This window comes from Lysobacter helvus (genome assembly GCF_018406645.1).
Lineage (GTDB): Bacteria > Pseudomonadota > Gammaproteobacteria > Xanthomonadales > Xanthomonadaceae > Noviluteimonas > Noviluteimonas caseinilytica.
The window spans coordinates 3128272-3241788 of the sequence record NZ_AP024546.1 but is presented as its reverse complement, the minus strand read 5'-3'; the positions used below and the strand labels follow the sequence as shown (position 1 = coordinate 3241788).

Genomic DNA, 113517 nt, shown 5'->3' with positions numbered 1-113517 from the left:
TCTCGCTCAACATCGGCCCGTACCAGGTGCTGCAGGCCGACTACAAGTCGCGCTTCGGCAACACGATCCCGCTGCGGTTCTATTACCTCAGGGATCGCGAGGCGAAGGCGAAGGGCCTGTTCGCGGAATTCGCGCCGATGCTCGACTTCTTCGAAGAGATGATCGGCCCGTATCCCTTCGGCGACGAGAAGATGGGCGTGGTGGAAACGCCGCACCTGGGCATGGAACACCAGACCATCAACGCGTACGGCAACGAGTACAAGAAGAGCGAGTACGGCTACGACTGGCTGCTGGAGCACGAGTTCGCGCACGAGTGGTTCGGCAACCAGGTCACCAACAAGGACTGGGACGACATGTGGCTGCACGAGGGCTTCGGCACCTACATGCAACCGCTGTACATGCAGTGGCTGCGCGGCGACATGGCGTACTACGCCAACCTGATGAAGCAGCGCGCCACGCTGGCCAACCAGCATCCGATCGTCGCCGGCCGCCCCATGCTGGAAGAGGACGTGTACAGCGACGACAAGGGCCCGGGCCACGACATCTATTACAAGGCGTCGTTCCTGCTGCATTCGCTGCGCGCGCTGATCGGCGACAAGGCGTTCTTCGACGCCACGCGCCTGCTCGTGTACGGCCGCACCGATCCCAAACCGGGCAACTTCCAGCCGCGCTACGCGGACACGAAGGACTTCATCGCCGCGGTGAAGCAGGTGACGGGCCGCGACTACCAGTGGTTCTTCGACGTGTACCTGTACCAGCCGAAGTTGCCGGACCTGCAGGCCACGCGCGAAGGCGACACGCTGGAGCTGCGCTGGCAGGTGCCGGGCGACAAGCCGTTCCCGATGCCGGTGGACGTGCGTGTCGGCGACCGCGTGCATCGCCTGGAAATGCGCGACGGCACGGGCAGCGTGCACATCGGCGAGCACGAGTCGTACACGCTGGATCCGCAGTCCAAGCTCCTCCGCCAGCTGGATTTCATCGACGAGTTCCAGCGCGACAAGACGGATCGCGAGAAGGCCGAAGCGAAGAGCAAGGCCGCCGCTGGCTGACGCCGCGTCGTCCCCGCGAAGGCGGGGACACCCAGTGAGGGCGCTCCGCCACGTCCCATCGCATGTCTCTTTTCCGCTGCCACAGCGAAAAAGAGACACGCGACGTGCCGCGTCGGACCTCGTCGCGGTCTGGTTTTCGCCAACACGTCGTAGTAGTTCCAGCACCGCATCTGATGGCCGCTGGCGAACACACCTTCTCCGGAGGGAGGCGCTCGCCCACCTCGAGCCCTCGCATCTGAAATGCCTCACTGCTCTCTGGCAAGCGATGCGCCAGTCCAAGTCTGTGCCTCGCACACATTAGGCAGGAGAGCTGGTGCTTCGGGCTCTTGTCTCGAAAGCAGTGATTGGGTTGCGCGTGCGTCACACGCACGCCAGCGACTCAAATTGAGGTCGGCCCTTTGATCGAAAAGGCGCGCAAGGTTATGCCCCAGCCCGTGGTGGGGTGAGAATTTTCGCCGCCACGTCGGCGAGAAATTCTTACCCCGCCGCGGGTTCGGGCGACGCGGTCTTCACCCCAGGCGGGCTTCTGCAGCGCCCCATGGATTCCTGTTTTCGCAGGATCGGCGAGCCATCAGTGCAGCGCGTCCAACCGCGCAAGCAACAACGCCGGATCCACCGGCTTCACCAGGTGCGCATCGAAGCCGCACTGCGCGCTGCGCTGGCGGTCCGCATCCTGGCCCCAGCCCGTCGTCGCCATGATCGCGATGTGGTCGCCGCCCGGCATCGAGCGGATGCGCTGGCAGGTTTCGAAGCCATCCAGGACCGGCATGCCCAAGTCCAATAGCACCACGTCCGGACGACGTTCCGCGATCGCTTCCAGGCACGCGCGTCCGTCGTAGACCGTGCGCACGTCGTGCCCGCGCATCTGCAGGAACAGCGCCATCGAATCGGCGCTCTCGTGGTTGTCGTCCGCGATCACGATCGACATCGCCTCCGGCGCGCGCACGATCGGCCAATCGCCTGCGCTTGTCTCCTGCACCTTCGAGGCGACCAGCGGCAGGCGCACGACGAAATCGCTGCCCTGGCCCACGCCGTCGCTGCGCGCTTCCACCGTCCCGCCGTGCTGTTCCACCAGGCTGCGCACGAGCGTCAGGCCGATGCCGAGGCCGCCCTGCGAATGCGCGCGCCCATGCTCGCTCTGCGTGAACATGTCGAAGACCTGCGTCAGCATGTCCTGCGGCAGGCCGATGCCGTTGTCGCGCACCAGCACTTCGGCCACGCCGCCGTCGCGCGTGGCGCGCAGCGTGATCTCGCCGCCGGACGGCGTGTACTTCGCCGCGTTGTTGAGCAGGTTGGTGAACACCTGCGCCAGGCGCATCGGGTCGGCGTCCAGCGGCAGCGGTTCTGCCGTGAGGTCGAAATGGAAATGGTGGCCGGCCTGTTCGATCAGCGGGCGGCTGGTTTCCACCGCGCCTTCGAGCACTTCGCGCAGCGTGACGCGCTGGCGGCGCAGTTCGATCTCGCCGCGCGTGATGCGCGAGACCTCCATCAGGTCATCGACCAGGCGCACCATGTTCGCGACCTGGCGTTCCATCATCCCGTGCAGCTTGCGCATCTGCGCGTCGTCGCCTTCGCGCGCGCGCAGGATGTGCAGGCAGTTGCGCAGCGGGGCGAGGGGATTGCGCAACTCGTGCGCGAGCGTGGCGAGGAATTCGTCCTTGCGCTGGTCGGCGGCGCGCAGGTCTTCGAGCGCCTGGCGGCGTTCGATCAGGTCCGCGGCCTGGCGGGCCAGGATGTCGAGCAGGCGCAGGTCGCGCTCGGCGGGCGCGTGCGGCGTCGACCAGTGCGTGGACAACATGCCGACCACCTGGCCATCGCGCGCGAACAGCGGCGTGCTCTGCACGGCGGCGATCCCGGTGTGCCGGTAGCGTTCGAGGTCGGCGGAGCCGTCCATCTCCGCGCAGGCGACCACGTCGGGCACGATGTTGCGATGGCCCAGGCGCAGCGACGCCGCGCTGCAACTCTGCGATTGCGGGCCCGCGTCGATCCAGTGCCAGGGGCGCGCGGCGTCTTCGTCGAAGCCGCGCGCGGACAGCAATTCGAGCTGGCCGCCGTCGCCGCGCTCGGGATGCAGGCGCTGCAGCACCGCGAACTGCGAATCCATGATCGCCATCGCCGCCGCCACGATGCGGTCGTACAGCTGCTGCTGGTCGTCTTCGTGCACGAGCTCGGCGCTGATGCTTTGCAACAACGTGGCATCGGCGAGTTGGTCTTCCAGGCGCGCTTCGCTCTGGCGCACGGCGGCTTCGGCGCGGGCGCGTTCGATCGCGGCCCACGTGCGCTCGGCGGTCTCCTCGATCAGCGCGATCTCGTCGCCCGTCCACAGGCGCGGCGTGGCCTGGTGCACGCTGAGCACGGCCGCCATGCGGCTGTCCTTCACCAGCGGCACGGTGACGTGCGCGCGCACCTGCACGCGCGCGTATTCGGCGAGTTCGTCGACGCCCAGCGTGCTCGCCACGTGCGCATCGTCCAGCACCACCGTGCGGCCGTCGCGCAGGCGATGGGCGAGGTCTTCGCCGAAATTGACGAGGCGATAGTCGCCGACGATGGACGGCATGCCCGCGCGCACGTGGTCGACGGTGACATGCACCGTGTCGCCGTCTTCCTGCACTTCACCGTACATCGCGCGATCGGCGCGCAGGTGCTCGCACAGGGTGGAGGCCGCCGCGCGCTGGATGGCTTCGGGATCGGCGAGCGTGCGCAAGGCGTCGCTCAGCACCACGCGATACGCCGCGCGCGCCGCCGAACGCCGCAACAACGCTTCGGCGCGCTTGCGCTCGGTGATGTCCAGCGCCATCGCCACGACGAAGCGGCGACCGTCGCGCAGCTTCCCGGGCGAGGACGCACTCAGGCTCCACGTGCGCGGCTGCCCGCCGCGGGTGACGATCTCCACGTCGGTCTGCAGCATCGCGTGTTCGGCTTCGAACAGTTGCGCGATGCGTTCGGCGAAGTCCCCGTCGCGCACGTCGTACGCGCGGCGCAGCCACGCCTGCAGGATCGGGGCGTCCTCGAGCGAATAGCCCGTCAGTTCCACCCAGCTGCGGCTGAGCTGCAGGATCTGGCCATCGTCGGCGTGCAGCGCGAGCGCGAGCGGCGCGTCTTCGATCGTGCGTTGCAGGAGCGCTTCGTTCTGCTGCAGGCGCTCGGTGGCGCCGCGGCGTTCGGTGTCGTCGAAGTTCACGCCGGTCATCGCCACCGCGCGCCCCCTGGCGTCGTGCGTGGCGCGGCCGCGCGAGACGATCCAGTGCACGCTGCCGTCGGGCCACACCACGCGGAACTCGGCGTCGTAGTCGGCATGCGCGGCATTGGTGTCGGCCAGCGCGCGGCGCATCGCGGCGCGATCCTCCGGATGCAGCAGGTGTTCGAAGACGCGACGGAAATCCATCGGTTCGTCGGGCCGCAATCCGAAGTTCGCCTTGCACTGGTCGGAGGCCTGCACCTCCAGCGTCTGCAGGTTGATGTGCCACGTGCCCAGGCGCCCGGTCGACAACGCGAGTTGCAGGCGGCTGGCCTGCTCGCGCAACGAATCCTCCAGGCGCTTGTGTCCGCCGATGTCGACGACGACCGCCACGCAGCCTTCGTAGCGGCCATCCGGTCCACGCAAGGCATTGATGCTCGCGCTGCCCCACAGGCTCTGGCCGTCCTTGCCGCGGTAGCGCTTCTCGAGCGTGAGGCTGGGTGCGCCGGCTTCGAGCTGGCGCAGGCCGTCGGCCGCGATTTCCACGCACGCCGGATCGACGATGTACGCGACGTAGCGCCCGATCAATTCTTCCTCGCGGTACCCCAGCGTGCGACACCACCACGGATTGACGTAGCTCATGCGGCCGTCGGCGTCGAGCACCATCACGCCCGCGACGGTCTGGTTGAGGATCGTCTGCAGGCGACGCTCGCTGTGTTCCAGGCGGCCCGCGGCGTGCGCGCGTTCGATCCAGTCGGCGGCCTGGCGCGAGAGCAGGTCGAGCAGCAACAGGTCGCGCTCGCCGGGCACCGCGTCGCGATGGTGCGTGCTGAGCACGCCGAGCACGCGCCCGTCGCGCGCGAGCAGCGGCGAGGCCTGCAACGCACCGACGCCCGCGCGGGCGAGGGCATCGTGCGCGCCGGGGCCGAAGAGTTCGGAGCCGCGCACCGATTCGACGAGCACGCGGCGTGCACCGCGCGCGGCTTCGGCCGCGGCGGCCGTGGCTTCGGTCGCATCGATGAAGCGATGGAAGTCGGACTCGAGGCCTTGGGTGACGATGAGGTCCAGGCTGCCGTCGTCGCGCACCAGGCGCAGTTCGCCGCTGTCGGCGCCGACGATCGCGATCGCTGCGGCCATCACGTCCTGCAGCAGGCCGTCTTCGTCCTCGTCGTCACGCACCAGGCGCGTGCTCAGGGCCTGCAGGCGGCGCAGGTGGTCGATCTCGGTTTCGTGCACCGCCAGCGCGCTGCGCAAGGTGGGCGGCCAGGCGGCGAGGGGCCCCAGGGGCGTGGCGGACCAGTCGAATTCGCGGACGCGCCGCAACCACTCGCCTTCCACCGGGCGAGGGTCGGACTCGTGCGCTTTCGCATCCATGGTCTTCCTCGACTTCCGACGGCGACCCTATCCGGAGGCAACGCACGGCGACGTGCACACCGGCCGCTGCCTCAGCCGTTGGCCGGGGCCCCGAGGATTGCACGGCGACCGCGCAGTTCCATGACAGCGAACCCGAGGGTCGCGAACGCCAGCGGCACGAGGTAGTAGCAGGCGCGGTAGGCGAGCAGGGCGGCGATCAGGCGCGGCGCCGGCACCGCGTGGCCGAGCATCGCGATGAATACGGCTTCCAGCACGCCGATGCCCGAGGGAATGTGGACCAGCGCGGTGGCGACCGACGCCAGCAGCAGCGCCGTCAGCACCGCCGCATACCCGGCCTGCGGCAGGAAGGTCGCGACCACCGCGCCCATCAGTGACCAGTTCGCGACCGACAGCGCGATCTGCAGTAGTGCCAGGCGCAGGCTCGGGAAGCGGAAATGGTGCCCGCGCGCATGGAAGATCCGCCCGTGCGTGGCGCGGCAGGCCAGCAGGTACGCCACGCCGAGCGCGAGCATCACGCCACCGAGCACGCGCAACACCGTGGCATCGCCCAGGCCATGCATGGCGAGCGCCGGCGGCAGCGACACCTGTCCGCTCGCGAGCAACGTCCCGGCCAGCACGAGGTAGCCGATCCAGTTGGTCGCCGCGGAAAACACGATCACGCGCGTGACCTTGCCGAGCGGTACGCCGTCCTTCGCGTACATCCGCAAGCGGAAACCGGCGCCGCCGAGCAGGGCGCCGATGTTCAGCGCGAACGCGTACGCCACCGCGGCGATCGCGAGCACGCGGCGCGCGGGCAGGTCGTGCTGCGCATAGGCGCGGCCGGCGAGGTCGTAGCCACCGTAGACGAGATAGCTCGCGGCGGTGAGCGCCAGCCCGATGGCGAGCGTCGACGGCTGCAGCGCGCGCAACGCCGCCCACACTTCGTGCCACGCGATGCCGCGCGCCGCGCGCACCAGCAGCACCGCGACCAGCACGAGGAACGCGGCGAACAGCACGTGCCGCAACCGCCGCCATGCGGGATGTCGCACGCGCTTCATGCCGTCTGTTCCGCGCTGAGGATCTGCTTGCGCGGCGTGTGCGCCGGCAGCAGGCCGGCCCAGCGCGGGAAGCGCCGCAGCACGTGGAAGAGCACCGGCCGCGCCATCGCGTGCCACCAGCGGCGCGGCCCGAGCTGCGTGCGCTCGATCGCGTGGCACTGGCGCTGGCGCAGCGCGTCGAGGCTGGCGCGCAACGCCTGCACGAAGGCGCGGTCGCGCACGAAGATGTTGGCCTCCAGGTTCAGCGACAGGCTCAAGGGATCCAGGTTGCTCGAACCGATCGTCGCCCAGTCGTCGTCGATGATCGCGACCTTGCCGTGGTAGGGACGCTCGCAGTATTCGACGATCTCCACCTGCGCCGACAACAGGTGCCGGTACAGCGTGCGCGTGGCGGGATGCGCGATGGGCGTGTCGGATTCGGCGGCGACGATCAGGCACACGCGCACGCCGCGCTTCGCCGCGCGCCGCAATTCGCGCAGGAACCCGAAGCCGGGGAAGAAGTACGCGTTGGCGATGATGATCTCGCGCTGCGCGTTGGCGATCGCGCGGCGGTATTCGCGCTCGATGCCGCGTCGCCGATGGCGGTTGTCGCGCAGCGCGAACAGCACCGACGCCGTGCCGGCGGTGTCGCGCGAGACCTCGGCCGGATGGCGCCACGCTTCGCCGGTGCCGTCGCCCGCCGCCGCGGCGCGCGCGAAGCTGAGCAGGTCGCCGACGATCGGACCTTCGAGTTCGACCGAGTAATCCTGTTTCGCCTCCGGCCCGGAACCGGCGAGGTGGTCCACCGAGAAATTGATGCCGCCGATGAAGGCGCGCATGCCATCCACGATCAGCAACTTGCGGTGCAGGCGGCGGAACACGTTGACGCGGATGCCGAGCCAGCCCGGGTGCGGATCGAACACGTGCACGCGCACGCCGGCGGCGACGAGCTCGGACAGGAATTCCGGCGTGAACGACGGCGAGCCGTAGCCATCGATCGTGAGGTCCACGCGCACGCCGCGGTTGGCGGCCTGGATCAGCGCGCGTTGCAGGTCGCGGCCCACCTGGTCTTCGAACAGGATGAAGGTTTCGAGCAGCACTTCGCGCTGCGCGCCGGCGATGGCGGCGAACGCGGCGGGGAAGAACTGTTCGCCGTTCTCCAGCAGCGTGATGCGATTGCCATCGCGCCACGGGCCCGGCGTGCGCGGATGGCGCCACGGCAGCGGCGGCACGTGCGGGCTCACCACTGCACCTCCACGGCGAGCGGGGCGTGGTCGGACAAGTGCGACCACGGGCGCGCCGACAACACGCGCGGCGCATGCGCTTCGACGTTGCGCACGTAGATGCGATCCACCGGCAGCAGCGGGAGGCGGGCGGGGAAGGTGCGCGCGACGCGGCCGTTCGCCGCTTCGAACACTTCGCGCAGGCCGCAGGCTTTCACCAGCGCATGGCCGCGCACGCGCCAGTCGTTGAAGTCGCCCGCGATCACCAACGGCGCGTCGGCGGGGATCTCGTCGTGCACCACGGCGGACAGCAGCCGCAACTGTTCGCGGCGATGCGATTCGCGCAGGCCCAGGTGCACGCAGATGGCGTGCAGCACGGGGCTGCCCGGAATCGCGATCTCCGCGTGCAGCAGGCCGCGCTCTTCGTGTCCCTGGATGGAGACGTCGCGGTTGCGATGCGCCGCGATCGGGTGCTTCGAAAGCAAGGCGTTGCCGTGGTGCCCGTGCGGATAGACCGCATTGCGCCCGTAGGCGGCGTGGGGCCAGAGCGTGTCGGCGAGGAAGTCGTACTGCGTGGCCGCGGGCCAGGCCGCGTGCCTCTTCGCATGCCGCGCGTTCTCGCCCATGACTTCCTGGAGGAAGACGAGGTCGGCCGACACGCTGCGCACGGCCTCGCGCAGCTCGTGCAGGACGAAGCGCCGGTTGAGCAGGTCGAAGCCCATGTGGGCGTTGAGGGTGAGGACCGTGAGGGTCGGCATGGGGCCATTGTCGGTGGCCGACCGTGAGGAGCGCATTCAGGCAGCCCTTTGGCGCGGGCGCGCCAAAGCGCTCCCAAAGTTTGCTGCGCAAACTTCGGGCCCCAGCCCTGTACACCCACATTCCCCCGCGCTGTCGCGCCGCCCCCTTTGACTCAAAGGGGGCTCTCTATCAATGAGCAGCGACGAAACTGGTCCTTTCGTAAATTCTGTTGCGCAAGCAAAGCGCCAGCGATTGACGCACCAGTAGCGATGCTCTGCTTCCCCAACCCGAAGCCGCGGCCAGCAACGTATCGGTGAGGCGCACCGCACGCCGAGCCAATCCCGCCCAGCCGCCCATGGATGGGCGGCGCCGTTGCTCGCAGCCAGGGATGGCGAGGTAGCGGAGCGGGATTGGCTGGGCGTGCAGTGCGCCGTCCGTCCGAGTGCAGCTGTTCGCCAGCAACACAGAGATTCGGTGCAAGGCGCTACTCCCACGCAGCGTCGCAACGTTCCGGTCGCGAAGCGCTTCGACGTGATGAGGGCAATAGGTCCTTGAAGTGCGCCATGGATGGCGCACGGCCGGTGCCTGGAGCAGGGATAGCGGAACGCGCCGGGCAAGGACCTATTGCCCTCATCGCGGCGGAGCGCCGGGCCGGAGGAGGTTGAACCCACTAGCCGAACAGATCGTGCTGGGCGGCCAGGCGGTCGGCGTCGACGAAACCCGAGAGGCCCACCCCCACCAGGCGATAGCGGGTGCGCGAGGGCAGGTCGACCCGCTCGCGCAACGCGCAGGCGATTTCGGCCACTTCGGTGACCGACGTCGGCGGCTCCGGCGGCGTCAGGCTGCGCGTCAGGGTCCGGAAGTCCCCGGTCTTGAGCTTGAGGACCACCGTGCGCGCGATGCGGCCCTGCGGCGTCGCGCGTTCCTTTTCGTAGCCGGCCCACGCTTTCTCCGCGAGGCGGCGGATGTGGGGTTCGAGTTCGCTCAACCGCAGGTCGCTTTCGAACGTGTCTTCCGCGCTGATCTGCATCGTCGGGCGTTCGGGTTGCACGGGGTGGTCGTCGATGCCGTGCGCGAGTTCGTGCAGACGGCGTCCCCAGCGACCGAAGCGTTGTTCGAGCGCGGCGCCGCCCAGTGCGCGCAGGTCCGCGACGGTGGCGACGCCGAGTTCCGCGAGCTTGCCTTCCATCACCTTGCCGACGCCGGGCAAGCGCCCGACGGGCAACGGCGCGAGGAACGCTTCCACCTGGTGCGGGCGGACGACGAACAGGCCATCGGGCTTGTTCCAGTCCGACGCGATCTTCGCGACGAACTTGTTGGGTGCCACGCCCGCCGAGGCGGTGAGGTGCGTCTCTTCGCGGATCGCGGCGCGGATGGCCTGCGCGGTGGCGGTGGCGCTGGGCAGGCCGGTGAAGGTGTGGGTGACGTCGAGGTAGGCCTCGTCGAGCGAGAGCGGTTCGATCAGGTCGGTGTGCCGGGCGAAGATTTCGCGCACCTGCTTCGAGACGGCCTTGTAGCGCACGAAGTCCGGCGGCACGAACACTGCCTGCGGGCAGAGGCGTTCGGCGCGCACCGCGGGCATCGCCGAGCGCACGCCGAAGGTGCGCGCTTCGTAACTCGCGGCGCACACCACCGACCGCGCGCCGCGCCAAGCGACGACCACGGGCCGGCCGCGCAGCGCCGGGTCGTCGCGCTGCTCCACCGACGCGTAGAACGCGTCCATGTCGACGTGCAGGATCTTGCGCGGGGTGTCGTTCACCGCCAGAACGGCAGGACTTCGTACGCGGCGTCCCGCTTCATCGGCTTGAGGGGATCCACGCGCTGCGAGTCTTCGTCGCGGATGCGCTGCGCGCGGGTGATGCGCAGTTCGTGCCGACCCGGCGCGAGCCCGCGGACGTCGATCATCGCCACGACCGCAGGACGGTCGGTGCGCGCGTCTTCGCCGAGTTCGAAGGCCACCGGCTGGCGCGTGCCATCGACGAACACGCCGCGCACGTGGCTGGCGTAGCACGCGAGCGGATCGGCGTTGGCGCCGCACGCGCGGCGCATCGCGGGGCCATCGCGATCGGGTTCCCACGGAATCACCAGCTCGACGTACGGCCCGGTGACCACCGCCGACTGGATGTACGGTGCGACGCGGCTGCGCATCGGATCGCGGCGGTCGTCGTAATGCGCTGCATCCAGCTGCCGCGTGTGCAGGGCATCGGCATCTGGATAGCCTTCGTAGCTGCCCAGCGCATCGGGCTCGCGCGCGAGGTAATAGCTGGTGCTCGCCGCGAATACGGCCAGCATGAAGACGCCGACGATCATCAGGATCGTGCGCCGCCGCCCGCGATGGCTCGACAGCAACGCGAGCGCGGGGTTGTTGGCCATGCCGATGCCGAAGCGCGTGTAGCCGCGCAGCACCGCGCGCAGCCCGCGTGCCGTGAGCCCGTTCGGTGCGAGCTGGTCGCCGAACCGGCGATCGAACAGCATCGCCACGCCGTACGGCACCATCACCACGGCGGCGCTCCAGGCGATCCAGTTGGTGTTGACCGAGTAGTGCAGGCGCGTCTCCAGGATCCACGCCGCCCCCAACATCACCGCCACCACCAGCGTGATCATGCACAGGATGGAGGCGAGCACCACGCCGAGCGCGAACACCATCGTGGCGCGGTTGTCGGCGCGGTCGATCGCATCCTCCATGCGCCCCAGGCGCTGCGCTTCGATTTCGCGCGCGTTGGGCCCGAGCTGGAAGTTGTTCCAGTCCACGCCCCTGGGATAGATCGACAGCATGCCGACCAGCGCGATCCAGCGCGCCCGCAGCAGCAGGTGGATGACGAACGTCGCTGCGAGGATCAGCGCCGCGCTCTTGGCATAGATGTAGACCAGCCACAGCAGCTTGGCCCAGCGATCGATGAAGCGGGGCGCGGACTCCAGGATCATGCGGTCGAGCAGATCCGGCAGTTGCAGCATCGCGAACACGGCGACGCCGGAAATCAGCAACTCGACTTCCCAGGTCGGCGTGGTGTGGCGCGGCAACTGGTCGCTTTCCTGCGTGCTCATTCCATCCCCCGGAAACGCTGCGCGCAGGCTGGCAAAACGCGCTGCCGCATGCAAGGTGCAAGCGGCATGCACCGGGCGTTCGCACGCAAGGGCAGGGCGGGTTTGCCCCCGGGCGCAATGGTGCGCGCCGCGCATGCATGGTTTCCTGCCCGCGCCTGCCCCTCCTCCGTGGATCCCCGGGCGCAGGCAGGGAGTCGAGGACGCAGCCTTGAGGGCAACAGCCCGGGTCCGTCGGCTGGCGCGGTGTTTCTACCTCTCCCCTGAGGCGCCAGCGGCTCCCTTCTTTCCACGGCTCGCCGTGGAAAGAAATCGGATGGTTGCTCGGTAGGGTGCAAAAAAGAGGGCCGCTCGCGCGGCCCTCCCTTTCCTTTGGTTTGCGACGACCGAACGTCAGTTCGGCGGCGGAAGCGCCGGTGCGAAGGAATACGGGCACGGCTTGGAACGGATCACCGTGGCGGCGTTGTTGAGGTTCACCAGCCAGGTGTTCAGTTGCGTCTGCACGGCCCGGTTCGGATCGCCGACCGGGGTGAGGCCATCGATGCCCAGTGCGTCGTTCGCATCGGTCTGCAACTGCGCGATCGTGGCGCCGGCGGGGGCATAGAAGTTGGTGTTGACCATGTAGCCCGCTTCGATGTTGAGCCGCAGGATCGCCAGGTTGCGCGACAGCGAGTACGCCATGTTGGTCGTGCTCGTGCTGTTCAACCACGTCGTCAGGTTGGTCCAGTTGTCGGCCTGCGGCAGCGCGGTGTTGAGCGTGAAGTCCGCCCCCGCGGCCGTCTTGAGGTTCAGCGCGTTGAGCACGTTGAACTCGGGGTTCATCGAACCACCGTCGTTGACCTTGGTCTGGCCGCTCGTGGTGACCCACCAGCTCTTCGCCTTGCCGCCGCTCTTGCACGTGCAGTAGTTGCCGAAGATGACTTCGGTCGTGTCGCCCACCACGAGGGTGAGGCCCGTGACCGGGTTTTCCGGCGAGCTTGCCGTCGGCACGCCATTGACCATCGACGTCGTCTGCGACCACGTGCCGCCCGCGGTGCCTTCGGTCACCATGTACGGGTTGTCGGCGGTGTCCAGGCCCAGGAAGTTGGTCAGGCCATCCGGCGATTCGGTGAGCTGCGTGGCATCGAAGCCGTTGCCGCTCTGCGCGCGCATCGCCCAGCCGAACAGCGGCTGCTCGTCCGAATCCCACACGCCGTTGCCGTTGAAGTCGTAGAACTTGTAGACGGTGAGGTCGGCCAGTTCCGGTTCGACGGCGGGCTGCTTGACGTGGAAGTTGTCCGTCTTCGTGTCGCTCGGGCGGAACGTGTTGCCGTTGGCGATGTAATCGGACTTGCGGGTGATCCAGGCCTTGTAGACGCCGCCGTTGTTGGGCGTGTCGTCGAAGGGCGCCATCTGCACGCGCACGCCGCCGCAATCGCCGGCGACGGTGACGTGGTCGGTGGCCGACGTGATGACGCCCGCCACCACGGTGAACTCGCGGTGGCTGATGTCGTCGCTGCTCAGGAGCACGGTGCCGGAAGGATTGGTGATCTGGTAGACGTACGTGCCGTCGTCCACCCCGGCGGCGGCACAATTGCTCTTCGGTCCACCATTGAGATAGACGTCGGCCTTGCTTTCGTACTGGTTGACGTTGACGTTGCCTGCTACATCGGAAGTGAAGATCGCACCGTGGATGGCGGCGGCGGAAACGACGCCGCCGGACAGGGCCGCGACGAGCGCGACGGCGAGGGTAGCCGCGCGCAGGCGCGTGGCGGGGGTGGGAGTCGAGTACATGCGTTGTATCCCCTGTGGGAAGGTCGGAGGGACGACTTCCGCTTCATCCGCGCCCTGATCGCGGACTACCGCATGGGATTGAAGTCGCCACTCAGCCAACGCCGACGCGTCCGCGTGCAGGACACGCGACATTCGTGAATGCGTGACACCGCATGAATGTTTCAGCCGGCCAACTCTGCAGTACGCACATGCATCGCACTGAGATGCCGCAGCAGGCGCGACAGCGACACCACGTCCTGGTGGTTGTGCGCGAGCACGCGCCGCAGGTTCTGCGCGCTGCCGCCGCGCAGGAACGCCAACCACGCCGCGGGCGCTTCGGAACCGGGCAGGTCGTCCTCGCGCACGATGCGCAGCACCTGGCGTTCGATGGTGGCCAGGCGGCAGTTTTCGTACACGCCGCGATACGCACGGCGCGTCGGATACAGCAGGTCGACGTGCGCCAGTCCCGCGAGCGGATTGGTCTGCCGCGCCAGGCGATAGCGCGTGGCGAGCAGCGGCGCGTCGTAGCACTTGCCGTTGTAGCTGACCAGCAGCGTGTCGGGTGCTACCCACGTGCGGAAGGCATCGAGCATGGCCTGCTCGGCGGCCATCGTGCGCATCGTGAGCTGGCGGATGCGCAGCGCGCCGCCGTGCCAGTCCGCCGCGCCGATCATGAAGGCGCGCGTGCCGGTGCCACCGGCCAGGCCCGTGGTTTCGGTGTCGAAGAACAGCATGCGCGAGGCATCGAGCGCGTCCTTGCGATCGAAGACGCCGCAGAACGTGGCAGGCACCGCGTCGTCGGCCACCTGCACTTCGCGCAGGTGCAGGCCCGGTGCGATTTCGATGCCGGGCAACGCGCGATCGGTCGAGGGTGGACACAGCGGCGGCGACGGCGCGCGGATGCGCAGCAGTTGCCGCAGTTGTTCGATCGACGCCTGCGCGGGCCGCGGCGCGAACGTGGGCCGCGCGGGCGGGGCGGGAAGTGGTGCCGGTTCGCGTGGTGCGATCTCGCCACCGGCCTGGCGCTTGAGTCGCTGGAGTTTCTCGAGGGTGATGCTCACGCGGCCTCCAGGGCCTGCAGCACGCGCAACGCGAGCGCGCGCGGCGAATCGACGAGGGATTCCTGCAGTTCGAGCACCGGGCCCACGCACGCGGGGCAACCCGCCTTGCAGTCGCAACCTTCGACGAGCGTGCGCGCGTGCTGCACGAGGTCGCGCTGGCGGCGCCACAAGGGTTCGCTCTGGCCCACGCCGCCGGGATAGTTGTCGTAGAGGAACACCGTGGGCACGAAGCGATCGTGCACCTCGGGATCGGATTCGCCGCCGTCGGCGCTGCGCAGTTGCCCGCGCCCGCGGCCGTCGGTGGTGGCGAACCACGCGCCATCGCCGCTGCCCACCGCCTTCTGCAGGTCGGCCGCGTCCGCCATCACGGCCACCTTGGCGACCACGTGCAACGCATGCGCCGCACCGAGGAACCCATCCAGCGCGTCCTGCCGCGACGCGAACCGCGCATCCAGCGTCTCCTGCGCCAGCTGCCACCACAGCGCACTCGTGTGCATCTCGTGGTCGGGCAGCGTGACCGGGCCGTAGCCGATGTTCTCGTGCGTGTAGTAGCGGATCTTCTTGTAGCCCGCCACGCGCCGCACGACGTGCACTTCGCCGTGGTGGCACGTGCCCGCGCCCGCGATGCCGCCATCGAAGCGTTCGAGCACCTTGAGCTTGGTGTAGTCGATGGCGTCGGTGTAGTAGTCGACGTGCGTGCGCGTGACGTAGGCCTTGCGGCCTTCCCAGTCCAGGCGTTCCACCTGGTAAGGCGTGGACTGCACCATGTGGATCGCGCCTTCGTAGAGCATCAGGGGCGCGGACGCGTAGTCGACTTCCGCGATGATCACCTGGCGCCCGTCGGTGCGATCCACCACCACGAAGTTGCCGTCGGCCACCGAGCGGAGGCTCACCGCGTTGGCCGGATAACTGTCGGCGATCCATTCCCAGCGGCCGCCTTCGGCGTGCACCACGCCGTCCTGCGCGAGAAGCTCCAGGTACACCTGCGGATCGACGGGGCCGAAGCGTTCGTTCTCGAGGAACGGCAGTTCGAACGCGGCGCAGCGGATGTGGTCGAGCAGGATCACCGGCTGGTCCGGCGCGATGCGCGCCTGTTCGGGCGACGCCGCCGAGAAGAATTCCGGATGGCGCACGACGTACTGGTCGAGCGGATCGGAGCTGGCGACCAGCACGCCGACCGACGCCTGCTGCCGGCGCCCGGCGCGGCCGAAGCGCTGCCACGTCGCGGCGACCGAGCCCGGATAGCCGTTGAGCACCACGACGTCCAGGCTGCCGATGTCGACGCCCAGTTCCAGCGCGGACGTCGACACGATGCCGTCGATGCGGCCTTCGCGCATCGCGCGTTCCGCTTCGCGCCGCTCGGTGGGCAGGTAGCCGCCGCGATACGCGCGGATGCGCGCGGGCTTGCGGGGATCGTGGTCGAAGACATCCTTCAGGTACTTGGTGAGCACCTCGACCATCGTGCGCGACTGCGCGAACACCAGCGTCTTCAATCCCGACCGGATCGCCGTGCGCGCGATCTTGTTGCTCTGCGAGCGCGCGGAGGCGCGCAGGCCGAGGTCCGGATTGACCACGGGCGGATTCCACAGCAGCACGTGCTTCTCGCCGGAGGGCGCGCCGGAATCGGTGATCGCGGTGACGTCGGCTTCGAGCAGCGCTTCGGCGTGGTCCTGCGGGTTGCCGATGGTCGCCGAGCACAGGATGAAGGTGGGCGAGGCGCCATAGAACGCGCACACGCGCTTCAACCGCCGCAGCACGTTGGCCAGGTGCGAGCCGAACACGCCGCGATAGCTGTGGATCTCGTCGATCACCACGTACTGCAGGCCTTCGAAGAACTGCGCCCACTTGGTGTGGTGCGGCAGGATCCCCTGGTGGAGCATGTCCGGGTTGCTGACCACGATGTCGCCGTTGAGGCGGATGGCCTGGCGCTGGTCGCCGGGCGTGTCGCCGTCGAAGGTGGCCGTGCGCAGGCCGAGGTCGCCGGCGCGATTGAGTTCGATCAGCTCCGCCACCTGGTCCTGCGCGAGCGCCTTGGTCGGGAACAGGTACAGCGCCTTGGCCTGCTGCGTCATCGCCGCCGCCACGACCGGCAGCGTGTAGCACAGGCTCTTGCCCGACGCGGTGGGCGTGGCGACGACGATGTGCTCGCCGCGTTGCGTGGCGTCCCATGCGGCGCGCTGGTGCGCGTAGAGCTGCGACAGGCCGCGGGCGCGCAGGGCGGTCGCGAGTTTTTCCGGCAGCGCGTCCGGGAAGTCCGCGTAACGTCCTTCGCGCGCCGGCATCACGAAGTGCCCGGTGATCAGTGCCGCGTGCTTGCCGGCCAGGCGCGTGGCGAGCAGGCCGCCGTCGCGGATGCGCGGTGCGGGCGGGGCGGGGGGATCGAACAGCGTGAGCGCGGACATCGGCGGTCTCCTTGCGACGGCCGCCATTGGGGGCCATGCAGGTCTCACGCGATGAGATCGCAACACGGGATGCCGTAAGCTCGGGCCATCATCGATTCGAGGTACGCGCGCATGAGTTGGGTCGGCATCCTGCTGGTGATCGTCTGCATCTGGCTCGCCTTCAAGGTGGTCGGCGTGCTGTTCAAGGTCGTGCTGTGGGGCCTGGTGCTGGTCGGGATCTACTGGCTGCTCGCGCCGTTCCTCGGCATGCCGCGGCCGTTCTGACCAAGGACCCTCGCGCCATGCGCGCGCTGCGTTTCGACAATCGTTTCCTCCGCGAACTGCCCGGCGACCCGGACCTGGGCCCGGGCATCCGCCAGGTCGCGGCCGCGTGGTCGCGCGTGCGGCCCACGCCGGTGGCGGCGCCGCGGCTGATCGCGCATTCGGCGGAAATGGCGGCGACGCTCGGCATCGGCGACGCCGAAATCGCGTCGCCGGAATTCGCGCAGGTCTTCGGCGGCAATGCGTTGTTGCCCGGGATGGATCCGTTCGCCGCGAACTATGGCGGCCACCAGTTCGGCCAGTGGGCCGGGCAACTGGGCGACGGGCGCGCGATTTCCCTAGGCGAAACCGTGGGCGCCGATGGGCGTCGCTGGGAACTGCAACTGAAAGGCGCCGGCCCCACGCCGTATTCGCGCAGCGCCGATGGCCGCGCGGTGCTGCGTTCGTCGATTCGCGAATTCCTCTGCAGCGAAGCGATGCACCACCTCGGCGTGCCCACCACGCGCGCGCTGAGTTTGGTGTCGACCGGCGACGCGGTCGTGCGCGACATGTTCTACGACGGACACCCGCAGGCCGAGCCCGGCGCGATCGTGTGCCGCGTCAGCCCGTCGTTCATCCGCTTCGGCAATTTCGAACTCCCGTACTCGCGCGGCGACATCGACGGCCTGCGCGCGCTCGCCGATTTCTGCATCGCCCGCGACTTCCCCGGACTCGCGGGGCAGGGCGAAGCGCTCTACGGCGACTGGTTCGCCACCGTGTGCGAGCGCACGGCGGTGCTGATGGCGCACTGGATGCGCGTGGGCTTCGTGCACGGCGTGATGAACACCGACAACCTGTCGATCCTGGGGCTGACGATCGATTACGGCCCGTACGGCTGGATCGATGATTTCGATCCCGACTGGACGCCCAACACCACCGACGCCGGCGGCAAGCGCTACCGCTTCGGCTGGCAACCGAAGATCGCCTACTGGAACCTCACGCGCCTGGCGCATGCGCTGTCGCCGCTGTTCGGCGACGTGGCGGCGTTGAATGCAGGCCTGCAGCGCTTCATGGATCGCTTCGTCGAAGCCGATCGCGCCAACGTGGCCGGGAAGCTCGGGCTGCGGGACGCGCGCGATGCGGACGTTGAATCCATGCAAACGCTGCTCGCGCTGCTGCAGCTCGGCGAAGTGGACATGACGTTGTGGTTCCGTGCGCTGTCGCGCTTCGATCCCGAGGCGGAGATCGCGGCGCAGGTCGAAGGTGCGTTGTTCGCCGAAGCCTTCTACGACCCGGACAAGCGCACGCAGACCGCGCCGGGTTTCGTCGAATGGCTGACCCTGCATGCCGCGCGCCTGCGTGAAGATGCGCGCCCGGCCGCCGAGCGTCGCGCCGCGATGGACGCCGTCAATCCGAAGTTCGTGATGCGCAATTACCTCGCGCAGCAGGTCATCGATCGGGCCGGGCAGGGCGACGAAGCCGGCATCGCGGAACTCCTCGACGTCATGCGCCGCCCCTACGACGAGCAGCCCGGCCGGGAAGAATTCGCGCGACGCCGCCCCGATTGGGCCCGCGACAAGGCCGGTTGCTCGATGCTCAGCTGCAGCAGCTGACAGATCTTCTCCCTCCCGTGCGACAGCAGGGGAGGGCCGGGGAGGGTAACCCCGTAGAATGCCGGGATGCCTTTGATCACCCTCCAGGGCGTCGACTACTCCGTCGGCGGTCCCCTCCTGCTCGACGACGTCGCCCTGTCCATCGAACCCGGCGAACGCATCGCCCTCATCGGCCGCAACGGCGCGGGCAAGTCCACGCTGCTCAAGCTGCTGTCCGGCGACCTGCGGCCCGACGACGGCGAGGTGCGCCTGGAAAACGGCCGCCGCGTCGCGCGCCTGGAACAGGAAGTGCCCGCCAGTGCGCAGGGCACGGTGTTCGATGTGGTCGCCGCCGGGCTCGGCGAAGCCGGTGCGTTGCTCGCGGAATACCACCACATCGCGCACGCCGAGCACGTCGACATGGACGCGCTCTCGCGGATCCAGGCGAAGGTGGAAGCCGCGCATGCCTGGTCGCTCGATCGCAAGGTGGAGGAAATCCTCGACCGCCTGCAGCTCGACGGCGAGGTCGTGTTCGCGCGCCTGTCCGGCGGCATGAAGCGCCGCGTGCTGCTCGCGCGCGCGCTGGTGTCGGGCCCCGACCTGCTGCTGCTCGACGAACCCACCAACCACCTCGACATCGAATCGATCGACTGGCTCGAACAGTTCCTGCAGAACTGGAACGGCGCCCTGGTGTTCGTCACGCACGACCGGCGCTTCCTGCGCGCGCTGGCCACGCGCATCGTCGAGATCGACCGCGGCGGCCTCACCAGCTGGCCCGGCGACTACGACAACTACCAGCGCCGCCGCGAGGAACGCGCCAACGCCGAAGCGCAGGAGAACGCGCGCTTCGACAAGCTGCTGGCGCAGGAAGAAACGTGGATCCGCCAGGGCATCAAGGCGCGCCGCACGCGCGACGAAGGTCGCGTGCGCCGGCTGGAGGCCATGCGCAACGAACGCGCCGCGCGCCGCGACGCCACCGGCAAGGTCCGCATGGAAGCTTCGCAGGGCGAGGCGTCCGGCAAGAAGGTGATCGAAGCGAAGGACGTGACGTTCGCGTACGGCGAACGCACCCTCGTGCGTGATCTTTCCACCACGATCTTCCGCGGCGACCGCGTGGGCCTGATCGGCCCCAACGGCAGCGGCAAGACCACGCTGCTCAAACTCCTGCTCGGCGAACTCACCCCGCAGGCCGGTATCGTCAAGCCCGGCACCGGCTTGCAGATCGCGTACTTCGACCAGCAACGCGCCACCTTGCGCGAAGACTGGACCGCGATGGAAAACGTGTCGGAAGGCCAGGACTTCGTGGAAGTGGGCGGCAAGCGCAAGCACGTGCTCGGCTACCTGCAGGAATTCCTGTTCACGCCCGAACGCGCGCGCGCCCCGATCACGCGCCTGTCCGGCGGCGAACGCAACCGCCTGCTGCTCGCGCGCCTGTTTGCGCAGCCGTCCAACCTGCTGGTGATGGACGAACCCACCAACGACCTCGACGTCGAAACGCTCGAACTGCTGGAAGAACTGCTCGGCGATTACGCCGGCACGCTGCTGCTGGTGAGCCATGACCGCGACTTCCTCGACCGCGTGGTGACGTCCACGCTGGTGATGGAAGGCGACGGCAAGGTCGGCGAATACGTCGGCGGTTACACCGACTGGCTGCGCCAGCGGCCCGCGCCGGCGAGTGCCAACCTTGCGTCGCGGCTCGTGCGCGATACGCCGAACTCGGAACGCGTCGCCGCACCGCCGCCGACGCCCGCACCCGCCGCCAAACGCCGTCTGAGCTTCAAGGAACAGAAGGAACTCGAGCAGCTGCCGGCGCGGATCGAAACGCTGGAAGCCAAAGTGGCCGCGCTCACCGACGCGATGAACGCGCCAACGTTCTTCCAGCGCGACAGCACCGCGATCGTGGCGCACAACGCGGACCTGGCGAAGGCGCAGGCGGAACTCGACACCGCGTACGCGCGCTGGGCGGAGCTCGACGCCGGCTGATCAGTGGTCCTGCGAGGCCGCCGCGTCGATCTCGTCGAACACCGATTCGGGCAGCGCCAGGAACGACCAGAACGGCACGTCGCTCTTGCCCCAGTCCTGCGCGCATTCCTCCAGGATCTCCAGCAGCGTGTCGAAGTCTTCGCCTTCGTCCTGCTGCAGGTCGCCGGCGTTCTCGAACAGCAGCGTGTAGCCCGTGCCCGGCATCCACGACAGGTCGCGCAGCGCATCGGACAACGCATCCCAGTTGCGGCCGTAGGTGCGCGGGAAGTCCAGCGCGGTCGCGATGCGCATCAGGATCGCCTGCTTCTCGCCGCCGGACAGGTCGATGCGGCGCACGTGCAGGCCCGCATCGCGCGCGGCGACGCCGAGCGTGTCGAGGTCATCGGCGGTGACGAAATAGACGCCCGCGTTCTCGGCGTCCGACAGCCCCAGTTCCCAACCCGATTCGCTCATCGTGCGCGCGCTCCATCGAACGCGCGGAACGACGCGTAGTGATCGTCGGTGTAGTACCAGGCTTCGACCGGCTGTCCGCCGGTGATGATGCGCCGCGTGCCGCGGTTGCCGGCGCCCGGCGTTTCCACGGTGTACTCGTGGTAGTAGCCGCGCGGTTTCGGAGGCAGCAGGCGTTCGCGGTTGCCGAACACCTGGCCGTCCTGCCGGTGCGGGAACGGGCCGCCGCGCGCGATCAGTTGCAGGGTGTGCAGCGCTTCGGGCGGCAGGTCGAGCGCGGGGGCGGATCGGGGCGCGGTGTCGACTGCGGCGCTGTCCGCGACCGCCACGCCGCCGGTGGCGGGGGCCGATTGTGCGGGCGGGACTTCGTGCGGCGCCGGCGACTGCACGGTGCGCGGCCAGAACAGCCACGCCGCGAACAGGATCGCGGCCGCCACCCAGATCCAGGGATTGCGCAGGTGTCGGCGCATGTCGCCTTCCAGTGGGGACCGGGCGCACGATACTCCTTCCGAGGATCATCGGTCGTCACGATGCGCCACCTGTTCTTCGCCCTCGCACCGGATGCGGCGCTGCGCGACGCGATCGCCAACGACGCCGCGCGCCTCCACCTGGCGTGGGGCGGCCGCGCGACGAAGCCCGCGAAACTGCACATGACGTTGCGCTTCCTGCAGGGCTTCACGGATCCGCTGCCGGACGATGTCGTCGCGGCGGCGCGCGCGGCGGGCGATGCGATCGCAAGCGTGCCGTTTGCATTCGAACTCGATCGCGCGGACCGCTTCGGCCGTCGCATCGGCTGGCTCGGCTGTGCGGTGACGCCGCGGCCCTTGCAGGCGTTGCACGACGCGCTCACGGAATCGTGCCGCGCGCATGCCGTGCCGATGCGCGAGGAGGAGCGCTTCGTGCCGCACGTGACGATCCTGCGCGATCCGAAACGCGCGGTGCCGTCGGCCATTGCGCCGTTGCGCTGGCAGGTGGACGGATTCGTGCTGATGGCGAGTGCGGAAGGGGCGTACGAGGTGTTGGGGCGCTGGGCGTTGCGGGCGTGAGGCGATCCCCGCAGGATGTGCGCCGGAGGACCCCATGACCACCGACCCCCGCATCGACGCCTACATCGCCGCCCAGGCCGACTTCGCGCGGCCCATCCTCGAACGCGTGCGCGCCATCGTCCACGAGGCGTGCCCGGATGTGGAGGAAACGATGAAGTGGAGCATGCCGACGTTCGTGTACGGCGGCGGCATCCTGTGCGGGATGGCGGCGTTCAAGCAGCACGCGTCGTTCGGGTACTGGAAGCACGCGCTCGTGGTGGGCGAGGGCGCGCCGCGCGATGGCATGGGCAGTTACGGGAAAATGACGTCGCTCAAGGACCTGCCGCCGAAGAAGACATTGCTGGCGCACATCAAGCGTGCGATGCAACTCAACGTCGACAAGGTGAAGGCGCCGGCCGCGCGCAAGTCCGCGCCGAAGCCGCCGCCGCAGGCGCCGGAGGACCTGCTGGCCGCGCTCAAGAAGAACGCGAAGGCGCGCAAGACCTTCGAAAGCTTCCCGCCCGGCCAGCAACGGGAATACATCGGCTGGATCGAGGAAGCCAAGCGCGAAGAGACGCGGGCGAAGCGCTTGGCGCAGGCGGTCGCGTGGATGGCCGAAGGGAAAGTGCGGAACTGGAAGTACCTGGACTGCTGACGCGTCAGTCGAGGAAACGGCCGCACCCGCGGTACCGCTTCGCGCCGACTTCGAACGTCGCATCCACCGGGTAGCGCTCGTCGCTCATGCCGTCGCTGCACGCCTTGCGCTCCAGCACCAGGCGCATCGGTTGGCCTTGCGTCGAGGCGTACCCCAGCAAGCCCGACAACATCTGCACCTTCGCGTCGAACTTGTGTTCGCCGTAATCGAGTTCGGCATGCAGCATCGGCGTTTCGCCCTGGCCGACTTCGACGAGCCAGCCTGGTTCCGTCCCGATCGCGCGGAACGCGATGCCGCGCGCCTTCGCCTTGTCCCACACCGATCCGCTCGCGGGCTTCGCGTCGGCCTGCACGCAATCGGATTTCTTGCCGCCCGCGCGCGTCAGCGTGCCGCTGCTGCCCTTCGTCCAGAATTCGTTGCCGAGGTGGTCGTTGTAGCGCGCGCCGGACGCCGACACGGCTTGCGGCAACGACAACGCGCCATCCGGCAACGCGAGTTCCACGCGTCCGTTCGTCATGTCGAACACGGCTGCGAACGTCATGCCACCGCACGTCCACTGCGTGCGGTTGAGCTGCGCCGCCGGCTGCGGCGCATCGCCTGCGCTCGCCCGCACCATGCGGAACTCGACCACCTTCGTGTCGCCGATCGTCACCGGCACGCGCGTGCCGGTGACGAACAGCAAGCCGCCATCCGCACCGCGCAACGTCGCGCTCAAACCGTACTGCCCGTTCGGGCGGAGTTTTGCCGGATCGTATTGCAGCGCGAAATCGTACGGCGGGCCCGCGACATCCTCGAGCGTCGTCGTCGCGATCACGGCCTTCGGCGTGTCGGCGAGCTGGTTGTCGATCAGTTGCACGGTGAAATCCGCGCCCGGCGGGATCTTGATGCGTTCGAGGTAGGACGCGCGGCCGTGGATGAAATTCGATTCCGTGGGCATGGGCGTATCCGCAGGCGCCATCGGCGGCACTTCCTGCGGACAACCGGCGAGCGATGCGACGAGGACGGCAGCGAGGGCGGTGCGCACGGCGATCATGGCCAGGGTTTCCGTTCGACAGGCGGCGCCATCGTACGCCGCACGGCCGCCCGCGCGTTCTTCACGCAGGCCGCGTTGTCATGGACGGGCACCGCGACCCGGAGGCCCGCCATGATCCGCAAACTCGCCAACGGCCAGTACCGCCTGTACTCGCGCAAGGTCGATCCGAAGACCGGCAAGCGCCGCAACCTCGGCACGTTCGACAGCCGCGCCGCGGCGGAGAAGCACGAACGCGAGGTCCAGTACTTCAAGCGCCACTGAGCCTCAGGGCGCCGTGTCCAGGCGCAGCACCGGATACAGGTTGAAGCGCTCGTCCCACGACGAATGCCGCTTGGCGAAGAACGCCAGGCGCGCGTCGGGATCCTTCGCGAACGCGGGATCCTTCAATGCTTCGTCGAACGCCGCCTTGACCTTCGGGTCCTTCAGCATCTCGCGCGCCACGTCTTCGGCGACGTAGGACTCCATGTATTCCTTCTGCTCGAACGCTGTGTTGAATTCGCCCCATGCGGCGAGCGCGTCCGGTGCCTGCGGTTCCAGCAGCGCCATCACCAGGCGCGCCTTCGGCTGCGCGATCGGCACGAACAGCGCGCCGGCGGCGACGTCGCGCGTCTCGGGCTGCCACGCGCCTTCGACGGTGAGCATCTGGTGGCCTTCGTTGGAGCGCGGCGAGAACTGGGTCTTCGTCGCGCGGAACGCCTGCACGCCACGCTTCGGCAAGGCGTGGTCGACGACGGTGAACGCGATGCCGTGCACCTTCAGCTTCGCGCCCACCCACGCCGCGTGCGCCGCGGGCACGAGGTAACCGGCCTGCGGCGCGGTGGCCAGGTGCCCGGGCTGCACGTCGTCGCGCAGCGGGAGCTTCCAGATTTCCGGCCTGGTCTCGTCGTAGTGCGTCATCAGCGCGCCGGACACGTCCGACGGCGTGCGCGTGTACTTGTAGCCTCGATAGTCGATCGTGCGGACCTTGTCGGTGGCCGCGTAATCCAGCGGCACCGGCTGCCCGGCGAGCGAGCGCGCGTCCGCGGCGGCGGCGATGCGCAGCCAGTCCTGGCCGTGCGCGGCCACCTGGTCGACGACGGCGAGCACGGTGTCGTACGTGGTCTTCACGCGATGCTTGTAGTTCCGCCACGAATGCGTTTCGACCAGCATCCCGAAGCGGTTGCGCAACTGGAAGTAGCCGGTGGAGAACCGCGGCGGCGACACGCCGTCGACGAAGCCCGATGCGGGGTTGTCGCCTTCGACGAACGAGGGATAGAAGGGCAGGGGCAGGCCGCCGTGCTTTTCGACATCGGCGATCACGGCGTCGCGGAACGCGCGGCCCGCGGCTCGCAGGTCGGCATCGCCGGCATGCACGGGTTCGACCTGGATCGCGACGTCGTGTTCGAACTTCGCGCCGTCGGTGACGTGCAGGTCGATGTAGGCGATCGGATCCCACGCATCGACCAGCCGCAGCATCGCCTGCATCTCCGGCGCGTCGGCTTTCACGTAGTCGCGGTTGAGGTTGTAGTTCTGCGCGGTGGTGCGCCAGCCCATCTGCTCGGGGCCGCGCTGGTTGGGGCGGTTCCATGCGCCGAAGCGTTCGTGGCCGTCGACGTTGAACACCGGCACGAACACGAGCACCTGCTTGTCGAGCGCACCGGCCGAGGCCTTGCCCTGGAGCAGCGCGCGCAAGGCGCGGAAGCCTGCGTCCTTGCCGTCGATCTCGCCGGCGTGGATGCCGCCTTGCACCAGCAGCACGGGCAGGCCCTTTGCATGCGCGGCTTCGGGCGTGAGCGCGCCGGTGCGCGAGGCGATCAGCGCCTTCATCGGGCGGCCTTCGGGCGTGGTGCCGAAGTCGATGCAGCGGACCGCGTCCGGGTACGCCTGCGCGAAGGCGGCGCACAACTGGATTACTTCGTCGTAGCGGCCCGTGCGAACGTCGCCCGAGCGTTCGGCGACGGTCGTCAGGTCCGGCTTCGCGCCGAAGGCGGGCATGGCGCACGCGAGCGCGAGGCTGGCGGCGAGCAGGGCGAAGGTCGGTCGGGACATGAGGGCGCCATCGGCGAAAGGAGCCGCGATGGTAGCGGAGGGGTCGTGCATTCCCGCCGTGACCTTCGGCCTATTGCTGCCACCGGGGCGTCAGCAGGACGCGGATCGCATGCGATCATCGGCGCCCCCGACTGCGGAGTGCGTGGCGATGGAACCGGTCCTCTATTACAGCCCCGGCGCGGCCAGCCTGGTGGTGCATTGGCTCCTGCTGGAACTCGGCGCGCCGCACCGCCTGCACCTGGTCGACACCTCGACGGGCGCGCAGAAGGCGCCGGACTACCTCGCGCTCAATCCCAACGGCGTGGTGCCCACGCTGGTCCTCGACGGCGTGCCGCGCTTCGAAGCCGCCGCACTGCTGATGACGCTGGCCGACCGAGATCCGCAGCACCGCTTCGCGCCCGCCATCGATGATCCGCAACGCGCCGAATACCAGCAGTGGATGTTCCACCTGGCCAACGCGGTGCAGCCGCTGTTCCGCCAGTGGTGGTATCCGAATGAACCTGCCGGCGAAGCACTGGCCGAGACCGTGCGCGCCAACGTCGCACCGCGAATCGAAGCGTGCTGGGAGCGCCTGGACGCGCAACTGGCGAAGCAGGGCCCGTACCTGCTGGGCGATCGCTTGACCGCCGCGGATTTCTACCTCGCGATGCTGATGCGCTGGTCGCGGGGCATGCCGCGCCCGGCGACGCAGTGGCCGCACCTGGCGGCGTTCGCGCAAATGATGCGCGCGCGGCCGATGTTCGCCGAGCTGTACGCGCGCGAAGGGCTCACCGAATGGGCGAATGCGCCCGCTGCGCAGACGGCCTGACGCATGGGATCGATGCAGACGTGGATCCTGATCGCGCTGACGGTCGGCGTGTCGTGGGCGGCGTTCGAACGCCAGCGCCTGGCCGATCGCCTGGTGCTGTGGCCGCCGGCGGTGACGCGCAAGCACGAGTACGACCGCCTGGTGACGTACGGTTTCGTGCATGCCGACTGGCAGCACGTGCTGTTCAACATGTTCACGCTGTTCTTCTTCGGGCCGCTGGCCGAGCGCTACTACGCGCAGGCGATGGGGCCGCTGGGGTTCCCCATCTTCTACATCACGGCGCTGGTCGCCTCGGTGCTGCCCACGTACCTGCGGCATCGCAACGATGCGACCTATCGCACGCTGGGCGCATCGGGCGCGGTGGCGGCGGTGCTGTTCACCTACGTGCTGCTCAATCCGTGGGGGATCATCTACGTGTTCGTGATCCCGTGCCCGGCGGTGGTGTACGGCGTGCTGTTCCTGGGCTATTCGGCGTGGGCCGACCGCCAGGCGCACGGCAACATCAACCACAGCGCGCATTTCTGGGGCGCGGCGTACGGCATCGCGTTCGCGATCTTCGCCAACCCGGTCGTCGTGCAGGTCTTCCTCTCGCGCCTGGGCGCGCCGGGCGGGTGAGCGCTCACCCGCGCTGAATGTCCCGCGTGTTAATCGGACGGCTCACCTGGCCGAGTGTCGAGGAGTAGCGATGGCGACCGCGAAGAAGGCATCGAAGAAGACGGCGGCGAAGAAAGCCGCGAAAGCCGCGAAAAAGGCGACGAAGAAGACCTCCGCCAGGAAGGCGGTGAAGAAGGTCGCTGCGAAGCGCGGCGCCACCGCGAAGAAGGCCGCTTCGAAGAAGGTCGCGAAGAAGCGCGTCGCAAAGAAGGTCGCCACGAAGCAGGCCGGCGCCCGCAAGGCCGCCTCCAAGCGCACCGTCGCGAAGAAGGCTGCACCGAAGAAGCGCGCGCTGAAGAAAGTCGCCGCGAAGAAGTCCGCAGCGAAGAAGGTCGTCTCGAAGAAAGCCGTCGCGAAGAAAGCCGTCGCCAGGAAACCGGCAGCGAAGAAAGTCGCGAAGAAAGTCGTGACGCAACAAGCTGCGCCGAAGAAAGCCGCTGCGAAAACGATCGCTTCCGCGCCCGCCGTCGCGAAGAAACGCGCACCGCGCAAGTCCGCACCGAAGGGCCCGGCCTCCATCACGCCCGAACAGGCGCTCGAGAACACGCGCGCCTTGCTGGAAGCCAAGCAGGCGAAGGCGCGCGAAACCCCGCCGTGGCAGGACATCGGCCACGAACCGCACGTCCCGGCATCGGGCTTCCAGTCCGAGGAAGCGCGCGCGCAGGCCAACGCGCTGCATGAAGGCGAGGCGCGCCTGCAGGCCAACCACGGCAGCGTGAGCACCATCGATCGGCACGCGCAGGGCAAGCGGGACAGCCGTTCGTGAAGGACCTGGCGATCCGGCACGACGCGGGCGAAACGCAATTCACGGCCCGTGTCGATGGACAGGAGGCGGAGCTGGACTACCGCATCGAAGGCGGCGTCCTCACGATCCTCCACACCGGCGTGCCCCCGGCCATCGAAGGCCGGGGCATCGCCGCGGCGCTGGTGCAGGCCGCCTTCGACCACGCGCGGGCGCAGGGGCTGAAAGTCCGGACCGCCTGTGCGTATTCGCAGGCCTGGCTCGGGAAACACCCGGAGTACGAGGACCTGCGCGCGTAGAATGCGCGGCCCCCTGATCCCCACCGGCCCGGCATGCGCCTCAACAAGTACATCAGCGACACCGGCGCCTGCTCGCGCCGCGAAGCCGACCGCCTGATCGCCGAGGGCCGCGTGCAGGTCAACGGCATCCGCGCCCGCATCGGCGCGGAAGTGGGCGAGGGCGACACCGTGCTGCTGGACGACCAGCCGCTCAAGCCGCGCGTGGCAACGGCCCCCGGCAAGCGCCGCCACGTCTACATCGCGCTCAACAAGCCGGCCGGGATCACCTGCACCACCGAGGAAGGGGTGAAGGACAACATCATCGAGTTCATCGGGCACCAGGAGCGGATCTTCCCGATCGGCCGCCTGGACAAGGACTCGGAGGGGCTGATCCTGCTGACCAGCAACGGCGACATCGTCAACGAGATCCTGCGCGCCGAGAACAAGCTGGAGAAGGAATACCTGGTGGCCATCAACCACCCGGTCACCGACGAGTTCCTCCGGGGCATGGCCCGCGGCGTGCCGCTGCACGGGGAGACGACGCTGCCGTGCAAGACGCACAAGCTCGGCCGCGTGGGCTTCCGGATCATCCTGGTGCAGGGCCTCAACCGGCAGATCCGCCTGATGGCCGCGCACTTCGGGCACCGCGTGAAGACGCTGGTGCGCGTGAGGATCGGCACCGTTTCCCTCGGCCGCTTGAAGGTCGGGCAGTGGCGGAACCTGACCGACCTGGAGCTGCGGGGCCTGCTGCCGCACCGTTCGGAGTGGTGAGACCCCCTCGGCGACCCTCGCACGGGATGCCGCCGCGTATTCACACTTCCCGGGCAAAGTAGGGTAAGGTGCGCCCACTGTTCCAAGCGGGATCACGGTACATCGTGGCCCGATGCGGTAGATCAAGGCGTTGAGCCAGCGGTCCGCTACATCGTTCGCGTTACCCCTTGCTAGACAGTCGCGGATTTGCAGTGTCTGCATTCCGTGCATCAATCAATCTGTTTTCCAAGGAGTAATTCCATGTCCGATCGTCAGACGGGTACCGTCAAGTGGTTCAACGACGCCAAGGGCTTCGGCTTCATCACGCCGGAATCCGGCCCGGACCTCTTCGTGCACTTCCGCTCCATCCAGGGCACGGGCTTCAAGTCCCTGCAGGAAGGCCAGCGCGTGTCGTTCAAGGTCGTGCAGGGCCAGAAGGGCCTGCAGGCCGACGAAGTGCAGGCCATCTAAGGTCTGTCACCACGTTTCGACCGGCGCAGCAATGCGCCGGCCGACGAAAGAAACCCCGCCTCGGCGGGGTTTTTTTTTACCCGCATCGTTGCGATGGCGCGGATGTCTATTCAGGCCTCACAAGCCGGCGGATAATTTGCGCGCATCCCGAGCCAATGGATTGCCTCATGACGCGCCGTGTTTCCCTGCTTCTCCTGCCGGCCCTGCTGGCGGTGTCCGCGTGCCAGCGCCAGGCGCCCGCGCCGCAACCCGGCAAGCCCGCCGGCGCCGCCACGTCCGCGCAGCCTGCGTCCACCGCGAGCACGACGGGCCTGGCCGACGTCGTCGAGACGACGCCGCGCTATGTCATCGGCATCAGCTATCCGCCCGAAGCCGCGCAGTACCCGGGCCTGGCCGCCGCGCTGAAGCGATACGCCGAAGACTCGCGCAAGGACCTGATGGACGCAGTGGGCGGCCTCGGCAACGACACGCCCACCGCGCCGTACGAGTTGAGCGTGTCGTACACCACGCTGGCGAAGACGCCGGCGATCGTCGCCGTCGGCGCCGACGGGTACCTCTACACCGGCGGCGCGCATGCGATGCCGCTGATCGCGCGCTTCGTGTGGCTGCCGCAACGCAACGCGATGCTCACCGCCGACGCGCTGGTGCCGCAGGCCTCGGGCTGGCAGGCCATCTCCGACTTCGTGCGCGAACAACTGCACACCGCGTTGTCGCAGCGCATCGACGCCGACGACGTGCCCGCCGCCGAACGCGCGGACATGATCAAGAACGCGGGCCAGATGATCGACGAAGGCACCGCGCCCACCGCCGAATCGTTCTCGCAGTTCGAACCGGTCATGGGCAGCGACGGTCGCATCGCAGCATTGCGGTTCGTGTTCCCGCCCTACCAGGTGGGGCCGTACGCGGACGGCAAGCAGACGGTCGACGTGCCGGCCGACGCCCTGCTGCCGCACATCGCGCCGGCGTACCGGAGCCTGTTCCGCGGCGGCTGAGCCGCGGCCGTCCCAGGAGCCTTCGATGTCGGTGCATCCGTTCCGGCAACGCATCCTGCAATTGCTGCACGACGCCGACGTCCGCCCCGAAGGCGACCGCACCGGCGGCCGTGCGCCCTGGGATCCACGCGTCCACGACGAACATTTCTACAACCGCATCCTGGCGCAGGGTTCGCTGGGCCTGGGCGAGTCGTACATGGACGGGTGGTGGGACGTCGACGACCTCGATGGCATGCTGCTGCGCCTGCTCGGCCACGGCGCCGACCGCAAGGTGCACGGCCTCGGCGAGGTGTGGGACGCGTTGCGCGCACGCGTGTCGAACCTGCAGACCGAACACCGCGCGTTCGAAGTCGGCGAACGCCACTACGACCTCGGCAACGATCTTTACCGCGCGATGCTCGGGCAACGCCTGGTCTACAGCTGCGGCTACTGGCGCGAAGCCGACAACCTCGACGATGCGCAGGCGGCCAAGCTCGACCTGGTCTGCCGCAAGCTCGGCCTGCGCCCCGGCATGCGCGTGCTCGACATCGGCTGCGGGTGGGGCGAGGCGCTGAAGTTCGCCGCCGAGCGCTACGGCATCGCGGGCGTGGGCGTCACCGTCTCGCGCGAACAGGCCGAATACGCGCGCGACCTGTGCGCCGGCCTGCCGATCGACATCCGCCTGCAGGACTACCGCGAACTCGTGCGCGCCAACACCGGCGGCGGCTTCGATCGCATCTTCTCGCTGGGCATGTTCGAACACGTAGGCGTGCGCAACTACGCCACGTACTTCGACGTGGCGCGGCGGTGCTTCTCCGAGGACGCGCCCGACGGCGGGTTGTTCCTGCTGCACACGATCGGCGGCAACCTCTCCACCGCGATCACCGACCCGTGGATCGCGCGCTACATCTTCCCCAACTCGATGCTGCCTTCGCCGAAGCAGCTCACGACCGCGCTGGAAGGCCGCTTCGTGATCGAGGACTGGCACAACTTCGGCACCGACTACGACCGCACGCTGCAGGCCTGGCGCGCGAACGTGGAAGCCCACTGGCCCGACTTGCCCGAGCGCTACGACGAACGCTTCCGCCGGATGTGGCGCTTCTACCTGGCCGGCGCGATGGCGAGCTTCCGCGCGCGGCGGATCCAGTTGTGGCAGCTGGTGCTGTCGCCGAATGGCGTGGCCGGCGGTTACATCGCGCCGCGTTGAATCCAGCCATGGCCGACGACAATTTCCTGCAAGTCACACCCTTCATGCACGTGGCCGACCTCGAGGTCGCGGTGGCGTTCTTCGTCGACGTGCTCGGCTTCCACGTCCCGTTTCGCGTGTCGGACTACGCGTATGTCGAACGCGAGGGCTGCGGCGTGCGCATCTGGGAAGCGAGCGCCGGCAACGAATACGTGCCGGGCACGCGGCGCTTCCGCTACTACTTCGACGTGCGCGATGTCGATGCGCTCTACGCCGAGCTCAAGCCGGCGCTCGACACGTTGCCGCCGCGCGACGTGCACGGCCCGGCCGACAAGCCCTACGGCCAGCGCGAACTGCTGGTGCTCGGCCCCGATGGCGACCTGATCGCCTTCGGCCACGCGATCAAGCGGTCCTGAGCCCATGGACCTCGCCGCGCTCTCGCAACTGGCGCAGGTGCTCGGCGGCGTGGCGGTGGTCGTCGCGCTGGTGTTCGGGATCGTGCAGATCCGCCAGTTCCGCCGGCAGCGGCTGGATGCCGCGGCGCTGGAACTCATGCGCTCGTTGCAGGATCGCGAGTTCACGCATGCCTTCCGCCTGATCTACGCATTGCCCGACGACATCCCGGCCAACGAATTGCGCGCGCTCGGCGTCGACCACGAAGAAGCCGCGCTCGCGCTGGGCACGCGCTTCGAGACGATGGGCTTGCTGGTGTATCGCGACAGCGTGCCGCTCGAAGTGCTGGAGGAACTGATCGGCGGCGCGATCGTGATCCTGTGGCGCAAGTTGCGGCCGTGGGTGGAAGCCGGCCGCATCGAAGGCGGGCATCCGCTGTTGTTCGAATGGTTCCAGTGGCTGGCCGAACGCCTGGAAGCGCGCGGCCGGCCGACGCAGGCGCCGGCCTTCCTCAAGCATCGCGACTGGACGCCGAAGCGCTGACGCGCTCAGTGCAGCAACGCAGCGCCGCCCAGCAGCGCACCGGCCAGCAGCACCAGCACGACGATCTGCACCACCGCCGCGATGATCGAGATGGCCAACCCGCGCAGGTACGTGGTGCCGAGGATGCCGGCGAGGAAGAACGCGCCGATCAGCGCCGTGACCAGGCCGGACGCGATCTTGTCGTGGACGAACATGCTGACGCCCGCGCCCACCACCACCAGCAGCAGCACGGCCAGCACGCAGCGCCAGAAGCCCGTGTGCGTCGCGTGCACCAGGCGTGCGCCCACCATCACGGGCACGACCGTGACGCACGCGACGACCACCAGCCCGAGCAGGAATGCCAACATTCGCGGGTACTCCGAAGGGAATCGAATCAGTGCGCACCGCGCAGCGCGTACGCGAGGAACACGAGCACGGGCAACGCGAGCGAGAGGAACGCCGCGCCGATCAGCGCGCGCGTGGTGCCGCCGGGTTCGGGGTCGCCGCGCCTGGCCTGCTTGAACAGCAGCACCACCGCGCCGACCTGCAGCACCAGCGCGAGCGGATACAGCGCCATCGCCGCGACGAACATCGCGCCGGCGCCGCCCCAGCCCGCGCGCTGCGCCTCGTTGGCGACGAACAGGAACCACGTGCCGAAACTGGCGAGCGCCACCATCGGCAGGACGGAGGCACTGAGGAGGAAATCGGGCCAGAGGCGATCGCGCATGCGCGCAAGGTGCCCGCATCCGCGCCGCAGATCAAGGAAGGCGCGTCAGGTGCGCGGGTCGGCCTGCACGATCATGCGCGTGGCGGGTTGGCGGCCGAGGACCGGCTCGAGCCGCACGTCGATCCGGCTGCGCGCGTCCTGCCAGGTCCGGTGATCCTCGCCGCGGGCGTTCGCGAGTTCGAACCCGCGTGCGCGCATGGCCGCATCCAGTGCGCGTGCGGCGTCGGCGCGCGACATCGGGACGTAGTAGCTGTCGGCCAGGGGCGAACGCGTCAGGCGCAGCGAACCGCTCGGCGCCGGGAACGAATCGAGTACATCGAAGGCGGGTTGGGGCGCGAGCACGCGGACGCTGACCGTGAGGCTGCCGGTGCCGGCGTGCGCGCCACCAAGGGAGAACAGAAAGGCGGCGAGCGCCACCAGGATGGGCCTGTCCATGGCGTTGGATCGAGTCGGATGGTGCATGGGCGTCACCGTCAGGCAATCGCGTGCCGACAGGAATAGGCCGAAGGGCATGAAGCGAAAGTGCATGTCCGGAAGCGGGACGGAATCCGCGCTTGCAAGCTGAGCAGTTCAGGCTTGCACTTCGGGTTACGCTTGCGCGCAGGGGACGGGGAATGGCAACGACGTGACGCACGCAGGGCGGCTCATCCGCTATCGGCCGGAAATCGATGGACTGCGCGCGATCGCGGTGCTCGCGGTCGTGCTGTACCACGCGGGCCTGGGCGGCGCGGGGTTCGTGGGCGTCGATGTGTTCTTCGTGATCTCCGGCTACCTCATCACCGCGTTGCTGCTGCAGGAACACGCGAACACCGGCACGATCGACCTGCTCGCGTTCTACGCGCGGCGCGTGCGGCGCATCTTTCCCGCCGCGGCGGTGGTTGTCATCGCCACGTTGCTGGCGTCGGCCGTGCTGCTGTCGCCCGCGCAGGTGGCGGAGGTCGCGACGTCCGCGGGCGCCGCGCTGGTGTTCGTGTCGAACGTGTACTTCCACGTCAATTCCGGCGGTTACTTCGACGCGCCCGCCGAATCGCTGCCGCTGCTGCACCTGTGGTCGTTGTCGGTCGAGGAGCAGTTCTACCTGCTGTGGCCGACGCTGCTGTTGTTCACGCGCTCGCGCAAGGTGTTCGTCGTGCTGGCGCTGGCATCGCTGGCGCTCGCGGAAGGATGGATCGCGCAAGGGTCGGATGCGGCCTTTTACGAAACGCCGGCACGGTTCTGGGAACTGGCGGTGGGCGGGATCATCGCCGCGTCGCCCGCGCGCGCGTTGCCACGATGGAGTGCCACCGCCGGCGTGATCGTCACGCTGGCGGCGTGCGCATGGCCGATGCCGCATTTCCCCGGCGTGGGCGCCGTGCCCGCGGTGTTCGGTGCCGCATTGCTGATCGCTGCGCTGCATGGCGGCGCGACGCAGCGCGTCCTCGCAAGCCAGCCGATGGTGGGGGTCGGGCTCGTGTCGTACAGCCTGTACCTGTGGCACTGGCCGCTGCTCGCGTTGTATCGCGCCACGACGATCACGCAGACGATGCAGGTGAAGCTGCTGCTGTGCGGCGTCGCGTTGCTGCTCGCCATCGCCAGCTATCGCTACGTCGAACAGCCCGTCCGTCGGATGCGTTGGCCGAAGGGGCGCACGGTGGGCATCGGCGCCGCGGTGTCGTTCGCACTGGCGCTCACCGCGTGCGGTTACGCCTGGACCGTGCGGCCCGACCAGCGCTTCGTCGCACCCGACCGCCGCTGCCACGTACAGGGGTTGGAAGCGCCCGTGCCGAAATGCGCGCTGACGGAGGCCGTCGTGTGGGGCGATTCGATGGCGTATGCGTGGACGCCCGCGTTCCCCGAGGCTTCGTCCGCCACGCGCGACGCGTGCGCGCCGCTGCTCGACCATCCCGATGCGAAGTGCCGCGCGTTCAACGCACGCGTGCTGGCGGCGTTGCCGAAGGGCGCCACAGTGATCCTGGCCGCGCGCTGGCAGCCGGGCATGGCGCTCGCGCCCACGCTCGCGCGATTGCAAGGCCATCGCGTGCGCGTGCTCGGCCCGACTCCGCAGATGCGCAAGGACGTCCCCACGTGCATCGCGCAGCACATCGAAGCCGCGTGCGCGGTGCCGCGTGCGGAGTTCGATGCATTCGCGCAGCCGATCCTCGCGGCGATGCGGCAAGCGGCCGCGCCGTATCCGAACGTCGAGGTCGTCGATCTGACGGAGCGCTTCTGCACCGCGACGACGTGTCCGCCGGTGCGGGACGGGCAGCCGCTGTACTGGGACACGCACCATGTGAGCCGCGCGGCGGCGGAGGGGTTCTTGCGATGAGACTTCGCTGGCGCAACGCGCGTGTCGTGTCCTGCGGGCTGGTGGCGATCGCGCTGCTCGCGGTTGGTGCCTGGTGGCATCTACGCGAGAGGGCGACCGCCTTCGACCACGCCGCCTGGTCGACGGGCGACAGCGCCGGAGCAACGGTCCGCCTGCGCATGGCCGATGGTCTCGTCGCGTCGCACGCGTTGCAAGGGAAGTCGCGAAGCGAGGTGCGCGCGATGCTCGGCCCGCCGTCGACCGGCGGATATTTCCGGGGGCAGGGCGACGCGTACTGGCTGGGGCCGGAGCGCGGTTATGTTTCGATCGACAGCGAGTGGCTCGTCGTGCACTTCGACGCCAACGATCACGTCGACGCGGCCACGATCCGGCGCGACTGATCCGCTACAACGCCCGCCCGTCGTACGCATGCACCGGGATCGCGGACAGGTCGAGGCCCTCGATGCATCGCAAATTCACCGCGGCCACCTGGTTGCCTTGCGGATCCGCCGCTTCACCGAAGACGTGGATGCCGCAGGTGGGGCAGAAGCGGTGCTGGATGTGGTGCTTGTTGAACGTGTAGGTGGCGATCGCCGCTTCGGGCGTGCGCAGCACCAGCTTGTCGCGCGGCACGAACCACAGCAGGGACGCACGGCGCGCGCACATCGAGCAGTTGCAGGACAGCGCGCTTTCGATCTCGCCCTCCGCATCGAAGGCGACCTGGCCGCATTGGCAGCTTCCGGTGTACTGCATGGCGAAACTCCTTGGTGGTGCGTCAACGACTGATGCCGAACATCGACAGAGGAAAGAGGAGGACCGTGACCGGTTTGGGAAACGCGTATCCCGCGGCAGCAAAGCAAGCACTTGCGCCCAGGCCCCAGAGCAGCAATTCACGGATGCCCACGGGCCCTGCGCCGAGCATGCCCCGACCGAGCAGCCCGATCCAGAGCCCGCCAAAGCCTCCGACGAAGGCGCCAATCCATCGGTCCCGAAGCGTGACCGGTGCGCGCCACCACGTGCGGAACCGTTTGACGAACATGCGCGCCTCTCAATTCGGACAAAGGGTGCGGTAAATCGGAGGTGGGCGCAAACGCTGGATCTTCACGCGCGCGCGCCGGTCTTTCACGACTTCGTGCATCGAAGGAATCGGAGAATTCGGATAGCCTCCCGTCCAATCTCCCAGGGGAATTCGAACATGGGTGACGCGCCTTCCGTCCTGGCCCTGTCCCGCGCGCTGGCCGATTGCGCCAGCCTCGAAGAGGCCGCCGCCAAGGCGGCCGGCACCACGCGCACGTTGATCGGCGCCGACGGCGTGACCATCGTGATGCGGCGCGACAACCGCTGCTGCTACTTCGAGGAAGACGCGATCGGCGCGTTGTGGAAAGGCCAGGACTTCCCGCTGGGCGACTGCGTGTCCGGCTGGGCGATGACGCATCGGCAGCAGGTCGTCATCCCCGACATCCGCACCGATCCGCGCGTGCCGCTGCAGCTGTACATGGCAACCTTCGTGCGCAGCATGGCGATGACGCCGGTCGAGCGGAACGGCGAAGCCATCGGCGCGATCGGCGTGTACTGGTCGACGTACCACCACGCGACGGAAACGGAGTTGCTCGCCTTGCGCGCGATCGCCGAGAGCCTGGCGCCGTGTTTCCTCGCCGAACAGCCGTCGGTGTCGCTGGACTGAGTTACCTGCAGCAGCTGCGGTCCTGCTGCATCGGCGGGCATGGCACCGTGCCGTAGGAGCAATACACGCAGCAGTCGCCCGAGCGCGGTGCCAGGACCTTGCCGCACCCGGCGCAGTCGTAGAACCACTGGCACGCGTTGGTCGGCATCGTGTCCGTCTGCGAGTGGCCGCATTCGGGGCAGGTGATGCAGGATTGGAGGATGACGTCGGGCATTCGCGGAGCTTCGAGGTCGAGCCGTCCCGGAATACAGCACGCGGCCGCGCGTTTGCCAAGCGCGACGCCTTGGCCGACTTAACGACCGGCTGAGGTCCACCTCAGGGCGGATGAACACGGCGCGTCGCAACACTGGACACCTCCAACCGGGAGGTCGGCCATGCGCCCCTGCAGCCACGCTTGCTTTGCGCTCCTGCTGTTCGCGCCGGTCCCGGCGCTGGCCTTCTGCCCGTTCAAGCCCATCGACCATGTCGTGACCTACGACGACTCGGGGATCTGGAACCGCGACTACCAGAAGCAACTCGCGGCAGGCGTCGCGCTCACCGTGATCGGCGGCGCGCTGTTCACCGACAACGATTCGCGGATGGGTCATACGTTCGACCAGGCGTTCGATTCCATGATCCTGACGGCCGGCACGACCACGGCGATGAAGTACGTGTTCTCGCGCGAGCGCCCCAGCCAGAACGCCGATTCGTGCGATTTCTTCGACGGGGCGGGGCACCAGAGTTTTCCCAGCGGCGAAGTCGCCGAAATCACCTCGGTGGTCACGCCCTTCATGCTCGAGTACGGCCATGACCATCCCTGGGTATACGCACTCGCCGTGCTTCCGGTCTACGACGCCGTCGCGCGCGTCAAGGTCCACGGGCATTGGCAGAGCGACGTGCTCGTGGGCGCGGGCATCGGCGTGGCGTGGGGCATCTACGCGCACCACCGCAAGACGCCGCTCATCCTGGGCTACCTGCCGGGCGGCGGGATGATGGTCGGGTATCAGAAGGAGTTCTGACGCCGCGGGGATTCAATTTGCGCGATTGAAGACATCGCGCTCCGGCTTATAGACCGCGCTGCGCCCGCCGAAGGCGCCGACGACGCTGTGGAAAACGTTGTCGTCGCCGAACGGTGGCTTCGCGCGCAGGTCCCCGGCGGAAACGTGTCGCGATGCGCTGAAGCCCGGCGACATCCACACGAGGAACGGCACGACGCGCTGGACATCCGGTGCGATCGCATTGGGTGCGCCGTGGAGATAGAAACCATGCTCGCCCAGCGACTCTCCGTGGTCGGAGAGGTAGAGCATCGTGGAATCGCTCTGGGGCACCGCCTGCAGGACGTGGATCGTTTCGGCCAGCACATGGTCCGTGTAGAGGATCGTGTTGTCGTACGCGTTGACGAGTGCGGCCTGGCTGCACGCGCCCAGGTCCACGGATTCGCACGCCGGCTGGAAACGCGCGAAGGCGGGCGGCACGCGCTTGGTATAGGTCGGGCCGTGGCTGCCTGCCAGGTGCAGCACGACTAAGATGCGCCGGGACGCGGAGCGCGCCAGCATGTCCCGCAGTTGATACAGCAGTACGTCGTCGTGGCCGAGTGCATCGCACCCGATGCCCGTGCAGGTCTTGCGGATGTCGTCGGCGCGCTGGAACAACTGGACATGCAAGGGCGGCTCGCCCCAGTTGTTGGTCCGCCAGATCACCTGCACGCCGTGGCGCTGCAGGTAGTTCGGCAAGGTTTCCTGGCTGACGCGCGCCGGCGCATCGCTGCCGATGGACGACAACATGCAGCGGATCGCCGCGGTCGTGTACGTGGCGCAGGCGTGCGCATCGGGAAGCGCGATCACGCCTGCCTTGGCAAGTTCGGGATTGGTGTTTCGCTTGTATCCGTAGAGCGAGAAGTTGCTTGCGCGCGCCGATTCACCGATCACCAGCACGACGATGGTCTTGCGGTCCGGATGCGCGTCGGCCAGGAAATGCAGGGCCGGCAGCGGCGCCTGCGCACGCTGGGACGCAGCTCGGTCGTCGAACAGGCGGACGGTGTTCGCGAGATAGCTCCACGGCAGCATCAACCCGCCCAGGGACCTGGCGTGTTTGTCGAACCACAACCAAGTGGACGATCCCGCATACACCACGACGCATCCGAGCACGCCCGCGATCACCAGCACGCGCAGGCGCGCGCGCCGGCGTGCGTCGAGGATGACGGTCTTCGCCACGATCCACGCGGGCAGCACGCCCAGCAGGAGCACGTACACGAGGAGTTTCGGATGGAAGAGTTCGAACGTCTGCGCGCGGTCGGTCGCGAAGACATTGCCCATCATCGATTTGTCGAGGAGCACGTGGTACGTGTCGATGAAGTACAGCGCGAGGCTGTTGCCGACGAGCAGCACGATGCACAGCGCTTTCATCGTCCGCAGCGACAACAGCGATACCGCCGCGAGCGTCATCACCATCAGCACGGCTTGCACGACGGTCAGCACCAGCAGGCACGCCAGGCCGGACGCGCTGCGGGGATCGAGGGTGGACAGGGCGAAGGTATACAGCGGCCAGCCGAAGAGGACCAGGTTCGCCGCGGTGAAGGCTGCGACGAACGTCGGATGCGAGCAATGGAAGCTGAAGTTCCGGGGCGTCATGCAGAGGCCCTGGTGGTGCCGGAAGTGGGACTCGAACCCACACGCTTTTAAGGGCGGCGGATTTTGAGTCCGCTGCGTCTACCGATTCCGCCATTCCGGCGCGGGCGCGCAGTATAGCCGGGCTCTGCGCGCTTCAGAACCCGCGCGCTTTCAGAATCCGCCGTACCGCGCCATCGCGGCGGCCAGCACGAAGATCACGGCCAGGCCCGCCAGTTCGATCCGCAGGATCGTCCGCGTGCCGGCCAGCGCGGCCGCATCGGGGACGAACCCGGGCTGCGTCTTCTGCGCCTTCCGCCAGCGCGCGTAGCGCACGGTCGGCAGGATCGACAACAACCCGACCAGCACGAAGGTGCCGACCTTGGCATGGAACCAGGGGTTGTGCAGGTAGAAGTCCGGGCCCTTGAGGCCGAAGAACACGCGGCACACGCCGACGGCGAGCAGCAGGCCTGCGACGAGGCCGTAGCCGGCGTCGAGTTTCGCAAGGCGGCCCACGGTGTCGGCGCGCAGTTCGCCGCGCAACAGCACGGCCTGCGACACGAGCATCGCGGTGAGGGCGAAAACGAGGAGGTGGTGGAGGGCGGCCAGCGCGAGGTCGGTCGCCATGCGGTCAGGCCGCTTCGTCGGTGGCGAGCGTCGCGTTTTCGCGCACGAACCATTCGCCCTTGGCAGGTACGAACTTCGAGCAGCACTCCATCGGCGCCTTGTAGATGTGCAGCGAGATGGCGACCTGGTCCGGGCTGGTGTTGCGGATGGTGTGGTACTCGTGCGGCGGGATCAGGCTGCCGGCGCTGCCGGGGCCCGCGTGCATGCCGCCGGCGGCGCGGAAGTGGAAGCGTTCGCCGTCGCGTTCGAGCAATTCGAACTGCGTGATTTCCAGTTCGCCGTCCCACACGCCTTCCACGCACCACAAGCCGGAATGGTCGTGCACCGGCGTGCCCTGTCCCGGGCCCCACGTCATCGCCACGACGCTGTAGCCGTGCTGCGGGCTGCGGTAGAGCTCGCGGCGCGCATAGTGGTCGACGATGGGCTCGTGGACGCAGTCGGGCAGCTGCACGTCGCGGTCCTTGATCATCCGGCACAGCGCGTTGCGCAGCGCGGAGGTGACGGCGTGTTCGTCCCCGGCCACGACGGCCTCGTCGATCGCGGCGACCAGCTTGTCGCGGCCACGGAAATCGACGTTGTGGAACTCGAGCTCGGAACACGCGTTCATGGGTCAGGCCCGGCGGGTGGACGCGGCGGATTGTACCGACAGGCCCGAGAGGAAATCGCGAACCGCCGGTCCGAAACGGGCAATGTCCACGAGAAACGCGTCGTGGCCCTGCGGGGACGGCAGCGGCAGGAACTCAGCGGCAGCACCGCCCGCGCGCAGGCCCTGCGCCACCTGTTCCTGCTGCTGGAGCGGGAACAGGATGTCCGTGGCCACGCCGATCGCCAGCGCCCGCTCCACGCGGATCCGGCCGAGGCCGGTCTCCACGGAGCCGTCGCCGTATTCGGCCAGGTCGAACCAGTCCATCGAACGGCTGAGGTAGAGGTAGCAGTTGGGATCGAAGCGGCGCACGAAGCGGCGGGCGTGGGCTTCGAGGTAACTCTCCACTTCGAATTCCAGGCCGAAGGGATCCTCGTCGTCGCGGCGGTCCGAATCCAGGCGCACGCGCCCGAAGCGGCCATCCCATTCCAGCGCCGAGCGATACGTGATCACGCCCAGCTTGCGCGCCATGCGCATGCCGGCTTCGGGATACGTCGTCTCGTCGTAATTCCCGTGGTTCCAGTTCGGATCCAGGCGGATCGCTTCGCGTTGCAGCGAGCGGATCGCGATGGAGAACGGCAACGCGCGTGGTGCGCCGGAGATGTTGATGTGCGATGCGGCCGATCCCGGATGCAGTAACAGGTACGCCAGCGCCACCATGCCGCCCATCGAATTGCCGATCACGCACGCCAGGCGCTGGATGCCGAGCGCCGTGACCACCGAATGCGCGGCGTTCGCGCCGTCTTCGATCGACAGTTCGGGGAAGTCGAGGTCGTAGCGCGCGCCGGTGGCCGGATCGATCGACGCGGGACCCGTCGATCCCTTGCAGCTGCCGAGCGAATTCACGCACACCACGAACCAGCGATTCGTGTCGATCGGCTTGTCGGGCCCGACCATCGCGTCCCACCAGCCTTCCTCCGGGTTGCCCGCGTTCGACGCGGCATGCGCATCGGGCGAGAGGCCGGTGAGGATCAGCACCGCGTTGTCCGCGGACGGCGACAACGTGCCCCAGGTTTCGTAGGCCACGCGCGCCCCGTGCAACGCGCCGCCGCGCTTCATCGCGAAGGGCGAGGGCAGGGCGTGGAATTGCGTGCCGGGGGGGATGAATTCGGTCATGGGCTGGCGCGTCCCAGGGTCAGGTCCACGGGCGATTTTGCCGGCAAGGTGACGCGCACGGGCGTCGAAGCGATATCGCCTTCCTGCGGCAGCGCGTCGCCCGACGTCGAGATGCGCGCGAGCACTTCCACTTCGCGCAACGCGGAGAGTTTCTGCGTCGGCATCGGGCTGTCGCCGTCGTCGAGCACGATGTCGAGCGGGAGGTCCTGCAGCGTGTGGCGTTCCACCGCGACCGGCATCGGCGGGCCGCCGGCGGCGCGCGCGATCACGAACACGGTGGCATCGCCACGCAGGCGCACGCGCGAGGCGAATTCGGGGTCCAGCGCGACACGAACGCGCAGGCCTTGGGACGGCGGTGCGGAGGCGACCGGCGTGGCTTCGGGCAGCGGCGCTTCACCGGCGGCAACGCGCGCGGCATTGATCTGCGTGCGCAACGACGCGGTCGTCGAGGCATCCACCACGGCGAGCAGCGGCTCCCACGTGCGCGCGGCTTCCGCGTCCTTGCCCGCCTGGCGTTGCGCGATGCCGAGGAACCAGCGCGCGCGCTGGTGTTGCGGCTGCACCTGCAACGCGGTTTCGAGCAGCGTGACCGCTTGCGCGTCGAACGTGCGGTTCGGTGCGGTCATGGCGCGCGCCTGTGCGGCTTCCACGAGCACGTCGGGTTCCTGCGGCGCCAGCTTCGCCGCGTGCGCGAACGCATCGCGCGCTTCGGTGAGGCGCTGCGAATTCGACAGGGCCTGGCCGAGCAGGCGCCAGCCTTCGGGCTGGTTGGGGTTCTTCGCCAGTTCCGCCTGCATCTGCTTGATCGCGTCGTCCAGCGTTTCGGGCATCGCGACGGTAGCCTGCGGTTCGAGCGCCGCCGGCGTGCCGACCACGCGATACAGCGCGAACGCCGCCACGGCGATGCCGACCGCGAACGCGGCCGCGATCCCGCGCGATTCGCGCAACAGGGGCCGCAGCAACAACGCGAGCACGACGAGAACCAGCACGCACGCGCACACCCAGAACATCGCCATCGGCGCCATCACCACTCCTGCGAAGCGTCGTCGGCGACGGGACTGGACGAGCGCCGGCGCACGATGCGCGCGACGACGAAGCCGCCGCCGAGCAGCAGCAGGCCGGGCCCGAGCCAGAGCAGCCACGTGCGTGTTTCCACGCGCGGGCGGTAGAGCACGAACTCGCCGTAGCGCGCGACGAGGAAATCCTTGATCTGCGCGTCGGTGCGGCCTTCGCGCATCAGGTCGAGCACTTCGTGGCGCAGGTCGAAGGCGATCTGCGCGTTGGAATCGGCCAGTGACTGGTTCTGGCACATCACGCAGCGCAGTTCGGACACGAGCGCGTGGAAGCGGGCTTCTTCGCGCGCGTCGCGGAATTCGAGCGGAGCGACGTCGGTGCCGACCTGGGCTTTCGCTTCGCCCGAACCCAGCGCAAGCGCGAGCAACAGGGCCGCGGTCACGGCGAACGCGGTGAACCCGATCAGCGCGTACCACAGCTTCCTCATCGCGCCGCCCCCGGTTGCGGATCGATCGCATCCAGCGCCGGCACCAGTTCGCCCTGGATCAGCGCATCGGTGAGCGGGCCCACGTGCTTCCAGCGGATCACGCCGTTCGCATCGACGAGGAAGGTTTCCGGTGCGCCGTAGATGCCCCAGTCGATCGCCGCCTTGCCTTCGACGTCGGCGACCACGAGCCAGTACGGATTGCCGAACTGCCCGAGCCAGCGCAGCGCGTCCTCGCGATCGTCCTTCCAGTTGAAGCCCACCATGCGCACGCGCTTGGTTTCGGCGAAGCGCGTGAGCACCGGATGTTCGTCGCGGCACGACGGGCACCAGCTGCCCCACACGTTGAGCACGAACGGTGCGCCGCGAAAATCGGCGAGCGTGACCGTGCGGCCGGGCTCGTGCAGCACGGGCAGCGCGAACGCCGGCGCAGGCTTGTCGATGAGCGGCGAGGGCAGCGCTTCGCGATCGGGATTGCGGCTCAGCCACACGCCGGCGGCGAGCAACAGCGCGAGCGCGGCGAAGATGGCGAGCGGGAGGAAGCGTGCGGCGTTGGGCTTGCTCATGCGCGCGATTCCGCGACTTGCGCACTCGTCTGCGGTGCAGGCTGCGTCGCGGCCTTGCGGAATCGCCGATCCGTCGCGGTCACGAATCCGCCCAGCCCCATCAGCGCCGCGCCGAACCAGATCCAGCGTACGAACGGCTTGTAATGCACGCGCACGGCCCACGCGTCGCCGCCCAGCGGCTCGCCGAGTGCGACGTAGAGATCACCGCGCCAGCCCGGCGCGATGCCGGCTTCCGTCATCACCTGGCCACCGCTGGCGTAAGCGCGCTTTTCCGGATGCAGCGTCGTCAGTTCGCGGTCGCCGTCGAACACGCGCACAGTGCCGTGGTCCGCTTCGTAGTTGGGGCCGCGGCGATGTTCGACGCCTTCGAATTCGAAGCGATGCGTGCCGAGCGCCACCGACTCACCCGGCGCGAGCGCGAGTTCGCGCTGCTGCGACAGGCCTTCGACCAGCAACGCACCGACGAGGAACACCGCCACGCCGGTATGCGCCAGCGTCATGCCGAGCATTTCGGCGGTGAACGCACGCCCGCGTTGTTCGAAGCGCGACCACAGGAAGCGCGCGGTGCCCGCCGCCACCCACGTCGCGCCCGCCAAACCGGCGGCGACTTTCCACGGCCCTTGCTTGGCGAGGAAGAACGTTGCGATGCCGACGCCGATCGCCAGTCCCGCCCACGGCACCAGCATCGCGAACGGGCGCGAGGCCTGTTCGCGCTGCCACTTCGTCAGCGGCCCGAACGGCAGCAGCAACACCAGCGGCGCCATCAGCACGGTGAACAGCAACGCGAAATAAGGCGGCCCGACACTGATCTTGCCGAGCGACAGCGCATCGGCGAGCAGCGGATACAGCGTGCCGATCAGCACCATCGCGCAGGCGGTGGACAGCAGCAGGTTGTTGGCGAGCAGCAGCGTTTCGCGCGAGCTGGCGGCGAACGGTGCGCCGTCGTTGTCGTCCGGCGCGCGCAGTGCGTACAGCAGCAACGAACCGCCGACGACCGTGCCGAGGAACAACAGGATGAACAGGCCGCGCGTGGGATCCGCCGCGAACGCATGCACGCTGGTCAGCACGCCCGAACGCACGAGGAAGGTGCCGAGCAGCGACAGCGAGAATGTGGCGATGGCCAGCAACAGCGTCCAGCCGCGGAAGCTGCCGCGCTTCTCGGTGACCGCCTGCGAATGCAGCAGCGCCGCGCCGGCGAGCCACGGCATGAAGCTCGCGTTCTCCACCGGATCCCAGAACCACCAGCCGCCCCAGCCCAGTTCGTAATACGCCCACCACGAACCCAGCGCGATGCCGCAAGTGAGGAAGCCCCACGCCACGTTCGTCCACGGCCGCGTCCAGCGCAGCCAGCGCGCATCGACCTTGCCGTCCAGCAGCGCCGCGATCGCGAAGGCGAAAGGCACCGAGAACCCGACGTAGCCCAGGTACAACATCGGCGGATGGATGATCATCCCCGGGTCCTGCAGCAGCGGGTTGAGATCGCGACCTTCGAGCACGGCCGGCAGCAGGCGTTCGAACGGATTGCTGGTGAACAGCAGGAACGCGAGGAAGCCCACCGCGACCAGGCCCATCACGCCCAGCACGCGCGCGATCACGACGTCGGGCAACGACTTGGAGAAGAACGCGACTGCGGCCGTCCACGTCGCCAGGATCAGCGCCCACAGCAGCAGCGAGCCTTCGTGCGCGCCCCACACGGCGGTGTAGCGATACACCAGCGGGAGCAGCGTGTTGCTGTTCACCGCGACGTACTTCAACGAGAAGTCCTGCACGACGAACGCATGCGCGAGCAGGCCGAACGCCAGTGCGACCAGCGCCCACTGCAGGTAGGCCGCGGGCCGCGCGACCGCCATCCACGCCACGCGACCGCGCTGCGCACCGGCGAGCGGCAACGCCGCCTGCATCGCCGCGACCAGCAGCGCCAGGACGAGCGCGATTTGTCCGAGTTCGGGCAGCACTTACTGCGTGGCCTGTGCGGCGGCGGCGTCCGCCGGCACGTCGTGCTTGCGGTGCGCGATGCCCATCTTGTCCGCCACTTCCTTCGGCATGTAGGTCTCGTCGTGCTTGGCCAGGACCTCTTCGGCGACGAAGGTGCCGCCGCGCATGCGGCCGGTGGCGATGACGGCCTGCTTCTCGCGGAAGAGGTCGGGGAGGATGCCGGTGTAGACGACGGGCATCTGCGCATCGCCGTCGTCCACGCTGAAGTGCGCTTCCATCGAGCCCGTCGCGCGCTTGAACGAACCGCCCTGCACCATACCGCCGAGGCGGAAGCGCGCCTGGCCCGACGACACCGCGTCGCCGGCCTTGCCCGTCAGCACTTCCGACGGTGTGTACAGATACGCGACGTTGCGCTGCAACGCATACGCGACGAGCGCGGTGGCGATGCCGGCGGCGACGACCAGCGCCAGCACGTACCAGAGGCGACGCTTGCGGGTGGGGTTCATTCGATGGAGTCGCTCTGCAAAGGTGTTCTGCTCAATTCGTTGATCTCGGGGCGCGCGGCGGCGCGCGCGGCGCGCAACTTCGCGGCGCGCAACTGCCGGCGCACGTCCAGCCGCGGCGCGATGAAATCCCACGCCAGCACGAGGCCGAACACCGCGTAGGCGGCGATGACGTAATCGCGGTAACTCATCGCGCACGCTCCGGGGCGCCGCCGGCCAGGCGCAGCACCCAGTCCTTGCCGGCTTCGCGGCGCAGGTTGTCGGCGCGCGCACGCATCAACAGCGAGCCGATGAACCACAACTTGGTGGCGATGATCATCGCGAACAACGGCGGCAGCATGCTCGGGTCCATGTGCGACTTGCCGAACAGGCTGATGGTCTGCCCCTGGTGCAGCGAGTTCCACCACACCACGGAATAGCGGATGACCGGCAGCAGCGCGACGCCGACGATGGCGAGCAAACCGGCCGCGCGCGCCGCGCTGCGGCGGTCTTCGATCGCGTTGTACAGGCCGATCACGCCGAGATACAGGAACAGCAGGATCAGCTCGGTGGTCAGGCGCGGATCCCAGTCCCACCACGTGCCCCACATCGGCTTGCCCCAGATGGCACCGGTGGCCAGCGTGATCACCGTGAACGCGGCGCCGATCGGCGCGCAGGCCATCGCCAGGATTTCGCACAGCTTGATGCGCCAGATCAGCGCGATCGCCGCGTAGAACGCCATCAGCCCGAACACGAACATGCTCATCCACGCGCTCGGCACGTGGATGTAGAGGATGCGGAAGCTGTCGCCCTGCTGGTAATCGGCGGGCACCTGGAACAGCGCGCCCCAGATCCCGTACGCGCCCACCAGCACGGCGAGCACGTACGCCACCGGCGCCCAGCGCGCGGCGAAGCGATCGAAGTAGGGCGGCGACCCGAGTTGGTGGAACCAGCGGACGAGCGGATGCATGGGCGGCTACGTGAGAGCGATTCGGATCGCCGCGGCTGCGGCGAGCGGGGCCAGTACCAGCGCCAGCACGAGGCCGGCGCCGAGGTAGAGCAGGGGCGCGAGGGCGTCCTGGCCCTGCGCCGCGAGCGCGACGCTGCCCGCGCCGAACACCAGCACGGGCACGTACAGCGGCAGCGCGAGCAGCGCGACAAGGATACCGGAGCGACGCATGCCCACGGTCAGCGCGGCGACCACCGCGCCCAGCAGGCTCAGGAGCGGCGTGCCGAGCAGCAGCGAGGCCATCAGCGCCGGGAGTTGTTCGCGCGGCAGGTGCAGCAGTTCGCCGAGCAGGGGCGTGGCGATGACCAGCGGCAGCGACGTGCTGGCCCAGTGGATCGCGGTGCGCACCAGCACCAGCCACGCCAGGGGCACCGGCGCGAGCATCCATTGTTCGAGCGATCCGTCCTCGGCATCGCCGCGGAACAGCGTGTCGAGCGCGAGCAGGCCCGCCAGCAGCACGGCGACCCACAGCACCGGCGCGGCCACGCGTTGCAGCGCCTGTGCCTCGCCGCCCAGCGCGAGCGCGAACAGCACGACCACCAGCAGCGCGAACAGGGCCGGTTGCAGCGCATCGCCGCGGCGGCGCCACAGCAGGCGCGAATCGCGGGCGAGCAGGGCGAAGGCGGCCTGGCGCATCACGTCGCACGCTCCAGTTGCAGCATGCGCGTGCGCACGGGCGGCGCTGCGTAGGCGCCGTGCGTGGTGAGCAGCGCCGCGCCGCCTTCGCGCAGGTGCGCCTGCACCATGCGGTTCACGAGGTTGATGCCTTCCAGGTCCAGGTTGGCGTAGGGCTCGTCGAGCAGCCACAGCGGCGCGGGCGACAGCCACAGGCGCGCGAGCGACAGGCGCTTCTTCTGGCCCGCGGACAACTGGCGCGCGAGGGTGTCTTCGTAACCGGCCAGGCCCACCAGCGCGAGCGCGTGCGCCGGCAGCTGGCCCTTGCGCCGGCCATGCAGGCCGCACAGGAAATGCAGGTTCTCGAGCGCGGAGAGGTCGGCCTTCAGCGCCGGGAGATGGCCGAGGTAGGCGATCGCGCGCGAGCGGCGGCTGGTGTCGGCCGCCTGGCCATCGATCTCGACGTCGCCGTGATCCGCCCGCAGCAATCCGGCCAGCACGCGCAGCAACGTGGTCTTGCCCGCGCCGTTGTCGCCTTGCACCAGCAAGGCTTCGCCCGCGTCGACTTCGAGCGCGAGGGGGCCGAACACCGGTTGTTCGTTGCGCGCGAAGCGCAGGCCGCGTGCGGCAAGCAGCGGCGGGGCGATGGACATCGGGTCGGTGCGAACGGCCGGGTTCGGCCGGGGGCGCCATTCTAGCGGCTGGGGACGCCCGATTTGCCCGGTTTGGGCTGGCCGGCGGGCGCGCGGGCATGGGCGAGCTGTCCGCACCACTCGACGAATTCGCGCGGCTTGGCCATCAGCGGCTGTTGCGCGTACATGCGCAGGCGGATCGCTTCGCCGCGGTTCCAGACCAGGGTGCCCAGCTGCCCGTAGCGCAGGGCCAGGCGGTCGAATTCTTCGTCCGGCATGTCCATCACCACCCAGCTCGGCTCGCGCCAGCTGCGGTTGGGGGCGGAGCAGAAGCCCGGGCGGAACGGCAGTTCGCTCGCGAGCAGGGCGGTGTGCAGGGCTTCGTCCGCGCGGCGATTCACGGCCTCGGGGCGCGGCACCGAATGCGGGTCCCACGCCGACAGCAGCCCGAAGTGCTGGCTCTGCGGGAAGAAGGCTTCGAGCTCGGGCGCGCGGTGGCCGATGCGCAAGGCACGCCATTCGCCGTCGAGTTCCCAGCGGTATTCCGCGGCGTGGTACGCATCGAGCAGGGTCGCGATGCGCAAATCGTTCTGGAGGGACATGGCGGGCAGGTTTAACGCATGGGCTGGGCTCCGTAAACTCCGGTGAACGCATCGGCGCCCTTTGCAAACGATTCCGGCACCGATCCTCACGAGTCCGCCACCACAAGCGCACGGAAGGCCCATGCACATCGACACCAAGCTGCCCCGGGTCGGGACGACCATTTTCACGGTGATGTCCCAATTGGCCATGGAGCACCAGGCGGTGAACCTGGGCCAGGGCTTCCCGGATTTCCCGGTGCCCGACCTGCTGGTCGAATCGCTGGATCGCGCGATGCGCGCCGGCCACAACCAGTACGCGCCGATGACGGGCATCCCCGCGCTGCGCAGCGCCATCGCGAACAAGACCGAGCGCGTGTACGGCTGGCGCCCGGATGCGGATCGCGAAGTCACGGTGACCTCCGGTGCGACCGAGGCGATCTTCGATGCCATCCACGCCGTCGTGCGCGCGGGCGAAGAAGTCATCGTGCTCGACCCGTGTTACGACTGCTACGAACCGGCGATCGACCTCGCCGGCGCGCGCGCGGTGCACGTGCCGCTGGATCCGCGCACGTTCGCGCCCGACTGGAACCTGGTGCGCGCCGCGATCACCCCGCGCACCCGCATGCTGATGATCAACAGCCCGCACAACCCGTCGGGCGCGATGCTGTCGCAGGCGGACATGGCGGAAGTCGCCAATATCCTGCGCGACACGGAGATCGTGCTGCTGTCCGACGAGGTGTACGAACACATCGTGTTCGACGGCGCGCGCCATGAATCGGTGCTGCGCTACCCGGAGCTGCGCGAGCGCGCGTTCGTCATCTCCAGCTTCGGCAAGACCTACCACTGCACGGGCTGGAAGATCGGCTACTGCATCGCGCCGCCCGCCTTGTCCGCCGAATTCCGCAAGGTGCACCAGTACAACACCTTCTGCAGCTTCGCCCCGGCGCAACATGCGTTCGCCGAAATGATCGAACGCGACCCGGCGCACTACGACACGCTGGGGGCGTTCTACGAAGCAAAGCGCGACCACTTCGCCGCGCAGTTGCGCGAGACGCGCCTCGTGCCGCTGCCGGTGCCGGGCGGGTATTTCCAGCTGGTCGATTATTCGGCGGTCAGCGATCTGGACGATCTCGCGTTCTGCCGCTGGCTCACCACCGAGCATGGCGTCGCGGCCATCCCGCTGTCGCCGTTCTACGAAACGCCGCCGCCGGGCCAGCGCCTGGCGCGCCTGTGCTTCGCGAAAAACCAGGCCACGCTCGACGCGGCCATCGACCGGCTGCGCAAGCTTTGACGCCGCCTTCGCAACCCATGGAGCACTCCAAGGCGATGCAGGACCTTCGAATTTCCCTCGTGCAGGGCGACACGCGCTGGCACGACCCGGCAGCGAACCGCGCGTACTACGGCCACCTGCTCGCGCCGCTGCATGGGCAGACCGACCTCGTGCTGTTGCCCGAAACCTTCACCAGCGGCTTCAGCAACGACGCGATCGACCAGGCCGAAACGATGGACGGCCCGACGATCGCGTGGCTGCGCGAACAGGCGTACGCGCTGGGGGCGGCGGTATGCGGCAGCGTGCAGATCCGTGACGGCGACGGCGTCTACAACCGCCTGTGCTTCGCCACGCCCGAAGGCGCGCTGCACACCTACGACAAGCGCCACCTGTTCCGTTACGCGAAGGAACACGAACGCTACGCCTCCGGCCGCGACCGCCTCACCATCGACTACATGGGGTGGCGCATCTGCCCGCTGGTCTGCTACGACCTGCGCTTCCCGGTGTATTCGCGCAACCGCTACGACGTCGAACGCGCGCAGGGGCTGGACTACGACCTGCTGCTGTACGTGGCCAACTGGCCCGCGGCGCGTTCGTATGCCTGGCGCACGTTGCTGCGCGCCCGCGCGATCGAAAACCTGTGTTTCGTCGCCGGCCTCAATCGCGTCGGCACCGACGGCAACGGGCTGAAGTACGACGGCGAGAGCGCGGTCATCGATTTCCTCGGCCGGCCGCTGAGCGAATGCACGGACGAGGAACTCGTCGTCACCACCACGCTGCCGGCACGGGAATTGCTGGCGCATCGCGAACGCTTCCCCGCGATGCTCGATGCGGATGCATTCACGCTGACCTGAGCGGCCGCTGCAACGATACGTTGCAGCCATGCGTGGCCGCACCACGGGCATTTGTGGCGTTCAATGCGGGAACTCCCCAAGGGAATCCCCCGCAATGAACGAGAAGCAATTGATCGCCGTCGTCGGTGCCACGGGTGCGCAGGGCGGCGGCCTGGTGCGCGCCATCCTCGATGATCCCAATGGCGGTTTCCGCGTCCGCGCCCTCACGCGCCACGTCGACGGCGAGAAGGCGCGTGCGCTTTCGGCCGCCGGCGCCGAAGTGGTCGCGGCCGACCTCGACGACGAAGCCAGCCTGGAAAACGCGCTGCGCGGCGCGGACGGCGCGTTCTTCGTCACCAACTTCTGGGAACACTTCTCGCCCGAGAAGGAATACGAACAGGCCCGCAACCTGGCGCGCGCGGCGAAGGCGGTGCGCGTCAAGCACGTCGTGTGGTCCACGCTGGAAGACACGCGCGAACGCGTGCCGCTGGGCGACGACCGCATGCCCACGCTGCAGGGCAAGTACAAGGTCCCGCACTTCGATGCGAAGGGCGAGGCCGACAAACTGTTCGCCGAAGCAGGCGTGCCCACGACCTACCTGCGCACGTCGTTCTACTGGGACAACCTCATCCATTTCGGCATGGGCCCGAAGCCCGGCCCCGACGGCACGCTGCAGTTCGTGCTGCCGATGGACGACGCGAAGATGCCGGCGATGGCGGCCGAGGACATCGGACGCAGTGCGTACGGGATCTTCAAGGCGGGCGATCGCTACATCGGCAAGCAGGTGTCGATTGCGGGCGAACATCTCAACGGCAAGGAGATGGCCGCGGCGCTGACCAAGGCGCTGGGACGCGAGGTGAAGCATGCGGCGGTGTCGCCGGCGGACTATCGCGGGTTCGGGTTCCCGGGCGCGGACGACCTGGGGAACATGTTCCAGTACTACCGCGATTTCGAAAGCGAGTTCCGCGCGCCGCGGGACGTGGAGGCGACGCGCAAGTTGAATCCGCAGCTGCAGTCGTTTTCGCAGTGGCTGGAGAAGAATGCTTCGAGGATTCCGTTGGAATAACCGAGGCGCTATCTTCGAACGCCGAAATAGACCTGCTCCGCCGCCCATCGCAGGGGCGGCGAATGCAGCAGCAGGTCGAAGGGCCAGTCGAACGGCATGCGGTCGAAGGCCCAGCGCAACGCACGCTTGGCGCGGAAACGCGGCGCGGCCTCGATCGCGATGGCTTCGGGGCGCGGCCCGTCGTTGCGCACGTGCGCGGCCACCGCGCGGCCCACGGTCCATGCGTGCTCCCATGCAGAATGGATGCCACCCGCGGTGACCGGCGACACGATGCCCGCTGCATCGCCGGTGAGCATCACGCCTTCGCTCGCGAGCGGCCACACCGGGCCGCTGCACGGAATCAATCCGGCGCGGGTCGGTCCCGGCGTGAGGCGCAACGGCAATCCACCGGCGCGACCCACGCGCAACAGGAACCCATCGAGATCCGGCACGCGTGCATTCGCCGGATCGTGGCGCAACGCGAGGCCCGCCTGCACGCCGCCGGGGTTCTGCGCGATCCAGCCGATGTAACCGGGCGCATAGCGCTTGCTGATGAAGCAGTGCAGCGCATCGGGTTCGGCGAGGCGTGCGTGCGGGAATTCGTATTCGATGCCGTAGAGGAACTGGCGCACGCGTCCGAGCCCGCAACGCTCGGCGACGCGCGAGCGCGCCCCATCGGCGCCGACGAGGAAGCGCGTGCGGCCGATGCCTTCGACGTCCCAGCCACCGTCGATGCGCTTCGCATCGCGGAACGACGTGGACAGTCGCAGGTCGACGCCATGGCTGCGCAATTGCGTGGCGAGCCAGCGCATCACGCCCGGCGTATCCGTCGTCAGGAAGTAACACCCCGGCGCGGCGAGCGCGATCTGCTTGAGGCTCGGTGCGTAGAGGCGCACTTGTTCGACGCGTCGCACGAGGTCGGTGGGCAACGCGCCGAGCAACGTGCGCTCGGCGGCCTCCTTCACGATGATGCCGGTGGTGCGGAGTTTTTCGCCGGGGTCGCGCTTGCGTTCGAGCACGCATACGCGCAGCCCGGATTGCGCGGCCGCGAGCGCGCACGCCGCGCCGGCGAAGCTTGCGCCGACGACGACCAGGTCGAAGGCGAATCGGTCATGGGTCATGTGGCGCGCAGCGTCGCCAACCGCGACGAAGCGACGATGGCGCGAACGTGAAGCGACGACGAAGTCTGCTTGCCACCGGAAACGAAGAAGGGCGCTTGCGCGCCCTTCGTTCGTCATTGCCGCCGTGGATCAGCCGCCCGAATGGCGACCGCCACCGGGACGCCCGCCACCGCGCGGACCGCCCGGACGCGGACCCGCGGGACGCGGACCACCGGGACGACCGCCCGGACGCTGGCCGCCAGGCGCACCGCCGGGACGTGCGCCACCCGGACGCGGACCGCCGGGGCGTGCGCCGCCAGGACGCGGACCGCCCGGACCCGCCGGACGCGGACCACGCGGCTTGTCGGCGTACGGATTGAAACCGCCGGGATTCGCGTGATCGGACGGGAAGCTCGGCGCGTTGCCGGGATGCCCGTACGGACGATGCCCGCCACCGCCGCCGCCCGGACCCCCGGGACCGCGCGGACCACGCGCATCACCGCGATTCGCTGCACCGCCGTTGCCGTACGGACGCGGACCACCGGCGCCGGCCGGACGCGGACCGCCGCCCCCCGGACGCGGACCACCACCCCCCGGACGCGGGCCACCCGCGCCGCCGCCCGGCTTGTTGCCGTAGGGCTTGCGCGGACCGCGCGCACCATCGGGATTGCGATGGCCGGTCGGACCCGTGGCGACGCCTTCCGGCACGTACCACGTGCGGAATTCGCTCGGCGCACCCGCATCGCGCGATTCACCCGGACGCATGCGCTGGCCGGCCTGGCGCGGACCCTTCGGCTTGAACGCCTTGTTGCCGGCATTCGCCGCGGCTTCGCCGCTGACCGTCAAACCGCCATGCGGCTTCTTGCCGCCGCGACCCGGGCGACGATCGTCGCGCACGTGGTCGAAGCGACGCAGTTCGCGGCCTTCGTCTGCCGTGTTGTGGCCGCCGACGTAACCGCCGCCCTTCGCGCCGCCGAAATGCAGCGTCGACTTGGCAGCCTTGCGCTGGCCGATCACCGGCATCAGCGTGAGCGAGGAGGGCGCGCCTTCTTCGAGGCCGACCTTCGCGCGCAGCGCGGCGACCTTGTCGGGCGCGAGTTCCTGCGACTGGCCGCGCAGCAGCGGCTGCGGCAGCGACACGTCGCCGTAGCGGATGCGCTTCAGGCGCGAGACCTGGCAGCCCTGCGATTCCCACAGGCGGCGCACTTCGCGGTTGCGGCCTTCCTTGAGGAGCACGCGGAACCAGTCGTGCGATCCGTCTTCGTTGCCCTTCAGGCGTTCGATTTCGTTGAACTGCGCCGGGCCGTCGTCGAGCAGCACGCCGCGCTGCAGGCGGTCGACCAGCTTGTCCGGCACGGTGTCTTCGCCTTCGGGCGCACGCACGCGGCACACGTACTCGCGTTCGACTTCGAAGGAGGGATGCATCATCGCGTTGGCGAGTTCGCCATCGGTGGTGAGCACCAGCAGGCCGGTGGTGTTGATGTCGAGGCGGCCGATCGCGATCCAGCGCGCACCCTTCAGGGCGGGCAGGGATTCGAAGATGGTCGGGCGGCCTTCGGGATCTTCGCGCGTGGTGACTTCGCCTTCGGGCTTGTTGTAGATCAGCACGCGCGCCGGTTCGGTCAGCGCGCTGGCGACGAACGTGCGGCCGTCGATTTCGATCTTGTCGCCGCCGGTGACGCTCATGCCGACCTGGGCGACGTTGCCGTTGACGCGGATCAGGCCGTCGGCGATGCGCTGCTCGAGCGCGCGGCGGGAGCCGAGGCCGGCCTGCGCGAGCACCTTGTGCAGGCGCTCCTCGAGGCGGGGCGCGTCGGCGGACGTTTCGGTTGCACCGCGCTTCAGCGAAAGCTTGCGCGGGCGGTCTTGCTCACTCATGGGTCTGCTCCGACGAGGCCGTTTCGGCGTCGTCATCTTCGTAATCGTTGGGGGCTTCGGGGGCGACGCCGTGCGCGTCGTTCAAAGGGAGGTCGTCGATGGCTTCGTCGTCCATCGCGGGTTCGTCCATGACGCTGTCGTCCATGGGCATGTCGCCGACGGGCAGGGACGCCGCGGCTTCGGGTTCGAACTGCAGTTGCGGTTCGAGCTCGCCGAGGTCCTTGAGTTCGGACAACGGCGGCAGTTCGTCCAGGCGCTTGAGGCCGAAGTAATCGAGGAAGCCCTTGGTGGTGCCGAACAGTGCGGGCTTGCCCGGCACGTCGCGGTGGCCCACCACGCGGATCCATTCGCGTTCCTCGAGCGCCTTGATGATGTTGCTGTTGACCGCCACGCCGCGCACCTGTTCGATCTCGCCGCGCGTGATCGGCTGGCGATAGGCGATGAGCGCGAGGGTTTCGAGCGTGGCGCGCGTGTACTTGGTCTGGCGTTCGGTCCACAGGCGCGCGACCCACGCATGCACGTCGGCCTTCACCTGGAAGCGGAAGCCGGACGCCAGTTCCACCAGTTCCACGCCGCGATCCGCGCACTGCTCGCGCAGCGTTTCGAGCGCCTGCTCCACCGAATCGTCCGGCGCCGGATCGTCCAGCGAGAACAACCCGTGCAGCTGCGCCAGGGTGAGCGGCTGGTTGGCCGCCATGAGGGCGGCTTCGACGATGCGCGTGATGAAGGTTTGGTCCATGGGGCTCAGGCGTTGGAATCGTTGGCGGCGGGTTCGTCGTCGAACTCGCTCGACAGTTCGAGGGCGTCGGGGGCGTCGTCGCCGACGGCGAGCGACTTGACGTAGATCGGGGCCAGCGTGCGCATGTCGCCATGCGCGTCGCTCGGCGGCTCCTGGAGGATTTCGACCAGCTGTTCCTTGGCGAGCGTGAGCAAGGCCAGGAACGTCACCACGACGCCCAGCTTGCCCTCGTGCACCACGAACAGCGACTCGAAGCGATGGAAGGCGCCATCGCCCATCCGTTCCAGCAGCTCGCCCATGCGCTGGCGCACGCTCAGTGCGTCGCGCTTGATGGCGTGCTGCGTGAAGAGCTCGGCGCGCTTGAGCACGTCGGCCAGCGCCAGCAGCATTTCGCGCAGGTCCACCGGCGGCGGCAACTTCACCGACGCGCGATCCGGCACGAAGGCCGACACCGGGGCCGTGTCGCGATCCTGGCGGGGTAGGGCGTCGAGGTCTTCGGCGGCCTGCTTGAAGCGTTCGTATTCCTGGAGGCGGCGCACGAGATCCGCGCGCGGGTCGTCTTCCAGGCCTTCCTCGCTCGGCGGCCGCGGCAGCAGCATCCGGGATTTGATCTCGGCCAGGATCGCGGCCATCACCAGGTATTCGGCGGCGAGCTCGAAGCGCATCTCGTGCATCGCCTGGATGTAGGTGACGTACTGGCGCGTGATCTCGGCGACCGGGATGTCCAGGATGTCCAGGTTCTGGCGGCGGATCAGGTACAGCAACAGGTCCAGCGGGCCTTCGAACGCATCGAGGATGACCTCGAGCGCGTCCGGCGGGATGTACAGGTCCTGCGGGATCTGCAGCACCGGCTGGCCGAGCACCATCGCCAGCGGCATTTCCTGCTGCTGCGGGTGGGGACCGGCCATGGATGTCGGGTGTGCGCCTGCGGCTGTCGCCTCGGGCACGGGCACGCTCGGTTCTTCGGACATGCGTTTCGCGGCCCCCTCCGGGCCACTGCTGGTGCAAGGCGGCGGCGAACGGGCGGGCCCGGGCGCGGTCGCGGATCGAAAAGTCGCTTGCAAGGGGATCCGGGCGGCGGTGCCATCGGATCGCGGTGGGCCGCGTGTGGCCGGCCTCGAACAATGGTCGCAAGGGTACGGGGGTCGACCGGCACTGTCCACACCTTAGAATCGCGGCCCCGATCCAGCAGGTGCATCGACGCCCATGTGGTACGCCATCGAAGGACACGACGGAGCCGACGTGCTCGCAAGCCGCATGGCCGCGCGCCCCGCCCACGTGGCCCGGCTCACCGACCTGCGCGACCAGGGCCGCCTGCTGCTCGCGGGCCCGTGCCCGGCGATCGATGCGGAAGACCCGGGCCCGGCGGGTTTCAGCGGCAGCATCGTGATCGCCGAGTTCGAATCGATCGAGGCCGCCCGCGCCTGGGCCGATGCCGATCCCTACGTGGAGGCCGGCGTCTACACCCGCGTGGACGTGCGTCCGTTCAAGCCGGTGCTGCCGTGAGCGATCGCGTCGAACGGATCCGCGCGGCGCTGGATTCGGCGCTTTCGCCCACGTTCCTCGAGGTCGTCGACGACAGCGCCCGCCATGCCGGCCACGCCGGCGCGCGGGACGGGCGGGGGCACTTCAACGTCGACATCGTCAGCGACGCCTTCCGCGGGCTGGCTTCGCTGGCGCGCCATCGCGCCGTCTACGCCGCGGTGGGCGAGATGATGACCACCGACATCCACGCGCTTTCCATCCGGGCCCGCACCCCGGACGAGGCCAGGGCCTGAAGTTCCCAACCCTGCGCTGATCTTTACGCCTTGTTTACACCCGGTTGTGAAAACGTTTACATTCGGGACGCAACGGGGATTCGAGGTCAGCACGGATGGGTGATGTCGTGACGATCCGGGATGTGGCGAGGCTGGCCCAGGTATCCGTGGCCACGGTCTCCCGCGCCCTCAATGGACGCGAAAACGTCGCCAGCGGCGTGCGCGCCCGGGTGATCGACGCCGCGAAGGAACTCCGCTACGTCCCCCACCACGCCGCCCGCAGCCTCAGCAGCCGGCGCACCCGCACCATCGGCGTCGTCCTGCCGGACCTCCACGGCGAGTTCTTTTCCGAACTCATGCGCGGCATCGACCAGGTGGCGCGCGAGCACGATCTGTATCTCCTCGTCTCCAGTTACCACGGCCACCCGGAAGAGCAGGGCGTGGCGCTGCGCGCGATGCGCGGCCGCGTCGACGGCCTGCTGGTGATGTCGCCCTTCGTCGAAAGCACGCCGCTGGCGGACGACTTCGACGACGCGCATCCGGTCGTGCTCATCAACACCGGCCTGACGGGCATCGGCCTGGGCACGCTGCGCGTCGATAACCACGGCGGTGCGCGCGGCATGGTGCAGCACCTGGCGGCGCGCGGGTTCCGCCGCATCGCGTTCGTCGCCGGCCCCGAAGGCAACTTCGACGCCGCCGAACGCCTGCGCGGCTATCGCGAAGCGCTCGCCGAATTCCTGCCCGACGCCGATCCCATCGTGCTGCCCGGCGCGTTCGACGAATCCTCCGGCCATCGCGCCGGCCAGGCCATCATCGCGATGGCGGAGCGGCCCGACGCCGTGTTCTGCGCCAACGACATGACCGCGCTCGGCTGCCTGTTCGCGTTCCACCAGGCCGGCCTGCGCGTGCCGGACGACATCGCGCTCGCCGGCTTCGACGACATCCCGCTCGCGCGCTACGTGCATCCCTCGCTGACGACGATCGCCGTCGACATCGCCGAACTCGGTGGTCTCGCATTGCGCGCGCTGATCGCGGGCACGCCGCTCGACAGCGCCCCCATCGCTCCGCACCTCGTGGTGCGCGAATCGACACAACGCGATACGCCGCCGGCTCCGCACGGCGAGCGCCGCGACAGTTCCTAGAGGCCGTGCGCGGCCCCTGCGTTCGATCCATCCAGATTTTTCTTGCAACAAGAATTTTGGGAGAGGGACACGCCATGAAGCCTCGCACCATTCACCGCCCCACGCCGCGCCTGCTCGCGGTCGCGCTCGCCAGCTGCGTCCTCGCACTGGGCGCACCGGCCTTCGCGCAAAGCACGTCCGCCACGTTGCGGGGTGCCGCCACGGCATCCACGCGCGTCACCGCCACCAACACCGCCACCGGCCTGTCGCGCAGCGTGCAGGCCGGCGCCGACGGCAACTACATCCTCGCCGGCCTGCCGCCGGGCGTGTACCGCGTGGATGTCGAAGGCGGGCAGTCGCGCACCGTGACGTTGTCGGTCGGTCAGAACGTCACGCTGAACGTCGCGGGCGGCCCGGCGCAGCTGCAATCGGTCGAAGTGGTCGGCGCCGTGCAGGAAACGCGCACGTCGGAAGTCGCGACCTACGTGACGCCGAAGAAGATCGAATCGCTGCCGCAGTCCAGCCGCAACTTCCTGTCGTTCGCCGACACCGTCCCGGGCGTGATCTTCGACACCGGCAACGACGACTCCACCAAGCTGCGCAGCGGCGCGCAGAACTCCAACGGCGTCAACGTCTTCATCGACGGCGTGGGCCAGAAGAACTACGTGCTCAAGGGCGGCATCAGCGGCCAGGATTCCAGCCGCGGCAACCCGTTCCCGCAGCTGGCGGTGGGCGAGTACAAGGTCATCACGTCCAACTACAAGGCCGAGTACGACCAGATCAGCAGCGCCGCGGTGACCGCGGTGACGAAGTCGGGCACCAACGACTTCGGCGGCTCGGTGTTCTGGGATCGCACGTCGGACTTCTGGCGCTCGATGACGCCCGCCGAGGAACGCGCGGGCGTGGAAGCCAACACGCACACCGAGCAGTACGGCATGTCCGTCGGCGGCCCGATCCTCAAGGACCGCCTGTTCTACTTCGTCACCTACGAAGGCAAGAGCATCGACAGCCCGCGCACGATCACGCCGGGCCAGATGTACGGCGGCTTCGCGCTGCCGGCCAACCTGCAGCAGTTCACCGGGCCGCTGTCCTCGCCGTTCGACGAAGACCTGTGGTTCGGCAAGCTGACGTGGCAACCCGACGGCGACAACCTCGTGGAGTTGTCGCTCAAGCAGCGCAACGAAACCGAGATCACCGGCATCGGCGGCCAGGACACGTTCGACTACGGCACGTCCAAGCAGAACGACAGCACGCGCGTCGACCTGCGCTGGCAGTACAACCAGGAGCAGTGGCTCAACGACGCGCACATCACGTTCGAGAACGAGCAGTGGAGCCCGCGCGCCACGACCATCGGTCCCGGCTTCCGCTTCACCGGCACCACCGGCGATCCCTTCCAGGGCGCCGTGCTCAACGTGGGCGGCGGCCGCGACTTCCAGGACAAGGGCCAGAAGGGCTGGTCGCTGCAGGACGACTTCTCGTACTTCGGCTTCGAAGGCCACACGATGAAGGCGGGCTTCAAGTACAAGACCATCGACATCAACGCGTTCGAGCAGCAGCCCTACAACCCGCAGTACTCGGTGGACCTGCCGGAGCAGATCTTCCTCGGCAACAACAGCTTCGGGACCTACGTGCCGTGGCGCGTGCAGTTCGGCGCGCAGGTGCCGGGCTCGCCGAGCCGCGACATCACCACCAAGGCCAAGCAGTTCGGCATCTACTTCCAGGACGACTGGCAGGTCACCGAGAAGCTGATGCTCAACCTCGGCCTGCGCTGGGACTACGAGCGCAGCCCCGGCTACGAAAACTACGTGACGCCGCCCAACCTCGTGGCTGCGTTGCGCGCGTGGCCCAACATCCATGGGCCCAACGTGGACTACAACATCGAGAACTACATCAGCGACGGCAACAACCGCGACGCCTTCACCGGCGCGTGGCAGCCGCGCCTGGGCTTCTCGTACGACCTGTTCGCCGACGAACGCCACGTGATCTTCGGCGGCGCGGGCCGCACCTACGATCGCAACCTGTGGGATTACCTCGCGCTCGAGCAATCCAAGAGCACGTTCCCGACCTACGAACTGCGCTTCAACACGCCAACGCATCCGTGCAACCCGGCCACCGACGCGCAGTGCTTCACGTTCAACAGCAGCTTCTACGATCCGAACACGCTGTACGGCATCGTCGCGGCCACGCCCAACCTGGGCGCGGAAGTGAACCTGATCAACAACGACCTCAAGACGCCGTACTCCGACCAGTTCAGCCTGGGCATGCGCAATTCGTTCGGCGTGTGGGGCCAGGAATGGCAGCTGTCGACGACGTACGTGCACATCGTCAGCAAGGACGGCATCGTCTTCTCGCTGGGCAACCGCTGGCCCGATGGCAGCTTCCGCAATCCCGCGGTACCAGGTGCGACGTGGGGCAACCAGCCCTTCGGCTTCCCGATCCCGGGCTTCGGCACGCTGATCAAGGCCGACAACGGCATCGAGACGAAGCTCAACCAGTTCCTCGTGTCGCTGGAGAAGACCTACACCACCGATTCGCCGTGGAGCATCACCTTCGCCTACACCTACAGCGATTCGAAGGAGAACCGCTTCAACGCCGCGAACTCGGACGAGCATTACCTGTTCGACTATCCCAGCCTCGACAACCAGCCGTTCCTGATGTCGGTGGGCGTGCCGAAGAACCGCCTGGTGGTCAGCGGCTTCATGGACACCATCTGGGACATGACGTTCTCCGGCAAGCTCACCGTGTCCAGCCCGTATCCGAAGGATTCGGTGAACTGCCACGACACCACCAGCTTCAACAACTGCTTCTTCGATGAGTTCGTGCCCGATGGCACGTACGGCTTCAAGCAGCTCGACCTCGCGCTGCGGAAGTCCTTCGACACGCAGACCAGCTTCACCCCGTGGGTGCGCGTGGACGTGCTGAACGTGTTCGACTGGCACAACTGGACGGACTACGACACCTGGCGCGGCGGTCCGGTCCCGGACTTCAACCCGACCTTCGGCGACCAGAACGGCTACAACATCCAGGGCCCGCCGCGCACGTTCAAGCTCTCGGTCGGCTTCGACTTCTGATGGCGATGCATCCCCCACGCATTGCCCTCGGAACGTTCCTCGCGGTCGCGATGCTGGCGGGGTGCAAGGCCCCGCCGGCGGAGCAGAAGCCACCTGCGCAGCCTCCCGCTGCGCCGGCGACGGTCGCGACGGCGCATGACATCAACACCGTGCCGCCGCTCGTCGACGACCTGCAACACCGCACGTTCAATTATTTCTGGGAGCGCACCAACGCGAAGAACGGCCTGGTGCCGGATCGCTGGCCGACGCCGTCGTTCTCCAGCATCGCGGCCGTCGGCTTCGGCCTCACCGCGTATGGGGTGGGCGTGGAGCGCGGGTGGATCACGCGCGACCAGGCGGTGGATCGCACGCTCGCCACGCTGCGGTTCTTCGACACCGCGCCGCAGGGCCCCGACGCGCGCGGCATGACCGGCTACAAGGGCTTCTACTACCACTTCATCGACATGGAGCACGGTGCGCGCTTCGAGACGACGGAGCTGTCCACCGTCGACACGACGCTGCTGATGGGCGGCGTGCTGTTCGCGCAGACGTACTACGACGGCAAGGACCCGCGCGAAACCGAAATCCGCGCGCTCGCCGACAAGCTGTATCGCAAGGTCGAATGGCCGTGGGCGCAGGCGCGCAAGCCGCGCATCTCGATGGGCTGGACGCCGGAGAAGGGCTTCATCGCCTACGACTGGAACGGCTACAACGAGGCGATCCTCGTCTACCTCCTCGCGCTGGGCTCGCCCACGCATCCGGTAGGCAAGGACGCGTACGACGCGTGGACGTCGACCTACGACAAGACGTGGGGCACCGTGCAGGGGCAGGAACACCTGTCGTTCCCGCCGCTGTTCGGCCACCAGTATTCGCACGTGTGGGTCGACTTCCGCGGCATCCAGGATGCCTACATGGCCAGGCGCGGCATCGATTACTTCGAGAACAGCCGTCGCGCGGCGTTGTCGCAGCAGGCCTACGCGGTCGCCAATCCCGCGGGCTGGGACGGCTACGGGAAAGACGTGTGGGGCCTGACGGCCTCCGATGGCCCGATCGACGCGACCATCTCCTTCAAGGGCAAGCCGCGCCTGTTCCAGACCTACACCGCGCGCGGCACCGGCACCGAGTACACGATCGACGACGGCACGATCGCGCCGACGGCGGCCGCGGCGTCGATGCCGTTCGTGCCCGAGCAATCGATCGCGGCGATCCAGGCGATGCACGATCGTTACGGCAAGGCGATCTACGCGCAGTACGGGTTCCTCGATTCCTTCAATCCGAGCTTCACGTTCACCGACGCGAAACTGCACCACGGCCAGCTCGTGCCCGGCACCGGGTGGGTCGATGGCGATTACCTCGGCATCGACCAGGGCCCGATCGTGCTGATGATCGAAAACCATCGCAGCGATTTCGTGTGGTCGGTGATGCGGCGCAATCCCTACATCCGCAAAGGCCTGGAACGCGCGGGCTTCACCGGCGGCTGGCTCGACGGAGCGCAGTGAACACCGGCTTGCGCGCGTGGGCGCTGGCGTGCGTCGCGGCGCTCGCGTGCGTCGCGGGTTGCGCGCGGCATTCGGAAGCGCAGGGCGGCACCGTCGTGCGCTTCTGGGCGATGGGCTACGAAGGCGAAGTCGTTGCGCAGCTGCTGCCCGAGTTCGAACGCACGCATCCCGGGATCAAGGTGCGGTTGCAGCAGCAACCCTGGACCGCCGCGCACGAGAAGCTGCTGACGGCGTTCGCGGGCAATGCGTTGCCGGACGTCGTACCGTTGGGCAACACGTGGATCCCGGAGTTCGCCGCGCTCGGCGCGCTCGAGCCGCTCGACGCGCGCCTCAAGGCGACGCCGGCCGTGGACGTCGCCGATTATTTCGAAGGCGCGTGGGATTCCGGCGTCATCGATGGCCGGACGTACGCGGTGCCGTGGTACGTCGAAACGCGCGTGCCGTATTACCGGCGCGATTTGCTCGCGAAGGCCGGCGTGACCGCGCCGCCGAAGGACTGGACGACCTGGCGCGCCTCGATGGTGGCGCTGAAGCGCGCCGCGGGCGCGGACAAGTACGCGGTGCTGCTGCCGCTCAACGAATTCGAACCGCTGCTCAACCTCGCCGTGCAGCAACCCGAACCGCTGCTGCGCGACGGCGGCCGCTTCGGCAATTTCCGCAGCGCCAGCTACAAGCGCACGCTGGCGTTCTACAAGAGCCTGTTCGACGAAGACCTGGCACCGCGCGTGGACAACACGCGCATCTCCAACGTGTGGGACGAATTCGGCAAGGGCTACTTCAGCTACTACATCAGCGGCCCCTGGAACATCGCCGAGTTCCGCAAGCGCCTGCCGCCGGCGCTGGCGGACGACTGGATGACGATGCCGTTGCCGGGCCCGGACGGGCCGGGCGCGTCGATCGCCGGCGGCACCAGCTTCGTGATCTTCAAGTCCGCGCGGAACAAGGACGCGGCGTGGCAACTGATCGCGTGGTTGTCCGAGCCCGCGCAGCAGGTGCGCATCCATGCGCTCACCGGCGATTTGCCGCCGCGCCGTTCGCCGTGGCAGACGCCGGCGCTCGCGAACGATCCGTATGCGCGCGCGTTCCGCGACCAGCTCGAACGCGCCGTGCCCGCGCCGAAAGTGCCGGAGTGGGAACGCATCGCCACCGAGATCCGCCTCGTCGGCGAACAAGTGGCCAACGACAAGATGAGCGTCGACGTCGCCGCCGCGGAAATGGATCGCCGCGCCGATGCCATCCTCGAGAAGCGCCGCTGGATGCTCGACCACCACACGCTGCCGGGCGCCGCGCCATGAAGCCATCGCTCGCCGGCTGGGCCTTCGCTGCACCCGCGTTGACGGTGATCGCGTTGTTCTTCGTGCTGCCGGTCATCGCCGCGCTGGGCCTGAGCGTCACCGACTTCGACATCTACGCGCTCGCCGACCAGCGCAACCTGCGCTTCGTCGGGCTCGACAACTACATCAAGCTGCTCGGCAACCCGCTGTTCTGGAAGGCGCTGGGCAACACGCTGTACTTCGTCGTCGCGGGCGTGCCGCTGTCGATCTTCGTGTCGCTGGCCGCGGCGTTGCTGCTGCACTCGAAGCTCGCGCGCTTCAAGCCCGTGTTCCGCACCGCGTTGTTCGCGCCGGTGGTGACGACGGTGGTGGCGGTCGCGGTGATCTGGCGGTATCTGTTCCACACGCGGTACGGCGCGGCGAACTGGGGCCTGTCGCTGGTCGGCATCGATCCGGTCGACTGGTTCGGCGATCCGCGATGGGCGATGCCGTCGATCATCCTGTTCGCCGTGTGGAAGAACTTCGGCTACAACATGATCATCTTCCTCGCGGGATTGCAGGCGATCCCCGAAGACCTGTACGAAGCCGCGCGCATCGACGGCGCGTCGTGGTGGCGGCAACTGGTGCACGTCACGCTGCCGATGCTCGGGCCGGTGTTGCTGCTGGTGGGCATCCTCACGATGGCGGGCTATTTCCAGTTGTTCGCCGAGCCTTACGTGATGACGCAGGGCGGCCCGCTGCAGAGCACCGTCAGCGTGCTGTACCTGATGTACGAAGAAGGCTTCAAGTGGTGGAACCTGGGCAACGCGTCGGCGGTGGCGTTCCTGCTGTTCCTGCTGATGACGGCGACCACGAGCGGGTTGTTGTGGTTCGCGCGCAGGCGGGGGGCGGAATGATCGACGTGCAGGGCAACGAACGTTCGAAGCGCATGCTCGCCGCGGCGACCGTCAACGGCCTGCTGTTCGCGCTCGCCGTGCTGGCCGTCGCGCCGCTGGCGTGGATGCTCGCGGTGTCCTTCATGCAACCGGGCGAGGCGAGCCACTTCCCGCCGCCGTGGTGGCCGTCGTCGCCCACGCTGCACAACTATCGCGAACTGTTCCTGCGCGCGGGCATGGGCCGTTACCTGGTCAACAGCGCGCTGATCGCCACGGGCGTCACGCTGGTGTCGGTGCTGCTCAACACGCTGGCGGGCTATGCCTTCGCGAAGCTGAAGTTCCGCGGGCGCGAACAGACGTTCCGCGCCTTGCTTGGCGCGCTGGTGATCCCGGGGCAGGTGGCGATGATGCCGCTGTTCCTGCTGCTCAAGCAGATGGGGCTGGTGAACACGTACGCCGGCGCGATGGTGCCGGGGCTCGCGGGGATCTTCGGCATCTTCCTCGTGCGCCAGTACGCGCGCTCGCTGCCGGATGAATTGCTGGAAGCGGCGCGCATCGACGGCGCGGGCGAGCTGCGCATCTTCTTCCAGGTGGTGTTGCCCGCGTTGCGACCGATCCTGGTGACGCTCGCTATCTTCGCCTTCCTCGGCGCATGGAACGATTTCATGTGGCCCCTGATCGTGCTCGGCGACCAGGACCTGCAGACGCTGCCTGTCGCGCTGGCGTCGCTCTCGCGCGAACACGTGCAGGACAACGAACTGATGATGGCGGGTTCCGTCGTGACCATCCTGCCGGTGCTCTTGTTGTTCCTCGTGCTCCAGCGGTATTACATGCAGGGTCTGCTGGTCGGGAGCGTCAAGGGATGAGACGGTGGTTCGTGGCGGGATGCGTGCTGGGGTTGGCGGCCTGCGGCGGCCCGAAGGGCGCGCGCGCACTGGACGATTTCTCCGACCTGCGCGCGTGGAAGGTGATCCAGTCCGACCAGGTGACCGGCACCCTGCGCAAGGTCGATGGGCCCGACGGTGCGGCGCTGTGCCTGGATTACGACTTCCACGGCGTGGCCGGGTACGTCGGCCTGCAGCGCGACCTGCCGCTGGACTATCCGGCCAACTACGCGTTCGACGTCAAGGTGCGCGGCACGGGCGCGCGCAACGATTTCCAGTTCAAGCTCGTCGATGCGAGCGGCGACAACGTGTGGTGGTCGGTGAAGCCGAAGTTCGAGCTGCCCGACGACTGGACGCCGCTGCAGTACCGCAAGCGCGACATCGCGAAGGCGTGGGGCCCGTCGCCGAAGACCGCGCTGGAGCACAGCGCGAAACTCGAGTTCACCCTGGCCAGCGGCGACGGCGGACGCGGCGCGGTGTGCTTCGACACGCTCACGTTCACGCCATTGCCGCCACCGCCGAGCGGCCCGCTGACGGGCACGCTGTCGCCCGGCGCGGAGGGATGGACGCTGGACCTGGGCACGCAGCGCGAACTCGGCGGCGCGATCCTGCGCTGGAACCGCGACGCGTTCGCGCGCGACTACACCGTGTCGGCCTCCGAAGACGGCAGCGCGTGGCGCGTGTTGCGCGAGGTGCATGGCGCCGACGGCGGCGAGGATTCCCTCGCGCTGCCGGAAACCGACGCACGCTACCTGCGCGTGAAGCCGGCGACCCCGGCCACGCTCGAAGCGATCGATGCGCAACCGCTGGCCTTCGGCGCGACGCCGAACGATTTCGTCAAGGCCGTCGCCGCGCGTGCGCCGCGCGGTGCGTATCCGCGCGGCTTCGTCAACGAACAACCGTACTGGACGATCGTGGGCGTAGACGGCGGCCACGACCAGGCGCTGCTCGGCGAAGACGGTGCGATCGAACTGGGCAAGGGTGCCTTCAGCCTCGAACCGATGGTGACGACGCGCGGCCGGCGCAGCACGTGGGCCGACGTGCACGCGACGCAATCGCTGCAGGATGGTTACCTGCCGATGCCGTCGGTGCAGTGGACGCATCCGGACTACACGCTCGACATCACCGCATTCGCCGAACCGCGCGCGGGCGGCGTGGCGGCGGGCGAAGTCGCCGATGCGCGCCTCATCGCGCGCTACCGCCTGGCCAACACGACGCGCGCGCCGATGGATTACACCTTCGCCTTGCGCGTGCGCCCGTTCCAGGTGAACCCGCCGAGCCAGTTCCTCAACACCACCGGCGGCGTGAGCCCGCTGAACAAGCTGATGCTGTATCCGCAATACGTGGCCGTGGACAACGTGCCGCGCGCGGCGGTGTTCCCGAAGGCCGATCGCGTTTCGGCGACGACGTTCGATGGGCAGGGGCTGCCGTCGAAGACTGCATTCGCGGACGATCCGACGGGGCTGGCGAGCGGCGTGTTCGAGTACGACGTGCACCTCGCGCCGGGCGCGTCGGTGGAGTTCGCGTGGTCCTCGTCGCTCGAAGGCCAGCCGCCGTCGATCCTCAAGCAGGGCGAAGCCGCGACTGCGCAGGCGGCCGTGGCCGCGCAGTGGCACGACAAGCTCGATCGCGTGCGCGTCCAGGTGCCGCCACAGGGCCAGCGCATCGTCGATACCTTGCGTACCGCGCTCGGGCACATGGCGATCAGCCGCGTGGGGCCGCGCCTGCAACCGGGCACGCGCTCGTATTCGCGCGCGTGGATCCGCGACGGCGCGATGATCGGCGAAGGCCTGCTGCGCCTGGGGCGCGAAGACATCGCGAGCGAATTCCTGCGCTGGTATGCGCCGCGCCAGTTCGAGAACGGCAAGGTGCCATGCTGCGTGGACGATCGCGGCGCCGATCCCGTGCCGGAGAACGACAGCCACGGTGAGTTCGTGTTCCTGGCCGCCGAGGTGTATCGCTATACGCACGACCGCGCATTGCTGGAAACAATGTGGCCGCACGTGCAGGGCGCTGTGAAGTACATGGACGCACTGCGTGCGAGCGAACGCACGGAAGCCAACCGCGCCACCAATCCCGCGTTCTACGGCCTGATGCCGGCCTCGATCAGCCACGAAGGCTATTCGGCCAAGCCGATGCATTCGTACTGGGACGATTTCTGGGCGCTGCGCGGTTACAAGGATGCGGTCCAGATCGCGCAGTGGCTCGGGCACGATGCCGACGCAAAGCGCTTCGCGGCCTCGCGCGACCAGTTCGCCGGCGACCTGCGCGATTCGCTGAAGCTGGCGATGGCGCGCAAGAACATCAACTTCCTCCCGGGTTCGGCCGAACTCGGCGACTTCGACGCCACCTCGACCACCATCGCGCTCGCCCCCGGCGGCGAACAGGCCAACCTCCCGCAGGACGCGTTGCTCGCCACGTTCGAGCGCTACTGGACCGAGTTCGAACAGCGCCGCACCAACACGCGCGCATGGAAGGACTACACCCCGTACGAACTCCGCACCATCGGCACCTTCGTCCGCCTGGGCTGGCGCGACCGCGCGCATTCCGCGCTGGACTTCTTCTTCAAGGACCAGCAACCGCGCGCCTGGAACCAATGGGCGGAAGTCGTCTCGCGCACCCCGCGCAAACCCTTCTTCCTCGGCGACCTCCCGCACGCCTGGGTCGCCTCCGACTACGTGCGCTCCGCCCTGGACCTGTTCGCGTATTCGCGCGAATCCGACGACGCCCTGGTCATCGCCGCAGGCATTCCCGCCGACTGGATGACAGGGCAGGGCATCGCCGTCGAAGGCCTCCGCACTCCGGGCGGCCCCCTCAAGTATTCGTTGCGTGCAGATGCAAACCGCCTGCATCTGGAAATTGGCAACGGCCTCACACCACCGAGTGGCGGCATGGTCTTCCCGTGGCCATTCAAAGGCACACCGGGCACGACCACGATCGACGGCAAACCCGCGCAATGGCACAGCCAGGAATTGCGGATCACCCACGTACCGGCCACGGTTGAAATCGTGCGATAGCGCAGCCTGCGAAAGCAGGGATCCATGGGCTTCTTTGCAAACGCCCGCTTGAGGTGCAGTTGCGCGTCGCCCGAACCCGCGGCGGTGTAAGAATTTCTCGCCGACGTGGCGGCGAAAATTCTCACACCACCACAGGTTGGGGCATCACCTTTCGCGCGATTTCGATCAAGGCGCCGACCTTTGCATGAGGTCGCAGGCGTGCGTGTAACGCACGCACACCCCAATCACTTCTTTCGCGGCAATCAAAAGCTGCGACCGCTTCGCGGCAAAAAAATTGAGGGTTTCCTGGCCGCCGCCCCCGCGTTCCTTCAAGGGCTCTTGCTCGTCGCGAAAGAATTGATTGGGTTGCGCGTGCGTTACCACGCACGCCAGCGAACCTGGGAAAAGGTCGGCCCCTTGATCGAAAAGGCTCGAATGGTGATGCCCCAGCCCGTGGTGGGGTGAGAATTTTCGCCGCCACGTCGGCGAGAAATTCTTACCACGCCGCGGGTTCGGGCGACGCGGTCTTCACCCCGAGCGGGCTTCTGCAGCGACCCATGGATCCCCGCGTTCGCGGGGATGACAGCAAAAGCAGGATCCCTGCTTCCGCAGCGACGAAAACCTCAAGGCAACGCGTCGCCCAGGCTCTCCCCATGCGTCGCAATCACGCGCGAGTAGTACTTCGCACTGTCCTTGGGCGTCCGCTCCTGCGTCCCGTAGTTCACATGCACGATCCCGAAGCGCTTCGAATACCCCAGCGACCACTCCAGGTTGTCGAGCAACGACCACACCATGTACCCCCGGATATCGCACCCCTGGTCGATCGCAGACCGGATCGCCTTCAGATGCTTCTGCAGGTAATCCATCCGCAACGGATCCCGGATGCGTCCACCCTCGGCGACCGGCGGATCGAAGAACGCCGCCCCGTTCTCCGTGATGTACGTCGGAACGTTGCCGTAGCGATCCTTCGACCACACCAGCAAATCGATCAGCCCCTGCGGAAACACCTCCCAGCCGGTCTCCGTATAAGTGCCCAACGGCTGCCGCACCGCGCCCGCCTTCAGCGGATAACTGTCGTTGGCCTGCGTCACGCTGCGCGTGTAGTAATTGATGCCGATGAAATCCAGCTTCTGCTTGATGAGCGCGTAATCCGCATCGGCCCACTCCGGCCACGCATCGCCGAAGATCTCGTTCTTCAGTTCCGGCGGATAGCGGCCCAGCAACGCCGCATCCAGGTACTGCTCGTTCATGTACGCATGCGCCCGCTTCACCGCCGCCGCGTCTTCCGGCGAATCGCTGGCCGGATACTTCGGCTCGATGTTCACCACCAGCCCGATCTCGTGCTTGCCGATCTCGCGGTACGCCTTCACCGCCGCGCCATGCGCGCGCATCAGGTTGTGCGTGGCGATCGGCGTCTCGTACTTGCTCTTGTGGCCCGGCGCGAGCGCGCCATGCAGGTAACCGCCGTCGGTGACGACCCACGGTTCGTTGAGGGTGACCCACTTCTTCACCCGCCCGTCGAGCGCGCGATACAGCACGCTGCCGTATTCGGCGAACCAGTCGGCGATGTCGCGGTTCAACCAGCCGCCGCGGTCGTCCAGCGCCGCCGGCAGGTCCCAGTGGTACAGCGTGAGCAGCGGCTCGATGTCGTTGGCCAGCAGTTCGTCGACCAGGCGCGAATAGAAATCCACGCCGGCCTGGTTCACGCGCCCCGTGCCCTCGGGCAGGATGCGCGACCACGACACGCTGAAGCGGTAGGCCTTCAGGCCCAGCGACTTCATCAGCGCCACGTCGGATTTCCAGCGGTGGTAGTGGTCGCAGGCCACGTCGCCGGTGTCGCCGTTGACGGTCATCCCCGGCGTGTGCGCGAAGCGCGTCCAGATGCTGGGACCGGCGCCGTCGGCGAGCGGGGAGCCCTCGATCTGGTGCGCGGCGGTGGCGGCGCCCCAGAGGAAGCCCTCGGGGAACACGAAAGGCGATTGCGACGTGGGCATCGTGGACGGCCTCCTGCCGGCATGGTCGTGTAAACGGTTACATGGCAGGATAGCCCCACGTCGCGTCCAATGCACAGCGACGCACACCAGAAGGACGCGGATGGCCCAGGTCTCGCTCGAGCAGGTCCGGAAGGTCTACCCCGCGGCGAAGGGCACCCAGCCCCACGTCGCGGTCGCGGGCGCCACCTTCGATGTCGCCGACGGCGAACTGCTGGTCCTCGTCGGACCCTCCGGCTGCGGCAAGTCCACGCTCCTGCGGATGATCGCGGGCCTGGAATCGATCACCTCCGGCACGCTGCGCATCGGCGACCGCGTGGTCAACGACGTGGCGCCGAAGGATCGCGACATCGCGATGGTCTTCCAGAACTACGCGCTGTACCCGCACATGGACGTCGCGGGGAACCTCGGGTTCGGGTTGAAGCTGCGCGGTGCGTCGAAGGACGAAATCGCGCGCCGCGTCGGCGAGGCCGCGAAGACGCTGGAACTCGACGCGCTGCTGGCGCGCAAGCCCGGCGCCCTGTCCGGCGGCCAGCGCCAGCGCGTCGCGCTCGGGCGGGCGCTGGTGCGCGATCCGCAGGTGTTCCTGCTCGACGAACCCCTGTCCAACCTCGACGCCAAGCTGCGCACCGGCATGCGCGTGGAGATCGCGCGGCTGCACCGGCAGCTGGGCGCGACGATGGTCTACGTCACCCACGACCAGGTCGAAGCCATGACGCTGGGCCAGCGCATCGTGGTGCTGAAGGATGGCCACGTGCAGCAGATCGATACACCGATGGCGCTCTACGAGCGGCCGGCGAACCTGTTCGTCGCGACGTTCCTCGGCAGCCCCGCGATGAACGTGCTGCGCGGGCGCGTGGTGCGGGCCGACGGCCTGTCGCTGGACATGGGCGAAGGCGTGCGCGTGCCGCTGGGCGAGGGCGCGGTGCCGGAGGCCTGGATCGACCGCGACATCGCGATCGGCGTGCGGCCGGAACACCTGGTGCCGGCGCCGGCGGGCGGGGTCTCGCCCGTGGTCGAGATGGTCGAGGCGCTGGGCAACGAGACGCTGGTGAACCTGCGGCTCGGCGCGCAGGCGCTGGTGGCGCGCGTGGCGCCGCATGCCGCGCCGAGCGTGGGAAGCGCGATGCCGCTGGCCCTGGCGGCGGGGCAGTGGCATGCGTTCGATGCGGGGTCGGGGGAGCGGTTGCCGGCCTAGGTGGGTTCGCAGCGATCGGGGCGTCCCCACCCTTGCCCTCCCCGCGGGGCGGGGAGGGAAATTCGTGACTTCGCCTATGGCGAAGACGAGTTGTCTATACTCGCGTGCGGTGGCTTTCACCTTGCCGACCGTCGCTTGTCGAATCAACGACTTGTCGGCGATTTCAAAGCCAATTTCTCATACACGCGTTGCGAGCCCCGGCCGCATCGCAGGGGCCGAACGACCGTCGCATGCGCCTGTCCACGATCAAGCTCTCCGGTTTCAAATCCTTCGTCGATCCGACCACGCTCCACCTGCCGACCAACATGACCGGCGTGGTGGGCCCGAACGGGTGCGGCAAGTCGAACATCATCGACGCCGTGCGCTGGGTCATGGGCGAAAGCTCCGCGAGCCGCTTGCGCGGTGATTCGCTCACCGACGTGATCTTCTCCGGCAGCAGCGCGCGCAAGCCCGTGTCGCAGGCCACGGTGGAGCTGATCTTCGACAACAGCGACCACACGATCACCGGCGAGTACGCCGCGTTCAACGAAATCTCGGTCAAGCGCACCGTCAGCCGCGACGGCGTGAGCACCTATTCGCTCAACGGGACCAAGTGCCGCCGCCGCGACATTACGGACCTCTTCCTCGGCACCGGCCTCGGCCCGCGCAGCTACTCGATCATCGAGCAGGGGATGATCAGCCAGATCATCGAAGCGCGTCCCGAAGACCTGCGCGTGTACCTGGAGGAAGCCGCCGGCATCTCCAAGTACAAGGAACGCCGCAAGGAAACCGAAACGCGCATCCGCCACACGCGCGAAAACCTCGACCGCCTCAACGACCTGCGCGAAGAAGTCGGCAAGCAGCTCGAACACCTGCGCCGCCAGGCGCGCCAGGCCGAGCAGTACCAGTCGATCCAGGCCGAGCGCCGCATCAAGGACGCCGAGTGGAAGGCGCTGGAATACCGCGGCCTCGACGCGCGCGTGCAGTCGCTGAAGGAAAAGCTGGACCACGAGGAAACCCGCCTGCAGCAGCTGATCGCCGAGCAGCGTGAGGCCGAGAAGAACATCGAGACCGACCGCGTCCGCCGCGAAGAAGCGAGCGAAGCGCTGAACAAGGCGCAGGCGCAGGTCTACCAGGTGGGCGGCACGCTGGCCCGCATCGAACAGCAGATCGCGCACCAGCGCGAAATGGCGCAGCGCCTGCACAAGGCGCGCGACGAAGCACAGACCGCGCTGGCCGAACTGGGCTCGCACATCAGCGGCGACGAAGCGCGCCTGGCCTCGCTGCGCGACGCCATCGCCACCGCCGAACCCGAACTCGAGCGCCTGCGCACCGACGACACCACGCGCCAGGACGCCCTGCGCGATGCCGAAGCCGCGCTGGCCGACTGGCAGCAGCGCTGGGACGCGCACACCAAGGCGTCGTCCGAAGCCGCGCGCGCCGGCGACGTCGAACGCACGCGCATCGAACACCTCGACCGCCAGACGCTCGACGCCGATCGCCGCCGCGAACAGCTCACGGCCGAGCGCACGGGCCTGGACCTGTCCGCGTTGTCCGAAGCCTTCGCCGGCGTGCAGTCGCAGCACGACGCGCAGAAGGCCTCGCTCGAAGGCCTCACCGCGCAGGTCGAAGAACGCAAGGCCGGCGTCACCGCGTTGCAGGACCAGCAGCGCGCGGCGCAGACCGAAATCGCCGACGTGCGCAAGAACGCACAGGCTTCGCGCGGTCGCCTGTCCTCGCTCGAAGCGCTGCAGCACGCCGCGCTCGGCCAGGAACAGGGCGCCGCCACCGCGTGGCTGAAAGCGCGCGGCCTCGACAGCGCCGCCCGCGTGGGCGAAACGCTGCAAGTCGAATCGGGCTGGGAAAACGCCGTTGAAGGCGCGCTCGGCCAGTTGATCGAAGGCGTGCTGGTCGAAGCGCCGGAAGCGCTGGTCGATGCGCTCGGCGATCTCGGCGAAGGCCGATTGACCCTGGTCGACCCGACCAACGAAGACTTCACCGTCGCACCGACGTCGCTCGCCGCGAAGGTCCGTGGCCCCGCCGCGATCCGCCGCATCCTCGCCAAGTTGCACGGTGCCGATACGCTCGCCGAAGCGCGCGCTTTGCTGCCGGGCCTGGGCGATGGCGAATCGGTGATCACGCGCGCGGGCGAACGCCTCGGCGCCGGCTGGGTGCGCGTGGTGCGTTCCGGCGCGGCCAAGCAGGGCGCGTTGCTGCGCGAGAAGGAAATCCAGGCGCTGCGCGCGGAGATCGAATCGCTGCAGCAGCGCGAGCAGGTCCTCAACGACACGCTCACGCGCCTGCGCGACCAGGCCCTCGCCGCCGAACAGCAGCGCGAAGACGCACAGCGCGCGTTGTACCTCGCGCACCGCGGCGTGTCCGAACTCGCCGGCCAGTTGCAGAGCCAGCAGGGCAAGCTGGAATCGGCGAAGGCCCGCATCGCGCGCATCGACGCCGACCTCGAACAACTCGTCGCCACGCTCGACGCCAGCCGCGAACAGGCCCGCGAAGCGCGCGGCAAGCAGGAAGATGCCGTCGGCCGCATGGCCGAACTCGAACAGGCCCGCCAGGCGCTCGACGCCGACCGCCGCCGGTTCGTCGAAGCCCGCGACGCCGCCCGCAACGCCGCCCGCGAATCGCGCGACACCGCGCATGCGCTCGCGCTCACGGTGGAATCGCAACGTGCGCAGATCGTCGCGCTCGCGCAATCGCTGGAACGCATGGGCGGCCAGCGCGGCCAGCTCGAATCGCGCCTCGGCGAAGTCGCCTCGCAGCTCACCGACGGCGACGCCCCGGTCAGCGCGCTGGAAGCCGAACGCCAGTCCGCGCTCGAAGAACGCGTGCGCACCGAAAAGGCCTTGTCCGAAGCGCGCTCGACGCTGGAAGGCATCGACGGCGAACTGCGCGGCTACGAACAGACGCGCCACCAGCGCGACGAACAGGCCATCTCGCAGCGCGAGAAGATCTCGCAGCGCAAGCTCGACCAGCAGGCGCTGGTGATCAAGGCCGACCAGTTGTCGGCGGCCGTGATCGAAGCCGGCTTCGTGCTCGACGAGGTGATCGCCACGCTCACCCCCGACGCCGACGTGGCGCTGTGGGAAAAGGCCGTCACCGATTTCGACGCCAAGCTGCGCCGCCTGGAACCGGTCAACCTCGCCGCGATCCAGGAACACGCCGAAGCCGCGCAGCGCAAGGAATACCTCGACGCGCAGGACGCCGACCTCACCACCGCGCTCGACACGCTGGAAGACGCGATCCGCAAGATCGACCGCGAAACGCGCGGCCGTTTCAAGGACACGTTCGACCGCGTGAATTCCGGCGTGCAGGAGCTGTATCCGCGCCTGTTCGGCGGCGGGCATGCGTACCTGGAACTCACCGGCGAAGACCTGCTCGACACCGGCGTGGCGATCATGGCGCGCCCGCCCGGCAAGCGCGTGTCGAACATCTCGCTGCTCTCCGGCGGCGAGAAGGCGATGACCGCGGTGGCGCTGGTGTTCGCGATCTTCCGCCTCAACCCGGCCCCGTTCTGCCTGCTGGACGAGGTGGACGCGCCGCTCGACGAAGCCAACGTCGGGCGCTTCACCGCGATGGTCAGCGAGATGAGCGAGCAGGTACAGTTCCTGTTCGTGACCCACAACAAGGCGACGATGGAAGCCGCGCAGCAGCTGTCGGGCGTGACGATGCGCGAACCGGGCGTGAGCCGCCTGGTCTCCGTCGACCTCGCCGAAGCCGCGCGCCTGGCGGGCGCCGCTTAAGAACGAAGGAGCGAAGCGATGGATTCGACCGTGCTGCGCGTTGGCATTGCGATTGCGGGCGTGCTGCTGCTCGCCGCGATCTATTTCTTCGGCCGCCCGCGCAAGCCGGGGCAGGGCCGTCGCGTCGCCGATCCGGTCGCGCGCGCCGAACCCGGCGAACGCATCGAGCCCACGCTCGGCGCGCAGCTGGAACAGGAGCTCGCGGGCGAGGGCACCACGCAATCCGAGTTCGACCTGGCCAGCGATGCGCCGTCCAACGACCTCGGCCGCCGCGACGACGCCTCGTTCGAAAAGATCGTCACGCTGTACGTCGCCGCGCGCGCGGGCAACGTGCTGCGCGGCAGCGACATCGTGGTCGCCGCCGAGAAGGCCGGCCTCACCTACGGCCACATGCAGATCTTCCATCGCCTGGTCGAAGGCCACCCGGAACGCGGCCCCGTGTTCTCGGTCGCCAGCATCAAGAAGCCGGGCAGCTTCGACATGGCCACCATCCAGGAACTGGAAACGCCCGCCATCGCGTTCTTCCTCACGCTGCCCGCGCCGATGACCGCGCTGGATGCCTGGGAAAAGATGCTGCCCACCGCGCAGCGCATGGCCGAGCTGCTCGACGGCGTGGTGCTCGACGAATCGCGCAACGCGCTCGGCCGCCAGCGCGTCGCGCACATCCGCGACGAACTGCGCGCGTACGACCGCCAGCACGAAGCGCCCCCGCTGACCAAACCCGCGCGCTGGTAAATCCGTGGCGACCAAAGCCCCCGGTCCCGTCGCCACCCGCGTCGACGAACTGCGCCGCCTGCTCGACGACGCCAACTACCGCTACTACGTCCTCGACGATCCGCAGCTGACGGACGCCGACTACGACAAGCTGCTGCGCGAACTCGAAGCGCTGGAGCAGGACCACCCGGAACTCGCCGATGCCAGTTCGCCCACCGCGCGCGTGGGCAATGCGCCGTCGGGCAAGTTCGCCGAGGTGAAGCACGCGGTGCCGATGCTGTCGCTCGCCAATGCGTTCGAAGACGGCGAGGTCGAAGAATTCGTCGCGCGCATCGTCAAGGAAACCGGCGACGCCGATCCCGCGTTCTCCGTCGAACCCAAGCTCGATGGCCTGGCGATCAGCCTGCGCTACGAACACGGTGTGTTCGTGCGCGGCGCCACGCGCGGCGACGGTGCCACGGGCGAAGACGTCACCGCCAACCTGCGCACCGTGCGCAGCGTGCCGCTCAAGCTGCGCGGCAAGGCGCCGCCGGTGCTGGAAGTGCGCGGCGAAGTCTTCATGCCCAAGGCCGCCTTCGAAAAGTACAACGCCTGGGCGCTGGAACACGGCGAGAAGACGCTGGCCAATCCGCGCAACGGCGCAGCCGGTTCGCTGCGCCAGCTCGATCCGCGCATCACCGCGCAGCGACCGCTGGCGTTCTACGCCTACGCGCTCGGCGAAGTGGACGGTGCGACGCTGCCGCCCGCGCATTCGCAGACGCTCGCGTGGTTGCGCGAACTCGGATTGCCCGTCAGCGCCGAAGTCGACACCGCACGCGGCGCCGCGGGCCTGCTGGCGTATTACCGCCGCATCGGCGACAAGCGCAACGCGCTGCCGTACGACATCGACGGCGTGGTCTACAAGCTCGATCGCTACGACCAGCAACGCGCGATGGGCTTCGTCTCGCGCGCGCCGCGCTGGGCCATCGCGCACAAGTACCCGGCGCAGGAACAGGCGACGACGGTCGAGTCGATCGAAGTCAACGTGGGCCGCACGGGCGCGGTGACGCCGTGGGTGCTGATGGCGCCGGTGCAGGTGGGCGGCGTGACCGTCACGCGCGCGACGCTGCACAACGCCGACCAGATCGCGCGCCTCGACGTGCGCGTGGGCGACACCGTGATCATCCGCCGCGCGGGCGACGTGATCCCGGAGGTGGTGCGCGTGATCGAGGACAAGCGCCCGGTCGATGCGAAGGGACATCCGAAACACGCCGCCTACGAACTGCCCACCGCGTGCCCCGTGTGCGGCTCGGCGGTCGAGCGCGAAGAGGGCGAGGTCGTCGCACGCTGCACCGGCGGCCTGTTCTGCCCGGCGCAGCGCGTGCAGGCGCTGTTCCATTTCGCCTCGCGTCGCGCGATGGACATCGACGGGCTGGGTGAACGCTTCATCACGGCACTGGTCGAGTTCGACATGGTGCGGACGGTGGCGGACCTGTACACGCTGGACGTCGATGCGTTCGTGCAGATGAAGCAGCAGGCCGACGCCCTCGCCGACGCCGTCCCCGAAACGGTGAAGGCCGGCAAGGTCGCCACCAAGTGGGCGGAGAACCTCGTCGCTGCGATCGACGCCAGCCGCACCACCACGCTCGAACGCGTGTTGTTCGCGCTCGGCATCCGCGACGTGGGCGAAAGCACGGCGCGCACGCTGGCGCGGCACTTCGGCGCGCTCGATCCGCTGATGGCCGCCGACGAAGAGACCTTGCGCCAGGTGCCGGACATCGGCCCGGTCGTCGCCGCGCGCATCGCGCATTTCTTCGCGCAGCCGCACAACCGCGAAGTCATCGCGGCCTTGCAGAAGAACGGCGTGCACTGGCCGGAAGGCGCACCGCAACGCAGCGCCGATGGTCCGCTCGCGGGCAAGACGGTGGTGCTGACCGGTGGCCTGGAAGCGATGTCGCGCGACGAAGCGGGCGCGAAACTCGAAGCGCTGGGCGCCAAGGTGTCCGGCAGCGTGTCGAAGAAGACCAGCTTCGTCGTTGCCGGCGAAGCGGCCGGCAGCAAGCTGGCGAAGGCGCAAGAACTCGGCGTGGACGTCTGGGACGAAGCGCGCCTGCTGGCGTATCTCGCGGACCCGAAATGATCGCCTCTGCCGCGCGGCATCCCGATGCGCTGCGCCTGCGGGCGCAACTCAACGCCGCGGTGCGTGCGTTCTTCGCGAAGCGCAACGTGCTGGAAGTCGAAACGCCCGTGCTGTCGCGCGCGGGCAATACCGATCCGAACATCGCCTCGTTCTCGCTCGACTTCTCCGGCCGCACCGACGGCGCGCCGCGCACGCGCTGGCTGCGCACGTCGCCGGAATATCCGCTCAAGCGCCTGCTCGCCGAAGGCGTGGGCGATTGCTACGAACTGGGTCGCGTGTTCCGCGACGGCGAAGCGGGCGGGCGCCACAACCCCGAATTCACGATGCTGGAGTGGTACCGCGTCGGTCGCGACCATCGCTGGCTCGCGCGCGAAACGGCGGACCTGGTGCAACACGCGCTCGCGTTGGTCGGGCGCCACGCGCGCGTCGTCGAAACCGCGTATCGCGACCTGTACATCGAACACCTGCGCGTCGATCCGTTCACCGCCAGCGATGACGCATTGCGCAACGCGCTCGGCGACATCGCGATCGATCCCGCGGGCCTGGTGCGCGACGACTGGCTCGACCTGCTCGCCACGCATCGCCTGCAACCCGCGTTCCCGGACGACCAGTTGCTGATCGTCCACGACTATCCGGCGTCGCAATGCGCGCTGGCGCGCATCCGGCCCGGCGATCCGCCGGTCGCCGAACGCTTCGAGGTGTACCTGGGCCCGCTTGAGGTGGCCAACGGCTACCACGAGCTGCGCGACCCCGTGGAGCAACGCGAACGCTTCGAACGCGATCGCGCCGTGCGCGCCGGGCGCGGCCAGCCCGCGCCCCCGCCGGACGAAGCGCTCCTCGCCGCGCTGGCGGGCCTGCCCGCGTGCGCGGGCGTGGCGCTGGGCATCGACCGCCTGCTCATGGCCATGCTGGGCACCGGGCGGATCGCGGACGTGCTGGCGTTCGATTTCGCGCGGGCGTGACGCGGCATGGCCCAACGTCGCACTTGACCGCGCATTCAGCGATCCCGGAAAGTGCGCTCACGAACCGCAGGAACAGACCGATGCGTCCGCTCGCCACAGGTTTCCTGCTTGCTTGCACCACGGGCATCGCGCCCGTCGATGCAATGCCGACGGATCCCCCGGCCGCCGAAGAACAGCAGTACCGCGCCGCCGAGCCGTATCCCGGCAACGACAGCGGCACGATCCGCTGCGAATCGCCGCGCGGGCGCGAACGCACCTGCGAAGCCGATACGCGCGGTGGCGCGCGCCTGACGAAACAGCTGTCGCGCAGCCCGTGCGTCGAAGGCAAGTCCTGGGGCGTCCGTCCGAACGGGATCTGGGTCAACGCCGGATGCCGCGCCGATTTCGCGCTGGGCGAGGGCGGCCCCGCGCCGACCGGTCCAATCATGGTGCGGTGCGAATCCAACGGCGGCGGTCGTCGCCACTGCCCCGCGTCCACGATGGCGGGCGTGCAGCTGGTGCGGCAGTTGTCGCGGTCGCCGTGCATCCGGCACAGCACGTGGAGCTTCGATCGCAACAGCATCTGGGTGGCGCAGGGCTGTCGCGCGGACTTCCAGGTCGGCGTCGGCGCCCCCACCGAAGCGCTGGGCCCGCAGAAGCTGCGGTGCGAATCCGACCGCGGCCGCGAACGCCGCTGCGATGTCGGCGTGTGGAAGGGCGCGCAACTCACGCGCCAACTGTCGAAGACCCCGTGCGTGCAGGGCCAGAGCTGGGGCTGGGACGTGCGCGGCGTGTGGGTGAGCCGCGGTTGCCGCGCGGAGTTCACCGTCTGGTGACGGCGTAAACTTCGTGCCATGGACGACATCGATTACGCCCGCTACGACCGCATCCGCCCGATCCGCTGGACCGGCGATACGCTCGAGCTCCTCGACCAGCGCAAGCTGCCCTTCGCCACCGAATACCTCACCTGCACGACGAGCGACGAAGTCGCGTCCGCCATCCACGCACTCGCCGTGCGCGGCGCGCCGGCCATCGGCATCGCCGCCGCATGGGGCGTCGTGTTGGCCGAACGCGCGATCGATGCCACGGATGCCATCGACGCCGCCGCGAAACTCGAACCCGCCCTGCAACGCCTCAACGCCGCGCGTCCCACCGCGGTCAACCTCGCCTGGGCGCTCGGGCGCATGCGCGCCGCGCTCGCACGCGCGGGCCACGACTGGCGCGACGCGCTCGAACGCGAAGCCGCGGCCATCGACACCGAAGACCTCGCCGCCAACCGCCGCATGGGCGCGCTCGGCGCATCGCTGATCGAACCGGGCAGCGGCGTGCTCACGCATTGCAACACCGGCTCGCTCGCAACGGCGGGTTTCGGCACCGCGCTCGGCGTGATCCGCGCGGGCGTAGCGCAAGGCCGCATCGACAAGGTGTTCGCGGGCGAGACGCGCCCGTGGCTGCAGGGCGCGCGCCTGACGGTGTGGGAACTGCAGCAGGACGGCATCGACGCCACGCTGATCGCCGACTCCGCCGCCTCGCACCTGATGAAGGGCGGCAAGGTGCAGTGGGTGGTCGTGGGCGCGGATCGCATCTGCGCCAACGGCGACACCGCGAACAAGATCGGCACGTATCAACTGGCGATCGCCGCGCGCCACCACGGCGTCGGGTTCATGGTGGTCGCGCCGTCCTCGACGGTCGACATGGCCACCGCGAGCGGCGACCTCATCGAGATCGAGGAACGCGACGCGGCCGAACTCCACAGCGTCGGCGGCAGCCGCACCGTGGCCGAAGGCATCGATGCCTGGAATCCCGTTTTCGACGTCACGCCGCACGACCTGATCGACGCGATCGTGACCGAGCGGGGCGTGATCCGCCGGCCCGATGCGGCCTCGATGCGGGCCGCGTTCGGGGGCTGATCCACGGGGCTTTCCCGCGGCATTGCGCGGGGCCGCATGAAGCACCCGTAAGCTATTGTTTCTGGCCGGGAAAAACAGGGTTTCACGACCCTGTTCCATGGTAGAATCCCGCGCGTTGCAACCCACCCTTCGAGCGCTTCGCGGAAGTCCCTTCCGCAGCCGGCGCTCGGCCACCAGCACGGAACCCGAATGGCAGAACTCGCCAAGGAAATCATCCCGGTCAACCTCGAAGACGAGATGCGCCGCAGCTACCTCGATTACGCCATGAGCGTGATCGTGGGGCGCGCGCTCCCGGACGTCCGGGATGGCCTGAAGCCGGTCCACCGCCGCGTGCTGTTCGCGATGCACGAGCTCGGCGCGCACAGCAACAAGCCGTACTACAAGTCGGCGCGCATCGTCGGCGACGTCATCGGTAAATACCACCCGCACGGCGACACCGCGGTGTACGACACGCTGGTGCGCATGGCGCAGCCGTTCTCGCTGCGCTACATGCTGGTGGACGGGCAGGGCAACTTCGGTTCGATCGACGGCGACTCCGCCGCGGCCATGCGTTACACCGAGGCGCGCATGTCGCGCCTGGCGCACGAGCTGATGGCGGACATCGACAAGGAAACCGTCGACTTCCAGCCCAACTACGACGAGAAGGAACTCGAACCCACGGTCATGCCGACGCGGGTGCCCAACCTGCTGATCAACGGCTCGGCCGGCATCGCGGTGGGCATGGCCACCAACCTGCCGCCGCACAACCTCAACGAAGTGGTCGACGCCACGATCGCGCTGATCGACGATCCGGCGATCGATGTCGACGGCCTGATGCAGCACATCCCCGGCCCGGACTTCCCGACCGCGGGCATCATCAACGGCACCGCCGGCATCCAGCTCGCCTACCGCACCGGCCGCGGTCGCGTGCGCATGCGCGCGCGCGCCGAGATCGAAGTCAACGAGGACACGGGCCGCGAAGCCATCGCGGTGTCCGAGATCCCGTACATGGTCAACAAGGCGCGGCTGATCGAGAAGATCGCCGAGCTGGTGAAAGAGAAGCGCCTGGAAGGCATCAGCGAGCTGCGCGACGAGTCCGACAAGGACGGCATGCGCATCTTCATCGAGGTCAAGCGCGGCGAGTCGGCGGAAGTCGTCCTCAACAACCTGTACGCGCAGACGCAGATGGAGTCGGTGTTCGCCATCAACATGGTGGCGCTGGTCGACGGCCGCCCGCAGCTGCTCAACCTCAAGCAGATCCTCGAAGCGTTCGTGCGCCACCGCCGCGAAGTGGTCACGCGCCGCACGATCTTCGAACTGCGCAAGGCCCGCGCCCGCGCCCACGTGCTGGAAGGCCTCACCGTCGCGCTGGCCAACATCGACGAGATGATCGAGCTGATCAAGACGTCGGCCAATCCCGTCGAAGCGAAGGACCGCATGCTCGCCCGTCGCTGGGAACCGGGCCTGGTCGGCGCGCTGCTCGCCGCCGCCGGCGCCGATGCCTCGCGTCCTGACGACCTGCCCGACGGCGTGGGCCTGCTCACCGACGGCTACCAGCTCACGGAAATCCAGGCGCAGCAGATCCTCGAGATGCGCCTGCACCGCCTCACGGGCCTGGAGCAGGACAAGCTCACCGACGAATACAAGCAGCTGCTCGAGACTATCCAGGGCCTGATCCGCATCCTGGAAAACCCCGACGTGCTGATGGACGTCATCCGCACGGAACTGCGCAACGTCAAGGAAGAATTCGGCGATGCGCGCCGCAGCGAGATCCGCGCCAGCGAAGAAGACCTCGACATCCTCGACCTCATCGCGCCGGAAGACGTGGTGGTCACGCTGTCGCATTCGGGTTACGCCAAGCGCCAGCCGGCCAGCGCGTACCGCGCGCAGCGTCGCGGCGGCCGCGGCCGCAACGCGGCGATGACGAAGGACGAAGACTTCATCGACCAGCTGTGGCTGGTGAACACGCACGACACGCTGCTCACCTTCACCAGCGCCGGCCGCGTGTTCTGGCTGCCCGTGTACCAGTTGCCCGACGCCGGCCCGAATGCCCGCGGCCGCCCGATCGTCAACTGGATCCCGCTGGAACCGGGCGAGCAGGTGCAGGCCGTGTTGCCGGTGCGCGAGTATCGCGACGACCGCTACGTGCTGTTCGCCACCCGCGACGGCACGGTCAAGAAGACGCCGCTTACCGAGTTCGCGTTCAAGCTGCAGCGCGGCAAGATCGCGATCAACCTGGAAGACGGCGACGCGCTGATCGGCGTCGCGCTGACCGACGGCGATCGCGACGTGATGCTGTTCGCCTCCAACGGCAAGGCCGTGCGCTTCGCCGAAGGCGAGGTCCGCTCGATGGGCCGCACCGCCACCGGCGTGCGCGGCATGCGCCTGGCCGAAGGCGAGCAGGTGCGCAGCCTGATCGTGGTCGAAGGCGACGGCGACATCCTCACCGCCAGCGAGCGCGGGTTCGGCAAGCGCACGCCGGTCGCCGACTACCCGCGCAAGGGCCGCGGCACGCAGGGCGTCATCGCGCTGCAGACCACCGCGCGCAACGGCAAGCTCGTGGGCGCCATCCAGCTCAGCGACCACCACGAGGTGCTGCTGATCTCGGACGGCGGCACGCTGGTGCGCACCCGTGCGGCGGAGATCTCGCAGGTCGGCCGCAACACGCAGGGCGTCACACTCATCCGCCTGGCGGCGGACGAAACCCTGCAGGCCGTCGAACGCGTCGATGCGTCGCTGGACGACGAGGCGGGCGTGGTGGACAGTGACACCCTAAACGTCGGCCAAACGGGCGACGATGGCGTGTCCGGTGAGGGTGGCGAGGTGCGTATTCCGGAGTGATCTCGGGGCGCACGCGCCAAGGACCCGACGACGCCGCCTCCGGGCGGCGTTGTCGCATGCGGCAAGCAGTGCGACGACGAGACGTCCAGGCAGCGGGACTTCCGCGGCCACATACAACCTAGGGGAACGACCATGTTGTCGCGTGTCGCGGGTCCGACTGGAGTCGGGGCTGGGGCGGTGAGGGAAGTGGTGGGTTGGGCAGCGATCGCTGCCTTGGCATTGGCCTTCCTCGCGGGGTGCAAACCCGACGCGCACGGACAACGCCCGGAGGTCGCCGGCGAGAAGATCGCCGCGACGAAGGACAAGGTGCAGGGCTTCGGCCTGGTCGCCGCCTTCCCGGACCAGCAGGGCGACCGCCTGGCGCTCGCGCTGGAATTCAGCCGCCCGCTGGTGGGCGCGCAGGATTTCGATGCGCTGCTGTCGGTGACGGACAAGGACGGCAAGCCGATCGAAGGCAGCTGGGTGCTGGACGACAAGGGCGATGACGAAGCGCGCGTGCTGCGCTTCCCGCACGTCGAGGCCAGCCGCGACTACATCGTGACCATCGAGGCCGGCCTCACTGCGGCCGACGGCCATGCGCTGGGCCAGGAGGTCCGCCGCCAGGTCTACACCGGGCCGCTCGATCCCGTGGTCGGTTTCGCCTCGCAGGGCAGCGTGTTGCCGGCGCGCGACAGCCGCGGCTTGCCGGTGGTGTCGGTGAACGTGCCGGAAGTCGACGTCGAATTCCTGCGCATCAAGGACGACGCCTTGCCGCGCTTCTTCGCCGAGTTCCAGCGCGGCGGCCGCCGCGGCACGTGGGACCTCGAACGCGAGTATTCGTGGGACGACGACACCGGCGCGCAGCACAGCCGCACGCCGCTGTCCAAGTTGTCCGAGCCTGTGTACGTCAACCGCTTCGTGCTCGGCGGCAAGAAGAACGAACGCGTGCTGACCTACCTGCCGTTGCAGGACATCAAGGAACTGCAGTCGCCGGGCCTGTACTTCGCGGTGATGAAGCGCAGCGGCCAGTTCGGCGATGAATTCGACACCGCGTTCTTCACCGTCAGCGACCTCGGCCTGCACACGCGCGCCTACAAGGACACGCTGTTCGTCCACGCCGCCTCGCTGGAAACCGGCGCGGGCCTGTCGAACGTGGAGCTGCGCGTGCTCAACGCGGCGGGCGAGCCCGTGCTGAAGGGCACCACCGACCGCTACGGCAACGCGCTGCTGCCGTACAAGCTCGACGCCACCCACGTGCTCGTCGCGCAACGCGGCGACGACGTGTCGATGCTGCCGTTCAACCAGCCGGCGCTGGACCTGTCCGAGTTCGCCGTCGCCGGGCGCGAGCAAGCGTGGTTCGACGTGTTCGCCTGGTCCGGGCGCGACCTGTATCGCCCGGGCGAAACCGTGCGCATCTCCGCGCTGCTCCGCGACCAGGACGGCCAGCCGCTCGCGAAGAAGGGCAAGGCCGGCCCGCAACCGGTGTTCGTGCGCTACGTGCAGCCGGACGGCAACACGCTGCTCGAAACGAAGCTGCAACCCGACGCGCAAGGCTACGTGCGCCATGCGCAGGTGATTCCCGCCGATGCCGCCACCGGCAAGTGGCGCGTCGAATTCCGCACCGATCCCGCCAGCAAGGAAGCGGTGCAGGGCATGGCGTTGCGCGTGGAGGAATTCCTGCCCGAGCGCATGAAGCTCGACCTCGACGCGCCCGCGCGCCTGGCGCCGGGCGAACCGCTGCGCCTGCAGGCCAACGGCGCGTATCTCTATGGCGCGCCGGCCGCCGGCAACCGCTTCACCGCGAAGCTCGCGGTCGCGGTGGAACAGCATCCCGTCGAATCGCTTCCGAGCTGGTTCTTCGGCGACGCCACGCTGGTGCTGCCGAAGGAAGCGAAGGACGTCCTCGACGTCACGTTGGATGCGAACGGCAAGTTCGAGCAGGCGATCGCGTTGCCTGCGGAAGCCAAGCCGGTGTCGCCGATCGCGGCCATCGTCAGCGGCAGCCTGTTCGAATCCGGTGGCCGCAGCGTCAATCGCTCGGTCAAGCGCGTGCTGTGGCCGGCGGATGCGCTGGTTGGCGTGCGCCCGTTGTTCGACGACAAGGAAGGCAGCGACGCCAACGCCAACGCGGGCTTCGAGATCGCGAAGTTCGACGCCGACGGCAAGCGCATCCCGGTGCAGGGCGCGCGCGTCACGCTGGTGCGCGAATGGCGCGACTACCACTGGAGCTGGGAAGACGACGGCGGCTGGGACTACGAGTTCTCCCGCCGCTACGAAACCCTGCAGACGCGCACGCTGGACCTCGGCGCGTCGCCGGTGCGCGTCGACTTCCCGGTGGAGTGGGGCGAGTACCGCCTCGAAGTCTTCGATCCCGCGACCAAGCTCACCACGCGCTATCCCTTCCGCGCCGGCTGGAGCTGGGGCGACGAGAACCGCGGCCTGGATGCGCGCCCCGACAAGGTCAAGCTCGCGCTCGACAAGACCGGCTACCGCGCCGGCGACACGCTGAAAGCCACGCTCACGCCGCCGCACGAAGGCCGCGGCCTGCTGATGGTCGAGAGCGACCACATGCTGTTCGTGCAGGAGATCGACGTCGCCAAGGGCGGCAGCACGTTCGAGATCCCGGTGACGAAGGAATGGGAGCGCCACGACGTGTATGTCACCGCGCTCGTGTTCCGCGGCGGCAGTGCGACGAGCAAGATCACGCCGGCGCGCGCGGTCGGCATCGCGCACGTGCCGATGGATCGCCGCGATCGCACGCTCGGCGTCGGCATCGCCGTGCCGAAATCGATGCGGCCGGAAAAGACGCTGTCCGCGTTCGTCAGCGTGCCGCAGCTCGCGGGCCAGGAAGCCTACGTGTCGGTGTCGGCGGTGGACGTCGGCATCCTCAACATCACGCGCTTCCCGGTGCCGGATGCCTCGGCGCATTTCTTCGCGCAGCGGCGCCTCGGCGTGGATGCGTACGACCTGTATGGCCGCGTGATCGAAAGCTTCGAAGGCGGCACCGCCAAGATCCGCTTCGGCGGCGACATGGCGCCGCTCGCGTTGCCGCAGGCACGGCGCCCGACCGCGCACGTGCAGACGGTGGACCTGTTCGCCGGCCCCGTGCGCCTGGATGCGAAGGGCAACGCGCGCATCCCGCTGGACGTGCCGGACTTCAACGGCACGCTGCGCGTGTCCGCGCTGGTGTGGTCCGGCGGCCGTTACGGCAGCAAGGCGAATGAAACGGTGGTGCGTGCGCCGGTGCTCGCCGAAGCGAGCCTGCCGCGCGTGCTCGCGCCCGGCGACCGCAGCCACGTGACGCTCGACGTGCAGAACTTCACCGGCAAGGCGGGCGCGTTCAAGGTGCAGGTCGACGGCATCGGCCCGCTCACGATCGGCGAAGGCACGCGCACCGCGAAGCTCGCACCCGACGGCAAGGTGACCTACACGTTTCCGTTGCAGGCGCGGTCCGGCTTCGAAGTCGCGAAGGTCCGCGTGCGCGTGGACGGCAACGGCTTCCACGTCGATCGCAAGTACGACCTGCCGGTCCGCCCGGCGTGGGCGCAGGTGATGCGCACGCGTGCCGAGACGCGCAATGCGCCGGGCGCGATCACGCTGGACCCTGCGCTGTTCGCCGGCCTCGTGCCGGACTCCGCGCGCGCCCGCGTCGTCGTGAGCGCGTTGCCGCCGGTGCCGTTCGCCGCGGCGCTGGAAGACGTGTTGCGTTATCCCTACGGCTGCGCGGAGCAGACCACCAGCAAGGGCTATGCGGCGCTGGTGCTCGATGCGTCGACGGCGCGAATGCTCGGCGTCACGCCGATGTCGGACAAGGAACGCAACGCGCGCATGTCCGGTGCGTTCGCGCGCCTGGCCGCGATGCAGGTGGCCAACGGTCACTTCTCGATGTGGGGCGACGGCGATGCGGTGAACCCGGGCCTGACGCCGTACATCACCGAGTTCCTGCTGGATGCGCGCGACGCGGGCTTCGCGGTGCCCGATGCGATGTTGCAGAAGGCCCTGAAGGCGCTCAACGAAGATTTGCTGGCGGGCGGCACGCCGTTCTACGGCTACGACTACAAGGCGCACCTCAAGTTCGCGTACCAGGCGCATGCGGGCTACGTGCTCGCCCGCGTGAACCGCGCGCCGCTCGGCACGCTGCGCGCGTTGTATGCGAACGACCGCAAGAACAGCCTGACGGGCTTGCCCCTGGTGCACCTCGGCCTCGCGCTGGCGTTGCAGGGCGACAAGCAGCGCGGCGCGAAGGCGATCGCGGAAGGCTTCGCGCGCGACGAGACGCAGCGTCCGCTGTACCTCGGCGACTACGGCAGCCGCCTGCGCGACGATGCGTTGATGCTCGCGCTGGTGCACGAACGCGGCATGGCGCAACCGGCGTACGACGCGCGCGCGATCGCGCTCGGTCGTGAACTCGATGCGCGCCGCAAGGAAACCTGGTTCTGGCTGAGCACGCAGGAGCAGGTCGCCATCGCGCGCATGGGCAAGGCGCTGGTCACGGGGAAGGGCGGCAAGGCGATCGCGGGCAAGTGGGTGGTCGGGGGCGACAGTGTCGAGGTTGCGAACGTCCCGCTCACGGCGCGCGTCGTCGATGTCGATGCCCTGGGCAAGGGGCTGCGCTTCGAACCGACCTCCGCGCCGCCGTACTACGTGAGCTATGAAGTCGCCGGCATCCCGAAGGAAGCGCCCGCGCCGCTGAAGTCGGTGGCCAACGTGGAGCGCACGTACTACACGCCGGACGGCAAGGCGTGGGAAGGCGGATCGTTGGAGGAAGGCGACACGCTGATCGTCGAACTCGCGATCAAGAGCGAGCAGACGATGCCCGACGCACTGGTCACCGAACTGCTGCCCGCGGGCCTGGAAGTGGAGAACTTCAACCTGGGCGATGCGAAGCAGTGGGCCGACGTGGTGATCGACGGCATCGAGATCGCCGATCGCGACGATGCGTCCGACCTGCGCCACGAGGAGTTCCGCGACGATCGCTACGTCGCAGCGCTGAAGCTCCAGGCGCGTGGCACCGCGCGGTTGTTCTACCTCGTGCGTGCGGTGACGCCGGGCACGTACGCGGTGCCGCCGACGCTGGTGGAGGACATGTACCGTCCGGAACTCCGTGCCATCGGCACGGCCAAGCCCGCCAGCATCACCGTGACGCAACCGGGGCAGGCCAAACCGGCGCCATGAACAGGACGCACCAAGGGCGACGTTGGCCCTGGAAAGTGGCGCTCGCGGGCCTGGTGCTCGCGATCGCTGCGATGGGGTTGGACCTGGCCTTCCCGTTGCCGTTGCCGGATACGCGCGGCGAAGGCGCCGTCGTGCTCGCGCGCGACGGTACCCCGCTGCGCGCCTTCGCCGACCGCGATGGCGTGTGGCGCGATCCGACGACGCTCGAAGGCGTCTCGCCGATGTACCTGCAGGCGCTCACCACGTACGAAGACCGCTGGTTCTGGAAGCACGCTGGCATCAATCCGTTCGCGCTCGCGCGCGCGGGCTGGCAATGGGCGCGGCATGGGCGCGTGGTGTCGGGCGGGTCGACGCTGACGATGCAGGTCGCGCGCATCCTCGAACCGCCGGCGAATGGCCGCACGCGTTCGCCGTGGGCGAAGCTGCGGCAGATGGGGCGCGCGTTGCAGCTGGAAGCGCATCTGTCGAAGCGCGAGATCCTCACGCTGTACCTGGATCGCGCGCCGTTCGGCGGCACCGTGCAGGGCGTGCAGGCGGCGAGCTGGGCGTACCTCGGCAAGCCCGCCTCGCAGTTGTCGCATGCGGAAGCCGCGTTGCTCACGGTGTTGCCACAATCGCCGAGTCGCCTGCGGCCGGATCGCGAACCCGAACGCGCACGCATCGCGCGCGACAAGGTGTTGGCGCGGATGGCGTCGTCGGGCACGTGGTCCGCGGAAGACGTGCGCGATGCGCGCATGGAACCCGTGGTCGCGCGTTCGCTGGAACCACCGGTGCATGCGGCGTTGCTCGCGCAACGCTTGCGCGCGGAATCCCCGAACGCGGCGCGCCTGCGCTCCACGCTCGACGGCGACCTGCAACGCATGCTCGAGGATCGCGTCGCGCGCTACTTCTCCGATTTGCCGGAACGCACGTCGGCTGCGTTGCTGGTCGTCGACAACGCGAGCCTGGAAGCACGCGCGTACGTCGGCTCGGTGACCTTCGGCGACGCCGCGCGCCTGGGCCACGTCGACATGGTGAAGGCGTGGCGTTCGCCGGGGTCGACGCTCAAGCCGTTCCTGTACGGCCTGGCGATCGACGACGGCCTGATCCATTCCGAAAGCCTGCTCATCGATGCGCCGCAATCGTTCGGCGATTACCGGCCGGGCAACTTCGACATGGCGTTCAACGGGCCGGTGAGTGCATCGGAAGCCTTGCGCCTCTCGCTCAACGTGCCCGCGGTGGACCTGCTGGATCGCGTCGGCCCATCGCGGTTCGCCGCGCGCCTCGAAAACGCTGGCATAGCATTGAAATGGCCCGATGGTGCGAAGCCGAACCTCTCGATGATCCTCGGCGGCACGGGCGCGCGACTGGAAGATCTGGTCGGCGCCTACGCCGCACTCAATCGCGACGGCATCGCCGGCCGCGTGCGCTATCGCGCGGATGCGCCGCGCGTGGATCGCCGCCTGTTGTCGCCCGGCGCCGCGTGGATCGTGCGCCAGATCCTCGAAGACCATCCACGTCCCGGCACCGCGGCCGACACGTTCGCCAACGGCTCGCGCATGCGCGTGGCGTGGAAGACCGGCACGAGTTACGGGTATCGCGACGCATGGGCGCTCGGCAGCACGCGGCGCTACACGGTCGGCGTGTGGGTGGGCCGCCCGGACGGCACGCCGATGCCCGGGCAGTACGGTGCGATGACAGCGCTGCCGTTGTTGTTCGAAACCATCGACAGCCTGCCGACCACGCCCGGCGACACGATGCCGCGCCCGCCGCCGGCGAACGTCGCGCAGGTCGACGTGTGCTGGCCGCTGGGTATCGCGCCCGATCCCGATGCGCCGCAGTTGTGCCGCAAGCACAAGAATGCATGGGTGCTCGATGGGGTGGTGCCGCCGACGTTCCCCGAACGCGATGCGCGCCTGTGGAGCGCGGGCCGCGAACGCTTCGACGTGGATGCGCGCAGCGGACTGCGCCTCACCGCCGAATGCAGCGCAGCGCACGAACGCCGCAGCGAAGCCGTCGCGCGCTGGCCCGCACTCGCGGCGCCCTGGTTGCCCGCGGACCTGCGCAGCGCCGCGCAACTCCCCGCGCGCGCACCGGACTGCGTGCCCGACGGTCGCGACGCGATGGAGTCGTTGCGCATCGAAGGCATCGTCGATCGCGCCACGCTCGCGCGCCCGCCCAACCGCACGACGCCGCTGAAGTTGTCGGTGCGCGCGCTCGGCAGCGAAGCGCGCATCCGCTGGTTGCTCGACGGCCGATTGCTCGCCGAATCCAGCGGCACCGCATCGATCGACTTCGACCTGGCGCAGGCCGGCGCACACACGCTCACCGCGCTCGCCGAAACGGGCGCGTGGGCGTCGATCGGGTTTTCGGTGCTGCGTTAGGCGGGCAGGTTGTCGAGCACGTACTCGGCCGACGACACGCGGAACTCGCCCGGCGCTTCGACATGCAACTGCTTCACCACGCCGTCGTCGACGAACATCGCGAAGCGGCGCGCGCGCGTGCCCATGCCGTAACCGCTGGCGTCCATTTCCAGGCCGAGCGCGCGGGTGAACTCGCCGTTGCCGTCGGCGAGCATCTGCAGGCCTTCGGGCACGTGCTGGCTTTCGCCCCAGGCCTTCATCACGAACGGATCGTTGACCGACAGGCAGAGCACCTCGACGCCGCGCTGGCGGAACGCGTCGAACTTCTCGACGAAGCCCGGCAGGTGGCGTTCCGAACACGTCGGCGTGAACGCGCCGGGCACCGCGAACAGCACGACCTGCTTGCCGCCGAACAGGGTGTGGACGTCGACGGTCTCCACGCCTTCGCGGATGCGCTGCAGCGGGATCTCGGGCAGGCGGTCGCCGGGCTGGATGGTCATGGGCGCGATCCTCGAAACGGGGGGAAGGGCGGCAGTGTAGGCGATGACCTGTCGTCGACGCGCGGGTGCGCTACCCTCCGCCGATGCAATTCAAGGACTACTACCAGACCCTCGGCGTCGAGCCGGGCGCGGGCGACGCGGAGATCAAGACCGCGTACCGCAGGCTCGCGCGCAAGTACCACCCGGACGTCAGCAAGGAGGCCGGGGCCGAGGACAAGTTCAAGGCCGTCAACGAAGCTTACGAGGCGCTGCGCGATCCGCAGAAGCGCGCCGCGTACGACCAGTTGCGCGCGCGCGGCTACCGGCCGGGCGACGACGTGCAGCCGCCGCCCGGCGGATTCGGTGGCGGGCCGGGCGGGGATTTCGATTTCGACGAAATCTTCGCCGGCGGCGGCGCGGGCGGGGGCTTCAGCGATTTCTTCGAATCGTTGTTCGGCCGCCAGCGCGGTGGCAACGGCGGCGGCGCGCGACCGCAAACGCGCGGCGACACGCGCGCGAAACTCGCGGTGCCGCTGGAAGCGGTGTACGAAGGCGGTTCGATCCGCATCGGCGTCAACGGCCGCACGCTCGACATCCGCGTGCCGAAGGGCGTGCGCCCCGGCCAGGTGATCCGCCTGGCGAAGCAGGGCAACCACGGCGGCGACTTGCTGCTCGAGGTCGAATACGCCGCGCATCCGCGGTTCGAAGTCGACGGCCGCAACATCATCTTCGTGCAGGGCATCGCACCCTGGGAAGCCGCGCTCGGTGCGACGGTGAGCGTGCCGACGCTGGGCGGTTCGGTGGAACTGAAGATCCCGAAGAATTCGGAAGCGGGCCGCAAGCTGCGGCTACGCGGACGTGGCCTGCCGGGCGACCCCGCCGGCGACCAGATCGTGGAACTGGAAGTGCTCGCGCCGAAGTCGCACACGGATGCGCAGCGCGAGGCGTACGAAAACCTGCGGGATGCCTTCGGCGACGACTGGCGCCGCAGCTGAGGCCTTACTCTTCCGAAGCAGGCGCCGCCGGCGCATCGCCGCCCAGCATCTGCTGGATCATGTCGGCGAGTTCGGATTCGCTGAAGGGCTTGGTGATGTAGGCCTTCGCGCCCTGGCGCATGCCCCACACGCGATCGGTGTCCTGGTCCTTCGTCGTCACCAGCACGATCGGGATGTGCTTGGTGGTCGCCTCGCGCGTGATCGAACGCGTGGCCTGGAACCCGTTGAGGTTCGGCATCACCACGTCCATCAGGATGAGGTCGGGGATTTCGCGCTTGGCCGCTTCCACGCCCGCGGCGCCGTCCTCGGCGGTGAGGGCCTCGTGGCCGAGTTTCTCGACGATGCGGCGGATGCCCATCAGCTGGGAGGGCGAATCGTCGACGATCAGGATGCGTGCCATGGGGGTCCCCGGGAATCTCGCCGCATTCTAACGGGGCGGCCGGTGGCCGCAAGCGCGGCGCGGTGGAATTCGATTACAGCGCCTCGCCAGCGATGGTGACCAGGGTGCGCCCGAAGGACCCGCCGGCCAGCATGGTGGCGAAAACGTCGGGCAAATCCGCCATCGACATCGTGCGCGTGCAGATGCGATCCAGGTGCGCGGGCTTCCAGTCCGAGGCCAGGTGCTGCCAGACGCGGTCGCGGATGTCGCGCGCGGTGCCGGCCGAGGCGACGCCCAGCAGCGACACGCCGCGGATGATGAAAGGCATGACGGTGGTCGGCAGCGAAGGCGAGGCGGCCAGGCCCGCGGTGGCGACGTTGCCGTAGGGCGCGGTCTGCGCGAGCAACGCGGCGAGCATCGGGCCGCCGACGTTGTCGAGGCCGCCGCCGAAGCGCGCGGTGTCCATCGGACGCGTGGTGGACAACGCATCGCGGCCGAGGATGTCGCGTGCGCCGAGTTCGCGCAGGTAATCGGCGGCGTCGGCCTTGCCGCTGATCGCATGCACTTCGAAGCCGGCGCGCGTGAAGATGTCGATGGCGAGCGAACCGACGCCGCCGGTCGCGCCGGTGACGGCGAGCGGACCGAGCTCGGGTGTCTGCCGGTTCTCCACCATGCGCAGCAACGCGAGCGCCGCGGTGAAGCCCGCGGTGCCGAGGATCATCGACTCGCGCAGCGACAAGCCGGCGGGCAACGGGATCGTCCACTGCGCGGGCAGGCGCACGTACTCGGAATACCCGCCGTCGCGCGTTTCGCTCAGGCCGCTGCCGGTGGCGAGGACCGCGTCGCCTTCCTTGAAGCGCGCATCGGTGGAGGCGACGACGTGCCCCGCGACATCGATGCCGCCCACGAGCGGCGCCTTGCGCAGGATCTTCCCCTGGCCGGTGCCGGCGAGCGCGTCCTTGAAGTTGACCGACGAGTACGCGGCGCGGATGACGACCTCGCCGGGCGCGAGATCGTCGAGCGCGATCGCTTCGATGCCGCTGCGATAGCCGGCGGCGTCGTCGTGGATGCGGAAAGCGTTGAACGTTGCGGGCACCGACATCAGCGAAGATCCTTGCGACGTTTTCCATCCAGCCATTTGTCCGCATGCGCGGGCTCGTAGTCGCGCAACCACGCGAGCAACGCATCGATGTCCTCGCCGTGCCACAGGTCGCGGCGCTGGTCGGCGTGCAGGAAACGTTCGTCCACCATGCGGTCCATCATCGCCACCAGCGGGGCATAGAAGCCTTCGGTGTCGAGGAACGCGCAGGGTTTGTCGCCGAGGCCGAGCTGGCGCCAGGTGAGCATCTCGAACATTTCGTCCAGCGTGCCGAAGCCGCCGGGCAGGGCGACGAAGGCGTCGCTGAGGTCGAACATGCGCGCCTTGCGCTCGTGCATGTTGGCGACGACCTGCAGTTCGGTCAGGCCGGTGTGCGCGACTTCCCAGCCGACGAGCTGTTCCGGGATCACGCCGATCACCTTGCCGCCGGCGTCCAGCGCCGCGTCGGCGACGATGCCCATCAGGCCGACGTTGCCGCCGCCGTAGACGAGGTCGAGGCCTTCGCGCGCCAGGCGCGTGCCGAGCTGCGCGGCACGTTGCGCATACGCGGGACGCGCGCCGGCGTTGGAGCCGCAGTACACGCACACGCGCTGCATCACGTCGCCTCCAGCAGTGCGACGCCCGACATGCGCAGTTGCGCTTCGCGCTGCTTGCGCGGCGAGATGTTCACGAGGAAATTCCAGAAAGTCGCGCCGCGCGGTTTGCGATTCAGCCGCATCGCGTCGGTCCACGTGGAATGGAATTCGGCTTCGCGCCAGCCGTGCGGCGCGAACCACGCGGTGCCTTCCTCGGGGCCGAACCGGAACGGCGCGTTGCCGTCCTTCAGCGTCGGCGACCAGCGCTTCTCGAGCAGTTTCAGCAAACGCGGCGTGGCGAGGTCCGCCATCCACCAGCGGGCCTGCGCGACGTCGTGCAGGTCGCGCGCGAGCGCTGCGACGTCGTCGGCTTCCAGGTAGATCAGCAGGCCTTCGGTGATCGCGAAGACCGGGCCGTGTTCGGCCGCGCGCGCGAACACCTCGCGGCGCGCCTGCGGATCGCGCAGGTCGGCGGCGATGGATTGCAGCTGGCAGCGCGGCGTTTCGCCGGCCATCGCGTCGCGGAAGTAGTCGACCATCTCCGGCATGTCCACGTGCAGCCAGCGCAGCGAGACGGGCAGGTCGAGGCGATAGGGCCGCGCGTCGAGGCCGGCGGCGAGGTTGAGCACGGTGCCGACATTCCCCGCGCGCACGATGCGCAGCAGGATCTCGTCCATGGTGACGGTGCGGACGACGAGCGGCCAGCTGGTCTGCGCGCCGTCGGGCAACGCGGCGACGATCGCCGGCCCGCGCGCGCCGGCGAGCCGGCGGGCGTAGGGATCGTTGAACAAGGCGTCGGGACGTTCCGACTCCAGGGCGCGATACGTCGCGACCCAGAGCGCGGTGTCTGAAACGTTGCGGATCGGGTTCGCGTTATCCATGACGTCCCCCGGAAAGGCGAACGTCAGTTCGCCTTGTGGATGGCGCGCTTTGCCACGGCCATTGCGGCGTCGTGCACCGCTTCCGACAACGTCGGATGCGCGTGGCAGATGCGCGCCAGGTCATCGGCCGAGCCGCTGAACTCCATCGCGAGCACGCCTTCGTGCACGAGCTCGGAGACGTTCACGCCGACGAGATGCATGCCGAGGATGCGATCGGTTTCCGCGTGCGCGAGGATCTTCACGAAACCCGCGGGCTCCGCCATCGCGACGGCGCGGCCCAGCGCGGCGAACGGGAAGCTGCCCGCCTTGTACGGGATGCCTTCGTCGGTGAGCTGCTTCTCGGTCTTGCCGACCCACGCGATTTCCGGCTCGGTGTAGATGACCCACGGGATCGTGTCGAGGTTGACGTGGCCCGGCAGGCCCGCGATCAGCTCGGCCACCGCGACGCCTTCCTCGAAGCCCTTGTGCGCGAGCATCGGGCCGCGCACGCAGTCGCCCACGGCCCACACGCCGTCGACGCCGGTGTGGCAGTGCTCGTCCACTTCCACCATGCCGCGCGCATCCAGCTTCACGCCGGTGCCGTCGGCCAGCAGCCCCTTCGTCGCGGCGCGACGGCCGACCGACACGAGCAGCTTGTCGACGACGATCGTCTGCTCGCCCTTCGCATCGGCGTAGGTGACGTGGACTTCGCTGCTCTTATTAGGCAATACCTTCACTTCGGCCTTCGACACCTTCGCGCCGAGGCGGATGTCGAGGCCCTGCTTCTTGAATTCGCGCGCGGCGGTCTTCGCCACTTCCGCGTCGGCGGCGGCGAGGAAATCCGGCAACGCTTCGAGGATCACGACCTCGGAACCCAGGCGCTTCCACACGCTGCCCAGTTCCAGGCCGATCACGCCGGCGCCGATCACGCCCATGCGCTTGGGCACTTCGGTGAAGTCGAGCGCGCCGACGTTGTCGACGATCGTCTTGCCGTCGAACTTCGCGAACGGCAGTTCGATGGAATCCGAACCGGCGGCGATGATGACGTTGGCGGCCTTGAGCTCCACCGTGGTGCCGTCGTGCTGCTTCACCGACACCACGTTGCCCGGCTGCAGCTGGCCGAAGCCGTAGTACGGCGTGACCTTGTTCGCCTTGAACAGCATCGCGATGCCGCCGGTGAACTGCTTCACGATCTTGTCCTTGCGGCCGATCATCGTGCCGATGTCGATCGCGGGCTCCTTCGCGGAGATGCCGTGTTCGCCGAACAGGTGCTGCAGGTTCCAGAACTGGCGCGAGCTGTCGAGCAGCGCCTTGGACGGGATGCAGCCCACGCGCAGGCACGTGCCGCCGAGGGCGGGCTTGCCGTCCTTGCCGAGCGCGGCGTCGATGCACGCGGTCTTCAGGCCCAGCTGCGCTGCGCGGATGGCGGCGTGGTAACCGGCGGGGCCGGCCCCGATGACGATGACGTCGAACTGATCAGCCATGTTGGTTACATCCCCAGCAGCATGCGGTGCGGATTTTCGAGTTGGTTCTTGATGTCGACCAGGAACAGCACCGCGTCCTTGCCGTCGATGATGCGGTGGTCGTAGCTCAGCGCGATGTACATCATCGGCGCGGCGACCACCTGGCCGTTCTCGACGATCGCGCGGTCCTTGATGGCGTGCATGCCGAGGATCGCGCTCTGCGGCGGGTTGACGATCGGCGTGGACATCAGCGAACCGAACGTGCCGCCGTTGGTGATGGTGAACGTGCCGCCCTGCAGGTCTTCGAGCTTCAGGCCGCCTTCGCGCGCCGCCTTGGCGTATGCCGCGATGCCCGCTTCGATTTCCGCGAAGCTCATGCGCTCCACGTTGCGCAGCACCGGCGTGACCAGGCCCTTGTCGGTGGAAACCGCGACCGAGATGTCGGCGTAGCCGTGGTAGATCACGTCGTTGCCGTCGACCGAGGCGTTGACCGCCGGGTGGCGCGCGAGCGCATTGGCGGCGGCCTTGGCGAAGAAGCTCATGAAACCGAGCTTGATGCCGTTGGCCTTCTCGAAGGATTCGCCCAGGTCCTTGCGCATCTGCATGACCTTGGACAGGTTGACCTCGTTGAACGAAGTCAGCATCGCGATGGAGTTCTTGGACTGCATCAGGCGTTCGGCGATGCGCGCGCGCATGCGCGTCATCGGCACGCGCTGTTCGGGGCGCGCGGATGCGGCGACGGTGCCGCCCGACTTGGCGTAGTTGACGAGGTCTTCCTTCGTCACCGCGCCGCGGCGGCCGGTGCCTTCGACCTGCGATGCGTCGATGCCTTCCTTCTCGGCGGTGAAGCGCGCGCCCGGGGGCAGCGACGACGACGCGGCGGCGGCGGGGGCCGCGGCCTTCGCCGGCGCGGCGGCCGGGGCTGCAGCCTTCGCGGGGGCTTCCGCCTTCGCGGGGGCAGCGGCGGCGGGCGCGTCGGCCTTTGCGGCCGGAGCAGCCGCGGCGACGGCCCCTTCCTCGATCACCGCGATCACCTGCGCGCTCGTCACCGTGGCGCCGGCTTCGAACTTGATTTCTTTCAGCACGCCGTCGACGGGCGAGGGCACTTCAAGGACGACCTTGTCGGTTTCCAGGTCCAGCAGGTTCTCGTCGCGCTTGACCGCGTCGCCGGCTTTCTTGTGCCACGTCGCGATGGTCGCGTCGGACACGGATTCGGGAAGGACCGGAACTTTGACTTCGATGGCCATGGTTAGCGTCCTGGCTGGATTGCGAAATGGGAAATGTGGTGGTTCTTATTCGACGCAAGTGTCGCCGTTGAGCGGATTGACCAGCGCGTCGGCGACGAGCTGCGTCTGTTCCGCCACGTGTTCGGCAAGATGCCCGGCGGCGGGCGAGGGCGACCGCACGCGGCCTGCATAGCTGAGCGTCTGCTTGGGTTGCAGGCAGGCGCGCAGGTGGTGCTGGATCTGGTACCACGCGCCCTGGTTCTGCGGTTCTTCCTGGCACCACACCACTTCGGTGGCGGCGCCGAAGCGCTGCAGTTCGGCGGTGAGCTCCGGGCGCGGGAAGGGATACAGCTGTTCGACGCGCACGATGGCGACGTCGGCGAGGTTGCGCTTGGTCGCTTCCTCGAGCAGGTCGTAATAAACCTTGCCGCCGCACACCACGACGCGCTTGACCTTCTTCACGTCGGCGGCCTTGGTGCCGACGTTGCTGGCGGGGATCAGCGTCTGGAAGCTGCCCTTGGCCAGTTCGTCGAGCGAGGACACCGCGAGCTTGTGGCGCAGCAACGACTTGGGCGTCATCACCACCAGCGGCTTGCGCGTGGCCATGCGCTGCTGGCGACGGATCATGTGGAAGGCCTGCGCCGGCGTGGTGGGCGTGCAGACCAGCATGTTGTCGAGCGCGCACAACTGGAGGAAACGTTCGAGGCGCGCGGAGCTGTGCTCCGGGCCCTGGCCTTCGTAGCCGTGCGGCAGGAACAGCGCGAGCCCGCACAGGCGGCCCCACTTGGCTTCGCCCGACGAGAGGAACTGGTCGATCACCACCTGCGCGCCGTTGGCGAAATCGCCGAACTGCGCTTCCCAGATGTCGAGCGTCATGGGATCGGCGGTGGCGTAGCCGTATTCGAACGCCATGACCGCTTCTTCGCTGAGCAGCGAATCGATGATCGCGACGTCCTGCTTTTCCTGCACCAGTTCGCGCAGCGGCAGGTAGTAGGCATCGGTGTTCTGGTCGTGCAGGATCGCGTGGCGGTGGAAGAACGTGCCGCGCCCGCAGTCCTGGCCGACCAGGCGCAGCTTGAAGCCTTCCTTCAGCAACGTCGCGTACGCGAGGTTTTCCGCGAAGCCCCAGTCGCTCGGCAGTTCGCCCGTCGTCATCTTGCGGCGGTCGTCGTAGATCTTCGCCACGCGCGGATGCAGCTTCACGGTGTCGGGGATCGTGTTGATGCTGGTGGCGAGCGCGTCGAGCGTCTTGCGGTCCACCGTGGTGTCGGTCTTGTCGGACAACTTGCCCGACACCCAGCGCGACCAGTCGACGGTGAACTCGTCGCCCTTCACCTGGACCACTTCGGTCGTGACTTCGCCCGCGTCGAGCTTGGCGCGGTAGGCATCCACCAGCGCCTGCGACTGCGCGGCGGGAATGGCGCCGGTGGCGTCCAGCTGCGCGGCGTAGAGCTCGCGCGTGGTCTTCATCGCGCGGATCTTCTGGTACATCAGCGGCTGCGTCGCGGCCGGTTCGTCGGCTTCGTTGTGGCCGTGGCGGCGATAGCAGACGAGGTCGATCACCACGTCCTTCGCGAAGCGCTGGCGGAAGTCGTAGGCGACTTCGGCGCAGAACGCGACGGCTTCCGGATCATCGCCGTTCACGTGCAGCACCGGCGCGCCGACCATCTTGGCGACATCGGTGCAGTACAGCGTGGAGCGCGCGTCTTCGGCGGCGCTGGTGGTGAAGCCGACCTGGTTGTTGATCACGATGTGCAGCGTGCCGCCGACGTTGAAGCCGCGCGCCTGCGACATCTGGAACAGTTCCATCACCACGCCCTGGCCCGCGAACGCGGCGTCGCCATGCATGATGATCGGCAGCACCGTCTTGCGCGTCTTGTCCGCACGGCGCATCTGGCGCGAGCGCACGGAACCCACGACCACCGGATCCACGATCTCCAGGTGCGACGGGTTGAACGCGAGCGCCAGGTGCACGGGGCCGCCCGCGGTGGCCACGTCGGCCGAGAAGCCCATGTGGTACTTCACGTCGCCCATGTGGGCCAGGTCGTCGTCGTGGTGTTCGAACTTGCCTTCGAACTCGTCGAACAGCTTGCGCGGCGGCTTGCCGAGCGTGTTGACCAGCACGTTGAGGCGGCCGCGATGGGCCATGCCGAGCACGACTTCCTTGACGCCGGCTTCGCCGCCGCGGCGGATCAGCACGTCGAGCATCGGGATCAGCGAATCGCCGCCTTCCAGCGAGAAGCGCTTCTGGCCGACGTACTTGGTATGGAGGTAGCGCTCCAGGCCTTCGGCGGCGGTGAGGCGTTCCAGGATGCGGGCCTTGGCGGCGGCATCGCGGCCGTAGTTGCCACCGGCGGTTTCCAGGCGTTCCTGCATCCAGCGACGTTGTTCCACGTCGGTGATGTGCATGAACTCGGCGCCGATGCTGCCGGTGTAGGTCTTCTGCAGCACGGCCACGAGGTCGCGCAGCTTCATGTGGTGCTGGCCGGCCACGCCGCCGGTGGAGAAGTCGGCGTCGAGGTCGGATTCGGACAGGTGGTGGAAGCCCAGCGCCAGGTCCGGCGCCTCGGGCTTGGTGGCCATGCCCAGCGGATCGAGGTTGGCGGCCAGGTGCCCGCGCGAGCGGTAGGCGGTGATCAGCTTGCCGACCGAGCGTTCGCGGGGATCGCCCGCGCCGCCGGTGGCCGGGGCGGCGTCCAGCAGGCCGCGCGCGGCGCGGCGGCCGGCATCGGCCACCTGGTCCATGACCACGCTGTGCGGGATGTCCCCGGCTTCGCGGCCCTTGAACCCGTCGAAATAGGTCTTGAGCTTGGGATCGACGCTGTCGGGATCGACGAGGTATTGCTCGTACAGGTCCTCGAGATAGGCGGCGTTGGCGCCGAGCTGGGAGGACTGGGCAAACTGCTTCAGGAGACTGTCCACGATGGGGGCGGGAAGCTCTTCGAGGGGAATGGTGTCGCGCGCCCATGAATCGGGCACGAAAGGCCCGGAATTATAGACCCGTCCATCCTCGGAACACACCCGCGATGTGCAGCGAGCGTGGCGCGAACGCCCGTCAAATGCCCAGCACGCGGTATTCGGAGACCGTCCGCGCGCGTTCCCAGACCGCCATGAACGCCATGCGCAGCTGGCGGGCGCGCCCCGGTGCGTGCAGGTCGGCTTCGCCATCGAAGCGGTGGCCCAGCGTGCGGAAGTAGCAGCCGCCGGCGTCGTTGGCCAGGTACGCCGAGGGGTAGGCGCGGTCGACCGGATCGTCGACTTCGCGGAACAGGAAGATGCTCGGCAGGCGCTGCGCGAGCGCCAGCAGCGGGGCATGCGCGCGCTGCGGGGCGGCGGCGTCCTGCAGCAGGAAGTGCGCCTCCACGCCGCGGCCGCTGGTGCCGAAGCGGCGGAACGCATCCACCACGGCCGGGTGGTCGAACAGGCCCGGGTCGAGCTCGCGGGTGTAGATCCACAGGCCGCGGCGCGCGTTGTCGACCAGGGCGACGATGGTGGCGATGGCCGTTTCGCGGTCGTCGATGGCCTTCGGGCCCGCCAGCGAACGGCGCATCGACTGGTGCTCGATGCCGGCTTCCCAGAAGCGTTCGCCGTAAGGCTGGAAGCCGTGGCGCAGGTAGAAGTCGATGGCCGAGACCTGCGCATGCAGCGACACCTCGCGCCAGCCGCGCTGGTGCGCCGCTTCGATCAGCGCCAGCAGCATCGCATCGCCCACGCCGTTGCCGCGCCAGTCGCGCAGCACGGCCATGCGGCCGATCTTGTGTTCCGGCGTGAGGCGGCCGGTGCCGATGGGCGTGCCGTCGAAGCTGCGGGCCAGCACGTGCACGCAGTCCGGATCCAGCGCGTCCCATTCCTCTTCGATCGGGACCTGCTGCTCCTGCACGAAGACGGTTTCGCGCACGGTGCGCAAGTCGGGCAGGGCGGGGGCGTAGTCGACCACGTCCACGCGGAAGGGTTGGGTGGCGTCGTTCATTCGTCCTCGTCGGCGAGCATCTGGTAGTGGCCTGCCTGCAACAACGCAAAGACTGCATCGCGTCCGGCCTGCGACAGCGTGGTGTACAGCGGGCCGTCGATGGCGTCCGTGGCGGCGAGGCGCTGCGCATCGCGCACGGAGAGCGCGAAGCCCAGGCCGCTGACGAACAGGCGCGCGCCCTTGCCGGCCCGGCGCCACGCGGCGCGCGAGAACGGATGGCGCTGCAGGCGGGCGCCCTGGCCCAGGTCCCATTCCAGTTCGATGCGCGACGGCACCGCGTCGGGCGGGGCCACTTCGCCGGCGGCGCGATAGAGCGTGGCGAAGCGCGCGAACCAGTCGCCGAGGCGATCGGGGTCGTTCATGCGCAATGCGTTCAACGCGGCGACCACGCGGTCCATCGCGGCGGCATCGATTTCGTTCGGGTCGGCCGGGACTTCGAGGTCGGGATCGGCGTAGCGCAGTGCGTCGTCCGCATCGGCTGCGAGCGTGTCGACGAAATCGCCGAGCAACTCCGCCGCCGACGGCGCACGCATGCCGATCGAGAATGTCAGGCAGGGATCCTCGGCGACGCCGTGGTGCGGCACGCCTGGCGGGAGGTAAAGCATGTCGCCGGGGCCGAGCACCCAGTCGTGCGTGGGATCGAAATCGCGCAGCAGCTTGATGTCGACGTCGTTGCGGAATTCCACCGACGGCGCGGCCTTGCCCATCGCCGCGGACGCATCGATCTGCCAGCGGCGATGGCCGTGCGCCTGCAGCAGGAACACGTCGTACTGGTCGACGTGCGCGCCGACGGAACCGCCCGTGGCCGCGAACGACACCATGACGTCGTCGATGCGCCAGCGCGGCAGGAACGAGAACGCAGGGAGCAGGGCTGCGACATCCGCATCCCACTTGTCGACGTCCTGCACCAGCAGCGTCCAGTCGTGGTCGCCGAGCTGCGGGAACAGCGTTTCCTCGAACGGGCCGTGGCGGACCATCCATTGGTTTTCCGCGCGATCGTGCGCGATGAGGCGCGAGAGCGCGGCCTCTTCGCAGGCGAGACCCGCGAGGTCTTCGGGTGCGATCGGGGAAACGAAATCGGGGAACGCGTTGCGGATCAGCAACGGGCGCTTCTGCCAGTAGTCGCGCAGGAACACCTCCGGCGTCATGCCGAGGAGCGGTGCGTGCGTGGCGTCGACTTCGAAAGGGAATTCGTGCTTGCGGGGCGTCATGTGGCGATCTCGTCGTAACCACGGCCGAGGAACTGCAGCAGGCACCACCCGTGTCCCCACGGATCGGCGAGCTGCACGATGCGGCCCCAGCCGGCTTCGCGCACGGCGCCTTCCTGCTCGGCGCCGGCGGCGATGGCGCGGATCAGCGCGGCGTCGAGATCCTCGACGACCACGTCGACATGCACCGGTGTCCAGTGGCGTGCGTAGTCGCGCGTCGACGTGCCTGCGCCCACCGTGTCGGCCTGCTTTCGCAGCAGGTAGACCGGGACGTCGCCGCCGAGCATCTCGAGTGCGTCGTGGCCGAAGGCGCGGCCGCGGCGCAGGCCGAACGCTTCGGCATAGAAGCGCTCCGCCAGTGCGAGCTCGGGGACATCGATGTTGACGAGGATGCGCATCGCGTCCGCGCCGTCAGATCGCGCGCGCGAGGCGTTCGGCGAGGCCGACGTAGGTGGCGGGCGTGAGCGCGGACAGGCGCTGGCGCGCGTCGTCGGGCAGGTCGAGCGAGGCGATGAACGTGCGCATCGAATCGGCCGTGATGCCCTGGCCGCGCGTGAGCGCCTTCAGTTGTTCGTACGGATTGGGCAAGCCGTGGCGGCGCATCACCGTCTGCACGGCTTCGGCCAGGACTTCCCACGCGGCGTCGAGGTCCGCGGCGAGGCGTTCGGGATTGGCGCTCAACTTGCCGAGGCCACGCTGCAGCGATTCGAACGCGATCACCGCATGGCCGAACGCGGTGCCGAGCGCGCGCAACACGGTGGAGTCGGTGAGATCGCGCTGCCAGCGGCTGATCGGCAGCTTGGCGGCGAAGTGTTCGAACAGCGCGTTGGCGATGCCGAAGTTGCCTTCGGCATTTTCGAAGTCGATCGGGTTGACCTTGTGCGGCATGGTCGAGCTGCCCACTTCGCCGGCCTTCACCGCCTGCTTGAAGTAGCCCTGCGAGATGTAGCCCCACAGGTCGCGGCACAAGTCGATGGCGATGGTGTCGATGCGCTTGAAGCAATCGCACAGTTCGGCGATGCCGTCGTGCGGTTCGATCTGCGTGGTGTAGGGCTGCCAGTCCAGGCCCAGGCTTTCGACGAAGCGCTCCGACAGCGCCGGCCAGTCGACGTCCGGGTACGCGCTGACGTGCGCGTTGTAGTTGCCCACCGCGCCGTTGATCTTGCCCGGCATCGGCAGCGCGACGAACACCGCGCGCTGGCGATCCAGGCGCGCGACCACGTTGGCGAGTTCCTTGCCGACGGTGGTGGGCGAAGCGGTCTGGCCATGCGTGCGCGAGAGCATCGGCAACGCAGCGTGCGTATGCGCCATGCCGCGCAGCGTGGCGATCGTGCGGTCGAGCATCGGCAGCAGCACTTCGCGGCGCGCCTGCGCCAGCATCAGTGCGTACGAGAGGTTGTTGATGTCTTCGCTGGTGCAGGCGAAATGGACGAACTCGAGCGCCGGGCCCAGTTCGGCGTCGTCGGCGAGCTTTTCCTTGATCAGGTACTCGACCGCCTTGACGTCGTGGTTGGTGGTGCGCTCGATTTCCTTCACGCGCGCGGCGTCGGCGACGGAGAACTGCGCGGCCAGCTGCTTCAGGCGGCCCCGGGCGTCGGTGGAGAAGGGCGGGAGTTCCGCGATGCCGGGGTGGTCGGCCAGCGCGAGGAGCCATTCGATCTCGACGACCACGCGGGCGCGGATGAGCCCGAACTCCGAGAAGATCGGCCGCAGCGCGTCGACCTTGCCGGCGTAGCGGCCGTCGAGCGGGGACAGGGCGAGCAGCGGGGTGTCGGTCATCGCGGGAGGCCGGGGACGGTCGAGGGAGCGCGCAAGTTTAAACGCATGCGGGCGTATCCTCCGGTCCTCACGCGAGGAGGCACCGATGGCGAAGCGATCCCCCCCGCGCTCGACCCAGTCCGGCGAGCGCATCGAACACGACAGCATGGGCGAACTGCGCGTCCCCGCCGAGGCGTTGTGGGGCGCGCAGACGCAGCGCGCGGTGCAGAACTTCCCGATCTCCGGCCGGCCCATGCCGCGCGGTTTCATCCGCGCGCTGGGGCTGGTGAAGGCCGCGGCGGCGGACGTCAACGCCGGCCTCGGCCTGTTGCCGAAGCGGCGCGCGGTCGCGATCCGCACCGCCGCGCTCAGCGTGGCCGGCGGTGCGCACGACGCGCACTTCCCGATCGATGTGTTCCAGACCGGTTCGGGCACCTCGAGCAACATGAACGCCAACGAGGTCATTGCCGCGCTCGCGTCGAAGACCGGGCAGAAGGTGCATCCCAACGACGACGTCAACCTGGGGCAGAGTTCCAACGACGTCATTCCCACGGCCATCCGCGTCTCCGCGCAGCTTGCCGTCGTCGAAGACCTGTTGCCCGCGTTGCTGCACCTGCAACGCACGATCGAACGCAAGGCACGCGGGCTGACGAAGGTCACCAAGACCGGCCGCACGCACCTGATGGATGCGATGCCGCTGACGTTCGCGCAGGAATTCGGCGCGTGGGCCGCGCAGCTCGACTCCGCGCGCGGGCGTTTCGAGGATGCCGGCAAGCGTTTGCGCCGGCTGCCCATCGGCGGCACCGCGATCGGCACGGGCATCAACGCCGATGCGCGCTTCGCGAAGAAGATGGCGCAAGCGCTGACGACGCTGGCGAAGACGCGCTTCGATGCGGCGCCGGACAAGTTCGAAGGCATCGCCTCGCAGGACGATGCGGTGGAACTGTCGGGCCAGCTCAATGCGCTCGCGGTCGCGCTGATGAAGATCGCCAACGACCTGCGCTGGATGAACGCCGGTCCGCTCGCGGGCCTGGGCGAAATCGAATTGCCGGCATTGCAGCCAGGCAGCTCGATCATGCCGGGCAAGGTGAATCCGGTGATCCCGGAAGCCACGTGCATGGTGTGCGCGCAGGTGATGGGCTACCACGCCACGATCACGGTGGCCGGTGCGTCCGGCAACTTCCAGCTCAACGTGATGCTGCCGCTGATCGCGGCGAACCTGCTCGACGGCATCGCGCTGCTTTCGCACGTGATGCGCCTGCTCGCCGATACCGCGATCGCGGGCCTGGTCGTGCGCCAGGACAAGGTCGCCGAAGCGCTCGCGCGCAATCCGATCCTGGTCACCGCGCTCAACCCGATCATCGGCTACGAGCGCGCGGCGGCGATCGCCAAGCGTGCGTACAAGGAAAAGCGCGCGGTGCTCGACGTGGCGCTGGAGATGAGCGGCCTGCCGGAAGCGAAGCTGCGCAAGCTGCTGGATCCCGAAGCCCTGACGAAGGGCGGCATCCGCGAAGGCGGTGGCGGCGGCGGCGGATAGCGAGGCAAAAAAAGCCCCGGCGTTTGAAGGCCGGGGCAGTGGGGGGTGTTACGCAGTGCTTGTGTGTTGCGGATCAGTTGTCGTCGCGCCAGCGGCGCAGGCGGATCGCACCGAAGATCATCGCGATGCCGATCGCCGCGCCGACCCACATCTGCGGCGTGGCAAACGTCGAGTACATGTGCTGGATCATCGAGAGCGCGTCGAAGTGATCCGGGGAAGCGACATTCAGGTTCTGCACCGTCATCCACGTGCCGGGGAAGACCGAACCCAGCGAGCGGAGCACCACGTTCTGCCAGAACCAGCCGGTGTCGAGGCTGAAGACATTCATCACGTCGAACCAGGCCACGAAGATGCCGGCGAACACGGGGATCATCACCGCCCACAGGAAGGGCTTGGAGCGCGCCCAGGCAGAGCAGAGCATCAGCCAGCCGACGGTCGGCAGCGCCCACATCGCGTAGACCGGGATTGCGGCGATCAGCAGCCCTGCGACCTGCAGCGCATGGCCCGCGCCCCAGTACATCGTGAGCGGGTTGAGGCCGTGCATCGGCATGACCAGGGTGACGACCAGGCCGAAGGCGAACATCGTCAGGACCGAGACGATCGTGGCGATCACCGGCGCGACGAGCAGCGCGCTCGCGGCCTTCGACAACACCGTGTCGCGATCCGACAGCGGCAGCGACTTCCAGAACAGCACGCTGCGATCCTTGCGCTCGTCGTACAGCGCGCCGAGGCAGTAGAAGAACACCACGAAGCCCAGGACGATGAAGGGCCACAGCGAGGAGACCAGCATCGAGGCGTCGACCGCCTTGCCCCAGTTCTCCAGGTCGCTCGGCGTCATCTTGTCGGTGAGCTGGCCGAAGTCGAGCCCGTTGATGCGGATGCCCTGGTCGGTGTACTTGGTGCCGTGCGCCAGTTCGCGGCGGGCGACGACTTCGCCGACCACGAGCGCCATCAGCGCGAGCACGACCGAGATGCCGCCGGCCCAGATCGGCGCCCAGAAGAACCCGCCCTTGTGCTCCCAGAACTCGCGGCGGAGCATCAGCTTGAACTTGTGGGTGGGATGGGGCGCGGCCACGGGGACGCGGCGCGGTTCGCCATCAAAGGTGGATGCGTTCATGCGTAGGTTCCCTTCATGGTGGCGACGAACAGGTCGGCCAGGCCCGGGGTGCGGGTTTCGCCGAGGTGCGACAGGCGATGCTTCTCGACGCCATCGAACAGCATCACGACCTTGCCGAACGGCAGGCTGCGTTCGTCGATCGGGCGCAGGCTGCGCGCTTCGTCGGCGCGGTCGGCGTTGACGAACACTTCGATGTAGCGCTCGCCCACGGCATCCATCGGCGCGGTGAGCACGATCTTGCCGTCGCGGATGAACATCACGTCGGTGAGGATGTGTTCGATCTCCTCCACCTGGTGCGTGGTGATCACGATCGTCTTGTCCTCGTCGAAGTAGTCCTCCAGCAGGCGCTGGTAGAACTGCTTGCGATACAGGATGTCCAGGCCGAGCGTGGGTTCGTCGAGCACGAGCAGCTTGGCGTCGATGGCCATCACCAGCGCCAGGTGCAGCTGCACGATCATGCCCTTGGACATCTCGCGCACTTTCATGTCCGGCTTGAGCTGGGTGTTGGCGAGGAAGCGTTCGCAACGGGCGCGGTCGAAGCGCGGATGCACGCCGGCCACGAACTCGATCGCTTCGCGCACGCGGATCCAGCGCGGCAGCACGGCGACGTCGGCGATGAAGCACACGTCGTTCATCAGCGCATCGCGTTCGGTGCGCGGGTCGCGGCCGAGGACGCGCAGGTCGCCTTCGAACGGGATCAGGCCGAGCATCGCCTTCAGCGCGGTGGTCTTGCCGGCGCCGTTGGGGCCGATCAGGCCGACGATGCGGCCGGCGGGGATCTCGAACGCCGTGTCGTCCAGCGCCAGCTTGTTCTTGTAGGCCTTGCGCAGGTTGCGCGCGCTGACGACCGAGGTCGCGGCGGCCTGGGTGGTGGTCGCGTTCATGCCTGGCCTCCGGCGGCGGCAGCGTTCTGCATCAGGCGATCGAGCGAAAGGCCCAGTCGCTGGATGCGTTCGAGCACGAGCGGCCACTCTTCCTTGAGGAAGCGATCGCGCTCGCTGCTGAGCAGTTTTTCCGAAGCCCCTTCCGTGACGTACATGCCGAGTCCCCTGCGTTTTTCGACGATGGCTTCGTCCGCGAGCTCCTGGTAGGCGCGCGAGACGGTGATGGGATTGAGCTGGTATTCGGCGGCCACCTGGCGCACCGAGGGCAGCGCGTCGCCGGGCTTGAGGATCCCGTCGAGCAACATGGCGACGACGCGATCCTTCAGCTGGCGGTAGATGGGAGCGCCGTCGCTCCATTCGATGGCAGTCATTGGTCAGCCTCGCGGTGCGAAGGAGAAGAAGGGCATCGCGACCGACTGGCGACCGCGCGAGGCGTGCTTGCGCGCCGGGGCCGGCGCGGGCGAAGTGGTGTCGATCGTGGCGCGCTGGTCGCTTTCGGCGAAGGCGGCGGCGATGACGGCCAGGGTGGCGGCTTCGGCGGCGGCGCCGACGATGCGTTCGATCTGGGCGTCGGTGGGCGCGCGGGTGGAGGCCGTCGCCGGCGCCAGGCTCGCGGCGTCCAGCGGCGCGACCGGCGCGGCGGCCATCAGGCTCAGGACGAGCAGCCCGGTGGTGGCGGCGAGCGCGGTGACCGTGTTGTGGAGCTTGCGGTTCATGGTGGGCGTCCTGCTCTGGGTGTTCGGTGTTGTAGGCAACTATAACACCACCATTCCCATCGTCAACAACCGGATGACCCAACTAAAGACATAGAAGGGAGGGGCCGGTTGGGCGGCAGCCGTGGCAGACTGCGGCGCTTTCACGGGCCCGCGTTCATGGGCGCGATTGCGGCCGCGCCGCGGGCGCCCCGACAATGCGCGGCTTGCCGACCCACACGTTTCCCCGGCTCATGTTTCCCCCAGGAGTGCATCGGATGAAGGTTTTCCTGCGCGGCGTCGCCGCGTTGCTCATGCTCGGCGCGCTCGCCGGCCCCGGTCTTGCCGCAGCGCAGGACAAAGCCACCCCGGACAAGGCCACGCTGGTCACCGAGCGCGACAAGATCGGCTACATGCTCGGCATGGACTGGGGCAATTCGCTGGCGCCGATCGCGCCGGACATCGACATGGCCGCGTTCGAACGCGCGGTGCGCAACGGCCTGGCCGGCGGCAAGATGCTGCTCGACGATGAAAAGGCGAAGCAGGTCGGACAGGCGCTGCTCGCGCGCATCACCGCGCGCAACGGCCAGCCCGCGGGCGCGACCAAGCCGCTGCCGGAAGTCTCGAAGGAAGACGTGGGCCTGCTCGTCGGCAGCGACGTCGGTCGTTCGCTCGCACCGTTCAAGGACGAATTCGACCTGCCCACGCTGCTGCAGGCCGTGCGCACCACGTTCGCGAAGGGCCACCTGCTGATGACGGACGCCGAAGCGCGCGTCGTCGGCGAAGCGTTCTCCAAGCGCGGGCAGGCGAAGATCGAAGCGCAGGCCACGGCCATCGCACAGGAAAACAAGGCCGCGGGCGCCGCGTTCCTCGAAAAGAACAAGGCGACGAAGGGCGTGTACGTCACCAAGTCGGGCCTGCAGTACATGGTGCTGCGCCAGGGCGCCGGTCCGCGTCCGAAGCCGTCCGACCGCGTGCGCGTCAACTATCGCGGCACGCTGCTCGACGGCACCGAGTTCGACAGTTCCTACGGCGGCCAGCCGGCGCAGTTCGCGCTGTCGCAGGTGATCCCGGGCTGGACCGAAGGCCTGTCGATGATGCCGGTGGGCGCGCAGTACCGTTTCTGGATCCCGGGCGAGCTCGCCTACGGGGAGAAGGGAACCCCGGGCGGCCCGATCGGTCCGAACGCCACCCTCGTGTTCGACGTCGAGCTGCTCGGCGTCGATGCGCAATGAGCCTCACGTTTGAATGATCCATCCGGCCCGGCCGCCAACCCGGGCTTCAGCCCCGCGCCGCTAGAGTGCGGGCCTGCCTTTCTTTTCCTTTAGTCCCTGGAGCCATTCCCGATGAAGCGCCACGCCCTTGCCATCGCCCTGACCGCCGCCGTGATCGCGGTCGCCGGCTGCAACAAACCCGCCGACAAGAAGACCGACGCGTCCGCGCCGGCCGCCGCCACCACCGCCGCTGGCGGCGCGAAGATCGCGGGCCTGCCGACCGAGAAGGACCAGGTCAGCTACATGGTCGGCATGGCGCTCGCCAAGCAGCTGGAGCCGATGAAGGACGAGATCGACGTCGACACGATCGCCAAGGCGATCAAGAGCTCGCTCAAGGGCGAGAAGCTGCTGCTGACCGAAGAGCAGGCGCGCGACGTCGGCGAGACCTTCGGCCAGAAGATGCAGGCCAAGCAGATCGCCAAGATGATGGCCGAGGCCAAGACCAACCTCGAATCCGGCCAGAAGTTCCTCGCCGAGAACGCGAAGAAGCCGGGCGTGCAGACCACCGCCTCGGGCCTGCAGTACCAGGTCGTCACCGAAGGCAAGGGTCCGAAGCCCAAGCCCGAAGACGTGGTGCGCGTGCATTACACGGGCAAGCTGCTCGACGGCAAGACGTTCGACAGCTCCATCGAGCGCGGACAGCCGGTCGTGTTCCCGCTCAACCAGGTCGTGCCGGGCTGGCAGGAAGGCCTGCAGCTGATGCCGGTGGGCAGCAAGTACAAGCTGTGGATCCCGGGCAACCTGGGCTACGGCGACAAGGGCACGCCGGGCGGCCCGATCCCGCCGAACGCCACGCTCGTGTTCGACGTCGAACTGATCGACATCGTCAAGAACCCGGCGAAGTAATCGCGCCACGCGGCGCGCTTCCGCGCCGATCCGCACCAGGTCACGCCGTGGTTTTCACCACGGCGTGACGTTTCTGGCTGCGACCATTGCGTCTTTCCAAGCTCATCAGGATTCCGCATGCGCGTCACGATCTTCGGCACCGGCTACGTCGGGCTCGTCACCGGTACTTGCCTGGCCGAGGTGGGCCACGACGTGGTCTGCGTCGACATCGACACCGCCAAGGTGGAAGGCCTCAACAACGGCGTCATCCCGATCTACGAGCCGGGCCTGGAGCCGATGGTCAAGGCCAACCACGCCGCCGGCCGCCTGCA

At 68.5% G+C, this 113517-nt stretch carries 100 protein-coding genes, 1 tRNA gene and 4 pseudogenes (2 of these 105 cut by a window edge); 50 read left to right on the top strand and 55 right to left on the bottom strand.

The genetic code is table 11. The features are described 5' to 3' along the window. Positions 1–1049 carry the 3' portion of a M1 family metallopeptidase gene (locus tag LYSHEL_RS15795; RefSeq protein WP_213434993.1) on the top strand. It extends 700 nt beyond the left edge of the window, so the window shows 1049 of its 1749 coding nt (coding positions 701–1749); its start codon lies beyond the left edge, outside the window; its stop codon occupies positions 1047–1049. 571 nt (positions 1050–1620) lie between these two features. Here LYSHEL_RS15795 and LYSHEL_RS15790 read toward each other — a convergent pair. The 9 genes from LYSHEL_RS15790 to LYSHEL_RS15750 all read right to left on the bottom strand — a co-directional run bounded on the left by LYSHEL_RS15790 (position 1621) and on the right by LYSHEL_RS15750 (position 16835). Further along, the gene (locus LYSHEL_RS15790) at positions 1621–5601 is read right to left on the bottom strand and encodes a PAS domain S-box protein (RefSeq protein WP_213434992.1); all 3981 of its coding nucleotides are present in this window, start codon (positions 5599–5601) and stop codon (positions 1621–1623) included. A gap of 71 nt (positions 5602–5672) precedes the next feature. Continuing rightward, complete coding sequence (locus tag LYSHEL_RS15785) at positions 5673–6638, bottom strand: lysylphosphatidylglycerol synthase domain-containing protein (RefSeq protein WP_213434991.1); 966 nt, start codon at positions 6636–6638, stop codon at positions 5673–5675. Next, a complete protein-coding gene (gene clsB / locus LYSHEL_RS15780; protein ID WP_244858585.1) occupies positions 6635–7861 on the bottom strand; it encodes a cardiolipin synthase ClsB in 1227 nt (408 codons plus the stop codon). Before clsB ends, LYSHEL_RS15785 begins: the two co-directional genes overlap by 4 nt. Then, positions 7858–8598, bottom strand: a complete 741-nt coding sequence (locus tag LYSHEL_RS15775) for an endonuclease/exonuclease/phosphatase family protein (protein ID WP_213434990.1) — start codon at positions 8596–8598, stop codon at positions 7858–7860. Before LYSHEL_RS15775 ends, clsB begins: the two co-directional genes overlap by 4 nt. Positions 8599–9248: 650 nt before the next feature. Further along, the gene (dinB, locus tag LYSHEL_RS15770; protein ID WP_244858769.1) at positions 9249–10301 is read right to left on the bottom strand and encodes a DNA polymerase IV; all 1053 of its coding nucleotides are present in this window, start codon (positions 10299–10301) and stop codon (positions 9249–9251) included. 32 nt (positions 10302–10333) lie between these two features. Beyond that, positions 10334–11623, bottom strand: coding sequence for a hypothetical protein (locus LYSHEL_RS15765; RefSeq protein WP_213434988.1), 1290 nt, complete (start codon positions 11621–11623; stop codon positions 10334–10336). 390 nt (positions 11624–12013) lie between these two features. After that, on the bottom strand, positions 12014–13393 hold the full coding sequence (locus LYSHEL_RS15760) for a hypothetical protein (protein WP_213434987.1): 1380 nt from the start codon (positions 13391–13393) through the stop codon (positions 12014–12016). 161 nt (positions 13394–13554) lie between these two features. Beyond that, the gene (locus tag LYSHEL_RS15755) at positions 13555–14433 is read right to left on the bottom strand and encodes a ribonuclease H-like domain-containing protein (protein WP_213434986.1); all 879 of its coding nucleotides are present in this window, start codon (positions 14431–14433) and stop codon (positions 13555–13557) included. Further along, a complete protein-coding gene (locus tag LYSHEL_RS15750; RefSeq protein WP_213434985.1) occupies positions 14430–16835 on the bottom strand; it encodes a DEAD/DEAH box helicase in 2406 nt (801 codons plus the stop codon). The genes LYSHEL_RS15755 and LYSHEL_RS15750 overlap by 4 nt, the downstream gene beginning before the upstream one ends. Positions 16836–16946: 111 nt before the next feature. Between LYSHEL_RS15750 and LYSHEL_RS15745 the strand changes: the two genes are divergently transcribed. The 4 genes and pseudogenes from LYSHEL_RS15745 to LYSHEL_RS16195 all read left to right on the top strand — a co-directional run. Continuing rightward, on the top strand, positions 16947–17099 hold the full coding sequence (locus LYSHEL_RS15745; protein ID WP_213434984.1) for a hypothetical protein: 153 nt from the start codon (positions 16947–16949) through the stop codon (positions 17097–17099). A gap of 17 nt (positions 17100–17116) precedes the next feature. Further along, complete coding sequence (locus tag LYSHEL_RS15740; protein WP_213434983.1) at positions 17117–18688, top strand: protein adenylyltransferase SelO; 1572 nt, start codon at positions 17117–17119, stop codon at positions 18686–18688. A gap of 66 nt (positions 18689–18754) precedes the next feature. Continuing rightward, a pseudogene (locus tag LYSHEL_RS15735) lies at positions 18755–20339 on the top strand (ATP-binding cassette domain-containing protein); the annotation flags it as partial. An 83-nt stretch (positions 20340–20422) separates the two neighbouring features. Continuing rightward, positions 20423–20650: pseudogene (locus tag LYSHEL_RS16195) on the top strand (ABC transporter ATP-binding protein); the annotation flags it as partial. Here LYSHEL_RS16195 and LYSHEL_RS15730 read toward each other — a convergent pair. After that, entirely contained in the window at positions 20651–21103 is a 453-nt protein-coding gene (locus tag LYSHEL_RS15730) for a barstar family protein (RefSeq protein WP_213434981.1), read from the bottom strand. Further along, on the bottom strand, positions 21100–21558 hold the full coding sequence (locus tag LYSHEL_RS15725) for a guanyl-specific ribonuclease (protein ID WP_244858768.1): 459 nt from the start codon (positions 21556–21558) through the stop codon (positions 21100–21102). The genes LYSHEL_RS15730 and LYSHEL_RS15725 overlap by 4 nt, the downstream gene beginning before the upstream one ends. A 72-nt stretch (positions 21559–21630) precedes the next feature. Here LYSHEL_RS15725 and thpR point away from each other — a divergent pair, with 72 nt between their 5' ends. After that, complete coding sequence (gene thpR / locus LYSHEL_RS15720; protein ID WP_213434979.1) at positions 21631–22146, top strand: RNA 2',3'-cyclic phosphodiesterase; 516 nt, start codon at positions 21631–21633, stop codon at positions 22144–22146. Positions 22147–22180: 34 nt separating this feature from the next. Further along, a complete protein-coding gene (locus LYSHEL_RS15715; RefSeq protein ID WP_213434978.1) occupies positions 22181–22780 on the top strand; it encodes a YdeI/OmpD-associated family protein in 600 nt (199 codons plus the stop codon). 4 nt (positions 22781–22784) lie between these two features. Here the strand turns inward: LYSHEL_RS15715 and LYSHEL_RS15710 are convergent, their stop codons facing one another. Further along, positions 22785–23813, bottom strand: a complete 1029-nt coding sequence (locus tag LYSHEL_RS15710) for a YbaY family lipoprotein (RefSeq protein ID WP_213434977.1) — start codon at positions 23811–23813, stop codon at positions 22785–22787. A 111-nt stretch (positions 23814–23924) separates the two neighbouring features. Here LYSHEL_RS15710 and LYSHEL_RS15705 point away from each other — a divergent pair, with 111 nt between their 5' ends. Next, positions 23925–24074 carry a hypothetical protein gene (locus tag LYSHEL_RS15705; RefSeq protein ID WP_213434976.1) on the top strand — a complete coding sequence of 50 codons (150 nt, stop codon included), beginning with the start codon at positions 23925–23927 and terminating at the stop codon, positions 24072–24074. A gap of 3 nt (positions 24075–24077) precedes the next feature. Here the strand turns inward: LYSHEL_RS15705 and LYSHEL_RS15700 are convergent, their stop codons facing one another. Next, positions 24078–25841 carry a M14 family metallopeptidase gene (locus LYSHEL_RS15700; RefSeq protein ID WP_213434975.1) on the bottom strand — a complete coding sequence of 588 codons (1764 nt, stop codon included), beginning with the start codon at positions 25839–25841 and terminating at the stop codon, positions 24078–24080. 148 nt (positions 25842–25989) lie between these two features. Between LYSHEL_RS15700 and LYSHEL_RS15695 the strand changes: the two genes are divergently transcribed. From LYSHEL_RS15695 to LYSHEL_RS15650, 10 genes are all read left to right on the top strand, one after another. Then, complete coding sequence (locus LYSHEL_RS15695) at positions 25990–26649, top strand: glutathione S-transferase family protein (protein ID WP_213434974.1); 660 nt, start codon at positions 25990–25992, stop codon at positions 26647–26649. Positions 26650–26661: 12 nt separating this feature from the next. Continuing rightward, on the top strand, positions 26662–27264 hold the full coding sequence (locus LYSHEL_RS15690; RefSeq protein ID WP_213434973.1) for a rhomboid family intramembrane serine protease: 603 nt from the start codon (positions 26662–26664) through the stop codon (positions 27262–27264). 70 nt (positions 27265–27334) lie between these two features. Further along, entirely contained in the window at positions 27335–28069 is a 735-nt protein-coding gene (locus LYSHEL_RS15685; RefSeq protein ID WP_213434972.1) for a histone H1-like repetitive region-containing protein, read from the top strand. Further along, entirely contained in the window at positions 28066–28344 is a 279-nt protein-coding gene (locus LYSHEL_RS15680; protein ID WP_244858583.1) for a GNAT family N-acetyltransferase, read from the top strand. The genes LYSHEL_RS15685 and LYSHEL_RS15680 overlap by 4 nt, the downstream gene beginning before the upstream one ends. A gap of 33 nt (positions 28345–28377) precedes the next feature. After that, complete coding sequence (locus LYSHEL_RS15675) at positions 28378–29094, top strand: pseudouridine synthase (protein ID WP_213434971.1); 717 nt, start codon at positions 28378–28380, stop codon at positions 29092–29094. Between the two features lie 240 nt (positions 29095–29334). Then, positions 29335–29544, top strand: a complete 210-nt coding sequence (locus LYSHEL_RS15670; RefSeq protein ID WP_213434970.1) for a cold-shock protein — start codon at positions 29335–29337, stop codon at positions 29542–29544. Between the two features lie 167 nt (positions 29545–29711). Further along, positions 29712–30536, top strand: coding sequence for a DUF3298 and DUF4163 domain-containing protein (locus tag LYSHEL_RS15665; protein ID WP_213434969.1), 825 nt, complete (start codon positions 29712–29714; stop codon positions 30534–30536). Positions 30537–30561: 25 nt separating this feature from the next. Then, complete coding sequence (gene cfa, locus LYSHEL_RS15660) at positions 30562–31722, top strand: cyclopropane fatty acyl phospholipid synthase (protein ID WP_213434968.1); 1161 nt, start codon at positions 30562–30564, stop codon at positions 31720–31722. An 8-nt stretch (positions 31723–31730) separates the two neighbouring features. Continuing rightward, positions 31731–32117 carry a bleomycin resistance protein gene (locus LYSHEL_RS15655; RefSeq protein ID WP_213434967.1) on the top strand — a complete coding sequence of 129 codons (387 nt, stop codon included), beginning with the start codon at positions 31731–31733 and terminating at the stop codon, positions 32115–32117. A 4-nt stretch (positions 32118–32121) separates the two neighbouring features. Beyond that, positions 32122–32637, top strand: a complete 516-nt coding sequence (locus tag LYSHEL_RS15650; protein WP_213434966.1) for a DUF4760 domain-containing protein — start codon at positions 32122–32124, stop codon at positions 32635–32637. 5 nt (positions 32638–32642) lie between these two features. On the opposite strand, the gene LYSHEL_RS15645 is transcribed toward LYSHEL_RS15650, so the two are convergent. Genes LYSHEL_RS15645 through LYSHEL_RS15635 form a run of 3 tightly spaced genes read right to left on the bottom strand, consistent with a single transcriptional unit; the run spans position 32643 to position 33778 of the window. After that, positions 32643–32984: a hypothetical protein gene (locus LYSHEL_RS15645; RefSeq protein ID WP_213434965.1), complete on the bottom strand. Its 342-nt coding sequence runs from the start codon at positions 32982–32984 to the stop codon at positions 32643–32645. 26 nt (positions 32985–33010) lie between these two features. Next, positions 33011–33343, bottom strand: coding sequence for a hypothetical protein (locus tag LYSHEL_RS15640; RefSeq protein ID WP_213434964.1), 333 nt, complete (start codon positions 33341–33343; stop codon positions 33011–33013). 45 nt (positions 33344–33388) lie between these two features. Then, a complete protein-coding gene (locus LYSHEL_RS15635) occupies positions 33389–33778 on the bottom strand; it encodes a hypothetical protein (protein ID WP_213434963.1) in 390 nt (129 codons plus the stop codon). Positions 33779–33968: 190 nt separating this feature from the next. Between LYSHEL_RS15635 and LYSHEL_RS15630 the strand changes: the two genes are divergently transcribed. Together LYSHEL_RS15630 and bamE are read left to right on the top strand one after the other, a co-directional pair. After that, the gene (locus LYSHEL_RS15630) at positions 33969–35648 is read left to right on the top strand and encodes an acyltransferase family protein (RefSeq protein ID WP_213434962.1); all 1680 of its coding nucleotides are present in this window, start codon (positions 33969–33971) and stop codon (positions 35646–35648) included. A gap of 41 nt (positions 35649–35689) precedes the next feature. Next, on the top strand, positions 35690–36028 hold the full coding sequence (gene bamE / locus LYSHEL_RS15625) for an outer membrane protein assembly factor BamE domain-containing protein (RefSeq protein ID WP_213434961.1): 339 nt from the start codon (positions 35690–35692) through the stop codon (positions 36026–36028). A 4-nt stretch (positions 36029–36032) separates the two neighbouring features. On the opposite strand, the gene LYSHEL_RS15620 is transcribed toward bamE, so the two are convergent. Continuing rightward, entirely contained in the window at positions 36033–36380 is a 348-nt protein-coding gene (locus tag LYSHEL_RS15620) for a GFA family protein (protein ID WP_213434960.1), read from the bottom strand. A gap of 22 nt (positions 36381–36402) precedes the next feature. After that, on the bottom strand, positions 36403–36666 hold the full coding sequence (locus tag LYSHEL_RS15615) for a hypothetical protein (protein WP_213434959.1): 264 nt from the start codon (positions 36664–36666) through the stop codon (positions 36403–36405). A gap of 156 nt (positions 36667–36822) precedes the next feature. Between LYSHEL_RS15615 and LYSHEL_RS15610 the strand changes: the two genes are divergently transcribed. Then, positions 36823–37311 (top strand): GAF domain-containing protein, encoded by a 489-nt coding sequence (locus LYSHEL_RS15610; protein WP_213434958.1) that lies wholly within the window; start codon positions 36823–36825, stop codon positions 37309–37311. A gap of 1 nt (position 37312) precedes the next feature. On the opposite strand, the gene LYSHEL_RS15605 is transcribed toward LYSHEL_RS15610, so the two are convergent. Continuing rightward, positions 37313–37525, bottom strand: coding sequence for a GDCCVxC domain-containing (seleno)protein (locus tag LYSHEL_RS15605; protein WP_213434957.1), 213 nt, complete (start codon positions 37523–37525; stop codon positions 37313–37315). A 160-nt stretch (positions 37526–37685) separates the two neighbouring features. Here LYSHEL_RS15605 and LYSHEL_RS15600 point away from each other — a divergent pair, with 160 nt between their 5' ends. After that, a complete protein-coding gene (locus tag LYSHEL_RS15600; protein WP_213434956.1) occupies positions 37686–38309 on the top strand; it encodes a phosphatase PAP2 family protein in 624 nt (207 codons plus the stop codon). Positions 38310–38321: 12 nt separating this feature from the next. Here the strand turns inward: LYSHEL_RS15600 and eptA are convergent, their stop codons facing one another. The 15 genes from eptA to LYSHEL_RS15525 form a co-directional block, all read right to left on the bottom strand. Further along, positions 38322–39920, bottom strand: a complete 1599-nt coding sequence (gene eptA, locus LYSHEL_RS15595; RefSeq protein WP_213434955.1) for a phosphoethanolamine--lipid A transferase EptA — start codon at positions 39918–39920, stop codon at positions 38322–38324. Positions 39921–39933: 13 nt separating this feature from the next. Next, positions 39934–40020: transfer RNA gene (locus tag LYSHEL_RS15590), tRNA-Leu, on the bottom strand. Between the two features lie 50 nt (positions 40021–40070). Further along, positions 40071–40523, bottom strand: a complete 453-nt coding sequence (locus LYSHEL_RS15585) for a DUF2214 family protein (RefSeq protein ID WP_213434954.1) — start codon at positions 40521–40523, stop codon at positions 40071–40073. Positions 40524–40527: 4 nt separating this feature from the next. Next, positions 40528–41130, bottom strand: coding sequence for a cysteine dioxygenase family protein (locus tag LYSHEL_RS15580; RefSeq protein ID WP_213434953.1), 603 nt, complete (start codon positions 41128–41130; stop codon positions 40528–40530). A gap of 3 nt (positions 41131–41133) precedes the next feature. Next, complete coding sequence (gene metX / locus LYSHEL_RS15575) at positions 41134–42282, bottom strand: homoserine O-acetyltransferase MetX (RefSeq protein WP_213434952.1); 1149 nt, start codon at positions 42280–42282, stop codon at positions 41134–41136. After that, a complete protein-coding gene (locus LYSHEL_RS15570) occupies positions 42279–43298 on the bottom strand; it encodes a tetratricopeptide repeat protein (protein WP_213437882.1) in 1020 nt (339 codons plus the stop codon). The genes metX and LYSHEL_RS15570 overlap by 4 nt, the downstream gene beginning before the upstream one ends. An 8-nt stretch (positions 43299–43306) precedes the next feature. Continuing rightward, positions 43307–43738, bottom strand: coding sequence for a cytochrome c-type biogenesis protein (locus LYSHEL_RS15565; RefSeq protein ID WP_407075190.1), 432 nt, complete (start codon positions 43736–43738; stop codon positions 43307–43309). Between the two features lie 41 nt (positions 43739–43779). Continuing rightward, positions 43780–44346: a DsbE family thiol:disulfide interchange protein gene (locus tag LYSHEL_RS15560; RefSeq protein ID WP_213434950.1), complete on the bottom strand. Its 567-nt coding sequence runs from the start codon at positions 44344–44346 to the stop codon at positions 43780–43782. After that, positions 44343–46301: a heme lyase CcmF/NrfE family subunit gene (locus LYSHEL_RS15555; protein WP_213434949.1), complete on the bottom strand. Its 1959-nt coding sequence runs from the start codon at positions 46299–46301 to the stop codon at positions 44343–44345. The genes LYSHEL_RS15560 and LYSHEL_RS15555 overlap by 4 nt, the downstream gene beginning before the upstream one ends. After that, the gene (gene ccmE / locus LYSHEL_RS15550; RefSeq protein ID WP_213434948.1) at positions 46302–46787 is read right to left on the bottom strand and encodes a cytochrome c maturation protein CcmE; all 486 of its coding nucleotides are present in this window, start codon (positions 46785–46787) and stop codon (positions 46302–46304) included. It abuts the gene before it with no gap. Continuing rightward, positions 46784–46975, bottom strand: a complete 192-nt coding sequence (locus LYSHEL_RS15545) for a heme exporter protein CcmD (protein WP_213434947.1) — start codon at positions 46973–46975, stop codon at positions 46784–46786. Before LYSHEL_RS15545 ends, ccmE begins: the two co-directional genes overlap by 4 nt. Then, positions 46972–47733 (bottom strand): heme ABC transporter permease, encoded by a 762-nt coding sequence (locus LYSHEL_RS15540; RefSeq protein WP_213434946.1) that lies wholly within the window; start codon positions 47731–47733, stop codon positions 46972–46974. The genes LYSHEL_RS15545 and LYSHEL_RS15540 overlap by 4 nt, the downstream gene beginning before the upstream one ends. A 6-nt stretch (positions 47734–47739) precedes the next feature. Beyond that, positions 47740–48408: a heme exporter protein CcmB gene (gene ccmB, locus LYSHEL_RS15535; RefSeq protein ID WP_213434945.1), complete on the bottom strand. Its 669-nt coding sequence runs from the start codon at positions 48406–48408 to the stop codon at positions 47740–47742. Beyond that, positions 48408–49040, bottom strand: coding sequence for a heme ABC exporter ATP-binding protein CcmA (gene ccmA / locus LYSHEL_RS15530; protein WP_213434944.1), 633 nt, complete (start codon positions 49038–49040; stop codon positions 48408–48410). Before ccmA ends, ccmB begins: the two co-directional genes overlap by 1 nt. A gap of 41 nt (positions 49041–49081) precedes the next feature. After that, complete coding sequence (locus LYSHEL_RS15525) at positions 49082–49621, bottom strand: DUF3293 domain-containing protein (protein ID WP_213434943.1); 540 nt, start codon at positions 49619–49621, stop codon at positions 49082–49084. Between the two features lie 121 nt (positions 49622–49742). Here LYSHEL_RS15525 and LYSHEL_RS15520 point away from each other — a divergent pair, with 121 nt between their 5' ends. The 3 genes from LYSHEL_RS15520 to LYSHEL_RS15510 all read left to right on the top strand — a co-directional run bounded on the left by LYSHEL_RS15520 (position 49743) and on the right by LYSHEL_RS15510 (position 52769). Beyond that, a complete protein-coding gene (locus LYSHEL_RS15520; RefSeq protein WP_213434942.1) occupies positions 49743–50891 on the top strand; it encodes a pyridoxal phosphate-dependent aminotransferase in 1149 nt (382 codons plus the stop codon). A 35-nt stretch (positions 50892–50926) separates the two neighbouring features. After that, entirely contained in the window at positions 50927–51724 is a 798-nt protein-coding gene (locus LYSHEL_RS15515; RefSeq protein ID WP_213437880.1) for an amidohydrolase, read from the top strand. Positions 51725–51818: 94 nt separating this feature from the next. Beyond that, positions 51819–52769, top strand: coding sequence for an NmrA/HSCARG family protein (locus LYSHEL_RS15510; RefSeq protein ID WP_213434941.1), 951 nt, complete (start codon positions 51819–51821; stop codon positions 52767–52769). An 8-nt stretch (positions 52770–52777) separates the two neighbouring features. On the opposite strand, the gene LYSHEL_RS15505 is transcribed toward LYSHEL_RS15510, so the two are convergent. The 4 genes and pseudogenes from LYSHEL_RS15505 to LYSHEL_RS15490 form a co-directional block, all read right to left on the bottom strand. Next, on the bottom strand, positions 52778–53869 hold the full coding sequence (locus LYSHEL_RS15505; protein ID WP_213434940.1) for an NAD(P)/FAD-dependent oxidoreductase: 1092 nt from the start codon (positions 53867–53869) through the stop codon (positions 52778–52780). Between the two features lie 129 nt (positions 53870–53998). Then, positions 53999–55726 carry a pseudouridine synthase gene (locus LYSHEL_RS15500; RefSeq protein ID WP_213434939.1) on the bottom strand — a complete coding sequence of 576 codons (1728 nt, stop codon included), beginning with the start codon at positions 55724–55726 and terminating at the stop codon, positions 53999–54001. A 19-nt stretch (positions 55727–55745) separates the two neighbouring features. Continuing rightward, positions 55746–56465: pseudogene (scpB, locus tag LYSHEL_RS15495) on the bottom strand (SMC-Scp complex subunit ScpB); the annotation flags it as partial. A 5-nt stretch (positions 56466–56470) separates the two neighbouring features. Beyond that, positions 56471–57373, bottom strand: coding sequence for a segregation and condensation protein A (locus LYSHEL_RS15490; RefSeq protein ID WP_244858581.1), 903 nt, complete (start codon positions 57371–57373; stop codon positions 56471–56473). Between the two features lie 298 nt (positions 57374–57671). Between LYSHEL_RS15490 and LYSHEL_RS15485 the strand changes: the two genes are divergently transcribed. From LYSHEL_RS15485 to LYSHEL_RS15440, 10 genes are all read left to right on the top strand, one after another. Then, a complete protein-coding gene (locus LYSHEL_RS15485) occupies positions 57672–57971 on the top strand; it encodes a YciI family protein (RefSeq protein ID WP_213434937.1) in 300 nt (99 codons plus the stop codon). Further along, positions 57968–58243, top strand: a complete 276-nt coding sequence (locus LYSHEL_RS15480; RefSeq protein ID WP_213434936.1) for a BolA family protein — start codon at positions 57968–57970, stop codon at positions 58241–58243. The genes LYSHEL_RS15485 and LYSHEL_RS15480 overlap by 4 nt, the downstream gene beginning before the upstream one ends. Positions 58244–58338: 95 nt before the next feature. Next, positions 58339–59364: a LacI family DNA-binding transcriptional regulator gene (locus LYSHEL_RS15475; protein ID WP_213434935.1), complete on the top strand. Its 1026-nt coding sequence runs from the start codon at positions 58339–58341 to the stop codon at positions 59362–59364. Positions 59365–59438: 74 nt separating this feature from the next. Next, on the top strand, positions 59439–62414 hold the full coding sequence (locus LYSHEL_RS15470; RefSeq protein ID WP_213434934.1) for a TonB-dependent receptor: 2976 nt from the start codon (positions 59439–59441) through the stop codon (positions 62412–62414). Beyond that, the gene (locus tag LYSHEL_RS15465; RefSeq protein WP_407075149.1) at positions 62414–63892 is read left to right on the top strand and encodes a glucoamylase family protein; all 1479 of its coding nucleotides are present in this window, start codon (positions 62414–62416) and stop codon (positions 63890–63892) included. Before LYSHEL_RS15470 ends, LYSHEL_RS15465 begins: the two co-directional genes overlap by 1 nt. Then, on the top strand, positions 63889–65187 hold the full coding sequence (locus LYSHEL_RS15460) for a sugar ABC transporter substrate-binding protein (RefSeq protein WP_244858579.1): 1299 nt from the start codon (positions 63889–63891) through the stop codon (positions 65185–65187). Before LYSHEL_RS15465 ends, LYSHEL_RS15460 begins: the two co-directional genes overlap by 4 nt. Further along, positions 65184–66062 carry a carbohydrate ABC transporter permease gene (locus LYSHEL_RS15455; protein ID WP_213434933.1) on the top strand — a complete coding sequence of 293 codons (879 nt, stop codon included), beginning with the start codon at positions 65184–65186 and terminating at the stop codon, positions 66060–66062. Before LYSHEL_RS15460 ends, LYSHEL_RS15455 begins: the two co-directional genes overlap by 4 nt. A 32-nt stretch (positions 66063–66094) precedes the next feature. Further along, the gene (locus tag LYSHEL_RS15450; RefSeq protein WP_213437874.1) at positions 66095–66907 is read left to right on the top strand and encodes a carbohydrate ABC transporter permease; all 813 of its coding nucleotides are present in this window, start codon (positions 66095–66097) and stop codon (positions 66905–66907) included. Then, complete coding sequence (locus tag LYSHEL_RS15445) at positions 66904–69942, top strand: discoidin domain-containing protein (RefSeq protein WP_213434932.1); 3039 nt, start codon at positions 66904–66906, stop codon at positions 69940–69942. The genes LYSHEL_RS15450 and LYSHEL_RS15445 overlap by 4 nt, the downstream gene beginning before the upstream one ends. 180 nt (positions 69943–70122) lie before the next feature. Beyond that, entirely contained in the window at positions 70123–70386 is a 264-nt protein-coding gene (locus LYSHEL_RS15440; RefSeq protein WP_213434931.1) for a hypothetical protein, read from the top strand. Between the two features lie 158 nt (positions 70387–70544). On the opposite strand, the gene LYSHEL_RS15435 is transcribed toward LYSHEL_RS15440, so the two are convergent. Beyond that, positions 70545–71915 carry a GH1 family beta-glucosidase gene (locus tag LYSHEL_RS15435; RefSeq protein ID WP_213434930.1) on the bottom strand — a complete coding sequence of 457 codons (1371 nt, stop codon included), beginning with the start codon at positions 71913–71915 and terminating at the stop codon, positions 70545–70547. A gap of 100 nt (positions 71916–72015) precedes the next feature. Here LYSHEL_RS15435 and LYSHEL_RS15430 point away from each other — a divergent pair, with 100 nt between their 5' ends. From LYSHEL_RS15430 to pbpC, 10 genes are all read left to right on the top strand, one after another. After that, positions 72016–73110 carry an ABC transporter ATP-binding protein gene (locus LYSHEL_RS15430; RefSeq protein WP_213498463.1) on the top strand — a complete coding sequence of 365 codons (1095 nt, stop codon included), beginning with the start codon at positions 72016–72018 and terminating at the stop codon, positions 73108–73110. 230 nt (positions 73111–73340) lie between these two features. Further along, positions 73341–76844, top strand: coding sequence for a chromosome segregation protein SMC (smc, locus tag LYSHEL_RS15425; protein ID WP_213434928.1), 3504 nt, complete (start codon positions 73341–73343; stop codon positions 76842–76844). A gap of 18 nt (positions 76845–76862) precedes the next feature. After that, positions 76863–77579, top strand: coding sequence for a cell division protein ZipA (zipA, locus tag LYSHEL_RS15420; protein WP_213434927.1), 717 nt, complete (start codon positions 76863–76865; stop codon positions 77577–77579). A 4-nt stretch (positions 77580–77583) separates the two neighbouring features. After that, positions 77584–79677 carry an NAD-dependent DNA ligase LigA gene (ligA, locus tag LYSHEL_RS15415; protein WP_244858578.1) on the top strand — a complete coding sequence of 698 codons (2094 nt, stop codon included), beginning with the start codon at positions 77584–77586 and terminating at the stop codon, positions 79675–79677. Continuing rightward, entirely contained in the window at positions 79674–80639 is a 966-nt protein-coding gene (gene epmA / locus LYSHEL_RS15410; RefSeq protein WP_213434926.1) for an EF-P lysine aminoacylase EpmA, read from the top strand. The genes ligA and epmA overlap by 4 nt, the downstream gene beginning before the upstream one ends. Before the next feature lie 80 nt (positions 80640–80719). Next, the gene (locus LYSHEL_RS15405) at positions 80720–81454 is read left to right on the top strand and encodes a DUF3011 domain-containing protein (RefSeq protein ID WP_213434925.1); all 735 of its coding nucleotides are present in this window, start codon (positions 80720–80722) and stop codon (positions 81452–81454) included. Positions 81455–81472: 18 nt separating this feature from the next. Next, positions 81473–82528, top strand: a complete 1056-nt coding sequence (mtnA, locus tag LYSHEL_RS15400; protein WP_213434924.1) for an S-methyl-5-thioribose-1-phosphate isomerase — start codon at positions 81473–81475, stop codon at positions 82526–82528. Positions 82529–82717: 189 nt separating this feature from the next. After that, the gene (gene gyrA / locus LYSHEL_RS15395) at positions 82718–85348 is read left to right on the top strand and encodes a DNA gyrase subunit A (RefSeq protein WP_213434923.1); all 2631 of its coding nucleotides are present in this window, start codon (positions 82718–82720) and stop codon (positions 85346–85348) included. A gap of 132 nt (positions 85349–85480) precedes the next feature. After that, a complete protein-coding gene (locus LYSHEL_RS15390; protein ID WP_213434922.1) occupies positions 85481–90502 on the top strand; it encodes an alpha-2-macroglobulin family protein in 5022 nt (1673 codons plus the stop codon). Next, positions 90499–92865: a penicillin-binding protein 1C gene (gene pbpC / locus LYSHEL_RS15385; protein WP_213434921.1), complete on the top strand. Its 2367-nt coding sequence runs from the start codon at positions 90499–90501 to the stop codon at positions 92863–92865. The genes LYSHEL_RS15390 and pbpC overlap by 4 nt, the downstream gene beginning before the upstream one ends. Here the strand turns inward: pbpC and LYSHEL_RS15380 are convergent. Continuing rightward, positions 92862–93344 (bottom strand): peroxiredoxin, encoded by a 483-nt coding sequence (locus tag LYSHEL_RS15380; protein ID WP_213434920.1) that lies wholly within the window; start codon positions 93342–93344, stop codon positions 92862–92864. The genes pbpC and LYSHEL_RS15380 overlap by 4 nt on opposite strands. Before the next feature lie 83 nt (positions 93345–93427). Between LYSHEL_RS15380 and LYSHEL_RS15375 the strand changes: the two genes are divergently transcribed. Next, positions 93428–94318 carry a DnaJ C-terminal domain-containing protein gene (locus LYSHEL_RS15375; RefSeq protein WP_213434919.1) on the top strand — a complete coding sequence of 297 codons (891 nt, stop codon included), beginning with the start codon at positions 93428–93430 and terminating at the stop codon, positions 94316–94318. Positions 94319–94322: 4 nt separating this feature from the next. On the opposite strand, the gene pilH is transcribed toward LYSHEL_RS15375, so the two are convergent. The 11 genes from pilH to purB all read right to left on the bottom strand — a co-directional run bounded on the left by pilH (position 94323) and on the right by purB (position 106877). After that, positions 94323–94718 carry a response regulator gene (pilH, locus tag LYSHEL_RS15370; RefSeq protein ID WP_213434918.1) on the bottom strand — a complete coding sequence of 132 codons (396 nt, stop codon included), beginning with the start codon at positions 94716–94718 and terminating at the stop codon, positions 94323–94325. 73 nt (positions 94719–94791) lie between these two features. Beyond that, entirely contained in the window at positions 94792–95799 is a 1008-nt protein-coding gene (locus LYSHEL_RS15365; protein WP_213434917.1) for a YhdH/YhfP family quinone oxidoreductase, read from the bottom strand. Then, positions 95799–96392, bottom strand: a complete 594-nt coding sequence (locus LYSHEL_RS15360) for an LOG family protein (protein ID WP_213434916.1) — start codon at positions 96390–96392, stop codon at positions 95799–95801. Before LYSHEL_RS15360 ends, LYSHEL_RS15365 begins: the two co-directional genes overlap by 1 nt. After that, on the bottom strand, positions 96392–97252 hold the full coding sequence (locus LYSHEL_RS15355) for a class I SAM-dependent methyltransferase (RefSeq protein WP_213434915.1): 861 nt from the start codon (positions 97250–97252) through the stop codon (positions 96392–96394). Before LYSHEL_RS15355 ends, LYSHEL_RS15360 begins: the two co-directional genes overlap by 1 nt. Positions 97253–97275: 23 nt before the next feature. Continuing rightward, positions 97276–98715: a dihydrolipoyl dehydrogenase gene (gene lpdA / locus LYSHEL_RS15350; protein WP_213434914.1), complete on the bottom strand. Its 1440-nt coding sequence runs from the start codon at positions 98713–98715 to the stop codon at positions 97276–97278. Between the two features lie 5 nt (positions 98716–98720). After that, the gene (gene sucB / locus LYSHEL_RS15345; protein WP_213434913.1) at positions 98721–99941 is read right to left on the bottom strand and encodes a dihydrolipoyllysine-residue succinyltransferase; all 1221 of its coding nucleotides are present in this window, start codon (positions 99939–99941) and stop codon (positions 98721–98723) included. A 45-nt stretch (positions 99942–99986) separates the two neighbouring features. After that, positions 99987–102842: a 2-oxoglutarate dehydrogenase E1 component gene (locus LYSHEL_RS15340; RefSeq protein WP_244858764.1), complete on the bottom strand. Its 2856-nt coding sequence runs from the start codon at positions 102840–102842 to the stop codon at positions 99987–99989. Between the two features lie 133 nt (positions 102843–102975). Further along, positions 102976–103890 carry a GNAT family N-acetyltransferase gene (locus tag LYSHEL_RS15335; protein WP_213434911.1) on the bottom strand — a complete coding sequence of 305 codons (915 nt, stop codon included), beginning with the start codon at positions 103888–103890 and terminating at the stop codon, positions 102976–102978. Then, a complete protein-coding gene (locus LYSHEL_RS15330) occupies positions 103887–105101 on the bottom strand; it encodes a cupin domain-containing protein (RefSeq protein ID WP_213434910.1) in 1215 nt (404 codons plus the stop codon). The genes LYSHEL_RS15335 and LYSHEL_RS15330 overlap by 4 nt, the downstream gene beginning before the upstream one ends. After that, a complete protein-coding gene (locus LYSHEL_RS15325; protein WP_213434909.1) occupies positions 105098–105496 on the bottom strand; it encodes a VOC family protein in 399 nt (132 codons plus the stop codon). Before LYSHEL_RS15325 ends, LYSHEL_RS15330 begins: the two co-directional genes overlap by 4 nt. A gap of 13 nt (positions 105497–105509) precedes the next feature. Next, positions 105510–106877, bottom strand: a complete 1368-nt coding sequence (purB, locus tag LYSHEL_RS15320) for an adenylosuccinate lyase (RefSeq protein WP_213434908.1) — start codon at positions 106875–106877, stop codon at positions 105510–105512. Between the two features lie 85 nt (positions 106878–106962). Between purB and LYSHEL_RS15315 the strand changes: the two genes are divergently transcribed. Then, positions 106963–108393: a class II fumarate hydratase gene (locus LYSHEL_RS15315; RefSeq protein ID WP_213434907.1), complete on the top strand. Its 1431-nt coding sequence runs from the start codon at positions 106963–106965 to the stop codon at positions 108391–108393. Positions 108394–108996: 603 nt separating this feature from the next. Here the strand turns inward: LYSHEL_RS15315 and LYSHEL_RS16190 are convergent. The 4 genes and pseudogenes from LYSHEL_RS16190 to LYSHEL_RS15295 form a co-directional block, all read right to left on the bottom strand. After that, positions 108997–109238 (bottom strand): annotated as a pseudogene (locus LYSHEL_RS16190) (ABC transporter permease); the annotation flags it as partial. Positions 109239–109506: 268 nt separating this feature from the next. After that, positions 109507–110394: an ABC transporter ATP-binding protein gene (locus LYSHEL_RS15305; RefSeq protein ID WP_213434906.1), complete on the bottom strand. Its 888-nt coding sequence runs from the start codon at positions 110392–110394 to the stop codon at positions 109507–109509. Then, positions 110391–110765 (bottom strand): GntR family transcriptional regulator, encoded by a 375-nt coding sequence (locus LYSHEL_RS15300; RefSeq protein WP_213434905.1) that lies wholly within the window; start codon positions 110763–110765, stop codon positions 110391–110393. Before LYSHEL_RS15300 ends, LYSHEL_RS15305 begins: the two co-directional genes overlap by 4 nt. A gap of 3 nt (positions 110766–110768) precedes the next feature. Then, the gene (locus LYSHEL_RS15295) at positions 110769–111110 is read right to left on the bottom strand and encodes a hypothetical protein (protein ID WP_213434904.1); all 342 of its coding nucleotides are present in this window, start codon (positions 111108–111110) and stop codon (positions 110769–110771) included. A 254-nt stretch (positions 111111–111364) separates the two neighbouring features. On the opposite strand from LYSHEL_RS15295, the gene LYSHEL_RS15290 reads away from it, so the two are divergent. The 3 genes from LYSHEL_RS15290 to LYSHEL_RS15280 all read left to right on the top strand — a co-directional run. Next, entirely contained in the window at positions 111365–112321 is a 957-nt protein-coding gene (locus tag LYSHEL_RS15290) for an FKBP-type peptidyl-prolyl cis-trans isomerase N-terminal domain-containing protein (RefSeq protein WP_213434903.1), read from the top strand. A gap of 111 nt (positions 112322–112432) precedes the next feature. Further along, positions 112433–113206, top strand: a complete 774-nt coding sequence (bamJ, locus tag LYSHEL_RS15285) for a BamJ family beta-barrel-assembly machinery protein (RefSeq protein WP_213434902.1) — start codon at positions 112433–112435, stop codon at positions 113204–113206. Positions 113207–113323: 117 nt separating this feature from the next. After that, a protein-coding gene (locus LYSHEL_RS15280) for a UDP-glucose dehydrogenase family protein (protein WP_213434901.1) crosses the window boundary here: on the top strand, positions 113324–113517 show its 5' end (the start). 1147 nt of this gene lie beyond the right edge of the window; only the first 194 of its 1341 coding nucleotides appear in the window; it begins with the start codon at positions 113324–113326; its stop codon lies off the right edge, out of view.

What these genes read in the sequence shown, in the direction of transcription:
- dinB (WP_244858769.1), bottom strand. Translation starts at nt 10,301, where the DNA reads ATGGACGCGTTCTACGCGTCGGTGGAGCAGCGCGACGACCCGGCGCTG.
- LYSHEL_RS15355 (WP_213434915.1), bottom strand. Translation starts at nt 97,252, where the DNA reads ATGGATAACGCGAACCCGATCCGCAACGTTTCAGACACCGCGCTCTGG.
- LYSHEL_RS15615 (WP_213434959.1), bottom strand. Translation starts at nt 36,666, where the DNA reads ATGTTCGTCAAACGGTTCCGCACGTGGTGGCGCGCACCGGTCACGCTT.
- ccmA (WP_213434944.1), bottom strand. Translation starts at nt 49,040, where the DNA reads ATGTCCATCGCCCCGCCGCTGCTTGCCGCACGCGGCCTGCGCTTCGCG.
- cfa (WP_213434968.1), top strand. Translation starts at nt 30,562, where the DNA reads ATGTCGGTGCATCCGTTCCGGCAACGCATCCTGCAATTGCTGCACGAC.
- LYSHEL_RS15455 (WP_213434933.1), top strand. Translation starts at nt 65,184, where the DNA reads ATGAAGCCATCGCTCGCCGGCTGGGCCTTCGCTGCACCCGCGTTGACG.
- LYSHEL_RS15470 (WP_213434934.1), top strand. Translation starts at nt 59,439, where the DNA reads ATGAAGCCTCGCACCATTCACCGCCCCACGCCGCGCCTGCTCGCGGTC.
- LYSHEL_RS15405 (WP_213434925.1), top strand. Translation starts at nt 80,720, where the DNA reads ATGCGTCCGCTCGCCACAGGTTTCCTGCTTGCTTGCACCACGGGCATC.
- LYSHEL_RS15765 (WP_213434988.1), bottom strand. Translation starts at nt 11,623, where the DNA reads ATGAGCACGCAGGAAAGCGACCAGTTGCCGCGCCACACCACGCCGACC.
- LYSHEL_RS15505 (WP_213434940.1), bottom strand. Translation starts at nt 53,869, where the DNA reads ATGACCCATGACCGATTCGCCTTCGACCTGGTCGTCGTCGGCGCAAGC.
- LYSHEL_RS15465 (WP_407075149.1), top strand. Translation starts at nt 62,414, where the DNA reads ATGGCGATGCATCCCCCACGCATTGCCCTCGGAACGTTCCTCGCGGTC.
- LYSHEL_RS15705 (WP_213434976.1), top strand. Translation starts at nt 23,925, where the DNA reads ATGATCCGCAAACTCGCCAACGGCCAGTACCGCCTGTACTCGCGCAAG.
- LYSHEL_RS15450 (WP_213437874.1), top strand. Translation starts at nt 66,095, where the DNA reads ATGCTCGCCGCGGCGACCGTCAACGGCCTGCTGTTCGCGCTCGCCGTG.
- LYSHEL_RS15760 (WP_213434987.1), bottom strand. Translation starts at nt 13,393, where the DNA reads ATGTACTCGACTCCCACCCCCGCCACGCGCCTGCGCGCGGCTACCCTC.
- ccmB (WP_213434945.1), bottom strand. Translation starts at nt 48,408, where the DNA reads ATGCGCCAGGCCGCCTTCGCCCTGCTCGCCCGCGATTCGCGCCTGCTG.
- LYSHEL_RS15580 (WP_213434953.1), bottom strand. Translation starts at nt 41,130, where the DNA reads ATGAACGCGTGTTCCGAGCTCGAGTTCCACAACGTCGATTTCCGTGGC.
- LYSHEL_RS15435 (WP_213434930.1), bottom strand. Translation starts at nt 71,915, where the DNA reads ATGCCCACGTCGCAATCGCCTTTCGTGTTCCCCGAGGGCTTCCTCTGG.
- LYSHEL_RS15655 (WP_213434967.1), top strand. Translation starts at nt 31,731, where the DNA reads ATGGCCGACGACAATTTCCTGCAAGTCACACCCTTCATGCACGTGGCC.
- LYSHEL_RS15510 (WP_213434941.1), top strand. Translation starts at nt 51,819, where the DNA reads ATGAACGAGAAGCAATTGATCGCCGTCGTCGGTGCCACGGGTGCGCAG.
- LYSHEL_RS15545 (WP_213434947.1), bottom strand. Translation starts at nt 46,975, where the DNA reads ATGAGTTACCGCGATTACGTCATCGCCGCCTACGCGGTGTTCGGCCTC.
- LYSHEL_RS15740 (WP_213434983.1), top strand. Translation starts at nt 17,117, where the DNA reads ATGCGCGCGCTGCGTTTCGACAATCGTTTCCTCCGCGAACTGCCCGGC.
- LYSHEL_RS15330 (WP_213434910.1), bottom strand. Translation starts at nt 105,101, where the DNA reads ATGACGCCCCGCAAGCACGAATTCCCTTTCGAAGTCGACGCCACGCAC.
- zipA (WP_213434927.1), top strand. Translation starts at nt 76,863, where the DNA reads ATGGATTCGACCGTGCTGCGCGTTGGCATTGCGATTGCGGGCGTGCTG.
- LYSHEL_RS15520 (WP_213434942.1), top strand. Translation starts at nt 49,743, where the DNA reads ATGCACATCGACACCAAGCTGCCCCGGGTCGGGACGACCATTTTCACG.
- bamJ (WP_213434902.1), top strand. Translation starts at nt 112,433, where the DNA reads ATGAAGCGCCACGCCCTTGCCATCGCCCTGACCGCCGCCGTGATCGCG.
- LYSHEL_RS15650 (WP_213434966.1), top strand. Translation starts at nt 32,122, where the DNA reads ATGGACCTCGCCGCGCTCTCGCAACTGGCGCAGGTGCTCGGCGGCGTG.
- LYSHEL_RS15560 (WP_213434950.1), bottom strand. Translation starts at nt 44,346, where the DNA reads ATGAGCAAGCCCAACGCCGCACGCTTCCTCCCGCTCGCCATCTTCGCC.
- LYSHEL_RS15300 (WP_213434905.1), bottom strand. Translation starts at nt 110,765, where the DNA reads ATGACTGCCATCGAATGGAGCGACGGCGCTCCCATCTACCGCCAGCTG.
- LYSHEL_RS15695 (WP_213434974.1), top strand. Translation starts at nt 25,990, where the DNA reads ATGGAACCGGTCCTCTATTACAGCCCCGGCGCGGCCAGCCTGGTGGTG.
- LYSHEL_RS15295 (WP_213434904.1), bottom strand. Translation starts at nt 111,110, where the DNA reads ATGAACCGCAAGCTCCACAACACGGTCACCGCGCTCGCCGCCACCACC.
- metX (WP_213434952.1), bottom strand. Translation starts at nt 42,282, where the DNA reads ATGACCGAATTCATCCCCCCCGGCACGCAATTCCACGCCCTGCCCTCG.
- LYSHEL_RS15610 (WP_213434958.1), top strand. Translation starts at nt 36,823, where the DNA reads ATGGGTGACGCGCCTTCCGTCCTGGCCCTGTCCCGCGCGCTGGCCGAT.
- LYSHEL_RS15515 (WP_213437880.1), top strand. Translation starts at nt 50,927, where the DNA reads ATGCAGGACCTTCGAATTTCCCTCGTGCAGGGCGACACGCGCTGGCAC.
- LYSHEL_RS15730 (WP_213434981.1), bottom strand. Translation starts at nt 21,103, where the DNA reads ATGAGCGAATCGGGTTGGGAACTGGGGCTGTCGGACGCCGAGAACGCG.
- LYSHEL_RS15620 (WP_213434960.1), bottom strand. Translation starts at nt 36,380, where the DNA reads ATGCAGTACACCGGAAGCTGCCAATGCGGCCAGGTCGCCTTCGATGCG.
- LYSHEL_RS15315 (WP_213434907.1), top strand. Translation starts at nt 106,963, where the DNA reads ATGGCGAAGCGATCCCCCCCGCGCTCGACCCAGTCCGGCGAGCGCATC.
- lpdA (WP_213434914.1), bottom strand. Translation starts at nt 98,715, where the DNA reads ATGGCTGATCAGTTCGACGTCATCGTCATCGGGGCCGGCCCCGCCGGT.
- LYSHEL_RS15360 (WP_213434916.1), bottom strand. Translation starts at nt 96,392, where the DNA reads ATGCAGCGCGTGTGCGTGTACTGCGGCTCCAACGCCGGCGCGCGTCCC.
- mtnA (WP_213434924.1), top strand. Translation starts at nt 81,473, where the DNA reads ATGGACGACATCGATTACGCCCGCTACGACCGCATCCGCCCGATCCGC.
- LYSHEL_RS15325 (WP_213434909.1), bottom strand. Translation starts at nt 105,496, where the DNA reads ATGCGCATCCTCGTCAACATCGATGTCCCCGAGCTCGCACTGGCGGAG.
- LYSHEL_RS15750 (WP_213434985.1), bottom strand. Translation starts at nt 16,835, where the DNA reads ATGTCCGCGCTCACGCTGTTCGATCCCCCCGCCCCGCCCGCACCGCGC.
- thpR (WP_213434979.1), top strand. Translation starts at nt 21,631, where the DNA reads ATGCGCCACCTGTTCTTCGCCCTCGCACCGGATGCGGCGCTGCGCGAC.
- epmA (WP_213434926.1), top strand. Translation starts at nt 79,674, where the DNA reads ATGATCGCCTCTGCCGCGCGGCATCCCGATGCGCTGCGCCTGCGGGCG.
- pbpC (WP_213434921.1), top strand. Translation starts at nt 90,499, where the DNA reads ATGAACAGGACGCACCAAGGGCGACGTTGGCCCTGGAAAGTGGCGCTC.
- LYSHEL_RS15690 (WP_213434973.1), top strand. Translation starts at nt 26,662, where the DNA reads ATGCAGACGTGGATCCTGATCGCGCTGACGGTCGGCGTGTCGTGGGCG.
- pilH (WP_213434918.1), bottom strand. Translation starts at nt 94,718, where the DNA reads ATGGCACGCATCCTGATCGTCGACGATTCGCCCTCCCAGCTGATGGGC.
- LYSHEL_RS15540 (WP_213434946.1), bottom strand. Translation starts at nt 47,733, where the DNA reads ATGCATCCGCTCGTCCGCTGGTTCCACCAACTCGGGTCGCCGCCCTAC.
- LYSHEL_RS15290 (WP_213434903.1), top strand. Translation starts at nt 111,365, where the DNA reads ATGAAGGTTTTCCTGCGCGGCGTCGCCGCGTTGCTCATGCTCGGCGCG.
- LYSHEL_RS15685 (WP_213434972.1), top strand. Translation starts at nt 27,335, where the DNA reads ATGGCGACCGCGAAGAAGGCATCGAAGAAGACGGCGGCGAAGAAAGCC.
- LYSHEL_RS15640 (WP_213434964.1), bottom strand. Translation starts at nt 33,343, where the DNA reads ATGCGCGATCGCCTCTGGCCCGATTTCCTCCTCAGTGCCTCCGTCCTG.
- LYSHEL_RS15375 (WP_213434919.1), top strand. Translation starts at nt 93,428, where the DNA reads ATGCAATTCAAGGACTACTACCAGACCCTCGGCGTCGAGCCGGGCGCG.
- LYSHEL_RS15710 (WP_213434977.1), bottom strand. Translation starts at nt 23,813, where the DNA reads ATGATCGCCGTGCGCACCGCCCTCGCTGCCGTCCTCGTCGCATCGCTC.
- LYSHEL_RS15745 (WP_213434984.1), top strand. Translation starts at nt 16,947, where the DNA reads ATGAGTTGGGTCGGCATCCTGCTGGTGATCGTCTGCATCTGGCTCGCC.
- LYSHEL_RS15525 (WP_213434943.1), bottom strand. Translation starts at nt 49,621, where the DNA reads ATGTCCCTCCAGAACGATTTGCGCATCGCGACCCTGCTCGATGCGTAC.
- LYSHEL_RS15380 (WP_213434920.1), bottom strand. Translation starts at nt 93,344, where the DNA reads ATGACCATCCAGCCCGGCGACCGCCTGCCCGAGATCCCGCTGCAGCGC.
- smc (WP_213434928.1), top strand. Translation starts at nt 73,341, where the DNA reads ATGCGCCTGTCCACGATCAAGCTCTCCGGTTTCAAATCCTTCGTCGAT.
- ccmE (WP_213434948.1), bottom strand. Translation starts at nt 46,787, where the DNA reads ATGAACCCCACCCGCAAGCGTCGCCTCTGGTACGTGCTGGCGCTGGTC.
- LYSHEL_RS15715 (WP_213434978.1), top strand. Translation starts at nt 22,181, where the DNA reads ATGACCACCGACCCCCGCATCGACGCCTACATCGCCGCCCAGGCCGAC.
- LYSHEL_RS15570 (WP_213437882.1), bottom strand. Translation starts at nt 43,298, where the DNA reads ATGGCGATGTTCTGGGTGTGCGCGTGCGTGCTGGTTCTCGTCGTGCTC.
- LYSHEL_RS15645 (WP_213434965.1), bottom strand. Translation starts at nt 32,984, where the DNA reads ATGTTGGCATTCCTGCTCGGGCTGGTGGTCGTCGCGTGCGTCACGGTC.
- gyrA (WP_213434923.1), top strand. Translation starts at nt 82,718, where the DNA reads ATGGCAGAACTCGCCAAGGAAATCATCCCGGTCAACCTCGAAGACGAG.
- LYSHEL_RS15445 (WP_213434932.1), top strand. Translation starts at nt 66,904, where the DNA reads ATGAGACGGTGGTTCGTGGCGGGATGCGTGCTGGGGTTGGCGGCCTGC.
- LYSHEL_RS15305 (WP_213434906.1), bottom strand. Translation starts at nt 110,394, where the DNA reads ATGAACGCGACCACCACCCAGGCCGCCGCGACCTCGGTCGTCAGCGCG.
- LYSHEL_RS15605 (WP_213434957.1), bottom strand. Translation starts at nt 37,525, where the DNA reads ATGCCCGACGTCATCCTCCAATCCTGCATCACCTGCCCCGAATGCGGC.
- LYSHEL_RS15430 (WP_213498463.1), top strand. Translation starts at nt 72,016, where the DNA reads ATGGCCCAGGTCTCGCTCGAGCAGGTCCGGAAGGTCTACCCCGCGGCG.
- LYSHEL_RS15585 (WP_213434954.1), bottom strand. Translation starts at nt 40,523, where the DNA reads ATGGCGACCGACCTCGCGCTGGCCGCCCTCCACCACCTCCTCGTTTTC.
- LYSHEL_RS15600 (WP_213434956.1), top strand. Translation starts at nt 37,686, where the DNA reads ATGCGCCCCTGCAGCCACGCTTGCTTTGCGCTCCTGCTGTTCGCGCCG.
- LYSHEL_RS15500 (WP_213434939.1), bottom strand. Translation starts at nt 55,726, where the DNA reads ATGAGTGAGCAAGACCGCCCGCGCAAGCTTTCGCTGAAGCGCGGTGCA.
- eptA (WP_213434955.1), bottom strand. Translation starts at nt 39,920, where the DNA reads ATGACGCCCCGGAACTTCAGCTTCCATTGCTCGCATCCGACGTTCGTC.
- LYSHEL_RS15390 (WP_213434922.1), top strand. Translation starts at nt 85,481, where the DNA reads ATGTTGTCGCGTGTCGCGGGTCCGACTGGAGTCGGGGCTGGGGCGGTG.
- LYSHEL_RS15485 (WP_213434937.1), top strand. Translation starts at nt 57,672, where the DNA reads ATGTGGTACGCCATCGAAGGACACGACGGAGCCGACGTGCTCGCAAGC.
- LYSHEL_RS15665 (WP_213434969.1), top strand. Translation starts at nt 29,712, where the DNA reads ATGACGCGCCGTGTTTCCCTGCTTCTCCTGCCGGCCCTGCTGGCGGTG.
- LYSHEL_RS15700 (WP_213434975.1), bottom strand. Translation starts at nt 25,841, where the DNA reads ATGTCCCGACCGACCTTCGCCCTGCTCGCCGCCAGCCTCGCGCTCGCG.
- LYSHEL_RS15670 (WP_213434970.1), top strand. Translation starts at nt 29,335, where the DNA reads ATGTCCGATCGTCAGACGGGTACCGTCAAGTGGTTCAACGACGCCAAG.
- sucB (WP_213434913.1), bottom strand. Translation starts at nt 99,941, where the DNA reads ATGGCCATCGAAGTCAAAGTTCCGGTCCTTCCCGAATCCGTGTCCGAC.
- LYSHEL_RS15365 (WP_213434917.1), bottom strand. Translation starts at nt 95,799, where the DNA reads ATGTCGGTGCCCGCAACGTTCAACGCTTTCCGCATCCACGACGACGCC.
- LYSHEL_RS15335 (WP_213434911.1), bottom strand. Translation starts at nt 103,890, where the DNA reads ATGAACGACGCCACCCAACCCTTCCGCGTGGACGTGGTCGACTACGCC.
- LYSHEL_RS15490 (WP_244858581.1), bottom strand. Translation starts at nt 57,373, where the DNA reads ATGGCCGGTCCCCACCCGCAGCAGCAGGAAATGCCGCTGGCGATGGTG.
- LYSHEL_RS15675 (WP_213434971.1), top strand. Translation starts at nt 28,378, where the DNA reads ATGCGCCTCAACAAGTACATCAGCGACACCGGCGCCTGCTCGCGCCGC.
- LYSHEL_RS15775 (WP_213434990.1), bottom strand. Translation starts at nt 8,598, where the DNA reads ATGCCGACCCTCACGGTCCTCACCCTCAACGCCCACATGGGCTTCGAC.
- LYSHEL_RS15635 (WP_213434963.1), bottom strand. Translation starts at nt 33,778, where the DNA reads ATGGACAGGCCCATCCTGGTGGCGCTCGCCGCCTTTCTGTTCTCCCTT.
- LYSHEL_RS15790 (WP_213434992.1), bottom strand. Translation starts at nt 5,601, where the DNA reads ATGGATGCGAAAGCGCACGAGTCCGACCCTCGCCCGGTGGAAGGCGAG.
- purB (WP_213434908.1), bottom strand. Translation starts at nt 106,877, where the DNA reads ATGACCGACACCCCGCTGCTCGCCCTGTCCCCGCTCGACGGCCGCTAC.
- LYSHEL_RS15785 (WP_213434991.1), bottom strand. Translation starts at nt 6,638, where the DNA reads ATGAAGCGCGTGCGACATCCCGCATGGCGGCGGTTGCGGCACGTGCTG.
- LYSHEL_RS15475 (WP_213434935.1), top strand. Translation starts at nt 58,339, where the DNA reads ATGGGTGATGTCGTGACGATCCGGGATGTGGCGAGGCTGGCCCAGGTA.